Annotated in this window: 99 protein-coding genes and 1 pseudogene (1 of these 100 running past the window's edge); 45 read left to right on the top strand and 55 right to left on the bottom strand. The window is 67.1% G+C overall.

The annotated features are described in order from the left end of the window. Positions 1-1037, top strand: a 1037-nt coding sequence (locus C8K36_RS18845) for an ABC transporter ATP-binding protein (protein WP_146176507.1), incomplete at its 5' end; no start/stop codon positions are given. Beyond that, on the top strand, positions 1037-1756 hold the full coding sequence (locus C8K36_RS18850; protein WP_107986069.1) for an ABC transporter ATP-binding protein: 720 nt from the start codon (positions 1037-1039) through the stop codon (positions 1754-1756). The genes C8K36_RS18845 and C8K36_RS18850, both read left to right, overlap by 1 nt. Before the next feature lie 473 nt (positions 1757-2229). Here C8K36_RS18850 and C8K36_RS18855 read toward each other — a convergent pair whose 3' ends face one another. Beyond that, the gene (locus tag C8K36_RS18855; RefSeq protein ID WP_107986070.1) at positions 2230-3012 is read right to left on the bottom strand and encodes an alpha/beta fold hydrolase; all 783 of its coding nucleotides are present in this window, start codon (positions 3010-3012) and stop codon (positions 2230-2232) included. Between the two features lie 115 nt (positions 3013-3127). On the opposite strand from C8K36_RS18855, the gene C8K36_RS18860 reads away from it, so the two are divergent. After that, entirely contained in the window at positions 3128-3601 is a 474-nt protein-coding gene (locus C8K36_RS18860; protein WP_258195493.1) for a CGNR zinc finger domain-containing protein, read from the top strand. Positions 3602-3804: 203 nt separating this feature from the next. Here C8K36_RS18860 and C8K36_RS18865 read toward each other — a convergent pair whose 3' ends face one another. After that, positions 3805-4254 (bottom strand): winged helix-turn-helix transcriptional regulator, encoded by a 450-nt coding sequence (locus C8K36_RS18865; RefSeq protein ID WP_219910027.1) that lies wholly within the window; start codon positions 4252-4254, stop codon positions 3805-3807. Between the two features lie 122 nt (positions 4255-4376). Between C8K36_RS18865 and C8K36_RS18870 the strand changes: the two genes are divergently transcribed. The 3 genes from C8K36_RS18870 to C8K36_RS18880 all read left to right on the top strand — a co-directional run bounded on the left by C8K36_RS18870 (position 4377) and on the right by C8K36_RS18880 (position 7272). Continuing rightward, positions 4377-5249 (top strand): aldo/keto reductase family oxidoreductase, encoded by an 873-nt coding sequence (locus tag C8K36_RS18870; protein WP_107986072.1) that lies wholly within the window; start codon positions 4377-4379, stop codon positions 5247-5249. A gap of 170 nt (positions 5250-5419) precedes the next feature. Further along, on the top strand, positions 5420-5995 hold the full coding sequence (locus tag C8K36_RS18875) for a TetR/AcrR family transcriptional regulator (protein WP_258195494.1): 576 nt from the start codon (positions 5420-5422) through the stop codon (positions 5993-5995). 83 nt (positions 5996-6078) lie between these two features. Continuing rightward, on the top strand, positions 6079-7272 hold the full coding sequence (locus C8K36_RS18880) for an MFS transporter (protein ID WP_107986074.1): 1194 nt from the start codon (positions 6079-6081) through the stop codon (positions 7270-7272). Positions 7273-7317: 45 nt separating this feature from the next. On the opposite strand, the gene C8K36_RS18885 is transcribed toward C8K36_RS18880, so the two are convergent. From C8K36_RS18885 to C8K36_RS18910, 6 genes and pseudogenes are all read right to left on the bottom strand, one after another. Then, positions 7318-7941 (bottom strand): class I SAM-dependent methyltransferase, encoded by a 624-nt coding sequence (locus C8K36_RS18885; RefSeq protein WP_107986075.1) that lies wholly within the window; start codon positions 7939-7941, stop codon positions 7318-7320. Positions 7942-7963: 22 nt separating this feature from the next. Then, a complete protein-coding gene (locus C8K36_RS18890; protein ID WP_107986076.1) occupies positions 7964-9118 on the bottom strand; it encodes an amidohydrolase in 1155 nt (384 codons plus the stop codon). A 16-nt stretch (positions 9119-9134) separates the two neighbouring features. Next, positions 9135-11018, bottom strand: coding sequence for an alpha/beta hydrolase family protein (locus C8K36_RS18895; RefSeq protein WP_420910908.1), 1884 nt, complete (start codon positions 11016-11018; stop codon positions 9135-9137). Further along, positions 11015-12799 carry an N-acetylglutaminylglutamine amidotransferase gene (locus tag C8K36_RS18900; protein ID WP_107986078.1) on the bottom strand — a complete coding sequence of 595 codons (1785 nt, stop codon included), beginning with the start codon at positions 12797-12799 and terminating at the stop codon, positions 11015-11017. Before C8K36_RS18900 ends, C8K36_RS18895 begins: the two co-directional genes overlap by 4 nt. Before the next feature lie 49 nt (positions 12800-12848). After that, a pseudogene (locus tag C8K36_RS18905) lies at positions 12849-13943 on the bottom strand (carboxylate-amine ligase); the annotation flags it as partial. Between the two features lie 259 nt (positions 13944-14202). Then, the gene (locus tag C8K36_RS18910) at positions 14203-14571 is read right to left on the bottom strand and encodes an Rv2640c family ArsR-like transcriptional regulator (RefSeq protein WP_107986080.1); all 369 of its coding nucleotides are present in this window, start codon (positions 14569-14571) and stop codon (positions 14203-14205) included. A 94-nt stretch (positions 14572-14665) separates the two neighbouring features. Here C8K36_RS18910 and C8K36_RS18915 point away from each other — a divergent pair, with 94 nt between their 5' ends. Continuing rightward, positions 14666-15142: an ArsI/CadI family heavy metal resistance metalloenzyme gene (locus C8K36_RS18915; RefSeq protein ID WP_107986081.1), complete on the top strand. Its 477-nt coding sequence runs from the start codon at positions 14666-14668 to the stop codon at positions 15140-15142. A 135-nt stretch (positions 15143-15277) separates the two neighbouring features. Here C8K36_RS18915 and arsB read toward each other — a convergent pair whose 3' ends face one another. From arsB to C8K36_RS18930, 3 genes are read right to left on the bottom strand one after another with little or no spacing between them, the layout of a single operon-like run. Next, positions 15278-16372 carry an ACR3 family arsenite efflux transporter gene (arsB, locus tag C8K36_RS18920; RefSeq protein ID WP_107986082.1) on the bottom strand — a complete coding sequence of 365 codons (1095 nt, stop codon included), beginning with the start codon at positions 16370-16372 and terminating at the stop codon, positions 15278-15280. Continuing rightward, positions 16369-16749: an ArsR/SmtB family transcription factor gene (locus C8K36_RS18925; protein WP_107986083.1), complete on the bottom strand. Its 381-nt coding sequence runs from the start codon at positions 16747-16749 to the stop codon at positions 16369-16371. The genes arsB and C8K36_RS18925 overlap by 4 nt, the downstream gene beginning before the upstream one ends. 51 nt (positions 16750-16800) lie before the next feature. Then, positions 16801-18651, bottom strand: coding sequence for a multicopper oxidase family protein (locus C8K36_RS18930; protein ID WP_107986084.1), 1851 nt, complete (start codon positions 18649-18651; stop codon positions 16801-16803). Between the two features lie 238 nt (positions 18652-18889). Here C8K36_RS18930 and C8K36_RS18935 point away from each other — a divergent pair, with 238 nt between their 5' ends. Then, a complete protein-coding gene (locus C8K36_RS18935) occupies positions 18890-19756 on the top strand; it encodes an alpha/beta fold hydrolase (RefSeq protein ID WP_107986085.1) in 867 nt (288 codons plus the stop codon). 21 nt (positions 19757-19777) lie between these two features. On the opposite strand, the gene C8K36_RS18940 is transcribed toward C8K36_RS18935, so the two are convergent. Further along, on the bottom strand, positions 19778-21040 hold the full coding sequence (locus C8K36_RS18940; RefSeq protein WP_258195495.1) for an ion channel protein: 1263 nt from the start codon (positions 21038-21040) through the stop codon (positions 19778-19780). 181 nt (positions 21041-21221) lie between these two features. Here C8K36_RS18940 and C8K36_RS18945 point away from each other — a divergent pair, with 181 nt between their 5' ends. The 4 genes from C8K36_RS18945 to C8K36_RS18960 all read left to right on the top strand — a co-directional run bounded on the left by C8K36_RS18945 (position 21222) and on the right by C8K36_RS18960 (position 24412). Further along, complete coding sequence (locus tag C8K36_RS18945; RefSeq protein ID WP_107986086.1) at positions 21222-22118, top strand: hypothetical protein; 897 nt, start codon at positions 21222-21224, stop codon at positions 22116-22118. 369 nt (positions 22119-22487) lie between these two features. Beyond that, a complete protein-coding gene (locus C8K36_RS18950) occupies positions 22488-23066 on the top strand; it encodes a hypothetical protein (protein ID WP_258195496.1) in 579 nt (192 codons plus the stop codon). Positions 23067-23522: 456 nt separating this feature from the next. Then, a complete protein-coding gene (locus tag C8K36_RS18955) occupies positions 23523-24008 on the top strand; it encodes a DUF6069 family protein (RefSeq protein WP_107986088.1) in 486 nt (161 codons plus the stop codon). 41 nt (positions 24009-24049) lie between these two features. Next, complete coding sequence (locus tag C8K36_RS18960) at positions 24050-24412, top strand: hypothetical protein (RefSeq protein ID WP_107986089.1); 363 nt, start codon at positions 24050-24052, stop codon at positions 24410-24412. A 14-nt stretch (positions 24413-24426) separates the two neighbouring features. Here C8K36_RS18960 and C8K36_RS18965 read toward each other — a convergent pair whose 3' ends face one another. The 4 genes from C8K36_RS18965 to C8K36_RS18980 form a co-directional block, all read right to left on the bottom strand. Beyond that, the gene (locus C8K36_RS18965) at positions 24427-24795 is read right to left on the bottom strand and encodes a RidA family protein (protein ID WP_107986090.1); all 369 of its coding nucleotides are present in this window, start codon (positions 24793-24795) and stop codon (positions 24427-24429) included. 24 nt (positions 24796-24819) lie between these two features. Beyond that, positions 24820-26340: an acyl-CoA carboxylase subunit beta gene (locus tag C8K36_RS18970; protein WP_107986091.1), complete on the bottom strand. Its 1521-nt coding sequence runs from the start codon at positions 26338-26340 to the stop codon at positions 24820-24822. A gap of 175 nt (positions 26341-26515) precedes the next feature. Next, the gene (locus tag C8K36_RS18975) at positions 26516-27577 is read right to left on the bottom strand and encodes an aspartate-semialdehyde dehydrogenase (RefSeq protein WP_107986092.1); all 1062 of its coding nucleotides are present in this window, start codon (positions 27575-27577) and stop codon (positions 26516-26518) included. Positions 27578-27584: 7 nt separating this feature from the next. Next, entirely contained in the window at positions 27585-28850 is a 1266-nt protein-coding gene (locus C8K36_RS18980; protein ID WP_107986093.1) for an aspartate kinase, read from the bottom strand. Positions 28851-28985: 135 nt separating this feature from the next. On the opposite strand from C8K36_RS18980, the gene C8K36_RS18985 reads away from it, so the two are divergent. Then, positions 28986-30182: a low temperature requirement protein A gene (locus tag C8K36_RS18985; protein WP_107986288.1), complete on the top strand. Its 1197-nt coding sequence runs from the start codon at positions 28986-28988 to the stop codon at positions 30180-30182. Positions 30183-30357: 175 nt separating this feature from the next. Here the strand turns inward: C8K36_RS18985 and C8K36_RS18990 are convergent, their stop codons facing one another. Together C8K36_RS18990 and C8K36_RS18995 are read right to left on the bottom strand one after the other, a co-directional pair. Next, a complete protein-coding gene (locus tag C8K36_RS18990) occupies positions 30358-32019 on the bottom strand; it encodes a SulP family inorganic anion transporter (protein ID WP_107986094.1) in 1662 nt (553 codons plus the stop codon). Next, positions 32016-33704: a SulP family inorganic anion transporter gene (locus C8K36_RS18995; protein WP_181319635.1), complete on the bottom strand. Its 1689-nt coding sequence runs from the start codon at positions 33702-33704 to the stop codon at positions 32016-32018. Before C8K36_RS18995 ends, C8K36_RS18990 begins: the two co-directional genes overlap by 4 nt. A 117-nt stretch (positions 33705-33821) precedes the next feature. Here C8K36_RS18995 and C8K36_RS19000 point away from each other — a divergent pair, with 117 nt between their 5' ends. From C8K36_RS19000 to C8K36_RS19010, 3 genes are all read left to right on the top strand, one after another. After that, a complete protein-coding gene (locus C8K36_RS19000) occupies positions 33822-36167 on the top strand; it encodes an arylsulfatase (protein ID WP_107986095.1) in 2346 nt (781 codons plus the stop codon). 106 nt (positions 36168-36273) lie between these two features. Continuing rightward, positions 36274-38889, top strand: coding sequence for a LuxR C-terminal-related transcriptional regulator (locus tag C8K36_RS19005; RefSeq protein WP_258195497.1), 2616 nt, complete (start codon positions 36274-36276; stop codon positions 38887-38889). Between the two features lie 127 nt (positions 38890-39016). Then, complete coding sequence (locus C8K36_RS19010) at positions 39017-39244, top strand: hypothetical protein (RefSeq protein WP_107986097.1); 228 nt, start codon at positions 39017-39019, stop codon at positions 39242-39244. 7 nt (positions 39245-39251) lie between these two features. Here the strand turns inward: C8K36_RS19010 and C8K36_RS19015 are convergent, their stop codons facing one another. Further along, positions 39252-39617, bottom strand: coding sequence for a hypothetical protein (locus C8K36_RS19015; protein WP_107986098.1), 366 nt, complete (start codon positions 39615-39617; stop codon positions 39252-39254). A gap of 230 nt (positions 39618-39847) precedes the next feature. On the opposite strand from C8K36_RS19015, the gene leuA reads away from it, so the two are divergent. Continuing rightward, the gene (gene leuA, locus C8K36_RS19020; protein ID WP_107986099.1) at positions 39848-41656 is read left to right on the top strand and encodes a 2-isopropylmalate synthase; all 1809 of its coding nucleotides are present in this window, start codon (positions 39848-39850) and stop codon (positions 41654-41656) included. Positions 41657-41851: 195 nt separating this feature from the next. Continuing rightward, positions 41852-43981 (top strand): FAD-dependent oxidoreductase, encoded by a 2130-nt coding sequence (locus tag C8K36_RS19025; RefSeq protein WP_107986100.1) that lies wholly within the window; start codon positions 41852-41854, stop codon positions 43979-43981. 68 nt (positions 43982-44049) lie between these two features. Here C8K36_RS19025 and C8K36_RS19030 read toward each other — a convergent pair whose 3' ends face one another. Then, positions 44050-44301, bottom strand: a complete 252-nt coding sequence (locus tag C8K36_RS19030; RefSeq protein WP_258195498.1) for an SDR family oxidoreductase — start codon at positions 44299-44301, stop codon at positions 44050-44052. 24 nt (positions 44302-44325) lie between these two features. Between C8K36_RS19030 and C8K36_RS25255 the strand changes: the two genes are divergently transcribed. Beyond that, entirely contained in the window at positions 44326-44640 is a 315-nt protein-coding gene (locus C8K36_RS25255) for a hypothetical protein (protein WP_258195499.1), read from the top strand. A gap of 59 nt (positions 44641-44699) precedes the next feature. On the opposite strand, the gene C8K36_RS19040 is transcribed toward C8K36_RS25255, so the two are convergent. Next, positions 44700-45668, bottom strand: a complete 969-nt coding sequence (locus C8K36_RS19040; protein WP_107986102.1) for a tellurite resistance/C4-dicarboxylate transporter family protein — start codon at positions 45666-45668, stop codon at positions 44700-44702. Between the two features lie 112 nt (positions 45669-45780). Between C8K36_RS19040 and C8K36_RS19045 the strand changes: the two genes are divergently transcribed. Genes C8K36_RS19045 through narI form a run of 4 tightly spaced genes read left to right on the top strand, consistent with a single transcriptional unit; the run spans position 45781 to position 52533 of the window. After that, positions 45781-49500: a nitrate reductase subunit alpha gene (locus C8K36_RS19045; protein WP_107986103.1), complete on the top strand. Its 3720-nt coding sequence runs from the start codon at positions 45781-45783 to the stop codon at positions 49498-49500. Further along, positions 49500-51167, top strand: coding sequence for a nitrate reductase subunit beta (narH, locus tag C8K36_RS19050; protein ID WP_107986104.1), 1668 nt, complete (start codon positions 49500-49502; stop codon positions 51165-51167). Before C8K36_RS19045 ends, narH begins: the two co-directional genes overlap by 1 nt. Further along, positions 51164-51769 (top strand): nitrate reductase molybdenum cofactor assembly chaperone, encoded by a 606-nt coding sequence (narJ, locus tag C8K36_RS19055; protein WP_107986105.1) that lies wholly within the window; start codon positions 51164-51166, stop codon positions 51767-51769. The genes narH and narJ overlap by 4 nt, the downstream gene beginning before the upstream one ends. Beyond that, positions 51766-52533, top strand: a complete 768-nt coding sequence (narI, locus tag C8K36_RS19060; protein WP_107986106.1) for a respiratory nitrate reductase subunit gamma — start codon at positions 51766-51768, stop codon at positions 52531-52533. The genes narJ and narI overlap by 4 nt, the downstream gene beginning before the upstream one ends. Positions 52534-52599: 66 nt before the next feature. On the opposite strand, the gene C8K36_RS19065 is transcribed toward narI, so the two are convergent. Then, a complete protein-coding gene (locus tag C8K36_RS19065) occupies positions 52600-54492 on the bottom strand; it encodes an alkyl/aryl-sulfatase (protein ID WP_107986107.1) in 1893 nt (630 codons plus the stop codon). A gap of 173 nt (positions 54493-54665) precedes the next feature. Between C8K36_RS19065 and C8K36_RS19070 the strand changes: the two genes are divergently transcribed. The 3 genes from C8K36_RS19070 (at position 54666) to C8K36_RS19080 (ending at position 57135) form a co-directional block, all read left to right on the top strand. Then, positions 54666-55046: an SHOCT domain-containing protein gene (locus tag C8K36_RS19070; protein ID WP_107986108.1), complete on the top strand. Its 381-nt coding sequence runs from the start codon at positions 54666-54668 to the stop codon at positions 55044-55046. A 126-nt stretch (positions 55047-55172) separates the two neighbouring features. Continuing rightward, positions 55173-56429 (top strand): Mur ligase family protein, encoded by a 1257-nt coding sequence (locus C8K36_RS19075; RefSeq protein WP_107986109.1) that lies wholly within the window; start codon positions 55173-55175, stop codon positions 56427-56429. Beyond that, a complete protein-coding gene (locus tag C8K36_RS19080) occupies positions 56422-57135 on the top strand; it encodes a type 1 glutamine amidotransferase (RefSeq protein WP_107986110.1) in 714 nt (237 codons plus the stop codon). The genes C8K36_RS19075 and C8K36_RS19080 overlap by 8 nt, the downstream gene beginning before the upstream one ends. 194 nt (positions 57136-57329) lie before the next feature. Here C8K36_RS19080 and C8K36_RS19085 read toward each other — a convergent pair whose 3' ends face one another. The 13 genes from C8K36_RS19085 to C8K36_RS19145 all read right to left on the bottom strand — a co-directional run bounded on the left by C8K36_RS19085 (position 57330) and on the right by C8K36_RS19145 (position 70879). Continuing rightward, positions 57330-58232 carry an oxygenase MpaB family protein gene (locus C8K36_RS19085; protein WP_107986111.1) on the bottom strand — a complete coding sequence of 301 codons (903 nt, stop codon included), beginning with the start codon at positions 58230-58232 and terminating at the stop codon, positions 57330-57332. A 50-nt stretch (positions 58233-58282) separates the two neighbouring features. Continuing rightward, entirely contained in the window at positions 58283-58882 is a 600-nt protein-coding gene (locus C8K36_RS19090) for a mce associated protein mas1a (RefSeq protein WP_107986112.1), read from the bottom strand. Continuing rightward, the gene (locus C8K36_RS19095; protein ID WP_107986113.1) at positions 58869-60089 is read right to left on the bottom strand and encodes an MlaD family protein; all 1221 of its coding nucleotides are present in this window, start codon (positions 60087-60089) and stop codon (positions 58869-58871) included. Before C8K36_RS19095 ends, C8K36_RS19090 begins: the two co-directional genes overlap by 14 nt. After that, positions 60086-61123 (bottom strand): MCE family protein, encoded by a 1038-nt coding sequence (locus C8K36_RS19100; RefSeq protein ID WP_107986114.1) that lies wholly within the window; start codon positions 61121-61123, stop codon positions 60086-60088. Before C8K36_RS19100 ends, C8K36_RS19095 begins: the two co-directional genes overlap by 4 nt. After that, a complete protein-coding gene (locus C8K36_RS19105; protein WP_107986115.1) occupies positions 61123-62238 on the bottom strand; it encodes an MCE family protein in 1116 nt (371 codons plus the stop codon). Before C8K36_RS19105 ends, C8K36_RS19100 begins: the two co-directional genes overlap by 1 nt. Continuing rightward, on the bottom strand, positions 62235-63290 hold the full coding sequence (locus C8K36_RS19110; RefSeq protein WP_107986290.1) for an MCE family protein: 1056 nt from the start codon (positions 63288-63290) through the stop codon (positions 62235-62237). The genes C8K36_RS19105 and C8K36_RS19110 overlap by 4 nt, the downstream gene beginning before the upstream one ends. After that, positions 63290-64336, bottom strand: coding sequence for an MCE family protein (locus tag C8K36_RS19115; RefSeq protein ID WP_107986116.1), 1047 nt, complete (start codon positions 64334-64336; stop codon positions 63290-63292). Before C8K36_RS19115 ends, C8K36_RS19110 begins: the two co-directional genes overlap by 1 nt. Continuing rightward, complete coding sequence (locus C8K36_RS19120; RefSeq protein ID WP_107986117.1) at positions 64333-65514, bottom strand: MCE family protein; 1182 nt, start codon at positions 65512-65514, stop codon at positions 64333-64335. The genes C8K36_RS19115 and C8K36_RS19120 overlap by 4 nt, the downstream gene beginning before the upstream one ends. 1 nt (position 65515) lies before the next feature. Then, positions 65516-66373 carry an MlaE family ABC transporter permease gene (locus C8K36_RS19125; RefSeq protein ID WP_107986118.1) on the bottom strand — a complete coding sequence of 286 codons (858 nt, stop codon included), beginning with the start codon at positions 66371-66373 and terminating at the stop codon, positions 65516-65518. Continuing rightward, a complete protein-coding gene (locus C8K36_RS19130; protein ID WP_107986119.1) occupies positions 66373-67182 on the bottom strand; it encodes an MlaE family ABC transporter permease in 810 nt (269 codons plus the stop codon). The genes C8K36_RS19125 and C8K36_RS19130 overlap by 1 nt, the downstream gene beginning before the upstream one ends. A gap of 73 nt (positions 67183-67255) precedes the next feature. Then, positions 67256-68854 (bottom strand): fatty-acid--CoA ligase FadD5, encoded by a 1599-nt coding sequence (gene fadD5, locus C8K36_RS19135; RefSeq protein ID WP_107986120.1) that lies wholly within the window; start codon positions 68852-68854, stop codon positions 67256-67258. Positions 68855-69119: 265 nt separating this feature from the next. Beyond that, entirely contained in the window at positions 69120-69899 is a 780-nt protein-coding gene (locus tag C8K36_RS19140; protein WP_107986121.1) for an enoyl-CoA hydratase, read from the bottom strand. After that, positions 69896-70879 carry an NAD(P)H-dependent flavin oxidoreductase gene (locus C8K36_RS19145; protein ID WP_107986122.1) on the bottom strand — a complete coding sequence of 328 codons (984 nt, stop codon included), beginning with the start codon at positions 70877-70879 and terminating at the stop codon, positions 69896-69898. Before C8K36_RS19145 ends, C8K36_RS19140 begins: the two co-directional genes overlap by 4 nt. A gap of 324 nt (positions 70880-71203) precedes the next feature. Here C8K36_RS19145 and C8K36_RS19150 point away from each other — a divergent pair, with 324 nt between their 5' ends. From C8K36_RS19150 to C8K36_RS19160, 3 genes are read left to right on the top strand one after another with little or no spacing between them, the layout of a single operon-like run. Beyond that, complete coding sequence (locus C8K36_RS19150) at positions 71204-72526, top strand: TetR/AcrR family transcriptional regulator (RefSeq protein ID WP_420910909.1); 1323 nt, start codon at positions 71204-71206, stop codon at positions 72524-72526. Further along, positions 72523-73647 (top strand): NAD(P)-dependent alcohol dehydrogenase, encoded by a 1125-nt coding sequence (locus C8K36_RS19155; RefSeq protein WP_107986123.1) that lies wholly within the window; start codon positions 72523-72525, stop codon positions 73645-73647. Before C8K36_RS19150 ends, C8K36_RS19155 begins: the two co-directional genes overlap by 4 nt. A 2-nt stretch (positions 73648-73649) precedes the next feature. Beyond that, positions 73650-74126: a DUF4334 domain-containing protein gene (locus tag C8K36_RS19160; RefSeq protein ID WP_107986124.1), complete on the top strand. Its 477-nt coding sequence runs from the start codon at positions 73650-73652 to the stop codon at positions 74124-74126. A gap of 31 nt (positions 74127-74157) precedes the next feature. Here C8K36_RS19160 and C8K36_RS19165 read toward each other — a convergent pair whose 3' ends face one another. Genes C8K36_RS19165 through C8K36_RS19175 form a run of 3 tightly spaced genes read right to left on the bottom strand, consistent with a single transcriptional unit; the run spans position 74158 to position 76872 of the window. After that, positions 74158-75000: an oxygenase MpaB family protein gene (locus C8K36_RS19165; RefSeq protein WP_107986125.1), complete on the bottom strand. Its 843-nt coding sequence runs from the start codon at positions 74998-75000 to the stop codon at positions 74158-74160. Positions 75001-75037: 37 nt separating this feature from the next. After that, a complete protein-coding gene (locus tag C8K36_RS19170) occupies positions 75038-75718 on the bottom strand; it encodes a GntR family transcriptional regulator (RefSeq protein ID WP_107986126.1) in 681 nt (226 codons plus the stop codon). Positions 75719-75729: 11 nt separating this feature from the next. Beyond that, positions 75730-76872 (bottom strand): acyl-CoA dehydrogenase family protein, encoded by a 1143-nt coding sequence (locus tag C8K36_RS19175; RefSeq protein ID WP_107986127.1) that lies wholly within the window; start codon positions 76870-76872, stop codon positions 75730-75732. A gap of 211 nt (positions 76873-77083) precedes the next feature. Between C8K36_RS19175 and C8K36_RS19180 the strand changes: the two genes are divergently transcribed. Together C8K36_RS19180 and C8K36_RS19185 are read left to right on the top strand one after the other, a co-directional pair. Then, positions 77084-78619: an aldehyde dehydrogenase family protein gene (locus C8K36_RS19180; protein WP_107986128.1), complete on the top strand. Its 1536-nt coding sequence runs from the start codon at positions 77084-77086 to the stop codon at positions 78617-78619. 5 nt (positions 78620-78624) lie between these two features. Then, complete coding sequence (locus C8K36_RS19185; protein ID WP_107986292.1) at positions 78625-79560, top strand: oxygenase MpaB family protein; 936 nt, start codon at positions 78625-78627, stop codon at positions 79558-79560. Here C8K36_RS19185 and C8K36_RS19190 read toward each other — a convergent pair. Beyond that, complete coding sequence (locus C8K36_RS19190) at positions 79539-80456, bottom strand: LysR family transcriptional regulator (protein ID WP_107986129.1); 918 nt, start codon at positions 80454-80456, stop codon at positions 79539-79541. The two genes, C8K36_RS19185 and C8K36_RS19190, sit on opposite strands and share 22 nt — an antisense overlap. Before the next feature lie 73 nt (positions 80457-80529). Here C8K36_RS19190 and C8K36_RS19195 point away from each other — a divergent pair, with 73 nt between their 5' ends. Both C8K36_RS19195 and C8K36_RS19200 read left to right on the top strand, forming a co-directional pair. Then, complete coding sequence (locus C8K36_RS19195; protein ID WP_107986130.1) at positions 80530-81501, top strand: DMT family transporter; 972 nt, start codon at positions 80530-80532, stop codon at positions 81499-81501. Between the two features lie 51 nt (positions 81502-81552). After that, a complete protein-coding gene (locus C8K36_RS19200; protein WP_107986131.1) occupies positions 81553-83097 on the top strand; it encodes an acyl-CoA synthetase in 1545 nt (514 codons plus the stop codon). Between the two features lie 67 nt (positions 83098-83164). On the opposite strand, the gene C8K36_RS19205 is transcribed toward C8K36_RS19200, so the two are convergent. Next, the gene (locus tag C8K36_RS19205; protein ID WP_107986293.1) at positions 83165-84487 is read right to left on the bottom strand and encodes an NAD(P)/FAD-dependent oxidoreductase; all 1323 of its coding nucleotides are present in this window, start codon (positions 84485-84487) and stop codon (positions 83165-83167) included. 155 nt (positions 84488-84642) lie between these two features. On the opposite strand from C8K36_RS19205, the gene C8K36_RS19210 reads away from it, so the two are divergent. Continuing rightward, entirely contained in the window at positions 84643-85575 is a 933-nt protein-coding gene (locus tag C8K36_RS19210; protein ID WP_107986132.1) for a LysR family transcriptional regulator, read from the top strand. On the opposite strand, the gene recR is transcribed toward C8K36_RS19210, so the two are convergent. The 3 genes from recR to C8K36_RS19225 all read right to left on the bottom strand — a co-directional run bounded on the left by recR (position 85576) and on the right by C8K36_RS19225 (position 87002). Then, a complete protein-coding gene (recR, locus tag C8K36_RS19215; RefSeq protein WP_107986133.1) occupies positions 85576-86184 on the bottom strand; it encodes a recombination mediator RecR in 609 nt (202 codons plus the stop codon). 9 nt (positions 86185-86193) lie between these two features. Continuing rightward, positions 86194-86493 (bottom strand): YbaB/EbfC family nucleoid-associated protein, encoded by a 300-nt coding sequence (locus C8K36_RS19220; RefSeq protein WP_219910028.1) that lies wholly within the window; start codon positions 86491-86493, stop codon positions 86194-86196. A 74-nt stretch (positions 86494-86567) separates the two neighbouring features. After that, a complete protein-coding gene (locus tag C8K36_RS19225) occupies positions 86568-87002 on the bottom strand; it encodes an SRPBCC family protein (protein ID WP_107986135.1) in 435 nt (144 codons plus the stop codon). Positions 87003-87167: 165 nt separating this feature from the next. On the opposite strand from C8K36_RS19225, the gene C8K36_RS19230 reads away from it, so the two are divergent. The 3 genes from C8K36_RS19230 to C8K36_RS19240 all read left to right on the top strand — a co-directional run bounded on the left by C8K36_RS19230 (position 87168) and on the right by C8K36_RS19240 (position 91724). Beyond that, the gene (locus tag C8K36_RS19230) at positions 87168-88772 is read left to right on the top strand and encodes an ABC transporter substrate-binding protein (RefSeq protein WP_107986136.1); all 1605 of its coding nucleotides are present in this window, start codon (positions 87168-87170) and stop codon (positions 88770-88772) included. Positions 88773-88926: 154 nt separating this feature from the next. Next, the gene (locus tag C8K36_RS19235; protein WP_107986137.1) at positions 88927-90429 is read left to right on the top strand and encodes an FAD-binding oxidoreductase; all 1503 of its coding nucleotides are present in this window, start codon (positions 88927-88929) and stop codon (positions 90427-90429) included. Beyond that, positions 90426-91724 (top strand): class I SAM-dependent methyltransferase, encoded by a 1299-nt coding sequence (locus C8K36_RS19240; protein ID WP_107986138.1) that lies wholly within the window; start codon positions 90426-90428, stop codon positions 91722-91724. The genes C8K36_RS19235 and C8K36_RS19240 overlap by 4 nt, the downstream gene beginning before the upstream one ends. 60 nt (positions 91725-91784) lie before the next feature. On the opposite strand, the gene C8K36_RS19245 is transcribed toward C8K36_RS19240, so the two are convergent. From C8K36_RS19245 to C8K36_RS19265, 5 genes are all read right to left on the bottom strand, one after another. Continuing rightward, on the bottom strand, positions 91785-92552 hold the full coding sequence (locus C8K36_RS19245; RefSeq protein ID WP_107986139.1) for an IclR family transcriptional regulator: 768 nt from the start codon (positions 92550-92552) through the stop codon (positions 91785-91787). 26 nt (positions 92553-92578) lie between these two features. Further along, complete coding sequence (locus tag C8K36_RS19250; RefSeq protein ID WP_107986140.1) at positions 92579-93352, bottom strand: SDR family NAD(P)-dependent oxidoreductase; 774 nt, start codon at positions 93350-93352, stop codon at positions 92579-92581. Positions 93353-93509: 157 nt separating this feature from the next. Continuing rightward, on the bottom strand, positions 93510-94292 hold the full coding sequence (locus C8K36_RS19255; protein WP_107986141.1) for an SDR family NAD(P)-dependent oxidoreductase: 783 nt from the start codon (positions 94290-94292) through the stop codon (positions 93510-93512). Positions 94293-94371: 79 nt separating this feature from the next. Continuing rightward, positions 94372-95535: a serine hydrolase domain-containing protein gene (locus tag C8K36_RS19260; RefSeq protein ID WP_107986142.1), complete on the bottom strand. Its 1164-nt coding sequence runs from the start codon at positions 95533-95535 to the stop codon at positions 94372-94374. A gap of 11 nt (positions 95536-95546) precedes the next feature. After that, positions 95547-96914 carry a flavin-containing monooxygenase gene (locus C8K36_RS19265; RefSeq protein WP_107986143.1) on the bottom strand — a complete coding sequence of 456 codons (1368 nt, stop codon included), beginning with the start codon at positions 96912-96914 and terminating at the stop codon, positions 95547-95549. A gap of 211 nt (positions 96915-97125) precedes the next feature. On the opposite strand from C8K36_RS19265, the gene C8K36_RS19270 reads away from it, so the two are divergent. Continuing rightward, positions 97126-97761: a TetR/AcrR family transcriptional regulator gene (locus C8K36_RS19270; RefSeq protein ID WP_107986144.1), complete on the top strand. Its 636-nt coding sequence runs from the start codon at positions 97126-97128 to the stop codon at positions 97759-97761. 37 nt (positions 97762-97798) lie between these two features. Here C8K36_RS19270 and C8K36_RS19275 read toward each other — a convergent pair whose 3' ends face one another. After that, the gene (locus C8K36_RS19275) at positions 97799-98380 is read right to left on the bottom strand and encodes a TetR/AcrR family transcriptional regulator (protein WP_258195500.1); all 582 of its coding nucleotides are present in this window, start codon (positions 98378-98380) and stop codon (positions 97799-97801) included. A gap of 187 nt (positions 98381-98567) precedes the next feature. On the opposite strand from C8K36_RS19275, the gene C8K36_RS19280 reads away from it, so the two are divergent. Both C8K36_RS19280 and C8K36_RS19285 read left to right on the top strand, forming a co-directional pair. Next, complete coding sequence (locus tag C8K36_RS19280) at positions 98568-99731, top strand: Rieske 2Fe-2S domain-containing protein (RefSeq protein WP_107986145.1); 1164 nt, start codon at positions 98568-98570, stop codon at positions 99729-99731. 67 nt (positions 99732-99798) lie between these two features. Further along, positions 99799-101232, top strand: coding sequence for a DUF1214 domain-containing protein (locus C8K36_RS19285; RefSeq protein ID WP_107986146.1), 1434 nt, complete (start codon positions 99799-99801; stop codon positions 101230-101232). A 68-nt stretch (positions 101233-101300) separates the two neighbouring features. On the opposite strand, the gene C8K36_RS19290 is transcribed toward C8K36_RS19285, so the two are convergent. From C8K36_RS19290 to C8K36_RS19300, 3 genes are all read right to left on the bottom strand, one after another. Continuing rightward, positions 101301-102287, bottom strand: coding sequence for an alpha/beta fold hydrolase (locus tag C8K36_RS19290; protein WP_107986147.1), 987 nt, complete (start codon positions 102285-102287; stop codon positions 101301-101303). A gap of 188 nt (positions 102288-102475) precedes the next feature. Beyond that, a complete protein-coding gene (locus tag C8K36_RS19295; RefSeq protein WP_107986148.1) occupies positions 102476-104617 on the bottom strand; it encodes a 3-hydroxyacyl-CoA dehydrogenase NAD-binding domain-containing protein in 2142 nt (713 codons plus the stop codon). Positions 104618-104646: 29 nt separating this feature from the next. After that, positions 104647-105861, bottom strand: coding sequence for an acetyl-CoA C-acetyltransferase (locus tag C8K36_RS19300; RefSeq protein ID WP_107986295.1), 1215 nt, complete (start codon positions 105859-105861; stop codon positions 104647-104649). A 240-nt stretch (positions 105862-106101) separates the two neighbouring features. On the opposite strand from C8K36_RS19300, the gene C8K36_RS19305 reads away from it, so the two are divergent. Then, complete coding sequence (locus C8K36_RS19305) at positions 106102-107814, top strand: amidase (protein ID WP_107986149.1); 1713 nt, start codon at positions 106102-106104, stop codon at positions 107812-107814. Between the two features lie 21 nt (positions 107815-107835). Here the strand turns inward: C8K36_RS19305 and C8K36_RS19310 are convergent, their stop codons facing one another. Beyond that, positions 107836-108204, bottom strand: a complete 369-nt coding sequence (locus tag C8K36_RS19310) for a YbjQ family protein (protein ID WP_107986150.1) — start codon at positions 108202-108204, stop codon at positions 107836-107838. 172 nt (positions 108205-108376) lie between these two features. Between C8K36_RS19310 and C8K36_RS19315 the strand changes: the two genes are divergently transcribed. After that, positions 108377-109318, top strand: a complete 942-nt coding sequence (locus C8K36_RS19315) for an AraC family transcriptional regulator (RefSeq protein ID WP_107986151.1) — start codon at positions 108377-108379, stop codon at positions 109316-109318. Positions 109319-109344: 26 nt separating this feature from the next. Then, positions 109345-109920: a carboxypeptidase regulatory-like domain-containing protein gene (locus C8K36_RS19320; protein ID WP_107986152.1), complete on the top strand. Its 576-nt coding sequence runs from the start codon at positions 109345-109347 to the stop codon at positions 109918-109920. On the opposite strand, the gene C8K36_RS19325 is transcribed toward C8K36_RS19320, so the two are convergent. After that, positions 109839-111983, bottom strand: coding sequence for a DNA polymerase III subunits gamma/tau (locus tag C8K36_RS19325; protein ID WP_107986153.1), 2145 nt, complete (start codon positions 111981-111983; stop codon positions 109839-109841). The two genes, C8K36_RS19320 and C8K36_RS19325, sit on opposite strands and share 82 nt — an antisense overlap. Before the next feature lie 185 nt (positions 111984-112168). Here C8K36_RS19325 and C8K36_RS19330 point away from each other — a divergent pair, with 185 nt between their 5' ends. Further along, complete coding sequence (locus C8K36_RS19330; RefSeq protein WP_107986154.1) at positions 112169-113485, top strand: ammonium transporter; 1317 nt, start codon at positions 112169-112171, stop codon at positions 113483-113485. Between the two features lie 264 nt (positions 113486-113749). Here C8K36_RS19330 and C8K36_RS19335 read toward each other — a convergent pair whose 3' ends face one another. Then, positions 113750-114322, bottom strand: a complete 573-nt coding sequence (locus tag C8K36_RS19335) for a TetR/AcrR family transcriptional regulator (protein ID WP_420910911.1) — start codon at positions 114320-114322, stop codon at positions 113750-113752. A 214-nt stretch (positions 114323-114536) separates the two neighbouring features. Between C8K36_RS19335 and C8K36_RS19340 the strand changes: the two genes are divergently transcribed. Beyond that, positions 114537-115343, top strand: partial view of a hypothetical protein gene (locus tag C8K36_RS19340; RefSeq protein ID WP_258195501.1) — the 5' portion only. The gene runs 264 nt beyond the window's last position; 807 of the gene's 1071 nt are visible here — the first part of the coding sequence; its start codon is at positions 114537-114539; the stop codon falls past the right edge of the window.

Genomic DNA, 115343 nt, shown 5'->3' on the forward strand with positions numbered 1-115343 from the left:
GCGCGGTCATCGGTGCGGCCATCATGCAGTTCGGCCCCAACCAGTCGACCGCGTTCCAGGAGTACTCGCTGCTGTTCTACGGCGGCTTCCTGATCCTCGGCGGCGTGCTGCTCTCGGGCGGTCTGACCAAGGTGTTCCGCTCGCTGGCGACCAGGATCGACCGCAAGGCGGGCATCGGGGCGATGGAGCGGCCGGCGCCGCGGGATCCGAACGAGGTGCCCGTCGTGGCGCCGATCGCCGGATCAACACTCGAGGTCGACGGGATCTCGAAGGCGTTCGGTGGCAACCAGGCCCTGAGGTCGGCGACGCTGCGCGCCGAGCCGGGACAGGTGACCGCGCTGATCGGCCCCAACGGTTCGGGCAAGACGACGATGCTGAACATGATCTGCGGCTTCTACACCGCGGACGCGGGACGGATCGTCATCGGCAGCACCGAGGTTCAGACGTTCTCGTCGCACCGCGTTGCACGTGAGGGCGTGGCCCGCACGTTCCAGACGCCGAACATCCCCGAGAACGTCACCGTGCTCGAGGCTGTCGCGTCGGGCCGGTACATGACCAACCGTGCCTCGATGATCTCCGCGATCCTCCGGCTGCCGAACTTCCGCAAGGTCGCCAAGGCGGACATCGCCGAGGCCCAGCGGGTTCTCGAACTCGTCGGAATGTCGCACCTGCAGGGCGAGGTCGCCACCTCGCTGCCGCTGGGTATGCGGCGCATGCTCGAGGTCGCGCGTGCCGTGATCGCCGAGCCGCGTGTGCTGCTGCTCGACGAGATCGCGTCCGGCATGGACGAGGACGAACTGGTGCGGCTGTCGGTGCTCATCCGGGCACTGCGCGACGCCGGGGCCACGGTCCTGCTGGTGGAGCACAACTTCCGACTGGTCCTCTCGCTCGCCGACACCATCGTCGTGCTGGCGCAGGGGCAGGTCATCGCGTCCGGGCCGCCCGAGGAGATCGAGCATCACCCGCGGGTGCTCAGCGAGTACCTCGGTGTCGATCCCGACAGCGGAACGGGCGTCGAGCTGGAGAAGGTGGAGTGATGGAACCGGTTCTGAGCGTTCGGAATCTGCAGTCCGGTTACGGTGACCTGCGCGTGGTCTGGGACGTCTCGTTCGACGTGTACCCGGGCCAGGTGACGGCGCTGCTCGGGCGCAACGGTGCCGGTAAGACCAGCACCCTGCGTGCCATCTCGGGCCTGAACAAGGTGCACGGCGGCAGCATCGAGATGGACGGCCAGGACATCTCCGGTGTCGCCGCGCACCAGCGGGTGCGTCGCGGTATGGCGTATGTGCAGGAGGGCAAGCGGGTCTTCCACAAGCAGACCATCGAGCAGAACCTGCTGCTCGGCGGCTACACCCGGAAGATGCGGCGCGGTGCTCTGGGCCCCGACGTCGAGCGCATCTACGAGATGTTCCCGATCCTCGGTGAGAAGCGGAACCTGTTGGCGGGCTCGATGTCCGGTGGCCAGCAGCAGATGCTGGCGATCGGCGCGGCACTGATGTCGAACCCGCGGCTGCTGCTGCTCGACGAGCCGTCGGGCGGTCTGGCCCCGGTCATCGTCAACGAGGTGATGGAACGCGTGCAGCTTCTCAAGGAGACCGGCCTGGCCGTGCTCCTCGTCGAGCAGGCCGTCGAGGCGGCCATGAGCGTCGCCGACCACGTCACCGTCCTCGACATCGGCAAGGTCGTCATGGATTCGCCGGCGTCGGAGATCGACGACATCGCGGTCCTCAAGGACGCGTACTTCGGGCGCGTCTGACACACACCGTCGAACGGGAGTTCACGGCACGCTTCGCTCGCGAAACCGTGCCGCGGGCTCCCGTTCGGTGTTTCACGGTCAGGAACAAGAGAGGGAACACATCAGCGATGGGGGAGCAACGCTGGACTCGGGTTATGAAAGGCGTCGGCAGCATCTACATCTCTTTCCCTGCTTGCCAGCTGACGCCAGAGGCGGCGAAGGCCCCGCACCAAGGGGTAGCGCGGGGTCCTCGCCGCCTCTGCGGCACAGCGCGTTCAACGTATCCCACCGGAGGGATGCGCTCGAATCCGCGCTGACAAAACGCATCATGGTGAGCATCGACTCATCGTCGCGTCCCTCCGGTTCTGCCCCGCCACCGCGATCCGCCCAAATCACTCCGCGACCGTCATCAGCCCGGACCGTATCCCCCGTGATAGCACCGTCTTATCCGGTAGTCATTCGGTTTTGGGTAGCAGGCTACCTGGAGGAGCCGACTAGGCTCCTAATGATCGCCACAATCGCAGATCGTCGCCGTTCAGCGGCGGATCGTGCTCCCGCCATCCACGGGTAGGGCGACACCAGTGACGTAGGGGGATCTGGGTGGTGCGCAGCCAAGCGTGGACCGCGGGGTACAGCTGTCGATTGGTTGCATAGTCGGCGAACAGATCGAGCTGAGCGCGATCGACTCCCGGGCGACTCAGTAGTGCGAGGTCGTGCTCCCAGGCATCGGGGTCAATGGTGGTCTCGTCGACGACCCCGTGCTTGTACTGCCATTCGACCGCCTCTCGGGCGAGGGCCGGACGTAGTGCCCTTTCGTTCTCGTCGGACCGGTCGGCGCCGTACGTCCAGATCGGTTCCCAGAATGCCGGTACGAAGCCTTCCTCGTACGCGTTGCCGTTCTGCGAGATCACGGCCTCGACGGACAACGGGGCGGCCAGCGCCAAGCGCCATGCGATCGGTGCGCCGTAATCCTGCACGTACACCGTGTACTTCGCGATGCCGAGTTCCGCGAGGAAGCGCCGCGTCACGTCCGCAAGAGACTCGAAGGTGTACTCGAAGTCATCGGCGGAGGGGGCGGACGAGCGACCGAAACCGATGTGGTCGGGAGCAATGACCCGGTACCTGTCCGCCAGGGCCGGAATGAGATGCCGAAACATGTGCGAGCTGGTCGGATAGCCGTGCAACAGGAGGAGAACGGGCGCGTCTTCGGGTCCGGACTCGCGGTAGAAGACCTCGTAGCCCTCGACAGAGACGGTGTGGTGGCGCACAACAGGCATGACTAACCCCTTAACTGAATTTAACTGGTTAAGGCGACGGTAGCATGGGGAGTGCCCGGTGGCGGCCGGGCGGCGAGACGAAAGGGTGCAGGTGATTCGGGACGAGGATCTGTTGTTGGCGCTCCTGAACAGTGCGCCGATCATCGACGGCAAGCAGACCGACAGCCTGGAGGGTGCGGCCGGCGCAGAATTCGCCCACCGATTCGGCGGAACCGGCTCGAAGGCCGAGATCGCGCACCTTCAGCGAGTGCGCGACGCCTTGCATGAGGTTGTTCGCGAGCAGGCCGACCCTGGTACCGACCTCGGGCCACTGATCGGCGGAGCGATCCTCACACCCGAGGTCACACCCGGTGGAATCCGATGGGAGCTACAAGCCCCCGCAACCGAGAGGCTCGCGGTCCGTGCAGCAATGGCCTGGTCCGACGTCACGAGGGAGATGCCCGGACGACTCCGCCCCTGCGCCAATACCGAATGCAATCTCTTCCTCATCGACCACAGTCGCCCCGGCAGCGCCAAGTGGTGCTCCATGGCAGCCTGCGGAAATCGAATGAAGGTGCGCACGCACGCACACCGCAGACGAGATCGGTAGCACCCCTCCGAGTCGTGGGAGCAATCAGTCTCGGCGAACAGTCACGCGAATCACGGTGGTCAGTAACTGTTTCGACATCCGGAACCCAAGCCGGGGGGTCGCCCACGGAGGGCCTGGGCCGCGCCACGAAACGTCAAGTCTCACTACGCACTTCGGATGGTCAACTCGCTACTCAGCACTCACGGCAACAATGCCGCCGCTGCTCAGACACTGGGCTCGTCGTATGCGGATCGGTGCGCGAGGACCTGCTGCATATGGTCTTGTGCCCAACTTCTGAGGCCACGTGTCATTTCGTGCAGCGAGAGTCCGAGGTCGGTCAGTTCGTAGGAAACGCTGACCGGGACAGTTGGCGTCACGGTGCGGGTGATCATGCCGTCACGCTCGAGTGCCCGCAAGGTCTGCGTCAGCATCTTCTGACTGACCCCTGCCAGCAAGCGCGCAATCTCGGAGTAGCGCATTGCCTTTGCCGTTCCCGCCGCACCGTCCGTTGCGGCACCAGGATCGGACGTCTCGCCGCCGAGCGCACACAGGACGAGGACCACCCACTTGTCGGAGATTCGTTCGAGCAGTTGGCGACTCGGGCACTGTGCCAGGAAGGCGTTGTACTCCATCTTGTCCAGAACTCGCTTCTGAGCCGCACTCGTCGTCGCCACTTCTGCCACACCTTCCCTCGAGTAAGTTACGCACTTTCAGGTGCCTATTTCCCTACGGGAAGCGGCTCCCCAATGATGGTCTCAGGTAGCGACAAGCGCTACCCCTGAGCAAGGGGACCACGATGGAAACACCCACCGCTTCACTTCCGGGCGGCACTTGGACGCTCGGCGACTCTCCCGTCACCAGGTTCGGCTACGGGGCGATGCAGCTGACCGGCCCTTGGGCGATGGGGCCCCCGGCCGACCGGGACGGCGCTCTGACCGTGCTCCGCGAGGCCGTCGAAGCCGGGATCACTCACATCGACACCAGCAACGCCTACGGCCCCGGAGTGACCAACGAGCTGATCGCCGAAGCGCTGCGCCCCTACCCCGAATCACTGCTCGTCGCCACCAAGGTCGGAGCCAACCGTGACGCGCAGGGCGGGTGGCCCACTGCCCGTCGACCCGAAGACCTCCGCACGCAGGTCCGAGAAAACCTCCGGTCCCTCGGGGTCGAGACGCTCGACCTCGTCAACATGCGCATGGGAGACGCAACCGGAACTCAATCCGGTTCCCTCGCCGAAGCATTCGGAACACTCGCCGAACTCCAGACAGAAGGCCTGATCCGACACCTCGGGGTCAGCAACGTCACCCCCGAGCAGGTGGACGAAGCCCGGGCCATCGCCCCGATCGTGTGCGTGCAGAACATGTACAACCTCGCGCACCGCCACGACGACGCCCTCATCGACCAGCTCGCCGCGCAAGGCATCGCTTACGTCCCGTTCTTTCCACTGGGCGGCTTCACACCACTGCAGTCCGAAACGCTCTCCGCGGTAGCCGAACAGCTCGAGGCAGCACCGATGTCGGTGGCACTCGCATGGCTTCTGCAGCGCTCCCCGAACATCCTGCTCATCCCCGGCACCTCGTCGACCGCACACCTACGCCAGAACATCGCCGGCGCCGCACTGACTCTCCCCGAAGCGTCCGTAGCCGAACTCGACAGGATCGGCGGCTGACACCCGCCGCGAGGATCCAGAGGGGACGGAGCGCCTCGAAGCCGAGGCCCGCATCGAATGCGGTACCTGACACGGTCGAGAGTCCTGCGCAAGCCGAGCCGACTTTTGGACACGTAAGTACATAATTGTGTAGTGTTGCGGGCGTGGGTAGACCGAGAGAGTTCGACGAGGTGGCGGTCCTGGATGCCTCCGTCGAACAGTTCCGCGTACACGGGTTCGCAGACACCTCCACGGAGCAACTGTGCGCCGCCGCCGGCGTGCGCCGGAGCAGCCTCTACAACACCTTCACCTCGAAGGACGAGCTGTTCATCCGCTCCCTGGAACGAAGCGTCTCGGTTGCCAGGGAGCAGCAGGAAGCGATCCTGACAGACGCCGAACTGTCAGGAGCCGAACGCCTCTCGGCTCTATTTGCTCTCGTCTTGGACGAGGAGACTGACGCCAGGAACAATGGGCACGCTGCGGGTTGCATGATTGTGAGTTCGCGCATGGCACCGGACCTCGGGGCCCGCGAGCCCCGAGTGAAGCACATCCTCGACCGCTTCCTCGATGACCAGCTCTCCCTCGTAACGGACGCAGTGAGGGCGGGGCGGCTCGATGGCACCCTGCGGGCGGAGGTGGCGCCGAATGAGGCTGCTCTCATGGTGGTGTCGGCGATCTCCGGGATACGCGTTCTCGCGCAGTCCGGCACCCTGCCCGCCGCACTGCGCAAGGTTGCGAATCTGAACCTCGACTCCTTGAGGGCATAAGCGTTGGCGGACAACGCACTCGACTTTCGCCGAGTTTTGTACTTTGAAATACACAAGCGGCTTTCGACCACCGAAGGAATCCGATGAAGAAACACCTGTACCTACTGATGTTGACCATGATCATCGTGGTCTCGAGTGAGCTGCAAGTGCCCGCGATGATGTCAGAAATGGCCCACGACCTCGGGGTGGACACAGGAAAGATCGGCCTGCTTGTCTCGATCTTCGCCCTAGGCATGGCACTCGGCGGGCCGGTGATCGCCTATGCTCTGCGGCACCGCCCGCCCAAGCAAGCACTGCTCACCGTGGTCGCCGCCTACGCGGTCCCCGAGATGCTCGTCCCCGCCGTGCACGAGTACTGGTGGGTGGTACTGATGCGCATCGTGACCGGTTGCCTCGCGGGGGCGGCGGTGGGACTGTCGATCGTCTACGCCACCAGGCTTGCACCGAGTGCGGACAAAATCGGCGAGTCCGTCTCAATTGTGCTGAGCGGCATCATGGTCGGCACGGTGGTAGGGCTTCCTGTCTCCCACTTCATCGCCGGCCGCTGGAACTGGCAGGCCACTTTCTACATTCTCGGCGCCGCAGCTCTTGCCGTGTTCGTCGTGAGCCTCCTCGCGCTCGCCCCGAGAAGCGCCGCCACCGCGGACGACAGCGCACAGGACGTGCGCAACCTTCGTCTCCCCCAGCTGTGGTCGCGCTACCTCGTGAGCTTCCTGACCATCGGTGCCGCATACGCGGCGTTCTCCTACTTCACGCCGCTCCTGGAAGAAGGCGCCGGGTTCGGCGCAGACACGACGACGCTGATACTTCTCGCGTACGGACTCTGCTCACTCGTCGGCAATCTGATCGTCGGGAAGCTGGCAGACAAGCACGCCGTCGGCGTTCTGCGATTCGGCCACGCCCTGCTCTTCGTCTCGCTGGGCGTACTCGCACTCGCAGGACAGATTCAGCCCCTGGTCCTCATCATGGTGCTTGTCGTCGGGCTCGCCGGGGTCACGATGAACCCGCCGCTGGTAACCCGCGTCGTGGAGATCGGGGGCACGGGAAACCTGGTGAGCACCTTCCACACGTCGGTCATCACCCTGGGCATCACGGTCGGGACCGCGGTGAGCGCGTTCGCGATCAGCATCTTCGGAAACGACCCCGCGGTCGCCATGTGGACCGGCAGCACGTTCGCGCTCCTGGCTGCAGTCACACTCGCCCTACAGAAGGACCGCAAGCGGACCGGGAACACCGAACTTGGTCAGCCGCCCGCGGCGAAGGTCCGTGTCAGCTGAATCGGCAGAGCCGGAGTAGCAATCCGGAGGGTTTCAGTCGCCGGATCAGCCTTCGACCGGCGCTGCGACACCGAGGCTGAGGGCGCCCATGATCCTCGGCGCACCCTTCTCGTAGAAGCTGTCGAGATCCCTGATCTCGAAGCCCGCGACACGTACGAGTGCGGGGATGTCGCGAGTGAGGTGGCAGCCGCCGGCGACGGCCTTCTGAATCGGCTCGAACCGGCGCTGCCAGCGCTGAACCTTGGTGTGCGGCGCGAGTCCGTGTTCGACGAAGTGCAGAGTCCCGCCGGGCTTCAGGACTCGCCGCACTTCGTTCAGCGCGGCGCCGACGTCGGGGATGGTGCACATCGTCCAGGTGGACAGGGCGGTATCGAAGGTGTTGTCGGGAAACGGAAGTGACTGCCCGTCGAGCCCGGATCGCTCGACGGAGACACCGGAGCGCGACAGCCGCTTGCCGGCCAGCTTCCATGCCTCGTCGGCCGGTTCGACGGCGCTGACCGAGTCGACAGCGGCGGGGTAGAAGGGAATATTGAGACCCGACCCGAAGCCGATCTCGACCACACGGCCGTTCAGTCCCGCGCACACGCGCTTCCGCGACCCTTCGGTCAACGACATCCCGCACGAGACGTCCACCAGGTGCGGGACGATCCGATCCGTGTAGAACCCCATCTGCAGCCTCCCGATCCGTTCCTCACTCCCCCGACTCCACCTCGAAGTCTCCACCGTAGGCGAGGGCGAGGAAGGTGCGCACCCCGTACACGAGGGCACGCTCGTCCAGGTCGAAGTTCGGCGTGTGCAGATCATGTCGCGCACTGGTGCCGTCCCAGACACCCAGCCGTGCCATGGCACCGGGAACGTGCTCGAGGTACCACGCGAAATCCTCGCCCCCGCTCGATTGTCCGGCCTCGGCCAGATTCTCGACACCCACGACGGACTGGATCGCTGCGATCATTTCGGCGGTGGCCTCGGGGTCGTTGACGACCGGCGGCACGCCCTGCACGTAGTCCAGTTCGTGCTCGACGCCGTACGGCGCGAGCAGGTCTGCGACGGCGCGCCGCACCAGCGGTTCCACCGTGGACCACGTCCGGTGCGACGCGCTGCGCAGAGTGCCCACCAGTTCCCCCGACTCCGGAATGGCGTTGCCGACCCTGCCCGCCCGGATCCGGCCCCAGGTCAGCACGGTGGCGGTGCGGGCGTCGAGTCGGCGATCGAGCACCGACGCCAGCCCGGTCACCAGCACGGACGCGGCGAAGATCAGGTCCCCCGTCAGGTGCGGACGCGCCGAATGGCCACCCGGAGAGGACAGTCGCACCGTGAGCATGGCGCCCGACGAGGTGATCGGGCCCGCCCGCGTGGCGATCTTGCCGATCTCGAGTTGCGGCGCGCAGTGCAGGGCGAAGATTCGCGAAACACCCTCGAGCGCACCGGCTGCGACGACCCTGAGGGAACCTCCCGGGGTCGTCTCCTCACCGGGTTGGAAGATCAACCTCACCCGTCGCGATGGAGGCTCGGCCGCCAGCACTGTCGCGGCCTCGAGGAGCATCGCGGTGTGCGCGTCGTGCCCGCACGCGTGGCACACCCCCTCGACCGTGGACGCATAGGGCGCACCGGTTGTCTCCGTCAACGGGAGCGCGTCGAGGTCGGCCCGCAACGCGACGCACGTCGCGGTGTCGGGCCCGACGTCGCACCACAGGCCGGTACCGCTCGGCAGGTCCACCGGAGCGAGTCCCAGCGAACGCAGGTGGTCACGCACCAGCGCGGTGGTCCGGAACTCCTCGAAGGACAGTTCGGGGTGGGCGTGCAGATCCCGTCGCCAGGCGACGATCCGGTCGTGATCGATGTGCATCGTCCAGGCACCCCCGTCAGATCGCCGAGACCGGGGCGTCGGACCGGGCCAGTCGGCTCGTCAGCCAGTTCACCATCGTCTTGGCGAGTGTGTCCCGATTCTCGCGCTTGACGATGTCGTGGCCCTCGTCGCGGAACAACAACAGTTCGGCGACACCACCGTGGGCTCGCACCGACGCCACGACCTGTTCGGATTCACTGACCGGCACGTTGGTGTCGTTGGCGCCGTGCACCACGAGGACGGGCGCCCTCAGGGAGGCGACGCGGTGGATCGGCGAGAGCTCCGCCAGTAGCTCCCGGTCGTGCTCCGGGTGCCCGTACTTGGGATAGGCGGCGGCCGCGATCCACGGTTCCGTATTGGCATAGAAGGTTTCGAGGTTGCTCATGCCGCAGACGGCGATGCCCGTGGCGAACAGGTCGGGGTGGAACGTGAGCGCCGTCAACGTCAGGTACCCGCCGTACGAGTGCCCGGCGCACGCGATCCGCGCGGGGTCGGCCAGTCCGTTCTCCACGACGTAGCGCACGCAGTCCGCGACGTCGTCGATGCCGGCGAATCGGCCGTACCGCTCGTCGGCGTGCATGAAGGTGCGGCCGAATCCGCCCGAGCCGCGCACGTTCGGCGCAAAGACGGTGATGCCGGCTTCGACGAGGGCCGGGAAGTAGTCGCTGTATCCCGGACGTTCCTGAAGCTCCGGTCCGCCGTGGAACCACAGCATCACCGGTCCGGGCTCGTCCCCGGCCGCACGGTACAGCCATCCGGTGAGGGGCAGCCCGTCCCGCGCCGTGAGTTCGGCGAGCATCGGGGCGTCGGCCCGGGCGATCCGGGTCCGGGCCGGTTCCACGGGACCCCACTCCCCCGTTCGCGTGTCGACGATCTCCACCGACGGCGGCATCCCGGGGCCCTCCACCGTGACCGCCAGCAACGAGCCGTCGGCACTGATACTGAGCTCGGACGCCACCAGCCCCGGCAGGCTGATCGGGGAATCGAGCGTGCCGTCCGCGAGATGCAAGATCTGCAACTCGCTCAGGCCCTTGTAGTTCCACAGCAGGGCCACCGTGGCATGGTCGTCGCTGACGACGAACTCGTCGAGGTCGAAGTTGTCCCGCTCGGCCAGCACGCGATAGGAGACACCCCGATCGGAGGCGGCCACACCGAGCAAACGCGCGAACTCCGCGCCGTTGTCACTGCGCACGAGCGCGCGGATGTACCGGTCCGGTTCACCCTCGCTCGACGCCCACGGGGATCGGTGCTGGCCGAGCACACCGAGCAGTCGGTGGTCGTCGAGGAGAACGCCCGCGTCGGTGGTCGATCCGAAGTCCGTCGGCAGCAACGGGGCCCGGCTTCCGTCGTCGCGGTGCAACAACAGTTCACGGTGCCCGCGCGGCCCCACCCGGAGCAGCGCGGATCCGTCCCACGCGTCCACGAGGAAACTGCCGACACGACGGTCGAGCACAGTGGTGTCCTGGGTGTGCGGATCGACCAACCGCGCCTCCGCCACTCCATCCTCGTCGGTCGCGGTGAGCGCCACCCGGTTCCCGTCCCATCCGATCAGCTCGGCCGAGACTGCGTGCTGCGACCCGACGAGGCGGGCCGACCGATCCAGCGGATCGGTTTGCACGACCCACACCTGAGTGCGGTTACCGCCGTGCGGGGCGACCTGGCACGCGAGCCACCCGCTGTCCGCCGAATGCACGATCCTCGTGACGGGACCGGGCACCGGCAGTTCCACGCGTCGGTCCGTGCTGCCGTGCCGGCCCGACAGGAATCGCTGCACGGCCCAGGGGTAGCCCCCGTCGTCGACGATGTGCGCGAATCCGGTCGCGTCCGGCGACACCGATGCGCCCGAAGTGAAGCGGATGTGCCGTCCGCCTGAAGGTTCCGTCGACTCCCGAGCGGTCACAGCCGCTCCATGGCCTGCAGCCACATCTCCAGCAGTCCCACCTGCCACAGGGTGTTCACGCCGCGGGCGGTACGAATATCGTTGGGAGTGGCGAACATCGCATCGAGCGCTTCCGGCCGGAACAGGCCTCGCTCGCGAGCGCTGCGGCTGCGCAGTGCGTCCTGCACGAGGTCGAGGACCCCGCCCTCGAGATGCCGGATTCCGGGGACCGGGAAGTACCCCTTGGTCCGATCGATCACTTCGCTCGGCAGTAGGCCGCGGCTGGCATCCTTGAGCACGCCCTTGCCGTCGCCCGCCAGTTTGAGGTCCGGCGGGCAGGTGGCCGCCAGCTCCACGAATTCGTGATCGAGGAACGGCACCCGAGCCTCGAGCCCCCACGCCATCGTCATCGTGTCGACCCGCTTGACCGGGTCCTCGACGAGCATCACCGTCGTGTCGAGTCGCAACGCCGCATCGACGGAGGTGTCGGCCCCCGGCGCGCTGTGATGCCGGACGACGAATTCCGAACTGACGTCACGATCGAGACAGTAGGCGGGGTCGAGCAGGGCCGCGATGTCGTCGTGGGTGCGGTCGAAGTACACCTTGGCGTACGCCTCGGCCGACTGTTCCCGCGCGACCCCGACCAGCGGCGGATACCAGTGGTAGCCGCCGAGGATCTCATCGGCGCCCTGGCCGGACTGCACCACCTTGACGGACTTGGAGACCTCCTCCGACAGGAGGTAGAACGCCACGCAGTCGTGGCTGAGCATCGGCTCGCTCATCGCTTCGACTGTCTTCGGGAGCGCCGCGGGCAACCGCGACGGATCGATGTGAATCTGCTGATGATCGGTACCGAACGTCCGTGCCACCAGATCGGAGTAGAAGTACTCGTTTCCGGATTCGCCTCCGGCCGAGTCGAATCCGATGCTGAATGTCGCGAGACCCCGCTGCCCCTGTTCGGCCAGTAGGGCCACGAGCAGACTGGAATCGATGCCGCCCGACAGCAGCACCCCGACGGGAACGTCGGCGACCATCCGGCGCGACACCGCGGTGCGCAGTGAGTCCATCAGCGCCTGCTGCCACTGCTCCGGCGTCCACGACGTCCGCTCGGGAGCGGGCTCGAATCGGGGCTCCCAGTACTGCCTTTCGGTGGCGGCTCCGTCGGGCTGCACCACCCGGATCGTCGCCGGTGGCAGCTTACGGACGCCCTCGAACACGGTGTGCGGCGCCGGCACGGCCGCGGCGAAGCTCAGATAGTGATGCAGAGCGACCCGGTCGATCGTGGTGTCGACGTCACCGCCACGCAGCAGCGCCTGCAACGTCGAGGCGAATCGCAACCGTCCCGGCCGCTCGGTGAAGTACAGGGGCTTGATGCCCAGACGATCCCGCGCGAAAGTCACCACACCCGAGTCGATTTCGTGCACCGCGAAGGCGAACATTCCTTTGAAGCGGTGGACGCAGTCCGCGCCCCAGCGGTGGAAGCTCTTGAGCACCACCTCACTGTCCGCCGTCGAGAAGAACCGGTATCCCGCTTGGTGCAGTTCCGCGCGCAACTCCTTGTAGTTGTAGATGCAGCCGTTGAAGACCAGCGACAACCGGAGTTCGCTGTCGACCATCGGCTGACCGCCCCGCGCGGACAGGTCGATGATGCACAACCGGCGATGACCGAAGGCCACCGATTGCTGGGCATAGGCGCCGGCCGAATCCGGCCCGCGGGTCACCATCGCGTCGGTCATCCGGGCCACCGCTGCCACGTCGGGCGGCGTCCCGTCGAAGCGAATCTCACCGCATATGCCACACATGTTCGGCAACTCCTCCCGGGCCGTCGGCCCCGGTCCAGGTGTCCCCACCGCCGGCAGTCTCGGCCGCCAGCAGGTCCACGACGTCGGTCAGCCGGCCCCGCCGACGCAAGATCCGGCGCTGCCGCGCCGACGAGCTGCCCTCCTTCAGAGTGACGGCCGCCAACTCGGAGATCACGTCCCAATCACCCGCGGATTCGAGGTGGGGCCGCAGTGACCGGATCAGATCCTCGACGACCTCCGAAGCGGGACGCGGCGCGGCAGCCTCCACGTCGACCAGATCGCCCTCGAGACCCGAACGCGCCGCCCGCCACATGGCCGCGCGCACGAGCGTGGGCGAGACCTGTAGCGGTGGCCTCCCCTCACGGAGGGCGGCGGCCTCGCGTTCGACGAGCGCACGGAAGAGCCCCGCCACGAGCGCAATCGTGTCCACCGACGGGCAGCTGTCACACACCCGCAGCTCGAGCGTCGAATACCGATCGGACGGTCGCAGGTCGAAGTAGACCATTCCGGGGCCGCTGATCACCCCACTCGCGACGAGGTCCGCGATGAGCCGGTCGTATTCCGCGGCCGATTGCACCGGCGCCGCGGGGCCGGTGGTGGGCCAGCGGCTCCACACCAGGCATCGCATGCTGGCGTATCCGGTGTCGGTGCCGTCGGCCCAGAACGGTGAACTCGCACTCAGAGCGAGGAAGACCGGTAGGTACGGGGCGGCACGATTGGCGATTCGCACCGCCTCGTCGCGATCCGCCACGTCCACATGCACCTGTGTGCCGCAGATCAGCTGCTCGCGGGCGAGGAGCTGATAGTCGGCGAGCATGCGCCGATACCGTGGGGTCTCGGTGACCGCCATCTCGGCGGGCACCGACAGGGGCACCGCCCCCGCGGCCACCACTCCGATGCCGAGGGCGGCCGCGGTGTCGACGAGGACCCTCCGCAGGTGGGTCAGATCGTCCCGGAGATCGGCCAGGTCCGGGAACACCCCGCTGTTGACCTCGACGACGCAGCGCTGCAGTTCCTCGACATAGACGTCCCCGGGGAGTCGCTCGAGCAGTTCCGGTGCGCGCGTGACCAGCCGCCGGGTCGTAGCGTCGATGAGATGGAACTCCTCCTCGACGCCCAGCTTGCGTCCTCCATCGGTCGCCACAGCGGCTTACCTCGCGCGCCGGGAAGATGTGGCGGGCATCGGGCTCATCCAGGGTCCTCTCTGTCCCGTCGACGAGCTGACCGAGCCGTGCACTGTCTTCCGTACGCGACCCGCGTCGTCGACCGGTTACCCAGGCTGTCGGTGTTCCAACCGCACTGCCCGACCAGTCTTCGCACCCTCATGGCCGATTCACACACATATCGATATTCGTTAGCGTCTTGATACCCGGACTGCGGGGCGAACATCGCGTCGAACGGCGCTACCGCGACTCGCCGCAGCAGTTCGGGTCGAGCACCAGACGGAGTGCGTCGAGCGATTCGCCGCGGGCCCGGTAGTAGACGTTCATGCCGCGCCGCTCCGATTCGACCATGCCGGCCTTCTTGAGTCGCCCCAGGTGGTGGCTGACGGTCGACTCCCCCAGGCCGACCCCGGCGGCGAGGTCGCACGTGCAGACCGCTCCACCGTCGGTCGTGAGCAGGATCGACACGAGCTTGATCCGGACCGGGTCGGCGAGCGCCTTCAACCGGAGCGCGATCTGCAGCGCCGCGTCGTCACTCAACGGCGCTGCGGAGACCGGCGCGCAGCAGATCGGTGCGCTGACATCCACGATCGGCAGGGCTTTCGGCATGCCGCGATCGTAACCGGCTTCTTGACTTATGTCGAAAAGGTGGGAGTCTGTAGTTGCAAAGAATTCGACATATATCGCATAGGTGGAGGCTCTCATGTCACGCGCCCAACTCGCTCTCAACGTCGACGACCTCGAGCAGGCGGTCACGTTCTACTCGAAGCTCTTCGGCACGCAGCCGACCAAGCTGAAGCCCGGTTACGCGAACTTCGCGATCACCGAGCCGCCGCTCAAGCTGGTACTGCTCGAGAATCCCGGCAAGGGCGGCACGATCAACCACCTCGGAGTCGAGGTCGAATCGTCGGAGAAGGTGCACGCGGAGATTGCGCGCCTCACCGACGAGGGCCTATTTACGGACGAGGAGATCGGCACCACCTGCTGCTTCGCCACCCAGGACAAGGTGTGGGTCACCGGCCCGGCCGGCGAGAAGTGGGAGGTCTACACGGTGCTCGCCGACTCGGAGTCTTTCGGCTCGAGTCCGCAGCACGTCGAGGACAGCAATCCCGTCGGCGGCGTCTGCTGCCGCACCGCAGCGAAGGACGACTCCGCACCAAACGAATCAACTTGCTGCTGAACGGAATACTCCCACCATCCGGCTACGGCAGGAGCTCGGCGATCAAGACTTCCACCCGGTTGCGAATCTCGTCGCGGTTGGGCCGGACGGCGTTGTGGATACAGATGAAGAGCGCGCTGGGAACTACCACGGGGTTCAGGACTCCTTCGACGCCAACGCATTTTCCGGCCCGGTTCGGGCGAAGCGCTTGCGTAGCGTGAGGGAGACGTAGACGAGGCCGACGAGTACGGGGACCTCGATCAGCGGCCCCACGACACCGGCGAGCGCCTGGCCGGAGGTGACGCCGTAGGTGGCGATCGCGACCGCGATGGCGAGCTCGAAGTTGTTGCCCGCCGCGGTGAATGCGAGGGCGGTGGTGCGCTCGTAGCCCAGGCCCATCGCCGCGCCGAGTGCGTAGCCGCCGCCCCACATGATCGCGAAGTAGGCGAGCAGCGGGATCGCGATCCGCACGACATCCAGCGGCTGGGAGGTGATCTGCTCGCCCTGCAGGGCGAAGAGGATCACGATCGTGAACAGCAACCCGTACAGCGCCCCCGGGCCGATCCGCGGCAGGAACCTCGACTCGTACCAGGCTCGGCCTCTCGCCTTCTCCCCGAAGTGCCGGGTGAGAAAGCCTGCCAGGAGCGGGATTCCGAGGAAGATCAGCACCGACTTCGCGATCTGCCACGGCGACGTGTCGATCGCGGTCTGCTCCAGCCCGAGCCAACCCGGCAGGACCGACAGGTAGAACCAGCCGAGCACGGCGAACATGACCACTTGGAACACCGAGTTGATCGCCACGAGCACGGCTGCGGCCTCCCGGTCACCGCACGCGAGGTCGTTCCAGATGATGACCATCGCGATGCACCGGGCCAGGCCGACGATGATCAGGCCGGTCCGGTACTCGGGCAGGTCGGGTAGGAGGATCCAGGCGAGCGCGAACATCAGTGCCGGTCCGAGCACCCAGTTCAGCAGCAGCGAACCGAGCAGCAGTCTGCGATCGCCTGTGACGGTGTCGAGGCGGTCGTAGCGAACCTTCGCCAGCACCGGATACATCATGATCAGCAGGCCGAGGGCGATCGGCAGTGAAATGCCGTCGAGTTCCACCGACGACAGCGCGTCGCCCAGCCCGGGGATCATCCGTCCCAGCAGCAGGCCCGCCAGCATCGCGACACCGATCCACACCGGCAGGAAACGGTCCAGGGTCGAGAGTTTGCCGACGACGGCGGGGTGCGCGGTCGCGTCGGTCACCGGACGATCCCCACGACCGGTGCGCAGGCCGAGCCCAGGACGCCGTCCACTTCCGGGGACAGCACCGCCGCGAGCTGCGCCAGCGCCGACGGGATCACCCGGTAGTACACCCACGTTCCTCGCCGCTCGCTGTCGAGCAGACCGGCCTCTCGTAGCACCTTCAGGTGGTGCGAGATTGTCGGCTGCGACAGGGCGAATGCGGGCGAGATGTCACAGACGCAGCTCTCCCCGCCCTCGTGCGCGGCGATGAGGCTCAGCATGCGCAACCGCGCCGGATCGCCGAGCGCCTTGAACATCCGGGCCAGATCGCTCGCCCGGTCCTCGGGGATCGGCTCTGTCCCGAGCGGTGTGCAGCACCCCGCACCTTGATTCGACATTCTTCGATATTGACAGACTTCGAATCATCCGGTGCGGCGGGTCCGCCGACCTCACTCCGCGACGGTGCGGAAACCCAGCATCATGTCGTGGTCCTCGTGGTCGAGCATGTGACAGTGCCACACGTACCCCTGCAACTGCCCGGACATGGCCGGCGCGGTGTCGTGCCCCGCGTGGGCGGGCGTGCCGTGCCCTGCGTGTTGGGGCGAGGCCGGCACTGGCGCCGCGACCTCGCCGACACCGAACGTCGCGTCGGGGTCGAAACCCAACCGGGCGGCCGTCGGGAATACCGCCACGATGCGGGTGACTTCCCCGGGATTCGCGACGACGGTGTCCTTGCGCCCGGCCTCCCACGCTGCTGGCGGGATCAGCGGCCCGGTGACGAAGGCATCGACGGGCGGCGCCCACTTGGTCCCCACCGGTGGCGCCGGGTTCTCCCGCGTATAGCGCGACAGGTCGAAGGCCTGTCGGCCGAGAACCCGAAAGTTGACCAGGTGCAGGTGGATCGGATGCGGCTCGGGGGTGACGTTGACGATGTTCCACTGCTCGACGGTGCCCTGCCGCGGCATCTCGATATCGGTATCCCCGAACCGAAGGTTGTTGAGCGACATCAGCACACTGCCGGACGACGGATCGGGCAACTGCATGACGGTGACGGTTCGCTGCACCTGCGGCGCCGGCACCGGTTCGAGATCCGCGGGCTGCCCGGCCCCGCCTCGCAGCGTCTCCGGCACCGCGCCGGTGAAGCCGCGCCCGCCCGCCACCTTGAACCGGCAGAACAGTGGCATCGGTCGTGCACCGCGCTGCGAGGCCGCCAACGGTGGCGGCTCGTCGTTGCACAGTTCCACCGTCGCTCCCGGCTCGAGCGCACCGAAATCGACCAGCAGATCGACGCGTTCGCCGGGCGCGAGTCGCACATTCGTCGTCGGCACCGGTGCCGCGAGCATCCCACTCTCCATGCCGAGGACCCAGAATCGCATTCTGTTGCCGAAGAACAGATTCCACACGCTGAACGACGCGGCGTTGACGATCCGGAGCCGGTACGTTCCGCGGGCGACCTCGAGTTCCGGCCAGATCTTTCCGTTCACCACACCGACGTCACCGGGGGTGCCACCGTCCCAGCGGCCCTGCGGCACGACGGGGGTCGCGCGGATACTCTGACGCCCGTCGGCGGTGAAGATCTTCTCCTGCAGGATCAGCGGTAGCTCGAACTCGCCGGACGGCAGGCCCCACGCGTTTCCTGCTGCACCCGTGTCGAATTCGTCGCGCAGCAGGAACATTCCTGCCAGACCCGCATACACGTTGAGGCGGGTGATGCCCATCGCGTGGTCGTGGTACCAGAACTGGGTGGCCTCGTGCACGTTCGGATAGTGGTGCACGTGCCCCTGTCCGGGCCGCTGCAGGAAGGCGGGGTGGCCGTCGTGTTCGGGTGGTGTCACCGCACCGTGCAGGTGCATCGACGTCGGCACCGCCGTCCGGTCCTGCTCGGTGACGCCGTGCAGCGTGGTGTCGAAGTCGGCTGCGAGCGGGTGGACGCCGATCTCGTTGCGGTAGGCGACGGTCAGGGGATCGCCGTCGTGCGCCTCGACCGTCGGCCCCAGGTAGTCCATGCCGCCGTAGGCGAGGGCCGGCGACGGCTGCAGGTCGCGATGGAACCGGTGGGTGGTGCTCGCGGCCCGCAGTTCGAGCTGCGATCCGGTCAGCACCGGCAGCATGGGCAGCGGATCGACGAACGGCTCGAGCTTCGGCGACGAGAACAGCAGCGGCCGAGACGGGTCGATGTTCCCGAGGTCGCCGAGATCCTGCGCGCGCACCGCGGCCATTCCCGCCGCGCCGACGCCGACTGCGCCCGCGGTCCACGCGAGCCCGCGATTGAACGCGCGTCTCGACATCCGTCCACCCATGTCACGTCACACTCCCCCCGTGGTCGCCCTGCCGGAGCACGCTCGCCCGATGGTACGCCGGAACCGACTGCCGCCCTGACACTTTGCGTGGAACCAGTCGAATTCTCCGTCGGATTTGCGGCGAGCCGGACGAATCGCCGGGTGGAACCTTTTCACTGCGCGGGAAGCCGTATGGCGGTTGATGGCAATTCGGGACACGCTGGGCCCTGACGACATCCGCGACAGACAGAGGCTGACGATGACTACTGAGATCAGTTACGAGGACACCCTGCGGGAACTGCACACCGATCAGGGCGTGCTCCGCTACCACCAGGCCGGCGACGGTCCCCCGCTGCTGCTGCTGCACGGCTCCGGCCCCGGTGTCACGGGCTGGCGCAACTACCGCGGCGTCCTCGCGGACTTCGCGAAGCACTTCACCTGCTACGTCCTCGAGTTCCCCGGCTTCGGCGTCTCCGATCCGTGTGACGGCCACCCGATGGTCGAGGCCGTCAATGCGGTCCCCGTCTTCCTCGACGGACTGGGCCTCGGTGCGGTCGACATCATCGGCAACTCGATGGGCGGCGGCGTCGGCGCCAACATCGCAATCGCACACCCCGAGCGGGTGAACAAGCTCGTCTCGATCGGCGGCATCGGCAAGAATGTCCTCTCCCCGTTCCCGGGCGAGGGCATCAAGCTGCTCACGGAATTCACCGACAACCCGACCCGCGAGAGCCTGGTCCGCTGGCTGCAGTCGATGGTCTACAACCCCGCGATGGTGACCGAGCAGCTCATCGAGGAGCGCTGGGCGCTCGCGACCGAGCCCAAGACGCTCGAGATCGCCCGCCGGATGTACAGCAGCAAGGCGATGGCCGCGATGGCGGCCGCCAACGCGCAGGCCGACATCACGCCGTACTGGGCCCGACTCGGGAAGATCAAGGCCCCCACCCTCATCACGTGGGGCCGTGACGACCGCGTCAGCCCCGTCGACATGGGCCTGCTGCCGATGCGCGACATCCCCAACGCCGAGTTCCACGTGTTCCCGAACTGCGGTCACTGGACGATGATCGAGGCCCGCGACGCCTGGCTGGCGTCCGTGCTCTCCTTCCTCCTGCGCGACCGCAAGTGAACTGAACGCTCCTTCCGCGGATCACCGACCACCCGGTGATCCGCGGAAGACGCGAATCGTCATGGTCGGCCGGTGCACCACCAACAGCCACACCGGCAACACCGCGAGGCACAAGGCCGGCAGCACCGACACCGAACCGGCCATCGCCACCGGGATGAAGATTCCGAGCCAGCAACTGCGCACCGCCACCACCACCGCGCCGAGCACGCCGCACGCGATCGCGAGCGTCACCGGCACCGCCGGCATCAGCGCGTGCCCGAGCAGCCCGGCGGTCACCCCGATGGCCGCCGATGCGATCACACGCCCTCCCCGGAACCCGCCCGCGGCCGCCACCGAGAAGGCAACGAGGCTGCACAGGCCCAGCACCGTGAGTCGCAGGATCGACAGGTTCGGCGCCTCGTCGACCAGGGACCGCATCGTCGAGACGTCCTTGAACATCGACTCGCGGCCGCCGAGCGCGCCCACCAGGCCCAGCACGACGCCGGCCGCCCCCGTCATCAGCACGGGATTGTGCACGCGGTGGAACAGAGTGTGCAGGCCGCGGTACGCGTACACCGCGGCCAGCATCGCAACCGCGGTCACCGTCGCGATCGCCATGCCCCCGATCAGGTCGCGCAGCGTCGTCGTCCCATAGTCCGGCATGTCCAGCGCCAGCACGGGTCGATCGAGGATCGCCATCGTCATGGTCCCCGCGCCGGCCGCGACCAGCGGCGCCGACACGGCGTCCCACAGGTTGCCCCGGACCCGGCGCCCGGTGAGTTCGAGGTACGCGAGCGGCGCAGCGATAGGAGTTCCGAACTGGACACCGATCGTCGCGGCCGTCGCGAGCACCACGACCCGGTCGGACGCGACCGTCGGCGCCATGCGCGCGAGCACCCACACAGCGAGTGCCGCGTTGACTGCGACGAGGACATTCTCCGGGCTCAGGCTGACGCCCGCGCCCAGCGCGATCACCAGCGCAAGCAGCAGGCTCGGCAGTACGCGCAGCGGCATCAGTGGTCCGATCAGACCCGCCGTCGCCGAGTCGCGGCCACCGTGCCCGGGGACCAGCCAGACGATCAGTCCGACGACGACGCCCGCAGAGGTCAGCACCGCCACCGGCCACCACCGGGCGTCGCCCGAGAAGCCCAGCGCGTCCGGCACCCGCTCGTACAGGAACACGGCGAGGACCCGGGCAGCGGCGAGCACCGCAATGGGAACGGCCGTCGCGGCGACACCCACGAGGACCGCGAGGACCGCCTCGCACGCGATCACACGGGCGGCCGGGTGCTCCTCGTCCGTCAACGGTGCCTCCCGCGGACTCGGCGGCTCATCTCGGCGCCCCGTCACCGTACTTGCCGCGACCGGATCCGGGGCGTGACTTCCGATTCGCCTGCCCGACAGGTACCTCCGGTTCGCCTACGCTGTCGTTAGTCTGTCGGCACGGCACCCGCCACCCCGACGCCGGTTGTCTCGGAGGGGTGTCGTGCGGTCCTCGAGGTTCTCTGTCGCCCTGGCCAAGGAGGCGCTCGCCGCCCGGTCGGAATCCGCACAGGGCTGGCTACGCGGCACCCCTCCGGGTCGGACCGTGCAACGCATTCTGTCCGGCGTGGTCGACATCGAGTGGGCGGACCGATCCATGACCCTCGCGGCCCAGTCGTTCACCTCAGTGCTGCCGGTCGTGATCATGGCATCGACGATCGGCAGCCACGACACGTTCACCAAGGGATTCTTCGACCAGTTCGGCATCGACATGGACAGCGTCGAGGTGGGCCCGGACAGCTTCGGCGTCGACGAACCGTCGTTCGCCGCCTTCGGAATCGTCGGGTTGCTGATGGTCCTGCTGGGTGGCACCTCCTTCGCCCGAGCCCTCGGCCGGATGTACGGACGGGTGTGGCACGTCCCGACCCTGAGATTCGCGAGTTGGTGGCGGTGGCTGGCGGTACTGCTGTCGGTGGCGTCCTCCGCAGCGCTGATCGGCGCCACCCGGGTACTGCGCGGCGTCCCCTATCTGGGCGGCCCGCTCTCCCTGGCCGCACAGTTCGTGGTGTGGACCGGGTTGTGGACCCTGGTGCCCTACCTGCTCACCGAACGGCGGCTGTCCGCCCGAGTGCTGTGGACGACCGGCGCGATCACCGCGGCGGGTCTGACGATCCTGCGGATCGGGGGCAACGTCGTCCTCCCCCGGACGCTGGCCACAGCCGAATCCAAGTTCGGCGAACTGGGCCTGGTGTTCACGGCCATCGGCTGGATGTTCGTCGCGTGCGGCATCGTGGTCGGCGCCTCGGTCGTGACGAAGGCGCTCGCGCTCGATGAGGGCCCGATCGGGCGGTACCTGCGCGGACCGGTGGAGCCACTCACGGAAACCTCCATGATTCGCTGAAGGAACACCTCAGGAACGTCGCCGCGCCGCACCGAGTCGCTTCTCGGTGTCCTCTCCCCGCGGGAGCGCGCGGAGCTCGCGCAATCCGCGAAAACTCAAGCGACGCAATCATTGATCGAGCCTCCAGGTTAGACCGTTACGACATCGTTACCTTCAGTGGAGACCTTTCGGTTTGCGCAGTTCATGGCGCCGCCCGGGAGGGTCGAGCTCCTCGCTCACGCCGATTTTGACGTTCCCTTTGCCCCGTTTGCCCGGGTCATCTGTTGCGGGTCGGGCAAACGGCGTCGATGGTGGAGAGGTGATCTTGGTCTCGGAGAATGCGTGAGCTTGGATCACGTTCCGATGGTTCACATTTGAAAGGGGATGAACATGCAGTTGCGTAATCGGAAGAGTCTCGGTCACGCGGTCGGTGGGGCTGCGATCATCGCCGCGGCAGCGCTCGCGGCACCCGCTCTGGCCTCGGCCGAGCCGATCGAACTCACGAACCCGACGATCACCACCGCAGTGGAGGAGAACACCCTCTCGGTGACCGTCGCCAACCCCAACGTCGATCCCACGAGCAGTTGCGGCGCGTTTGCACTCGAGGTCGCAAAGCTGCCCGCACTCAGGGACGATCCGAGCAAGATCACCGAGCCCGGCTTCCTGTCGTGGCAGACGGATGTTGCCGATCGCGTCGGTCCCGAGTCTCAGGACACGTTCAGCACCGATCTTGCAGACGGCGCGTATGCCGTTGTCGGAGAGTGTGTTTCGGAGACCGTCCCGACTCCAGCGGTCGGAGAACCTCAGCTGGTGACGGTCGGCGGCGTGCTCGGTAGCGTCGATCTCGGTAGCCTGCAGGCCCTGCTGCCCGCAGACCTGGATCTCGGTAGCCTGCTCGAGGCGCTCCCGGGTGGCATCGGTGACCTCATCGCCGGCCTGCCCCTCGGCTCCACCGCTCCGGCAGCCTGATTCCGCACCCCCGCTTCCCCGGGGCGGCGCCGGCACCCATTGGGTGCCGGCGCCTTTTCCCTCCCCAGGGAGTCTGGCAGTCAGCTGCCGAATGCAAATCCGGTGAAGGCTCTCTGCAGCGAGCCCGCATGATTCGAGACGAACTGGAAGAGTGTTCCCACTCCTGTTGTCAGATGTGCCACCTGCGGCAGGCGCGGCCCCGTCGTTCGCACCCTATGCGGAATTTTGCACGGGTAACGATCTCTGCGTCAACGTGGATTCGTCCTGCGAGGCAATGATTTTCGATTCGGTCCAACCGGCGGAAGGGGACGAATTTCACCCTCCGATTTCACCCTTTCGCGACGTTCGGTTCTTCCGCACCACGATTCCTACTCCGAGGCCGCCCGCGGACCACACCTCCCGGCCTAGCCTGAACAGCAGGGCACATCCGGTTCGAGGTCCCGGGAGGAGCACTCGATGAGCGCGGAACCGACAACCCGAATAACCCGCACCACGGTCAACTGGAGACGTCTCTGGGCGGGCGGTGTCGCCACCGCGATCGTCGCCGCCCTGGCCGCCATGGTGGGGGTCCTGGCCGTGCGGGGCCCGATCGACACCCCCGTCATCTCGCCACCACACACGCCGTGGGACTCGGAGGTCGCCACCGTGGCCGTCTACTCCGCGATCGCGGCGCTGATCGCGACCGGACTGCTGCATCTCCTGCTGATCTCGACGCCTCGCGCGACGACATTCTTCAGCTGGATCGGAGTGCTCGCCACCGCCGCGACGGCGCTCTGGCCGTTCAGCGTCGATGCCACCACCAAGTCGCAGGTCGCCAGCGGGGCCATCTACCTCGTGGTCGGCATCGCGATCGTGTCACTGCTCTCAGGCGTCGCCGCGTCCTCGCAGAGCACGCTGACCGCGAGCGCGAGGAGAACTCACGGGCCGTCGGATCCGACGTAGATCGGACGAGGTGCATCCACGACCGGCAGGCGCTGATACTCGTGCGGCTTGGTGAATCGACCGGCGAGTTCGATCCGGCACGCGCGCTGCTCGACGAACTTGCTGCCGAGTTCCTTCGTGAGCCTCTCGTCGAGTTCGGGACGATGTTTCGCAGCCCGGGCCTGCGCGTGGCCGGCAAGATCTTCGTGTTTCTCGGCCACGACCACCGGCTGATCGTCAAGCTACCGCGCCACCGCGCCCAGGAGGTCGTCGCCGCCGGCACCGCCCGGGAAGTCACGATGGGCAGCCGAACGATGAAGGAGTGGGTCTCCTTCGATCTCGACGACGACGACCTGGACGGCACGCTGTCCATGTGGCGCGACGCGGCCCGCGAAGCACACGAATTCGTTTCCGGCGCTGTGTAACAGAGCTATGCCGGTCAGACGCCGCGAATCCTGGCCGTCGCCTTGACCTCCACGAGAATGCCTGGCATCCCGAGGGCCGCGACTCCGACCGCTGTCCACGCCGGCCGCGCGCCGTTCTGGAAACGCGCCTTCGCCGCCATGAACTCGGTCATGTGTTCGGGAAAGCCGACGTGGAAGCTGGTCAGCTCCACTAGATCCTGTGGAGCCGCACCGTGCTCGGCGAGCAGCGCGCCGAGCGTCGCGAACGCGAGGTCGTACTGCCGTTCCGGATCCGCCGGAGCGCTTCCGTCCGCCTCGAGGCCGACCTGGCCCGAGCAGAACAGCAGATCGCCACTGAGCACGGCATTCGAGTAGCCGTACTCTTCTTCCCAATTCTTCGACACGTCGTGTCCCTTTCGATTTCCAGGTCAGCGCAGGTAGCCGTGGTGTGCAACGGGGTCGACGGCGTCGTCCCGTCTACTCGCGGCGAGTCCACGGAGGAGGATGTTCCGCAGCTCTCGCGGATCGATCACGTCGTCGTAGAACAGGGTCTGTGCCAGCGCCCACGGCCCCGACGACTCGTTCTCGACGAGCGCGCGGCGGGTATGGTCGTCTTCCTTCGCGGTACGCCCGCCGACGTCGGCGGGGATGCCACCGAGCGTGACGGCCGGGAATGCGAGTGTCATCGTCTGGTTGTCGTACGGATTGGCGCCCATCACGGAACTGCCGAATCCGAACGCCTTGCGCACCGTCACATGGAACTTCGGCGTTCGCAGCCGATGCTGTGCGGCGAACATGCGCGCACTGGCCTTGAGGATGCCGGCCTTCTCGGATCCACTGCCCGCCATCACGCCCGGGTTGTCCGCGAGGAACAGTACCGGGAGATGGAAGGCGCCGGCGAGCTGGAGGAATGCCGCTGCCTTGTCGGCAGCGGCCACGGTGACGGCCCCCGCCATCACCGTCGGCTGGTTCGCGACGACGGCGACGGAGTGTCCGCCGATCCGGACCAGTGCGGTGATGATCGATGTCCCGTAGGTGGGCTGGATCTCGGTGACGGTGCCGGTATCGGCCAGCGCGCCGAGCATTGCCCGCATGTCGTAGGGCCGCTTCTGGTTCACCGGGATCAGATCGAGCAACTCCGGCAGGGACCGCTCGCCGACATCGTGGTTGCCACCGTGCGGGCCCACCCACGGCGGGCGCTGCCACGCACTGCTCGGGAAGTACGACAGGTACCGGCGGGCGAGGGCCAGCGCGGCCTCGTCGGACTCGGCGAGATTATGGGCGACGCCGGACGTCTCGATCGCGACCTGCGGTCCGCCGAGCGTTTGTTTGTCGATCTGTTCGCCGGTGGACGCCGCCACGAGCGGCGGCCCGGCAGTGAACAGCGCGCCGTGGCCGTCGACCATGATCACGAAGTCCGACAAGGGCGCGGCCAGCGCCCCGTGCCCGGCGGACGGCCCGGTCACGATCGCCACGGTGGGGACCAGCCCCGACAGATCGGCCATCGCCTGAAGGTCGTTGGGCGCCGGACGATTTCGTTCCAGCGCATTCGTGGCGCGGTGGCCGGCACCCTCGAGCATCATCACCAGCGGCGTCCGGTTGCGCAGCGCGAGCTGCGCGGCGCGGGCGCGCTTGGACGCGGCCGCAGTGCCGATCGAGCCACCGGCGACGGTGAAGTCCTCCGCCCCGATCGTCACGGGCCGGCCGTCGATGGTCCCCGTTCCGGCGACGAACGCGTCCGACGGCACCGCAGGATCACCTGTGAGCGGCCCCAATTCGACGAAGGTTCCCGGGTCCACCAGCGTGCAGACCCGCTCCCGGGCGTCCAGCCGTCCGGACGAGCGGTAGCGCGCGACCTTCTCCGGACCTCCCATCGCGCGGGCAGACGCCTTCCGCTCGGTCAGTCGTTCGAGGAGCGGGCCCCAGTCGGCACTGTTTCCGGTAGACACCCTCGACACCCTCCTCGATTCCGCGCGTGAGCCGGGTCACATCGGCCACCGTCGGGGTGAATGTACGAAGGAATGTACCCGGGTGCAACGGGCGTCCCCACTGAGCGGAAATGACGCGTGCGCGGCCACCCCGACCTGAAGGCCGGCGTGACCGCGCACGCGGGACGAGCAGGAGCTAGACGAGCAGCTCAGCGATCTGGATGGTGTTGAGCGCCGCACCCTTACGCAGGTTGTCGCCCGAGACGAACAACGCCAGACCGCGCCCGTCGGGGGCACCCGGGTCCTGACGGATCCGGCCGACCAGGGACACGTCGCCACCGGCGGCGGCGAGCGGGTTCGGCACGTCCACCAGCTCGACGCCGGGGGCGTCGGCGAGCAGTTCCTTGGCGCGCTCGACCGACAGCGGGCGCTCGAACTCGGCGTTGATCGCCAGCGAGTGGCCGGTGACGACCGGGACGCGCACACACGTGCCCGACACCAGCAGACCCGGAAGGCCCAGGATCTTGCGGCTCTCGTTGCGGAGCTTCTGGTCCTCGTCGGTCTCGCCGCTGCCGTCGTCGACGAGCGCACCGGCGAGCGGCACGACGTTGAACGCGATGGGCGCGACGTACTTGTCCGGGGCCGGGAAGTCCACGGCCGCACCGGAGTGCACCAGCTTCTCGGCGTCGCCGACGACGGCGCGCACCTGGCCGACGAGCTCCTCGACACCGGCGATGCCGCTGCCCGAGACCGCCTGGTAGCTGCTGACGATCAGGCGCTGCAGGCCCGCCTCGTCGTGGAGCACCTTGAGGACCGGCATCGCGGCCATCGTGGTGCAGTTCGGATTGGCGATGATGCCCTTCGGCGGGTTCTTCGTCTCCTCCGGGTTCACCTCGCTGACGACGAGGGGGACCTCGGGATCCTTACGCCACGCCGACGAGTTGTCGACGACGATCGCGCCGGCCGCGGCGAAGCGCGGGGCCTGCGCGCGCGAGAGCGTCGCGCCGGCCGAGAACAGCGCGATGTCGATACCCTTCAGGTCCTCGTCGGAGGTCGCGGATGCGTCCTCGACGACGATGTCCTCACCACGGAAGGGCAGCGTCTTACCGGCCGAACGCGCGGATGCGAAGAACCGCACCTTGTCGGCGGGGAAGTTGCGCTCCTCGAGCAGGGTGCGCATGACGATGCCGACCTGGCCGGTGGCACCGACGACAGCGACCGTCACATTCTTCGTCGCTTCGCTCGTCTCACTGGTCATAGCTCTACTACCGTCCCGTTCCTGCGTGCACGACGGCCGCTTCCTCGCCGCCGAGTTCGAATGCTGCGTGGATCGCCCGCACGGCGTCGTCCAGATCGGTGTCCTTGACGAGCACCGAGATGCGGATTTCCGACGTCGAGATCAGGTCGATGTTGACGCCGGCGTCCGCGAGGGCCTCGCAGAACTTGGCGGTGACGCCCGGGTGGCTCTTCATGCCGGCGCCGACGAGCGACACCTTGCCGATGAGGTCGTCGAACAGGATCTGCGTGAAGCCGATCTCCGACTGCAGGGCCGTCAGCTTCTCCACCGCGCGCGGGCCGTCAGACTTGGGCAGCGTGAAGGTGATGTCGGTCTTGCCGGTCTCCACCTTCGAGATGTTCTGGAGCACCATGTCGATGTTGATCTCGGCGTCGGCGACCGCACGGAAGAGCTTGGCGGCATGGCCCGGGGTGTCGGGCATGCCGACGACGGTGACCTTGGCCTCGCCGCGGTCGTGGGCAACACCGGTGATCAGGGCTTCTTCCACGGGAATGTCCTCCATCGATCCGGACACGATCGTTCCGGGCTTGGTCGTGTATGACGAGCGAACGTGCACGGGCACGTTGTAGCGGCGGGCGTACTCGACGCAGCGCAGCATCAGAACCTTCGCGCCGCAGGCGGCCATCTCGAGCATCTCCTCGAAGGAGACGGTGTCGAGGCGCTGGGCGTCGGGCACGATGCGCGGGTCGGCGGTGAAGACGCCGTCGACGTCGGTGTAGATCTCGCACACGTCCGCCTTCAGCGCCGCGGCGAGCGCGACGGCGGTGGTGTCGGAGCCGCCGCGGCCGAGGGTGGTGACGTCCTTGCTGTCCTGGCTCACTCCCTGGAAGCCGGCCACCAGCACGATCGAACCCTCGTCGAGCGCGGTGCGGACCCGGCCCGGAGTGACGTCGATGATCTTGGCATTTCCGTGGCTGCTGGTCGTGATGACGCCGGCCTGTGAGCCGGTGAACGACCGCGCCTTCGCGCCGAGGGAGTGAATCGCCATCGCGACGAGCGCGTTCGAGATGCGCTCACCCGAGGTGAGCAGCATGTCCATCTCGCGTGCCGGCGGCACGGGGCACACCTGCTGCGCGAGGTCGAGCAGCTCGTCAGTGGTGTCGCCCATCGCCGAGACGACCACGACAACGTCGTTGCCCGCCTTCTTGGTCTCGACGATCCGTTCAGCGACGCGTCGGATGCGCTCGGCGCTCGAGACCGAGGATCCCCCGTACTTCTGGACGACGAGAGCCACGCGTGTGTACCTCCGGATAGATGGGTTGATGCAGTCCAGTGGTCGAGCTTACCGAGGGGTGTCCGCGTCAGTGCAGGGCGTCCTCACCGACTGTGCGTGCGACCTGTCGGGCGCGCGGGTGGCAGCATCGTCGCCGTGGACATCACCCGCAGGCTGACCACGCGTCCCACGGAGGAACGCGCTTCGGTCTCCCCACTCGAGCTCTTCTTCGACCTGGTGTTCGTCTTCGCGCTCACCAGAGTCACCGACCTCATGGCCGACGATCCCACAGGGATCAATCTCCTGCACGGCATCCTCGTGATGGCCGTGCTCTGGTGGAGCTGGGTCGGCTACTCGTGGCTCGCGAACCTCGTGCGCGCCGACGAGGGTGTCGTGCGGGTGGCGATGCTTGCCGCGATGTCGGCGGTGTTCATAGTCGCGCTCACCATCCCCGAGGCGTTCGACGACCTGCCGGGCGGACTCGACGGCCCGATGGTGTTCGCCATCGGATACTTCGCCGTCCGACTGCTGCACATCCTGATGTTCCTGGTGATCAGCAAGGACGATCCGCAGCTACGAGGTCAGGTCAAGCGGTTCGTGCCGTCGATGCTCACCGGCACGGCTTGTCTGTTGATCGCGTCCCAGCTGACCGGCCCGTGGCAGACAGTGATGTGGTTCCTCGCGCTGGCCGGGGACTATCTGGGCACCCTGGTCGGCGGCACGAACTGGCGGCTGCGCTCGGTGAGCCACTTCGCCGAACGGCACGGGCTGTTCGTGATCATCGCGCTGGGTGAGTCCATCGTCTCGATCGGCATCGGGGTGGCAAGCCTGCCGATCACGTGGGCCATCGTGGTGGCGTCGCTGCTCGGGCTGACGGTGTCGTCGCTGCTGTGGTGGGCGTACTTCGACGTCACCTCACTGATGGTCGAGCACGCCTTCGAGGAGGCCGAGGGCCGGCGCCGCATCCAGATCGCGCAGCGCTGCTACAGCTACGCGCACCTGCCGATGGTGATCGGCATCGTGATGCTCTCGCTGGGTCTGAAGAAGATCCTCTTCTACGTCGGCGACGGCAATCACCACCGCCTCACCGACCCCCTGCAGGGCTGGCCGTTGGCGGCCATGTTCGGTGGCGCGGCGCTGTACCTGGCAGGACTGATCGTCTTCAAGCTGTACGGCGTGGGCGCGTTCAGCGTGCCGCGCACCGTCACTGTCGTGGTGCTGGTGGCGTTGATCCCGGTGGCATGGCACCTGCCCGCGCTCGTCACGCTCGGCATTCTCACGGCGGTACTGCTGGCACTCGTCTCCTACGAGATGCGTGTGTTCGCGGAGGGCCGGCGCACCATCCGGGCCTGACTCTCGAGCCGGCGCGACCAGGTTCCGGATGACGAACGCACCACCGCGATCCCGGCAGGCGTGACGGCCATGCCCGCCAGTTCCGGAAGCAGTTGCAGCATGAGCTCGCCCATGAAGGAAGCCAACGCCTTTCACGCGTGCTATTCCTCACCCGCGGGGCATGAAGAACCCCCGGTCAGTCGGACAGCGCGCGGGCCGCCGACTCGACACTGTCGAACACCCGCCCGCGCGACTCGTAGTCCCGGCCGAGTGCGGTACGGCGGACGGTGTCGAGGTTTCGGCGAGGCAACGCGGCGAAGTAGACCTCCACTCCCGTATCCGACAGTTCCTTGACGAGGTCGAGGAAACTCCGCATCACCGTCGTCGTCACCTGCGCCAGACGCGAGCAGTCGATGATGAGCGTGGACGGCTGCGCCTGGGCGACTCGACGCGCGATCTCACGGGTGTTGGCCCGGACGTTCGCGGTGTAGAGGCCCGAATCGACCCGCAGCACCAGCGGATCCGAATGCACGGGGTCCTCGTCCGGTTCCACTACCCGCCAGCCGCCCCTGACCTCGCGGACGAGCTGCGCGATGTGCGGCCGATCAAGCTCGCGCAGAACCAGATACAGGGTGAGTAGGACACCTGCGAGCACCGCCGGCAGCAGTCCGGCCGTCAGCCCGATCGCGGCGGTCGCGGCCGCGATCCAGAATTCGATCCGGTTCACCCGCCAGTACCGCGCGAAGGACCCGAGATCGACGAGGCCCAGCGTCGCGACCACCACCATCGCGCCGAGCGTCGCCTGCGGCAGATCGCTGAGCACCGGCGCGAGGAACAGCGCCACGAGCACGGCCAGCGCCGCGGTCACGATGCCGCTCAGCTGCGTACGCGCGCCGGCACGCACCGCCACCGCGGTCTGCGAGAACCCGCCCGCCGGGGGCAGCGTATGGAAGAACGAACCGGCCACTGCCGCAACCCCACCCGCGAGCAGCTCCCGGTCACTGTCGATCGGCGGTTCCGTGGACCGTCGCACCCCTCGTGCCACCGCGACGGTCTCCAGGAACGCCATCACCGAGATCGCCAGCGCTCCGGGAAGGAGGTCGGCAACGTCGTGCAACGACGGTACCCCGGGAAGTGGGATTCCCTGCGGTACTTCGGCAATGACCGCGACACCCCGATCCCGGAGGCCGGTGAACGCGATCAGGGCGACACCGGCCGCCACCACGACGAGCGGTCCGGGAACACGCGGCACCAACCGCCCGATTGCGAGCAGCGCGCCGATGGATGCGACCGACAGGACCACTGTCGCACCGTTGGCGTCGCCCAGCTGTCGCAGCACACCGTTCAGCACGTGGAAGAACCCGGTGGCGTCCGGATCGCCGGGGACACCGAGCAGTTTCGGTAGCTGGCTCGCCGCTACCGTCAGTCCGACGCCGGCCTTGATCCCGGACAGTGTTGCCTCGCTGATGTTCTCGATGATCGCGCCCAACCGCAGGACGCGAGCGGCAAGGAGTATGAGCCCGACCATCAGTGTCAATGTCATGAGCGCGGTCTGCGCGTCCTCCGACCCGGCGGCGATACCGGCACCGATGAGCGTCGATGCGGTCAACGTCGCGATCGTGGAGGTCGTGCTGACACTCGCGGTGCGCGATCCACCCAGCAGTGCGTACACCACCATCGGCACCATGCACGTGTACAGGCCGATCTGCACCGGCATGTCGGCGATGGTCGCGTACGCCATAGCCTGCGGGATCACGACCGCACCGGCACTCAGCCCGGCCACGAGATCGGCTCGGAGCCAGGACCTCCGGTAGCCGACGAGTGTCGGCGCGAACACCGCTTCCCCGGTCGTCGTCATGTGCTCTCGTCCACCGAGCTGTCCGCCAGCGCATCGGCGATCGTCGCATAGACCCCGACCGAGTCCGTCCGCCGGAGCGTGTCGCGGAACTGGCCGATATCCCGCGCGACGCGGAGTTCGATACCGCTCTGCGACAGGGTGTTACGCAACTGCACCAGCATCTCCGCGGCCGTCACGTCCACGTAGGGCGACGTCTCGGCGTCCAGCACCACCAGGCGGGTTCGCTCGGTGCACAGGTCCTCGATCCGGGTCTTGACGTGATCGCAGTTCGCGAAGAACAGTCCCGACTCGACTCGAACGACGAGCACGTCCGGGCGGGTCGGCAACTCCGGATGCCGTTCGGCGTCGATCCACAGGTTGCCCTGTTTGGCGAGCTGCGCGACGTGCGGGCGTGACGCGCGGTACAGCAGGAGCAGCATCGAGACCCCGATTCCGATCACCAGTCCGGGCAGCGTGTCGAAGAACAGGACGCCGGCCATCGCCGCGATCGCCGCCGCGAAGTCCGCTCGGGCCGCATGGCCGTAGATGCGGCCCAGGCGCGCGGTCCACACCCCGTACAACCGGCGCAGCGCGGCGATGTCGACGAGTTCGATCACGGCCGCGATCACCACGGCCGCGAGCGTCGCCTCCGGCAACTTCTCGAACAGTCCGGTCAGAAACAAGAGCGTTGTGATCGTCAGCACCGCCACCACGAGCCCACTCACCTGGGATTTCGCACCGGCACCACCGTTGACAGCCGTTTTGGAGAGGCTGCCGTTGACCACCATCCCGGACGCCAGGCCGGCTCCCAGGTTGGATGCACCCAGGCCCAGCAGTTCCCGGTTCGCGTCCACCTCGTAGCCGGCCTTCGCCGCGTACGTCTTGGCCGCACCGAGACCTTCCGCGAACCCGATCAGCAGCACTCCGACCGCCGGACCGAGCAGGTCGACGTAGTCGTCGAACCCGACGCCGTCGGGCAGGCCCACCGCCGGCAGACCAGCCTCGATGTGCCCGACGATGGCGACACCCTGGTCGGCGAGATCGAAAACCGCGACCGCGGCGATACCGAGCAGCACTGCGAGCAGAGATCCGGGAATCAGCGGCAGCCAGCGCTTGAAGCCGAGGACCACCGCCAGGGTCAGCGCACCGATCAGGAGCGTCCGCCACTGGGTGTCCCCGAGACGGGTGATCACACCCCACGCCTGTTCGAAGAAGTTGCCGCTCGACTTCTCGACCCCGAACAGCTTCGGCACCTGTCCGATCACGATCGTGAGGGCGAGGCCGACGATGAATCCCTCGAGCACCGGTTCGGAGATGAAGGACGCAATGAACCCGAGCCGGATCAACCCGGCGAGCAGGCCCACCAATCCCGTCGCAATCGCCAGGACCGCCGACAACGCGACGTACTTGCCTCCGTCCGCGCCGGCCATTGGGGCGACGATCGCGGCCGACAACGCCGCCGTCGCCGACATCGGGCCCACCACGAGATGGCGTGAACTGCCGACCGCCGCATAGAGAATCAGCGATGGAACGGCGGCGTAGAGCCCCACCACCGGCGGCACGCCGGCGATCGTTGCGTATGCGAGGGCCTCGGGGACGAGCACTGCCCAGACGGTCAGTCCCGCGACCACGTCCGGCCTGATCCAGCCTCGCCGATAGTCCTGCAGCGAGGCGAACACGGGCCAGTTCCGGGTCGGGGACGTCACGTCGCCATCGTGTCCGATTCCGACGCCCCGTTCTTCACACGCGATGGGTGAAGCGCTGCCGTCCGCGAAATCCGACGATGGGGGCATCGCGCTTCGCGCCGGAACGGAGGATCGGGAATGGCCAAGGAATTCGAGGGCACCATCAACATGGACGTACGGGACTCGGTCTCGGACTGGGACGCCTTCCTGCCCGACAAGGCGCCGCAGGGCGCCCCCAACGTCCTCGTCGTGCTGTACGACGACACCGGCATGGCGGCCTGGTCCCCCTACGGCGGTCGGATCAACATGCCGACGATGGACCGCCTGGCCGAGAACGGGCTGACCTACACGCAGTGGCACACGACTGCGCTGTGTTCACCGACGCGGTCCACATTCCTGACGGGCCGCAACCACCACCTCAACGGCTTCGCATCGATCTCCGAGTCGTCCACCGGCTTCCCCGGATACAACTCCCACATCCCGCCGTCGAACGTCACGATGGCAAACCTGTTGCGCGATGCCGGGTGGGCGACGTTCTGGGTCGGCAAGAATCACAACGTCCCGATCGACGAGTGGACGGCGGGAGCGTCGAAGAAGAACTGGCCGCTCGCGCAGGGCTACGACCGCTTCTACGGTTTCGTCGGCGGTGAGACGAACAACTGGTATCCGTCACTCGCCGAGGACAACCGCTACATCGAGCAGTCGTACTCACCCGAGGAGGGCTACCACCTCTCGAAGGACCTCGCGGACCAGGCGCTCAAGATGATCCGCGACGTCAAGCAGACCGAACCGGAGAAGCCGTGGTACCTGTGGTTCTGCCCGGGGGCGAACCACGCCCCGCACCACGCGCCGCAGGAGTACATCGACAAGTACGAGGGCATGTTCGACGACGGTTACGAGGCTTACCGCGAATGGGTGCTCGGCCGCATGATCGAGCGCGGCATCCTGCCCGAGGACACCGACCTGACCCCGCTGAACCCGATGCCCGACGGCACGTTCTCCCCCACGGACGAGGTGCGGCCGTGGGACGAGCTGAACGACGACGAAAAGCACATGTTCAGCCGCATGGCGGAGGTGTTCGCCGGGTTCTCCGAATACACCGACTCCCAGGTCGGCCGCATCGTCGACTACCTCGAGGAGTCCGGTCAGCTCGACAACACGATGATCGTCTACTGCGCCGACAACGGGGCGTCCGGCGAGGGCAGCCCCAACGGTTCGGTCAACGAGGGCAAGATCTTCGGCGGCTACCCGGACGACGAGGCGCAGAACCTCACGATGGTGGACAAGCTCGGCAGCCCCGAAACCTACAACCACTACCCGACCGGCTGGGCGGCGGCGTTCTCGACGCCGTACAAGATGTTCAAGCGGTACACCTACCAGGGCGGCGTCTGCGACCCACTGGTCATCCACTGGCCGGCCGGGATGAAGTCCCGCGGGGAGGTGCGGCACCAGTACCACCATGCGACGGACATCGTGCCGACGATCCTCGAGGCCTGCGGCGTCGCGATGCCGCAGACGTACAACGGTGTCGAACAGACACCGCTGTCGGGGGTGTCGATGACGTACTCGTTCGACGCACCCACAGATGGCCCGACGGCTAAGCAGACGCAGTACTACGAGATGTTCGGCCAGCGCGGCCTGTGGCACCAGGGATGGAAGGCAGTGTCGGTGCACGGTCCGGTCTCGGGGATGGGCAACTTCGACGACGACGTGTGGGAGCTGTATCAGACGGACGTCGACCGCTCCGAGGCGCACGACCTGGCCGCCGAGCACCCGGACAAGCTCGAGGAACTGAAGGCACTGTGGATGGACGAGGCGAAGGCCAACAAGGTGCTGCCGCTCAACGACCTGCAGATCATCGGTAATCCCGAGGACTTCGAGACGTTCATCGGAATGGAGTTCCACCAGCCCGTGCCGCCGAGCGGGCAGTACGTCTACTACCCCGGCACCAGCGAGGTGCCGGAACGATCTGCGGCCAACGTGCACGGAGTGTCGTACAAGATCCTCGCCGAGGTCGACCTCACCCCCGGCACGCAAGGGGTGATCTTCGCGCAGGGTTCACGATTCGGCGGGCACTGCCTGTTCATCAAGGACGGGACCGTCACCTACGCATACAACTTCCTCGGTATCCCGCCGGAAGACCGCATCTCCGCGCCCGTCCCGACGTCCGGCAAACACATCATCGGGGTGGATTTCACGAAGGAGGGCATGGGCCCCAACCGCGAAGGCATCGGCCCGCTGCGGCTGTACATCGACGACAAGCAGGTCGGTGAGCAGAAGATCCGCACGGTACTCGGGCATTTCTCGCTTTGTGGCGAGGGCCTGTGCATCGGGTACGACAGTGCGGACCCGGTGTCGAGCGCCTATCCGGAGCCACGTTTCGAGTTCCGCGGCGGCGAGATAGCCAAGGTGGTCTTCGACATCGCCGACGACGCGTACGTCGATGTCGAGAAGCACATGCAGGCAGCGATGGCCCGCGACTGACGCGATACTGCCCACACGAACCGCCTGCGCGGGTTAGACTTTCCCCGCTACAGGCGGTTCGTCCATTTGTCCCGGATGATGACTCGTTGTGTGGGAGGCATGTCGGGTGTCTATCGTGCAGGGCGGGAGTTTCGCTGCGAGCACCGAGATTCCGGTGTTGCGCAGCGATCGCGTCGTGTCCCGCACTCGTCTCTTCGAGGTACTCGACTGCGCGTTCGCCGACCACGATTCCGCTGGTACCGTCGTACTCGTCTGTGCGCCAGCAGGTTCGGGAAAGACGACGTTTCTCGCGGACTGGGCGCACCGGGTAGGCAGCGGACCAGGGGAACCGATCATCGCGTGGGCGTCGGTCGACGACGGGCACAACGCCCCGCACGCTCTCCGCACCGAACTCGCTCGCGCACTTGCCGACGCGGGCCATTCCCGCCTTCGCGACAACTGCACGCCCGCTCTGGATCCCGTTCGCGGACAGGACTTCACCTTCGAATCGGCACTGAACGGTATCGACGAGTCCGTCTGGCTGGTCGTCGACGACGCGCACCTGATCCACGAACCGAACGCACTGTCGCAACTGGAGATGCTGCTGCGTGCACCGCCGGATCGGCTGCAGGTAGTGGTGTGCTGCCGGTTCGAGCCCCCGCTCGCATTCCAGAAGCTGCGACTCGACGGCCGCGTTCTCGACGTGACGTTCAACGACCTCGCCTTCACTTCGGAAGAAGCGACGGCCATGCTCGCCGAACACGACGTCGAACTCGACGACCACGACCTCACAGCACTGATGGGGCGCACCGAGGGCTGGGCGGCAGGACTCCGCCTCGCCGGCATGTCGCTGGCGGGGCACCCGGATCCGAGCACCCTCATCGAGAACTTCAGCGGATGCCGTCGCGCCGTCGCCGACTACCTGATCGAGCAGGTTCTCTCGGGTCAGAGCGAAGAGATCCGGCAGTTCCTCGTGAAAACCTCGGTTCCCGAGACATTTTCCGCCGCACTTGCCGAGGAACTCACCGGATGCAGCGATGCTCACGCGATCATCGACCTCCTCGAACACCGGAACTTTCTGATCACCCGGATCGAGACCACGCCCACCCAGTTCCGCTACCACCCACTGCTACGCAGCTATCTACGCGCCGAGATCAGCCTGCTCGGCCGCCGGGCGGTAGCAGAACTCGAACACGTGACGGCCCGCTGGTATGCCCGGTTCGGTGATGCGCTGCTCGCCCTCGAGCATGGCGTGACGGCAGGCGAGGCATCCGACGTCGAGAGCGTGCTGTCCAAATCCGGTCTGGCGCTGGTCCTGGACGGTCACGGAGAAGCGATCGAACGCCTGCTAGCCCGAGCGCCGCAGTGCGCGGATCAAACGATTACCCGCCTCGTGCGCGCAGCTGCGCATCTGCACGCCGACAACCCCACGGTCGCCGCGGGAATGCTCGGGACTGCCGACATCCCGGCTCCGGACGGCGGGACCGATTTCCGCACATCCCTTCTCGAAGAGTCACTACGGATGCAGATCGCGGTGAGCACCGGTGACTTCACCACGCTGACAGCGCTCGCCGGCCCGCCCGCCAACCTGTCGGGGGACGTCCTGTTGGACGCCTTTGCCGCACTCCAGCGCGGACGGGTTCACCTTCGTCTCGGCCGCCTCGACTCCGCAGCGGACAACCTGAGCCGTGCCCGGGCCCACGCGCGCGAGAGCGACGCCCCACGCCTGGTGACACAGACGTCGATCGCACTCGGCATCGTCGCGCTCTCCCGTGGGCAACTCGGTGACGCACATGCCCTCGCGGTCGAGAGCCGTTCGACTGCAACGGATACCGGTTCGTCCGCCTCGTCGGACGGGCGCGCCGCCACCCTGCTCGAGGCGCTCTGCCACTACCTACGCAACGACACGCGTCGGGCAGTGGAGCTCGTGGGTTTCCCACCGGAGAGCGACCCACCCTCATACCCGGACAACGCGGTGGCCGCAGCACTGTTCGGCATCGACACCGCCCCCGACCGCCGGATCGCGGTGGCCGCACTGCACTCCGCCGGCTCGTCGGGCCGGCCCGCATCACATCCGCCGGGGTTGATCGCCGCGTGTCTGCCGTCGATCCAGTTCGCCTACCTGCACATCGGCGAGACGATCTGGGCGCGTGAACTGGTCACCAACGCGTCGACGGCTCTGGGGCAAGTCGGTGACGTACAACTTCTCGAGGCAGTCCTGCACCTGTGTACCAACCAGCTGGAGCGGGCACGGGCCGTCCTGCTTCCGATACTCGAGGGCGAACTGCCTTGTGCCGCAGCGACCAACACCGTCACGGCCTGGCTCGTCGAGGCCGAACTCGCCCGGCGTCGATCGCACGACTCTCGCGCCCACGATGCGCTCGGCGAGGCCCTGCGCCTCGCCGAGCCCGAAGGCGTACTGCGACCCTTCCACGACATGGCGTCCGCGACCGTGGAACTGTTGTCCACCAGCCGCGGACGATTCGGATCCCGCGACCGATTCGCGGATACCGTGTGGGCGTCGCTACCGCGCACGCCCGCCACCACCGCCGAGAAGCTCACCCGACGTGAGCTGCAACTGCTCGCGGAATTGCCCACCTGGCGTACCGCCGAGGAGATCGCGGCCGACCTGTGCGTATCGGTGAACACCGTCAAGACGCATCTGCGCGGCATCTACCGCAAACTCGGCGTCACCACCCGACGCGACGCCGTCAATGCGGCACACACGCACGGGCTGCTGTGATTCTCGGATTCACCATCGACGGGTGAGGCACCCGTCTCTCACGCGCGGCATCCTCGACGGATCGGGTGTGGGGACCCGACGGGCAGGTTCCGACCACATGCGCCACGATCGGTAGACGGGAGATGTCATGGCCACTTCCGATTCGGGCTGGCCGGCCACCGTGCGTTACGCCTTCCTCGTCGGAGGCGAACTGTCCGAGCGGGTTCTCGCGGCGTTTCCCGAGCTGCAGGTCTCGGAGACCGCCCACACGACCCTGTACGGACCGGTCCGTAGCCCCACCGAGTTGCGCGGCATGCTCGCCCGCTTCGACGCGCTCGGCCTCACGCTCGTCGAGATGCGACGACTCCCGGACTGAGAAGCACTCAATCGTCTTTCCTGCCGACGAGTCGGATCCTGGCCTCGATGCGGTGGATGCGTGGATCGCCGGCCGGGATGACGAACGCCTCGTGCACTCGGGCGGTGACCAGCGTGCGACCGAACAACCCGGCGTCGATCAGGTAGTCGGCCACCACCTCGTCGCCGTCCGCCCGATACTGCTCGTCCCGGATGGCGCGGATCAACCGGAACTGCGGGCCGCGCGAAAGGCTGCGCCGCAGGTGGTTTCCCGAGAATCCCGTCTTCAGGCCCACTTCGTAGCGCACCGCGTTCGGCGCGTAGGGCACAGAATCACCGTCGTGGCTGAGCAGCGCGGCGACGTAGGTCCGGGCCGCGTCGAGCTGTTGTGTCATGCGCACAGTCGACCACGCCGGAACCACCCTGAGTGTGAATTTGCTCCCCACTTCTCACCTGCTATCGGGGGTCGGGGGTACAGTGCTTCTATGCAGCGCGCGCTCCTTCTTGGTTGCCGCGGCGGGGTCTGATCCAGACTGGCCACCCGTCGCGGGCCCTCTCCGTGCGCCGGTCGCCTCAGCTGTCGGGCTCTCTACAGTCCACACACAAAACCTGGAGATCGATTCCCATGTCCCCCGCTGACGCCTTCACTTCCGGTTCGCGCACGATCACGCCACCGTCCAAGCCGGCGCCTGCCGATCAGCCGATCTGGAACACGCAGAAGAACTCCTCCATGCCGACCTTCCGGTACCGCCCGTTCGGCGAAGAGGTCGAGACGGTATCGCTGCCCGACCGCACCTGGCCCGACAAGGTCATCGACCGCGCGCCGCAGTGGTGTGCCGTGGACCTGCGCGACGGCAACCAGGCCCTGATCGACCCCATGAGCCCCGCCCGCAAGCGCCGCATGTTCGAGCTGCTGGTGCGGATGGGTTACAAGGAGATCGAGGTCGGCTTCCCGTCCGCGAGCCAGACGGACTTCGACTTCGTCCGCGAGATCATCGAGGACAACGCGATCCCGGACGACGTCACCATCCAGGTGCTGACGCAGTCGCGGCCCGAGCTGATCAAGCGCACGTTCGAGGCTTGCGCCGGCGCCAAGAACGTCATCGTGCACTTCTACAACTCGACGTCCATCCTGCAGCGCCGGGTCGTCTTCCGCGCCGACAAGGAGGCGATCAAGAAGATCGCCACCGACGCCGCCGCCCTGGTGCTGGAGGAGGCGAAGAGCCACCCCGACACCAACTGGCGCTGGGAGTACTCGCCCGAGTCCTACACCGGCACCGAGCTGTCGTACGCCAAGGAGGTGTGCGACGCCGTGGTCGAGACTCTGGGCGCCACCCCCGACAACCGGGTGATCATCAACCTGCCCGCGACCGTCGAGATGGCCACGCCCAACGTGTACGCCGACTCGATCGAGTGGATGCACCGCAACCTGGCGCAGCGCGAGAGCATCATCCTGTCGCTGCACCCGCACAACGACCGCGGCACGGGCGTCGCGGCCGCCGAGCTGGGCTACCAGGCGGGCGCCGACCGCATCGAGGGCTGCCTGTTCGGCAACGGCGAGCGCACCGGCAACGTATGCCTGGTGACGCTGGGTCTGAACATGTTCACCCGCGGCGTCGATCCGCAGATCGACTTCTCGAACATCGACGAGATCCGTCGCACCGTCGAGTACTGCAACCAGCTGCCCGTCGCCGAGCGCCATCCGTACGGTGGCGACCTGGTCTACACCGCCTTCTCGGGCAGCCACCAGGACGCGATCAACAAGGGTCTGGACGCGATGAAGGTCGCGGCCGACGAGCAGAACGCCGACGTCGACGACATCGTGTGGGAGGTCCCCTACCTGCCGATCGATCCCAAGGACGTGGGCCGCACGTACGAGGCCGTGATCCGCGTGAACTCGCAGTCCGGCAAGGGTGGCGTCGCGTACATCATGAAGGCCGACCACGGGCTGGTGCTGCCGCGCCGCCTGCAGATCGAGTTCTCGCAGGCCGTCCAGAAGATCACCGACGGCGAGGGCGGCGAGGTCTCGCCCAAGGAGATCTGGGACGTCTTCGCGGACGAGTACCTGGCCCCGGTCAACCCGCTCGAGCGCATGCGCCAGAAGGTGACGGCGGCCGAGGAGGACGGCGGCACCGACGCAATCACCGCGGTCGTCAAGATCAACGGAGCCGAGCAGGAGATCTCCGGCGCCGGCAACGGCCCGCTGGCCGCGTTCGTCGACGCGCTGGGCACCACCGGCTTCGACGTCCGCGTCCTGGACTACTCCGAGCACGCGATGTCCGCCGGTGACGATGCCCAGGCTGCCGCGTACGTCGAGTGCGCGGTGACCATGCCCGACGGCACCAGCAAGGTCGTGTGGGGCGTCGGCATCGCCACCTCCATCACCACCGCGTCGCTGCGCGCCGTCGTCTCGGCGGTCAACCGGGCGCACTGAGTTCAGCTCTGTCGGAGGGGTCGCATCCATCGGGAGCGGCCCCTCCGGCGTTTCCCGGTCCGGCCAGTCGTGGCGGCCGAGGCGTAGCTACGCGATACATCATCTCGTCGCGACACGCCCGACCGTCGTCGGCGTGGAGTCCCGCTGAGCGGGAAGCAGCCACTAGCGAAAGGCGTCGCGAAATAGCTTCCTGACGTGACGATCCGACAGCAGACGACGTTCCCCCGGCTCCTCTCGCCCGGAAAGATCGGGCCCATCACGCTGGACAACCGGGTTGTCCTCCCCGCGATGGACATGAACCTCTGCGAGGACGGCGAGATCCACCAGGGCGACATCGACCACTTCGCGACCCGCGCCGAAGGCGGGACCGGGATGATCATCACCGGCTGCTGCGCCGTCGCGTACCCCGCGGGCTGCACCAGCCGCAAGGAGCCGGGCCTGTCCGAGGATCGGTTCATCCCCGGTCTCAAGGCGCTCGCCGACGCGGTCCACGCGGCCGGCAGCAAGCTGTGTGTGCAGATGACGCACCACGGCAAGGTCGCCCGGATCGACACGCTCGACGGCCGCCCGCAGATGGTGCCGTCCATCCCGAAGCCGCCCGGCGACATGAGCGCGATGATCGACTGCACCCCCGAGGAACTCGGGAAGATGGCGGCGATCCAGGAGGGCAAGAAGGCCACCTATCGCGAGGCCACCCACGAGGACCTCGAGTGGCTGGTCCGCATGTTCGCCGAGGCAGCGGGCCGGGTGCTGACCGCCGGCGGCGACGCCGTCGAGATCCACGCCGCCCACAACTACGTGCTCGGCGGCTTCCTGAGCCGTTACTCGAATCAGCGCACCGACGAATACGGCGGATCGCTCGAGAACCGGGCACGGCTGTCGTGCGAGGTGATCCGCGCGGTCAAGGCCGAGGTCGGCGACGGCCTCGCCATCATCGTGCGTCTGGCCGGTCAGGAGTACGGCGAAACCGACGGCCTGACCCCCGACGAGTCCGCCCGCGCCGCCGCGATGTTCGAGGAGGCCGGCGCCGACGCCATCCACGTGACCGGCACCGCGCTGAACGCGTTCGCGAACTTCACCGACGGCCCGCTGCCCAACACGGTCGGCTTCTACACCGCCAACGCCGCGGTCGTGAAGCGCGCAGTGTCGATTCCGGTCATCACCGTCGGCCGCATGCTGCCCGAGGTCGGCGAGCAGATGATCACCGAGGGCCACACCGATTTCGTCGCGATGGGCCGCCAGCTCCTGGCCGATCCCGCACTGGTCAACAAGCTCAAGGCCGGCCGCAGCGAGCAGGTCCGTCCCTGCATCAACTGCTACGTGTGCGTGCAGGAGAACTTCTGGGACGACACACCGCTGTGCGCGGTCAACCCAGCGCTGGGCAACGAGACGCTGCTGCCGTTCCCGAGCGCGACGAAGCGCAAGCACGTCGTCGTCGTCGGCGCCGGCCCGGGCGGCATGGAGACCGCCCGCGTCGCCACCGAGCGCGGCCACCGCGTCACTCTGCTGGACAAGGCCGATCGTCTCGGCGGCACCCTGTGGTTCTCGACTCTGACCACGCCGGACAACGAGCGCCTGCTGAACTGGCTCACCCAGGAGGTGCAGCGCGCAGGTGTCGACGTCCGACTGAAGACCGAAGCCACCGCGGCGGCGATCAAGGCCCTTGCGCCGGACGTCGTCGTGGTCGCCACGGGTGCAGTGCGGGCACGGCCGAGCGTGCCGGGCGGCAACCTGCCCCACGTCCATACCGGTGACAGCCTGCGCGGCCTGATGACCGGCTCCGGCGATGTCTCGGACCAGGCACTGCTGCTGCGGGTCGCCGGCAAGCTCGGCGGTCTGGTCGGCATCACCAAGAGCCCCGAGAAGATCCGCACGCTGAGCCGCAAGTTCCTCAAGTTCCTGCCGATGAGCAAGAACGTCGTCGTCATCGGCGGCTCGCTCGTCGGTCTGGAACTGGCGGAGTTCCTCGCCGAGCGCGGCAGCCGGGTCACCCTGATCGAGGAGGGTCAGCAGCTCGGTGTGCCGATGGCGATGCCGCGCCGCTGGACCGCCGTCAAGCACGCCAAGGAACTGGGCGTCGACATCCAGCGCAACGCCACCGTCCAGCGCATCACCAAGAAGACCGTCGAGTTCACCGTCGGAGACAAGACGATGTCCGTGCCGGCGAGCATGGTCGTCGTCGCGTCCGGCGTCTCCGCGGCGGCACCGCTCGCCGACGAACTGGCCCGCGACGGTGTCGAGGTCCGCGTCGTCGGCGACGCCACCGAGGTCGACTACATCGAGGGCGCAATGCACTCGGCGTGGAAGGTTGCCACCGAGATCTGACTCTCGACCGACGGCCGATCCCGAAGCTCACCTCGGGGTCGGCCGTCGGCGCGTTCAGCGAAACCTGCTCAGCGCGTTGTGAATCCGCCGTCGATCGCGAGCGCTGCGCCGGTGATGAACGAGGCCTCGTCGCTCAGCAAAAAGGCCACGAACGGAGCGATCTCCTCGGGCTGCGCGATCCGGTTCACCGGATGCAGCGACTCGATGTAGGCCAGTGCCTCGGCGGTGGTCGCCATCGACCCGCGCGCCAGGGGCGTATCGACGCCACCAGTGGTGATGGCGTTGACGCGCACGCCACGCGCGGCGATCTCGAGTGCCACCGACCGTGTCAGGCCCACGACCGCATGCTTGGCGGCGACATACGGGGCCGCCCGGCGATCGAGAAATTCCTGCAGTCCTTCGTCGACGCCGGGCTCCACGGCGAGATCACCGAGGTCTACTTCGGCGGTGCACCCTGGCGGATGACGCTTCTTGCGCGCTTCGACGACCGCGCGAACGCCTCCGACGGGTCACCGCTCTACCGCAACCGCACGGTGCTCCTCGTCCGCACCCGGTGGGGGAAGATCGTCGAGCAGGAGGACTTCTACGAAGACACGTCGCGGATCGATGCGTTCGACGCGCGCCTGCGTGAACGCGAGAAGCATTCCACCCCGCGATAAGTGCGCGAATCGCGGATTTTCGGCCCCGAACTTCGCGACAAGTGCGCAGATCGCGGGGGTTAGGCCTCCGATGCGGCCCGCAGGTGCCGCCCCGACGCGACCAGCAGGATCAGGCACACCACGACGGCCGGCCACACCAGGACGTGACCGATCGGGCGCAGCCAGTCGGCGTCGGATGCCGTCGCCACCGTGAGCGACGCCGCCGCCGTCATGCCCATCGGGAAGGCGGTGGACCAGCGGCGCACGTCGTACTGCAGACGGGGCCAACGTATCTCGGAGATCACCAAGACCACGTAGTCCACCAGCACGATGCATACGATCACCACGCCGGCCACCCGGATCGCCTCGTGAACGCCCTCGGGCCATCCGGCAGCAACGGCGGCGGGCGCCAACTTTCCCGCAGCGAGGGCACTGATCGCGAGACCACCCGCGAACACCCACTGGTCGCCGGCACCGACGCGGAACTGGTTGTACGAGAACCGGATCATCACCATCAGGTAGAAGAACAGTCCCAGCAGGAAGGCCACGAAGGCGGGCCCGGCGAGCCAGTGCGCCGACGCCGAGACTGCCAGCGAGGCGCCCAGCACCGCGAGACCCTGCGTGGAGACGCAGAGCAGGAAGTGCACGCCCACGGTGGGTGAGGCCCAGTGCCGCACGACGGCGGGGATCAGCACCACCCACGCGACGAGCGCGATACTCAGCGCCACCCAGCCCACGTGATTCCAGTCGAGCAGCACGCACCGCGCGCCCAGCACACACGTCGCGGCGACGCCGGTGAGCGCGGGAGGGGTGTCGGCTTCGTTCGCCCAGCGCGCACGGTCGTCGAACAGACGGCCGACGAAGACCACCATGAGTAGCAACCAGATCAGCACACCCACGACGAGCCAGAAACGGGAGAACCACTCGAACCCGACCAGATGCAGGCCCACCGACACGATGCCCGTCGACATCGCCGCGGCGCCTGCCCCAGCCGGGATGGCGGTCAGCGCGCGGCCGGCGTCTGCCTTCACACCCGGTCCGTCGGACACCTCCCCATGATGCGCGCGTCGTGACGGGGCCGGTCCCGATTCGGCGGTTCCTGGCCTGGTTTCGCTGCGGGTCTCGACGGTTTGCGCCATCCTCGACACAGGGAGGCAGCCCATGTCGCGTGCAACCGAGGAACCCGATCGCTCCGTCCCGGCCCCGCCTGCGCCGATCGAGAGTCCGCTCGGCGCCGCCCTGCTCGAGACGGGACGTTTCTTCACTCGCTCCACCGTGTCCGCGGACCTGCGGGCCGTGTACCGGACGGGTGGACGCGAGGGCGACGTGTTCTACCGCGACCGCTGGAGCCACGACAAGGTGGTCCGATCGACGCACGGCGTGAACTGCACGGGTTCGTGCTCGTGGAAGGTGTACGTCAAGGACGGCGTCATCACGTGGGAGACGCAGGCGACGGACTACCCGTCGGTGGGTCCGGATCGTCCGGAGTACGAACCCCGCGGGTGTCCCCGCGGCGCCGCGTTCTCCTGGTACACGTACTCCCCCACCCGGGTTCGCTACCCCTACGTGCGTGGTCTGCTGCTCGAGATGTTCCAGGAGGCCCGCGAGAGGCTGGGCGACCCGGTGCTGGCGTGGGCCGACGTCGTCGGCGATCCCGACCGGCGTGCGCGGTATCAACGGGCCCGCGGCAAAGGTGGCCTGGTGCGGGCGTCGTGGGAGGACGCGGTGGAGATGATCGCCGCCGCGCACGTGCACACCATTGCGAAGTACGGCCCCGACCGAGTGGCGGGCTTCTCGCCAATCCCAGCGTTCTCGATGGTCTCGTTCTCGGCGGGATCCCGCTTCATCGAACTGCTCGGCGGCGTGATGGCGTCGTTCTACGACTGGTACGCCGACCTGCCGGTCGCGTCCCCGCAGGTGTTCGGCGACCAGACCGACGTGCCCGAGTCCGGCGACTGGTGGGACGCCGCCTACCTGATCATGTGGGGCTCCAACGTCCCGGTCACGCGTACCCCCGACGCGCACTGGATGGCCGAGGCGCGCTATCGCGGGCAGAAGGTGGTGGTGGTCTCCCCCGACTACGCCGACGCCACCAAGTTCGCGGACGCGTGGCTACCTGCACAACCCGGCACCGACGGCGCACTCGCGATGGCGATGGGGCACGTCATCCTCCGGGAGAACTACGTCGACCGACGCGTTGCCATGTTCGCCGACTTCGCTTCGCGCTACACGGATCTGCCGTTCCTCGTCACGCTCTCCGAGCGCGACGGCGCTTACGTCCCGGGGCGATTCCTGAGGGCATCCGATCTCGGTGACGACGGGGAGGGCGCCGAGTGGAAGACCGTGCTGCTGAACTCGGCCGACGGGTCACCGGTGGTCCCGCGGGGCAGCATGGGCTTCCGGCACACCGATTCCGGTGTCGGACAGTGGAATCTCGACCTGGGCGACACCGTACCGGCGCTGAGCGTGCGCGACGCACCCGGCGCCAGTCGCGATGTCGAGATCCTTCTGCCCCGTTTCGATGTCGGCGAGCAGGGCGTCGTGATGCATCGGGGCGTCCCGGTCCGCGAAGTCGGCGGACAACTGGTGACGACCGCGCTGGATCTGATGCTCGCGCAGTACGGCGTGCGACGCGACGGCCTGCCCGGCACGTGGCCGAGCGGCTTCGACGACCCCGACGAGCCGTACACCCCGGCGTGGCAGGAGTCGCTGACGTCGGTCCCCGCGGGCGCGGTGATCCGCATCGCCCGCGAATTCGCCCGCTCGGCAGAGAAATCCGGCGGGCGTTCGATGATCATCCTGGGTGCCGGCATCTGCCAGTGGTTCCACGGCGACGCCACCTACCGTGCGGTGCTGGCCCTGCTGATGCTCACCGGCAGCATGGGCAAGAACGGCGGCGGCTGGGCGCACTATGTGGGCCAGGAGAAGGTGCGGCCGTTCACGGGGTGGGCGACGATGGCGATGGCCACCGACTGGTCCCGCCCGCCGCGGCAGGCCGTCGGCACCGCCTTCTGGTACATGCACGCCGACCAGTGGCGCTACGACGGGTACCGCGCCGACGCCCTCACCTCACCACTCGCGGAGGGACACCTCGCGGGGCAGCACACCGCCGACACCATCGCGCAGTCGGCACGGATGGGGTGGATGCCGTCGTATCCGCAGTTCGATCGCAATCCCCTCGATCTCGCCGACGAGGCGGCGGCGTCAGGCACCGATGTGGGCGACTACGTCGTCGATCAACTGCGCAGCGGCAAATTGCATTTCGCTGTCGAGGATGTCGATGCGGAGGAGAACTGGCCTCGGGTCCTCACGCTGTGGCGGGCAAATCTGCTGGGCGCGTCGGCAAAAGGCAACGAGTACTTTCTCGAGCATCTGCTCGGGGCCGGCTCGAGCCTGCGTGCCACCGAGACGGCGCGCGAGTCCCGTCCGACGTCGGTGCGCTGGCGGGACGAGGCGCCCCGAGGCAAGCTGGATCTGATGGTGTCCCTGGACTTCCGGATGACCAGTTCGACGCTGCTGTCGGATGTCGTGCTGCCCGCCGCGACGTGGTACGAGAAGTACGACCTGTCCAGCACGGACATGCACCCGTTCGTGCACGCGTTCACCCCGGCCGTCGACCCGCCGTGGGAGGCCCGCAGCGACTTCGACGCGTTCGCCGAGATCGCACGCCGCTTCAGTGAACTCGCGAAGACGCACCTCGGTACCCGACGCGACCTCGTCGCGACCGCGCTCGGCCACGACACTCCCGGCGAGACCGCGCAGCCGTTCGGCGAGGTGCGCGACTGGCGCGCCGGAGAGACGGAACCGGTGCCGGGGAAGACGATGCCGGGCCTGAAGATCGTCGAGCGCGACTACACCGCGATCGCCGAGAAGATGGCCACCCTCGGGCCGCTCGTGGAGAAGCTGGGCCTGAACACCAAGGGCGTCACGTTCCACCCCGACGCGGAGGTGGCCGAACTGGCGCAGCGGTGCGGGGTGATGTCGTCCGGGGCGGGCGCCGGGCGGCCGGCACTCGACACCGACGCGAAGATGGCCGAGGCGATTCTCGCACTGTCCGGGACGACCAACGGGCGCCTGGCCGTCGCCGGCTTCGAGGAACTGTCCCGACGCGTCGGCCGGTCCCTCACCCACCTGGCGTCCGGCAACGAGGAACGCCGGATCCGGTTCGCCGACACACAGGCACAGCCGGTCGCGACCCTGGCCAGTCCCGAGTGGTCGGGCAGCGAGACCGAGGGCCGGCGGTACGCACCGTTCAGCATCAACGTCGAGGAACTCAAGCCGTGGCACACCCTCACGGGGCGAATGCACTTCCTACTCGACCACGAATGGATGCGCGAGTTCGGCGAAGCGCTCCCGATCTATCGGCCCCCGCTCGACATCACACGTCTGTTCGGTGAGACCCGGCTCGGGGACCGCGACGGCAAGGCGCTGTCGGTGCGATACCTGACGCCGCACTCCAAATGGTCGATCCATTCCGAGTACCAGGACAACCTGCTGATGCTCTCGCTCTCCCGCGGCGGACCGAATGTCTGGATGAACGTCGACGACGCCGCGGCGGTCGGCGTGGCCGACAACGACTGGGTGGAGGCCGTCAACCGCAACGGGGTCCTCGTCGCCCGCGCGGTCGTCACGCACCGCATGCCGCCGGGCACGGTGTTCGTGCATCACGCGCAGGAACGACTGATCAACGTCCCGAAGTCGGAGACCGACGGCCGTCGCGGCGGTATCCACAACTCGCTCACCCGGGTGCTCGTCAAGCCCACACATCTCATCGGCGGGTATGCGCAGCTGTCGTTCGGCTGGAACTATCTCGGCCCCACCGGAAACCAACGCGACGAGGTCACGGTGATTCGCCGCCGCAGCCAGGAGGTGCAGTACTGATGCAGGTGGCCGCGCAGATGGCGATGGTGATGAACCTCGACAAGTGCATCGGGTGTCACACGTGTTCGGTGACGTGCAAGCAGACGTGGACCAACCGCGGTGGCACCGAGTACGTGTGGTTCAACAACGTGGAAACCCGTCCGGGTCAGGGTTATCCGCGCAAGTACGAGGATCAGGACCTGTGGAAGGGCGGGTGGACGCTCAACCGTCGTGGACGGTTGACGCTCCGCGCCGGCGGCCGGGTCAAGAAGCTGCTGTCGATCTTCGCGAATCCGTTGCTGCCTAACATCCGCGACTACTACGAGCCGTGGACCTACGACTACGACACCCTCACCAAAGCACCGTTGGGCGAGGACTTCCCGGTGGCACAGCCCATCTCGCTGCTGTCGGGCAAGCCGATGCCGATCGAGTGGAGCGCCAACTGGGACGACGACCTCGGCGGCACGGCGGCCACCGAGGCACACGACCCGATCCTCGCGCAGATGCGCGACAACGCCACCGAGAAGGTCCGACTCGAGTACGAGAAGACGTTCATGTTCTTCCTGCCGCGGATCTGCGAGCACTGTCTCAACCCGTCGTGCGTGGCGTCGTGCCCGTCGGGCGCGATGTACAAACGCGCCGAGGACGGCATCGTCCTGGTGGACCAGGACCAGTGCCGGGGCTGGCGGATGTGCGTCACCGGATGCCCGTACAAGAAGGTGTATTTCAACCACCGCACTGGCAAGGCCGAGAAGTGCACGTTCTGCTATCCGCGGGTCGAGGTGGGCCTGCCGACGGTGTGCTCGGAGACATGCGTCGGCCGCCTGCGCTATCTGGGAATCGTGTTGTACGACCTCGACCGGGTGGGCGAGGTCGCCTCGACCCCCGACGAGAAGGACCTCTACGACGCGCAGCGGCGCCTGCTGCTGGACCCCGAGGATCCGGCGGTGATCGAGGCGGCCCACGCGGCCGGCATTCCCGAGGACTGGATGGATGCGGCCCGCCGGTCCCCCGTCTACGCGTTGATCGAGAAGTACCGGGTAGCGCTGCCGCTGCATCCGGAATTCCGCACGCTGCCGATGGTCTGGTATGTCCCCCCACTCTCCCCGGTGGTGGACGTGCTCACCGAAACCGGCCACGACGGTGAGGATCTCGACAACCTATTCGGCGCGATCGATACTCTACGGATCCCGATCGAGTACCTGGCGGGCCTGTTCACCGCGGGTGACCCGGAGCCCGTCACCGCCGTCCTGCACCGTCTGGCCGCGATGCGCTCGTACATGCGTGACCTCAACCTCGCAGACGAGCCGGACGAGTCCATCGCGACGGCGGTCGGGATGACCGGCGAACAGATCTACGAGATGTACCGACTACTCGCGATCGCGAAGTACGAAGAGCGATACGTGATTCCCACCGCGCACGCCGAGCAGGCGCACCAACTCGAAGAACTGGGCTGCAGCCTCGACTTCGAGGGCGGCCCGGGCATGCTGGACAGCGGGCCGTTCGGGGAGGCGTCCGGCCGCCCTGTCCCGGTCGCGGTCGAAACTTTCCACGCGCTCAAACACCGGCAGACGGCCGAGGATGTCGCCGACCCGCAGGACCGATCGGCTCGGATCAATCTGCTGAACTGGGACGGTAAGGGCGTTGTGGACGGCATGTTCCCGAAGCGGAACGGGGACAAGCGATGAAGACGACAGATCTGCGCGTCGTCGACCAGGCGACGTCACTGCTGCTGGACTATCCCACTCCGGCGTTGGTGGACCGGCTACCGGTTGTCCGGGACGCGTTGGCGGAACTTCCCCGCGACGCAGCCGTCGAATCTCTCACCACGTTCGTCGAATATCTACGCACCCAGCCGCTTCCGGACCTCACCCGGCACTACGTCGAAACGTTCGATCTGCGGCGCAAGAGCTGCCTGTACCTGACGTACTACGCCGACGGCGACACCCGCCGACGCGGCGTGACGCTGGTGCGCCTCAAGCAGTACTACCGGCGCGCCGGTGTCGAGTTCGATGCCGCCGACCTGCCGGACTTCCTGCCCGTGGTGCTCGAATTCTCCGCTGCGACCGGCGACCGCTCGTTGCTCGTCAAGCACGTGCTGGGTCTGCACCTGATCCGTCTCGGTCTCGCCGAGACGGACAGCCCGTACGCGGCAGTGCTCGACGCTCTGCTGTCCACGCTGCCCGGCCCGACCGTGAAGGATCGGGACGCAGTCCTGGCGTTGGCACGCAGCGGTCCACCGCAGGAGGACGTGGGACTGGAACCGTTCCCGACCGGAGGTACGCGATGACCGACAGCAGCCTCACCGACATTCTGCTGTGGGCGGTGTTGCCCTACGTGATGGTGGCGATCTTCGTGACCGGGGTGGCCTGGCGGTATCGGTACGACCAATTCGGTTGGACCACACGCTCGTCGGAACTGTACGAGTCACGACTGCTGCGCATCGGGAGCCCGCTGTTCCACTTCGGTCTGGTGTTCGTCGTCGCCGGCCACGTCCTCGGGCTGATCATCCCTGACGAGTGGACCGCCGCACTCGGGGTGACGGAGACGGGGTACCACTACGTCGCGTACGTGCTCGGCGGCATCGCCGGGTTCTGCACCCTCGTCGGTATTGCAATCCTGTTGTACCGCAGACGCACCAAGGGTCCGGTCTTCATGGCGACCACCCGCAACGACAAGATGATGTACATCGTGCTGGTCGCCACCATCTGCGCCGGGCTGTGGACCACCGTCGCCGCCAACTCCCTGCACCAGGGCTACAACTACCGCGAGACCATCGGCCCGTGGTTCCGCAGCCTGTTCATCCTCCAGCCCGAGATCCACCTGATCGCGACCGCACCGCTGACCTACCAGGTGCACGCGCTCATCGGCATCGTGCTGTTCATCCTGTGGCCGTTCACCCGTCTGGTCCACGCCTTCAGCGCGCCGGTCAAGTACCTGTTCCGGCCATACATCGTCTATCGCAGCCGCGACGTGGGCGGCCAGCCGCGCACCGAGGTGCCCGGACGCGGTTGGGATGCCGGCGCGACGCGACCGCCCCGCACCCCGCGATAAGTGCGCGAATCGCGGATACCGCCTCTCAGAATTCGCGATAAGTGCGCAGGACGCGGGGCGGGCCGCCTACGGCGTGACGATCGCGAAGTCGGGGTCGGGACGGTCGATGTAGCCGGCGAACTCGGCGAGCCTCCGGACGTCCCCCGCGGCCTTGACGCGGCCGTCCGCGATCGCCTCGGGCAGATCGAGGCCGCCGGTGAGGACGCCGAGCAGTAGAGGACGGGTGAGGGTGAACTTCGCGTCGGGTTCGGCGACGGGGCGGGTGCCGTCGAGATCCCAGTGCAGCAACACGCCGTTGCGCAGTTCCATCCGATGCACCAGAGAGTCGTCGGTGACGTGCCAGTCGACGACCATGCGTGCATTCCAGGCCTTGGGCCCGTCCACGTTCAGCGAGACCGCGTCGAACAGTTGCTCGACGGACAGGGTGGCCGCGAGGTCGGGCGCGTTGGTCTGGGTGGGGGTGCCGACCGACTTCCCCCGCAGTTCCATTGCGCCGGTGAGGAAGAAATTGCGCCATGTGCCGTTCTCGGAGCCGTATCCCATCTGCTCGAGCGTCGCGGCCTGCAACTCCTTGGCCTCGGTGTTGTCGGGCTCGGCGAAGACCACGTAGTTCACCACTTGTGCGACCCATCGGAAGTCCCCGGCCGCAAACGATTCCCGCGCCTTGCGCAGCACCTCGTCGGCACCACCCATGAACTCGACGTGCCGCTTCGCCGCTTCCACCGGCGGGTGCTCCCACAGGTGTGCCGGGTTGCCGTCGAACCATCCCATGTAGCGCTGGTAGATGGCCTTGACGTTGTGGCTCACCGATCCGTAGTAGCCGTGGGTGTGCCACACGTCCTCGAGTGCCGGCGGCAGTTTCAGGTCCTCGGCGATCTCGGCGCCGGTGAGCCCCTGGTTGAGCCGGCGCAGCGTCTGATCGTGCAGGTATGCGTAGAGGTCCCGCTGTTGCGAGAGGAACTCGGTGAGCGCTTCGGTGCCCCAGGTGGGCCAGTGGTGCGACGCGAACAAGACGTCGGAGTCCGCGGCGAACCGGTTGATCGCCTCGGTGAGGTACTTGGCCCACACATGCGGATCCCGCACCAGCGCACCGCGCAGGGTGAGGAGATTGTGCAGTGTGTGAGTGGCGTTCTCCGCCATGCACAGCGCGCGCCGCTGCGGGAAGTAGAAGTTCATCTCGGCGGGAGCCTCGGTGCCCGGCGTCAACTGGAACTCGATCAACACACCGTCGAGGGTCTCGGTCTGCCCCGACTCGGCGATCAGCAGGGTCGGGTTGATGAGCGTGGTCGTACCCACCGAGGTCGTCTGCCCCAGCCCGGCACCGACCGAGCCGCGAGGACCGCGCGGGAGCGCCGCGCCGTACATGTAGGCAGCACGGCGGGCCATTGCCGTACCGGCATAGACGTTCTCGGCAACCGCGTGCTCGACCATCCCTTCGGGCGCCAACACCTGGCACCGTCCGGCCTCGACGTCGTCGAGCGTGGTGACACCCTTGACGCCGCCGAAGTGATCGACGTGCGAGTGGGTGTAGATGACGGCAACGACGCGCCGGTCGCCACGATGCGCCCGATAGAGGGCCAGCGCGGCAGCCGCCGTCTCCACCGAAATGAGGGGGTCGATGACGATCACACCGGAATCACTCTCGACCACCGTCATGTTCGACAGGTCGAGACCGCGCACCTGGTAGATGCCCTCACACACCTCGAACAGGCCCTGCCGCGCAGCAAGTCGGCTCTGCCGCCACAGGCTCGGGTTGACCGTGGGCGGGCAGTCGTCGTCGAGGAACGAGTAGGAGTCGTTGTCCCAGACGACGGTTCCGTCGTCAGCCCGCACGATTCCGGGTTGGAGGGCTGCGATGAATCCGCGGTCCACCTCGTCGGTGTCGGTGCCGGGCATCGTGGCTGCGAATCGTGCGTTGGCCGCTGCAATCTCGTGCGTCGAATCTGCCGGAACGGTCATGTCGGAAGCCCCCAAGTCGGATGTTCGCCTGCCGGGATTTCCGAACAATCATCGCCCTTTTGTCGCATGTTCGTAGTGACTTGCGTTTCACCCGTGGCGAATGACCCAATTGTGGCGGCCGATGTGTCACAGTCAGGAGCACTTTCGACAGACACGTGAATGGAGCTCTACAGATGGACTCTTTCTGGGATTTTCTCTGGGTGATTCTCGTCAGCTTCGCGTTCGTCGCGTACCTGATGCTGTTGTTCTCGATCATCACGGACCTGTTCCGGGACCACAAGAGCTCCGGCTGGGTCAAGGCGATCTGGGTGGTCTTCCTGATCATCTTCCCGTTCATCACGGCGCTGATCTACCTCATCGTCAAGGGTGACGACATGACGAAGCGCTCGGTGCGCGCTGCTCACCAGATGCAGAGCGCACAGGACGCCTACATCCGTCAGGTCGCCGGCAAGTCCGGCCCCGAGCAGATCGCGGATGCGAAGGCACTCCTCGATTCGGGCACGATCACGCAGGATGAGTTCGACTCCCTCAAGGCAAAGGCCCTGGCTCACTGACCCAGGCACTCGCCGCTCAGCTTTTCGCGATGCCGCGCTCCCGATCGGGGGCGCGGCATCGCCGTTTCCGAAGCGGCAACGCAGCGCCGGACGACGGCCTCCACGGACCTGTGGAAAACTCGTCACGTGGGAACCAGCACTCAGATCAGCCTGCGTGGACGCCTCGCGATGCGCGCCGCCGCCACCGCGGCTTGGGCTTCGCAGAAGGCCGGACGCGGCAAGGGATCGATGATCGGTGGCCTCATCGCGCTGAAGATCGATCCGACGCTCATGCAGCAGTTGGGGCGGGGACGGCGCAGCGTCGTCATCACCGGCACCAACGGCAAGTCCACCACCACCCGGATGACCGCCGCGGCCCTCGCGACGCTCGACGAGGTCGCGACGCAGGCCGACGGCGCCAACATGGACGCCGGCATCGTCGCCGCCCTCACGGCCCGCGTGAACGCCCCGCTGGCCGCGCTCGAAGTGGACGAACTGCACGTCCCGCACGTGTGCGATGCCGTGAACCCCGAGGTCGTCGTCCTGCTCAACCTCAGCCGGGACCAGCTGGACCGGGTCGGCGAGATCAACATGATCGAGCGCGCGCTGCGCGCCGGTCTCGAGCGGCATCCCGACGCACTCGTGGTCGCGAACTGCGACGACGTGCTCGTCACGTCCGTCGCCTACGACTGCAAGAACGTGGTGTGGGTCGCCGCTGGCGGCGGCTGGGCCAACGACTCGGTCAGCTGCCCGCGCACGGGCGAGCCGATCGTGTGGGACGGGCCGAACTGGCGCAGCACCGGATCCGACTTCGCTCGTCCCACGCCCGACTGGTGGCTGGACGACGACAATCTGTACGGCCCGAACGGGCTCGTGCTCCCGATGAAGCTGACGCTGCCCGGCAAGGCGAATCGCGGTAATGCGGCGCAGGCGGTGGCGGCGGCCGTCGCGATGGGCGCGAAGGCGGAGGACGCGGTCGCGGCCTCGTCGATCGTCGAGGAGGTCGCGGGCCGGTACAGCACGGTCCAGGTGGGTGCGCACTCCGTGCACATGCTGCTGGCGAAGAATCCGGCCGGCTGGCAGGAGGCGCTGTCGATGATCGATCACAGCGTCGACGGACTCGTCATCGCCGTCAACGGCCAGGTGCCGGACGGCGAAGACCTGTCGTGGCTGTGGGACGTGCGCTTCGAGCACTTCGAGGGCGTCAAGGTCGTGGCCGCCGGTGAGCGCGGCACCGACCTCGCGGTTCGACTGACCTACGCCGGCGTCGAGCACACCCTCGAGAAGGATCCACTGAAGGCCATCGCGTCGTGCCCGCCCGGACGGGTCGAGGTGCTGGCCAACTACACGGCGTTCCGTGACCTCAACACCGCGATCGCGAAGGAGAACAGCCGCGATGTCTGAGTCCACGATCCGCATCGGCCTGGTCCTGCCCGACGTCATGGGCACCTACGGTGACGGCGGCAACGCGCTGATCCTGCGGCAACGCCTGCGTATGCGCGGGTACGACGCCGAGATCGTCGACATCACGCTCAGCGACCCGGTCCCCGAGTCGTTGGACCTGTACACGCTCGGCGGCGCGGAGGACTCCGCGCAACGCCTCGCCACCCGGCATCTCCAGAAGTACCCGGGTCTGCAGAAGGCCGCCGAGCGGGGCACGCCCGTCCTCGCGATCTGCGCGGCCATCCAGGTGCTCGGCCACTGGTACGAGACATCGTCCGGTGAGCGGGTCGACGGCGTGTCGATGCTCGACGCCACCACGTCCCCGCAGGCGACGCGCTCGATCGGCGAGGTCGTCACCGCCCCCCTGATCGGCGGCCTGACCACCCCACTGTCGGGCTTCGAGAATCACCGCGGCGGAACGACTATCGGACCCGACGCCGAACCGGTCGGCCGCGTCACCCACGGTGTCGGCAACGGGGTGGGCGACGGCTTCGAGGGCGTCACACAGGGCTCGGTCATCGGCACCTACATGCACGGACCCGTGCTCGCGCGGAACCCGGATCTGGCCGACCTGCTGCTGAAGCGAGCCCTCGGTGTGGACGAACTTGCACCGCTGGATCTGCCCGAGGTGGAGCAGTTGCGTCGGGAGCGGCTCCGGGTGCGCTGAAACGACCCCGAACAGGGGTGTGGCCGGGAATGCATTCACATCCTCGGCCGCATCTCTGTTTCACGAAACTTTCACCGTTGCCGATTACTCACTCGATCCGCACTACTGACAGTACACCCGTGAGCGGGTCGCGCAACGACTCGAACTGGGGTTTTCCGACTTGTGACCCCAATCCGAAAAACGCGCCCGAAGCGTTACACGAGGCGCTTGCCGGACCGGATCCGGCGCTGCAGGTCCCCCATCAACACCCGACTCGGAAGATGCCGTAGGAATCGCGGAACGAAGCGGTTGACGAATGCGACGAAAATGAACAGGTGCTCGAATCGGCGGCGGTCATCCTCGTCCCATTCCATGCCGAGTTGCTCACGGAACAGCGGCGACAGGAAGCCGGCGGTGAGGAACTTCAATAGATTCCCGAAGACCAGTCGCATCGGCCACGACAGCATCCGCAATTCGATCAGATCGGTGAGATAGTCCCGAACAGTGTCGTCTACGGCGACCCGCTCGCAGGCGATGTTCCAGTACCGGTCGAAATCCGCCCGCGTGGCCGGCCACATGTCCTCGGTGACCTGAAGCGTGGTGCCGAGCGTCGACGACGATCGAAAGAACTCCTCAGCCTGCGCAGGAGTCATCTTCCCGTGTAGCAGTTGGTGGGTGTCCTCGAAACCGATGAACAGGCACGCTGCCACCCACAACTGGAGCTCGCGGTCGAAGGCGTTGTAGGACACCGGACTGTTCTCGTCGGACCGCACGTACCGGTGCGCGCCGTTGACGGCCTCCCGGTAGGCACGGCGCTCGTCGTCGGTGCCGAGGATCGCCACGCTGAGGTACGTGAAGGTGGTCCGGGCGCGCTTCCACGGATGCTTGGCGAGACTGCCGGACTCGACCTTGCTCTCCGCCACCCCATGCCCCACCTCGGGCCACGACAGCTGCATCACCACATTCGCCGCTCCACCGGCGAACGACCAGAAGTCGAGCGCGTCGGAGATCCGGGCAGTGCGTCCGCGCCGGCGCGCCGGTGTCGCGATGCGGATCCGTGTGCGATCGTTGGTCAATCGCGGCTCGGCTCCCGCGAGATCGAGGTAGTGGGTCGGCATGGATCCCCTCCGTTGTCCGCGGCTGCGACGTTTCGGGCAACCTCGCCCAGCTACTTGGTCTCGACGTTGCCGACGATCCAGCGGTCGCCGTCGCGATCGAGCGTCACGACCATCCGGTACTTCTGTGACTTGCCCTCGGGCGCAATCACATTCTTCGCCTCCTGATCGACGAAGGCCAGCACGACGGCGCTGGAGTCGTCGACGCTCTGGACACCGATGTTCGCGACTGTGGCTGTCGCCTGCCCCTGCCCGTCCGTGACGAGGCTCCGCAGCGCGTCGACCATCTTGTTGTACTGTCCGGCGAACTCCGGCGTGGACATCCCAGCGATCTTGTCGCGGTTGGCGTCCAGGTTCTGGTAGTCGAACGACGCCACCGTCTGCGCGTAGTCCCGGGTGGTCTCGACGGCGTCGGCGCGCAACGAGTCGAGCTGCCGCTGTTCCCACCACTGCCAGCCCGCGAGCGCCCCGAGGACGAGGGCGAGCACCGCGAGGATTACGACGGGAACGACGCCGAAGCTGCGTGCCCCCTGCGAGGTCGGTCGGTCCACAGGTAGCGCAGGCACGGACGCTTCGGCGACGGGATCCGACAGCGTGGCCACCGGTGCGGCGGCAGTGGTGGTGTCGACGTTGTCCGGCTTATCGTTCGCCATTTCCGAGCTCCTCCAGCAGTTGGTTCCATTGGTCGAGCGCCTCGGCCCCGGTGGGGACGAGGATCGGGTCCTGCACCATCGGCGGACCGATTGCCGTCCCCGGTGTGGTCGCGTTCTGCAGCCCGAGATCGTCTGGGCGCGGCGCCGTTCTCGATCCGCGCTGCGCTAGGTTCTCTCCGGGCGGGCAGTACAGCGTGAGGTTCGGCTCGGCGGGAGTGAGGTCACCTACTGCACGTCTGGTCGTGTCGTAATTGCACACGGGCCCCTGTGTCCCCACGAGCGCGAATTCCGCCCGATCCCCCTCGACGATCGACTCGAGTTTGCCGAGCCCCTCGGGGATCTCGTCGAGTCCGGCGGCCAGAGCGTTACGTCGGTCCGAAATGACCGGTGTGACTGCGGCGAGGTTGGCGAGCAGCGCACCGAAGGTGTCGTGGTACCGGTCGAACAGGTCCCGAGTCCGGGTCAGTGCCTCGGGCGACTGGTTCACGAGGTACACCAGGACGGGACGATTGGCGTCCAACTGCTCGGTGAACGTGCGGGCGGCGCTCATCCCGCCGACGAACGCGTCCGAAGTGCCGGACATCGTGCCCAGCAGGCTCGCGCTGCGCACGAGCAGCGACTGCAACTGCGGCGCCTGCCCGTCGAGCATTGCGGCGATTCGGTCGCCGTCCTCGATCATGCCCGACAGTGTGGGGCCCAGACCCTCGAGGGACGCGCCCAGTTCGGTGCCGAGCGTGCCGACATCCTCGGGGTCGATGCCGTCGAGGAGTTTCGCGGCGTCCCCCATCAACCGGTCCATCTGAACCGGCTGCAGGTCCTGCGGGGCGGCGAGGGTGTCGCCGTCCTCGAGGTAGGGCCCGGAGTCTGTGTTCGGGAAGATGTCCACGTTCTGGATGCCGGCGACGGTGCCCATGCCGACCTTGGCGACGCTGTCCTGCGGGATCCGGATGCCGGGATCGAGGTCGAATTCGATTCGGGCACCGCCCCGCTCGGGGGCGAGAGCGACCGACGCCACCTTGCCGACCTGCACCCCGCGGTACGTGACGCTGGTGCCCGCCGTGAGTCCGAGCGCGTCGGACATGTTCGCGTGCACCCGGGTCGGATCACCGAACGCCCGCGAACCCCCCACGTACGCGATGCCGAACGGCACGACCACGGCCGCAGTGATCGCGAAGAGGATCAGTTGGACCAGGACGACGCGCCTCATCGGATACCTCCCGACAGCAGGGACTGCAGCGAGCCCGTCCCGGCCGGCAACGGCTCCGTCCCACCGGTCAACAGGGTCTCGATGCTCCCCGGAATGTCGAGAGTGCCGTCGAACACGAGGTAGCCGCCCTTGGCGGCGCGATCGAAGTTGTCGAGGAAACCGTTCATGCTGGTGAGGGTCTCGCCCATGTTCGAGTTGACCGAGCGCAGCGCCGACAAGACCGTCGCCGCGTCGCCGAGCACCGAGTCGAGACCCGTCGGCGACTGCGCCAGCACGAAGTCGACGTGCCCGGCGAGCTGCGCACTCGAATCCAGCAGCGTCACAATCCGTTCACGCTGTCCGGCCAGCACCTTCGTCACCTCTGGCGCGACGTCGAGGAACTCGTCGATCGTCTCCTGCTGCGATGCGAACCGGCTCGAGATGTCGGCCGCGAGCTGCATCGCGGCATCGAAATCCTGCTGATGCCGCATCGCCGTCCCGGTGAGAGTGGTGACGGTGTCGAGCAGGCCGCGCACCTGCTGGGGACGGCCGCCGAACGCGACGTTCAGTTCGTCGAGCACAGTCTGCAACTGGTCGAAACCGCTTCCGGTGAGGATCGTGCCCAGCACCGCCAGCACACTTTCTATCTGCGGCCCGATCTCGGTGCGCGACTCTACGATCACGTCGCCGGCGGCGAGCGCCCCGGACGAGGGTTGTGCCGGCGAGCGCAGGCGGATGAACGGGCTGCCCAGGGCGGACGGCAGCTCCACGGCCACCTCCACGTTTCCCGGCAACGCAACCGACGACGACAGGCTCAGGTCGACGACGGCCCCGACCGTATCGGTCGACAAGCCGGACACCCGCCCGATCACGCGCTGACCGTTGCGGACGTCCGCACCCATCAGCAGCCCGTCCGCGTGGGCGAGTTGGACATGCACCGTGTAGTTCTGCCCCGGCACCGATCGGCCCAACGGCAGATCCTGGATACCCGCGCCGCACCCCGTCATCAGCATCATCCCGGCCAGCGTCCCTGCAAACGTTGTCGTGCGGCGCATCAGTTCGCCCCCGCCGGTGCCATCCCGCCCGACAGCAGCGTCCCCAGACCGAGCGGGTCGGACGCACTGATCGGGAAGGAGATCGGGTTGGTGAATCCGGCGCCGGTGCACAGCGGCATCGGGTACCGAGCACACAGCGGCTGCGCAACGGTGAACTGCGTCAGTGCGGTCGAGATGTTGAGCCGGATCCGGCCGCGGTCATCTGGTCCGACGGTCTTCGACAGGTTCTGCATCAGCAGCGGCACGAGGTCCATGAACTCGGCCAGACCCACGCGGTTCGCGGTGAGAGTGTCCCCGAGCACGGTCACGTTCTGCGCAATTGCTCCGACGTCGTCACCGTGTTCGGCGGTGAAGCGGTCGATCTGGTCGAACACTGTCGCCAGATCCTGCAGAGGCTCGGACAAGTCGAGATCCTGTGCAGCCCATTCGTCGCCGAGAGCCGCGAGGTCGGATACCAGCCCGTCGAGGCTCACCTGACGCTCGTCGAGTTGCGCCATGAGGGTGTCGAGGTTCCCGACTACCGCACCGATGTCGTCGGTCCGGGCACCGACCACTCCCGTGGCCGCACCGAGATCCCGAACCGCGCGGTTGAACTCGTCTCCTCGTCCCTCCATGCCCGCTGCAGCCTGCGACAACAGCTCGCCGGCATTGCCGCCCTCGGGCCCCAGGGCCTGGGTGAGCGTGCTCAGGCTTCCCATCAGCCCGTCGAAGTCGATGGGCGCGTGACTGCGCTCGAGTGGAATCTCGGCACCGTCCTCGAGCTTCGGCCCGCCCTGGTAGGCCGGCCCGAACTCGAGATGGCGATCGCTGATCACCGACGGATTGAGCACGTACGCATGCACATCCGCCGGAAGATCGACCGTTGCGGGCACCGACGCGGTCACTCGCACATAAGTGCCCATCGGCTCCACGCCCTCGACGGTGCCGACCGGAACGCCGAGCACCGTCACCTTGCTCCCCGGGTACAGGCCGTTGACGTAGGCGAAGTCGACGTGGACGGTCGTCGTGCGGTCGGTTCGCGCGAAGACGTACCAGGATCCCGCCGCGACGGCCGCCACCAGAATCAGCACCATGGCGATCCGGCTGCGTCGGCGGGACGGTGCCGGGGCGGTCATCGGCAGTCCTGCATCACACCGAGCGCGCACAGCAGATTGTCGGGGACGACAGCGGCCGGCGCGGTCACATCGGTCCACGACCCATTGCCCGTCGCGTCGGTGGCAGCCCGGAGGGCTCGCGGCAGTCGCTCGAGCATCTGTCCGACGTGGTCGGCGTTGCGCTGCAGGGTATCGGTGACCTGAACCAAGTTCGTCGTCATCTGCCCGAACTCCTCCTCGTGTTCGGTGTAGGTCGTCGCGAGTGTCGACAGCACCGAGCGCAGGTTCTCGACGAGCTTGGTGAGAACCTCTCTGCGCACCGCCAGGGTCCGGACGATCGTCTGCGCATTCGCGACCGTCAGTGTCAGCGAATCACTCTGCCGGGCAGCGAGGTCCGACAGAGAACGTGACATCGCCAGAAGCTGGTCGATCTGCTCGGCGTTCTGGGAGACGACGGCCGAGGCACCGCTGACGCCCGCGAGGGCCCGGCTGACCTGTTCGGGATCGTCCGGCATCACCTCCGACATCGTCGTCATCATGGCTTCCAACGACTCCGCATCGATCTGTGTGGCCGCATCGGTCGCGTCCCGGCTGACGTCGTCGAGGCTGTAGGGGACCGTGGTCCGGGCGAGCGGAATGACGTTCGCGGCAGGCTCGTCGACCGTCACGCCGGCGGGTACCACTTCGAGGTAGCGCTTGCCGAGCACCGTCTCGAGTCGGACGGTGGCGGTTGTCCGGTCGCCGAGCGGCTGACCGTTGTCCAGCCGGAAATCGACGCGCACACGATCGCCCGCGAGATCGACCCCCTCGACGCGTCCGGCCGGGACACCCGCGACGTAGACGGGGTCGCCGTCCGACAGGCCACTCGCATTCGCGAGTTCCGCGGAGTACGGACTGGTCCGCGACAGGTACCACAGCTTCGGGACGCCGATGGCCGCCGCGAGGCCCGCGACCAACAGCACGATGCCGATCGTTCCGAGTGCGAGTGGAGTGCCGGATCCGGGGCGCCGCTCACCACGGAACACGAAGAGCCAAGATCCGACAAGAACGTCGATCACTTTGACCAGAAACATCATCGGCACACCTCCGAGTGTGAGTTGCCGAAGATGTTCGCCTCGAGGTCGCCGGCCTTCAGAACGAGATTGCACAGGTAGAGGCTCACGAATCCGCCGTAGTCGCTGATGCGGTTGACGCCGTCCGCGAACTGGGGCATCTTCGCGACGAACTGCTCGAAGGCTGTGGTGTCGGCGATCCACGCATCGGTCACCGACTTCAGATTCGTGATCGATGTACCGAACGCGCCGTCCGACCGGGACAACGCTTCGGCGAGCGATGCGACGGCGCTGTTGCCGTCGTCGAGCAGTGTGGCCAGACTGTCGTTGCTCCCGACCACCGACGTGCTCAGGTCGCGCAATCCGGTGACGAGTTGCTCGAGTTGCGGTTGCCGCTGGTCTACCGATCTCATCAGCGTGTTCATATTGGTGACCAGCTGTTCGAACACTCCGCGCCGATCAGCGAGATCGGTCGTGAGAGTTGCGATCCTGTCGAGCAACGCCGACATGGCCGCACCCTGACCGTCGAACGTCTCGACGAACCCGCGCATCAGCGTGTTGACCGCGGCCGGGTCCAGTGCGTCGAACAGCGGCGCGAACCCGTTCATCAAGGCGGTGAGGTCGACGGGCGGGGTGGTGCGTTCGATCGGGATCACACCGCCGGGCTCGAGAGCCTCGGAGGAGGAATGCAGCACCGGTTCCACCGCGGTGCCGTCCGGCGGACTCAGGGCCACGTACCGGGCGCCGAGCATGTCGCCGTAGCGGACAGCCGCAGTGGTGTTGCGATCGAGGGTGTGGTCCGCCGACACCTCGATCCCCACGACGGCCTTACTGGTTCCTCCGCCGGCGGCCGCGAAGCCGATGGAGTCGACGCGCCCCACACGGACCCCCGACATCGTCACCGGATTTCCCTCGTGAAGTCCTTCTACGTCGGTGAATTCGACTGTGTATCTTTCGGTGTCGCCACGGACGGGAACCGACAGCGTGTTCGCGACCAGGGATCCACACACCAACCCCACCGCACAGAATCCGATCACCTTCACGATCGGGACCCATCCCACCTTCATCGGATTCGCACCTCCGTTCCCCGAACGAGGGGCCCCAGCATGAAAGTGGACGCTGGATTCTGCGAGGCTGCCGTCGTGTCACCCAGGAGACGGTCCCCGAGAACCTGCAGTGCTTGCTGTTCGTCAGCGCCGCCGTCGACGGTGACCGGTCCGCAATTGCCCACCTGCGTTCCATAGCTGGGACAATCCGCTGCCGAGTAGGGCAGAGGGTCCGCAAACGTGGGAACCGCGGTGATGTCGAAGTGTCCGGTGGCAAACACCCGCCCGCCCGCGGCGCCGAAGGTACGTGCACGGTCGAGGGTGCCGACGAGTCCTGCGGGATTCGCCGCGGTGGTCGCCAGGATCGTGCCGGTGGCATCGAACACGGTCACCACCCGTTGACGCTGCTCGCCGATGAACCCCGTGGCGACGGGCGCTAAACCCGCAGCGGCCGCGAAGGTCTCGTTCAGGGCATCGGTGTTGTCCACCATGCTCTGCGACACGCTCGCGGCGGAGGAGAGAGTGGCGAGCACGTCCGGTGCGGCGGTGTCCAACGCCTGCAACACAGTCAGGAACGCCGGAGTCGATTCGAGAAATGTCTCCACTGCCGGCGCCAGTATCCGTGATGCGCTGTCGAGTCGGTCGACGACTCGGCCCACCGTCGCGCCCCTGCCGTCGAGCGCCTGAGACAGCGCGGACAGGGCCACCTGCATCTTCTGTGGTTGCATCCGATCCAACACGTCGACGAGACGGGTGTACACCCCGTACAGGGCCACCGCGTCCGGCCCGGTATCCGCGTGCAGTTCGTCGCCGTCGGCCAGGCTTTGATCCGACCGCCGCGTCGGATCATCCACGAGCTGGATGTAGATGTCCCCGAAAAAGGTTCGCGGCACCACGCGCGCTGCGACGGCCGCGGGAATCAGATCGATCGAGTCGGCCTCGATCTGCAGCCGAACGATCGACGACTCGGTCCCCGACTCGATCCCGGAGATGCGCCCCACGTTCACCCCGCTGTACCGGACCGGCGCCTCACCGCTGATGAGCCCCGCCGAAGCCGGAATCGCGACCACCACCTCCGGATCACGCTGCAGCTGACCGGTACCCCGCAGCACCATGGCCGTCCCGGCGACCACCGCGACCAGGACAGCGGCCGCCCCGCGTAGCGCGAATGTGCCACGTCGCCGGGCGTACACGTCCACGTCAGACCCCCATGCCGGGGATCGTCGGTACCAGGCCCCACAGGGCGAACGTCATGAGCACGTCGAGTACACCGATCGCGAGAATCGCCGTGCGCAGGGCCCGCCCTGCCGCCTGACCGACGCCCGCCGGGCCGCCTGACGCGAAGTAGCCGTACGAACAGTGCACCAGCGCCACGACGCCCGCGAACACGATCGCCTTGATCGCCGCGTAGACAAGGTCCACCGGTGACAGCGCAAGATGGAAGAAGTAGTCGTACGTCCCGGCCGATGCGCCGCCCCAGACGACGATCACCAACCGGGTCGACAGGTAACTGGCGAGCAACCCGATCATGAAGATCGGCAGCACACACACCATCGCTGCCAGAACCCTGGTCCCGGCGAGGAACGGTATCGACCGCACGGCCATCGAATCGAGCGCATCGATCTCGTCGGAAATTCGCATGGCGCCGAGTTGCGCAGTGAATCCCGTACCCACCTTCGCTGCAAGGGCGATTGCCACCACCACGGGCGCCAGCTCGCGGGTGTTCGCGATCGCAGACAGCATTCCGGAAAGAGTTGTCATTCCGACCAGTTCGAGACCACGATGAGTCTCCACGCCGAGCATCATCGCAGCGGCGAGCGACATCGCGAACACGATCCCGATAGTGCCGCCACCCGCGAGCACCGAGTTGGTGCCGAAGCTGACCTCGCTGATCTGCGCCAGGACGTGTTTGCGGTACCGCGTCGCGGCGTACGGGAGCGAAGCAACCGTCCGGCAGAAGAACGTGACATGACGACCGACGTCGGCGAGACCACCGAACACGGCGGACGCCGGTCGCACCGCGCGGCGCAACCGCACCCTGGTGTCGAATCCGACCATCAGTAGGCCCCCACTGCCGGAACGATCACTGTGTACAGCGCCGACAGTGCGGTGTTCACGATGAACACGAGCGCGAAGGCCATCACGACAGCCTCGTTGACGGCATCGGCGACACCCCGGGGACCGCCCTTTGCATGCAGCCCTTTGAACGTCGCGACGAGCGTCGAGGTGAGCGCGAAGATCGCGGCCTTGACGAGTGCCATCACGAAATCCGACATCCGTCCGTACTGACTGAACGTCGCCATGAACGTTCCGGCGGGCAAGTGCTGCACGAAGATGTGGTACAGGTAGCAGGCCATCACACCACCGAAAGTGACCATTGCACACAGCGCGACGGATACCACCACCGCAGCCACCAGGCGAGGTGCGACGAGACGCTCGAGGACGTCGATGCCCATGACTTCCATCGCATCGATCTCTTCGCGGATCTTCCTCGAGCCCAGATCGGTACAGATCGCCGAACCCGCGACGCCGGCCATCATCAGCGCGCAGACCAGGGCCGACGCCTGGCCCACGATGATGAACGCCACCACCGCACCCGAGTAGCCACCCGCACCGATTCGACCGGCCAGTTCACCAACCGATACCGCGACGAACACCCCGATCGGAATCATGAGCAGCAGAGAGGGTCCGGTGCTGACCCTGCCGATGAACAACGTCTGGTTCACCGTCTCGGCGAGGGACAGACGACCGCGCAGCACCGCACGCACCAGCGACACCAGCGCCTGCACGGAGAAGCCGATGAGGTACCCGCCCTGGAGCGCGACATCCTGCACCGGCCCCTTGGCGGTGGGTAACTCATAGGTCATGCGCCGGCCCTCCCCAGTTCCGTCTCACTCACCCGCCCGACGACGCGCCGCGTCCGCCGTCAGGCCCGCACGCTCACCCCTGCGCTACGGACGACTCTCCGCCCCGTAGTTCGCCCTTGACGACCTTTCCACTTGCATTGCGCGGCAGCGCTTCCACGCACACGACGACCTTCGGGTGCTTGTAGCGGGCGAGTTGCTCGTCGAGGAACGGCTGCAACTCCTCGAGGGTCAGATCCTCGCCGACGTCGGGTCGCAACGCGATCACGGCCACCGGGATCTCGCCCCACTTGGAATCGGGGCGCCCGACCACGGCAGCCTCCAGGATCTTCGGATGGGCGAACAGGGCGTTCTCCACCTCGGCGCAGTAGATGTTCTCGCCGCCGGAGATGATCATGTCCTTCTTGCGATCGACCACGTAGACGAAGCCCTCGTCGTCCACCCGAACCAGGTCTCCCGAGTGGAACCACCCACCGTGGAAGGCGTCGGCGGTGGCAGCGGGGTTCTGCCAGTACTCGAGCATCATCGTCGGCCCCCGGTAGACGATCTCTCCGACCTCACCGGGTGCGACATCGTTCATCTCGTCGTCCACGACCCGCGCCTGCACCGTCGGGATCACGCGACCGACCGATCCCAGTTTGCGGAGTGCATCCTCGCCGTCGAGCACACAGGTGATCGGTGACATCTCGGTCTGCCCGAACACCGCGACGTTGGACGCCTCGGGGAAGGTCTCCGCCATGGCGCGCAGAACCGTGTCCGACGCGGGCGCTGCACCCCAGGATATGCCGCGCAGCTTCAGCTTTCGTGGCTGCGCCTGCTGCACCGCGCACACGGCCTGCCACTGCACGGGTACCAGGAACAGCGTGGTGACCTGCTCGTCCTCGAGCACGTCGAGGAGTGTGTTCGGATCGAACGCCCCGACCGGGTAGATCACGGTGGTGAGCCCGAGCATCAAGGAGGGCGCCATGGAACCCAACGCTGCGATGTGGAACATCGGCGAGGCACAGAACCCGATGTCGTCGGACCGGTTCAGCTGGAAGGCACGAATGCACGTGAGCGCCTGCGCCTCCATGTTGCTGCGCGTGAGCACGGCACCCTTCGGACGTCCCGTGGTGCCCGAGGTGTACATGATGAGCGCGGGCGTGTCGTCCGGAATATCCAACGCCTCACGGGCGGTGCCGGCCTCGGCGATCAGGTTCTCGTACCCGAGCACGTCGCCCGCGGTCTCGGCGCCCACCGTGACGGACGTTTCCAGCGCCCCCGTCTCCGCGCGGACCGCGGCGGCGAGCGGGGCCAGCGTCGTGTCTGCGATGACAACCGTTGCGCCACTGTCGCGCACCAGGAATGCCACCTCGGGCACGGTCATTCGGAAGTTCACGGGCACCGCGATCGCACCGACCGCGTTACTCGCGAGGACGGCCTCGAGGTATTCGGGCCGGTTCAGCATGAGGATCAGCACCCGATCGCCGAACCCGATGCCGCGGCGCGACAATGCATCCGCGAGCCGCTCGACCCGGCCGTGGAGGGTCGACCAGGAAATCGACGCGCCCTGGAATCTCAACGCGGCGCGATCCGGAATCATCCGGGCATGCCGAGCGACCTGGTTGTTCCAATTGGTTCGGCGGGATCGCTGCGCCTCGATCGAGGCAGCGAGCACAGCAGCGGAAGTGACCATCGAGGGTTCCTCTCGTGCGTGGCGGGTCCTCGCAACCTGAGCGGACCCGTGGTTCGATGTGAGGCAGATTACATGTTATGAGCGGTTTTCATCGGAGATTTGTTAATCCGAATTCTCGAGCGAACAGCACCTGTGGCACCGAACGCACTCAGAACGTCGACGTCGCCCACAGCGCCGATTTCCTGTGCTTTTCGGAGCTTGATCCGTACCCGCTGCCCGTTCGACGGAGAACTGAAACCATCGGAAGTAGATGCAGATTCCACTTTCAACGATATCGGGGCGGTCGCTTCTGCAGCATCGCCATGGCGCCCTCGGCGAAGTCTGCGGACGCGAGCAATTCCGCCTGCCCCACCCTTTCCCGTTCGAGCGCGTCGTCGAGGGCCGCCAGTGTGCCGGCCGCGAGAGCGCGCTTGGTCAGTTCGAGTGCGCGGCGGGGACCCGCCGCGAGCCTCGACGCCACCGACCTGCTGTGGTCGAGGAGATCGCCATCGGGCAGGGTCCGCGACACCAGCCCCAACCGGTCCGCTTCGGCTGCAGGCAACCGCTCGCCGAGCAGCGCCAACTCTGCGGCCTTCGCCCGCCCGATCGACGACGAGACCAGGACGCTGGAACCACCGTCGGGCATGAGTCCGATACTGACGAAGGCGAGCAGAAAGTACGCACTTTCCGCCGCGTACGTCAGATCCGCGGCCAGCGCGATCGACACCCCCACGCCGGCAGCCGGTCCGTTCACCGCGGCCACGACCGGGAGTGGAACCTCGACGATCGCACGGATCACCTCGTTCGCAACGTCCATGACCACCGAGGGATCGGCCGGATTCACCGCCGCAGCAGCCAAATCCGCACCCGTGCAGAACGAGGTGCCAATGCCGGTGATCAGGATCGACCGCACACTGGCGTCGCTGCCCGCGGCACGGATCGCCGCCCCGAGATCGCGCATCGTCGACATGTCGACGGCGTTCATGCGTTCGGGCCTCGAGATCGTCAGCTCCAGAACCGAATCCCGCAGTTCCCGGCTCAAGCCGTCGCCCGTCGTCGCGGTCATACCCGAACCCCCTCCTCGATCGAGTCTGTGAGTCGGCCCCGGATGATCGTCTCGGCCTCCCCGATCATCCGCTGGACAAGCTCGTCGCAGGTGGGAATGTCGTCGATCAGCCCCTGGCTCTGTCCCGCCGTCCAGATGCCGGCGTCCAGGTCGCCTTCCTCGAACACCCGACGCCCCCGAGCGCCGGCCACCAGGTGTGCGATGTCGTCGAACTCGCACCCATGCGCCTCGATTCCGACCACCTCGTCGCTCACCGCATTCGCGGCGACCCGGACCGTGTTCCGCAACGTTCGGAAGATCAGGCGGGTATCGAGCTCACTGCTGGCGACGATCCGTTCTTTGACCCGCTGCGCCACAGGAGATTCCACCGTGCACATGAAGCGGGTGCCCATGTTCACTCCGTCTGCGCCGAGCGCGAGTGCCGCGACGAGACCCCGGGCGTCTGCGATGCCGCCCGACGCGATGACGGGTATCCGGATCCGGCGGGCGGCAGCCGGGATGAGTACCAATCCGGGGACGTCATCCTCACCGGGATGCCCGGCGCATTCGAATCCGTCGATGCTCACGGCGTCCACTCCCACCTGCTCGGCCTTGACTGCGTGCCGAACACTGGTGCACTTGTGGATGACCTTGATTCCGGCATCCTTCAGGTGCGGCAAATGATCGACGGGGTTGGCGCCTGCCGTCTCGACGATGCCGATCCCGGCATCGATGATCACCTTGCGGTACTCCTCGTACGGCGGGGGCGAGATCGACGGCAGAATCGTGAGATTGACACCGAACGGCTTGTCGGTGAGACGGCGCGTGCGCTCGATCTCCTTCGCCAGGTCGCCCGGTGTCGGCTGAGTGAGCGCCGTCAAGAATCCGAGCGCACCGGCCTCTGCGACGGCCGCCACGAGCTCGGCGCGACCGACCCACATCATTCCCCCCTGGACGATGGGGTGGCGAACTCCGAACATCTCCGTGAAGCGGGTTCTCACTCGGACCTCCTCGGACCAGTGGATCGGACCAGCGGATCGGACACAGGCACAGGCACAGGCACACGCACAGGCGCAGGCACAGAAATCGGAAACGAAACGCAGCGGTGACCGACACGAGCGGTGAAGCATCCGGTCGCCGTCGCCGGGCCGGAGCGGTGCAAGAATCGACGTTAACTTTCATGTCGATCGTGCGGTTTGTCAACCCCTCCCGCACAGGCGAATTGGTCCGGTCGAACGAACGAGAACGGGCGTGAAATCGGGGCCACCGCGACTTACCTGTCGGTTATGCTTCGGGCACCAGTCCCCTATGCGTCAGGAGGTTCGGTGGCGGAACGGACCAAGACCGGCACCCGCACCGGGCATGTTCGCAAAGACGTGCAGGGCGTGTCGAATGGCGTGTCGAATGGTGTGTCCAATGGTATCTCCAAGGGTGTGTCCAAGGGCATGTCCGAGTCCGAGCCTCGGCGCAGACCCAAGAACCGGAAGGCTCAGATCGCAGCAGTGGCCGCGGAGGCGTTCAGCGAACGCGGCTACCACGGCGTAAGCATCGACGAGATCGCCTCGGCGGTCGGCATTTCCGGTCCCGCCCTGTACCGCCATTTCCCCAACAAGTACGCGCTCTTCGCTCAGGCGGCGTCGGATCTGGCCGCTGCACTCGACAGCGCCGTCGCGACAGACGATGCCGCGCTCGTCACGGACCCGGCGGAGCGCCTCGACCGCCAGATCCTCGCAGCGATCCGGACCACGGTCGCCAATCGGAGAACCGCCGGACTCTATCGGTGGGAGAGCCGCTATCTCGAACCCCGCGACCGTGCGGCCGTCCTGGGCGCGATCGACACTGTCAACCGCCATTTCGGCGCAACGCTCGAAGAGATCCGACCCGACATCTCCCATCGCGACTCGACGCAGATATGCGTTGCGATCCTCGGCGCCGTCGGAAGCATCACGATCCATCGTGCAGCGTTGCCCGTTCGACGACTCGAGCGCCTCCTGCTCGACGTCGGTCGATCGGTAGCTCACATCGAACTTCCCGCCGACATCGAACTCGGCGACGGACCCTCCCGAAACTCCGGAATCCCGTTGTCCAACAAGAGGGAGGTCGTTCTCCACGAGGCGATCCTGCTCTTCCATGCCCGCGGGTATCACGAGGTCAGCATCGAGGAGATCGGCCAGCGCGCCGGCATCAACGCCTCCGGCGTCTACCGCCACTTCACGAGCAAGTCGGATCTGCTGGCCGCCGCGTTCCATCGTGCAGCCGACCGACTGGCCGTCGCCGTCAGCACAGCCCTGGGCGATTCCTCCACGCCTCGGCAGGCCCTCGAGTCGCTCGTCGAGGTGTACGTGCGACTGTCGTTCGCACAGTCGGAACTCATGAGCGTGTACTTCGCCGAGATCGGCAGCCTTCCGGCGGAGCAACGCACGAAGCTACGAAACACCCAGCGCCTCAACGTCGAGGAGTGGGCGCGACTGCTCGGCGAGATCCGCACAGAACTGTCCGTGGCCGAATGCCGGTTCCTGGTCCATGCCGCACTGAGCCTGGTGCTCGACGTCGGCCGGGTGATGCACTTCGAACCGACCACCGCCAACGAAGCGCGGGTCCAGGCCCTCATGCTCGCCACCCTCTTCGGCCGATCGAGCGCCACGTGAAGACCGCCACCGCGGCCGTGCTGCGCGCGTACGACGAGCCGCTGCGGCTGGAATCCGTTCGCATTCCCGAGGTGCGCGCCGACGAGGTTCTCGTACGTATCCACGGAGTGGGTATCTGCCACACCGACCTCACCGCTGCGGCCGGCGGCGTTCCGTTCCCCCTGCCCGGAGTGCTGGGGCACGAGGGATCCGGGGTGATCGCGGCCGTCGGAGAAGGGGTGACCGGACTTGCGCCGGGCGATCCCGTCGTCCTCGGGTTCGATTCGTGCCGGCACTGCCGCAACTGTTCGCGCGGACGGCCTGCCTACTGTGAGCATTCCGCGGCCTTCAACTACGGGGGCACGCGAGCCGACGGCAGCACCACATTGACCGATGCGGACGGGGCTGCATTGCACGGTAATTGGTTCGGTCAGTCGTCGATGTGCTCGTACGCGATAGCCTCGGCACGCAACACCATTCGACTTCCCAGTGATGTCCCCGTCGCACTCGCCGGGCCCCTGGGCTGCGGGCTGCAAACCGGCGCCGGAACGGTGTTCAACGTTCTTCGCCCGGAACCGGGCTCCACGATCGCGGTGTTCGGCCTCGGCGCGGTGGGCATGGCCGCAATCATGGCTGCACGGATCGCCGGATGCGAGACCGTCGTCGCCGTCGATCCTCTCCAGTCGCGTCGGGCACTCGCCCTCGAACTCGGCGCGACAACCGCCCTCTCGCCCGCCGACGTCGACGACGTGGGACGGGCCGTGCGTCGCGAGTCCAGCGGCGGAGTCGACTTCGCGGTGGAGTCGGTGGGCACAGAAGCGGTGGTGCGCCAAGCGCTGTCGTCACTCCGGACACCCGGGAACTGCGCAACGCTCGGCCTGCGACCCGGACGCAACCCGGTCACCGTCGACCAGGGGCACCTGTTGCACGGGCGCACCCTCACCGGCGTCATCGAGGGCGATGCGGACCCGCTGAAGTTCCTGCCGACGCTGGTCGATCTCTGGCGCCAGGGTCGGTTCCCCCTCGAGAGACTCGTGCAGACGTTCCCGATCGCCCGGATCGACGACGCCGTCGCCGCGGCCCGGTCCGGCGAGGTGGTCAAGGCGGTACTCACATTCCCGACCGACGACACAGGAGGATGAGCATGGACATACGGGACGAAGTCGCCGCCCTGCGGGCGAGTGCCGATCGGATCGATCCGCGCACGATGGATCAACTCTGGGCTCGACTGGAACCCTGTCGTCCAGTCGATCTGATCGGATATCGCTGGCGTGGATTCGCTTTCGATACCGGTCACCGCACCGGATCGCTTCTCGAGCGCGCCCGCTGGTACGGCAAGGCGTTCGCGAGCGAGTCCGACGTCCAGCCGCTGCTGTGCCGCGGCGACGACGGACAGTTGTTCTCCGATGTCGGCACGGGTCACGGCGAGGCCAGCCTGTGGGAGGTGCTGTTCCGAGGGGAGGTCACGACGACGATGGTGTACGACGGCATGCCCGTCTTCGATCACTTCAAGAAGGTGGACGACGACACCGTCATCGGCGTCATGAACGGCAAGGGCAAGCTCGTCTTCGACGGCGGCGAACACTTCTGGTTCGGCCTGGAACGGGACGTCGCGCTCTGACCGCCCGGCGAGAGAGCGCGACGTCCGTGGCTCAGATCAGGTGGCGGTGCGCCGCGAGACGACGGCGCATGTCCCGCAGGTAGAAGGTGGCCGTCACCTGACGCACGGGCCGCGGCACTCGACGGTAGACGACCGGCAGCACCGTCATGAGCCGGTCGAAGCGGCGCTGATCACGAGGGCTCCACGGCAGGGCGAACTCGTCACGGATCCGCGGAGGCAGCAGTCCGATCGTGAAGAACCGCTGCAACGGCATCGTCAGGCGCACAGGGATCGGGGCCTTCCCGCCCGACAGCAGTCCTCGCACGTAGGCGCGCACCCGGTCGTCCACCGTCGCGCTCGCGATCATCCGGTCCCAGTATGCGTCGAACTCGACTCGGGTGGCCGGCCACATGTCGTCCTTGACCTGCAACGCCGTCCCGTAGACGGCGGACTGCCGGTACAGGCGCTCCGCGTCGGCGTCCGAGACGGAACCGAAGAACCGCCGATACATGTCGAAGCCGTTGCGGTACAACGTCGCCGCCACCCATAGCTGCAGCTCCGGATCAAAGGCGTTGTAGCGCTCCGACCGCACGGGGACGTGCGCCCGATTGACCAGGCGCACCACCGTCTGACGTTCCTCGTCGGTACCGAGCGTGACCGCGTACACGTAGGTCATCGTGGTGCGCAGTCGGTCGAGCGGGCGTTCGAGTGTGGTGCTGTGTTCGGCAACACCGCGGCCGACCCCCGGTAGCGCCAACTGCAGCAGCACCGTGGCGCCCGCGCCGATCAACAACATGGATTCCCCCACGAAGTCGGCGAGGTCGAGGCTTCCGGGTGCCGAGTTCCCGGAATCCGGGAGCGCCCGATCCGGTCGTGTGGTGGCATCGATCGTCATCGTTCATCGCTTTCGTCGAGTGAGATGCGTTCGTCGGTCATTCCCAGATCCCGATCCGCTCCAGGTGAGTGACGAGCCGGTCCGCCGCGTCGTCGAACTGGATTCGAGTGTGCCGCACGACCGAGGCGCGATCACGGGCCCGGATAGCCGAAATCAGGGCTCCGTGGGCGCGCACGGCCAGCGAGCCCCACTCCGGATCCGCCGCATACAGCTGGTACGGCGTGTAGCGGGCTGCGCTGAGGAGGAACCACGCAAGCTTGGGGCCACCGGCAATTCGGCACAGTTCCCGATGGAACTCGTACTCGGCTTCGGCGATACGCTCCGCGTCGGACGCACCCACCGCATCGCGGAGGACTGCGTTGAGATCCGAGAGCCGTGCCAGATCGTCGTCGTCCGCCGACCGGGAGGCGCGGACGGCGAGTTCCACCGTGATTCGGCCCTGCAGCCAGAATATGTCGTATACGTCGTCCCGCCCCAACGGGGACACGACGTATCCGCGGTTGGGCACGGATTCGACCATCCCCTCCCCGCGCAACGTCAGCAGCGCCTCCCGCACCGGAGTGACACTGACGCCGAGCTGGGCCGCGGTCTCGTCGAGTCGCACGAACGTGCCCGGTCGCAGGTGCCCGGACATGACGGCACCACGCAAGTGCGCCGCCACGTCGTCGGACAGTTGGGTCCTGCGCAGCGGACGTGAGTTCCGGGTCGGCGCCACCACGGTATTGCTCCCTACAGTCCGTATGTCTTGCCGATGATGTCACGCTGAATCTCGTTGGTGCCGCCGTAGATCGATGCGACCAACGTCCTGCGGACGTGCCCCTCCATGTCGAACTCGGTGGCGTATCCGTATCCGCCCATCATCTGCATGCCCTCGAGCGCGACCTTCTTCGCGGTCTCGGTGGCCTTGAGCTTCACCATCGACGCCTCCCGCGGGAACATCTTCGCAGGATTCTCGTCGATCAGTCGCGCCGTGCTGTACACCAGCAGACGGGTGCACTCGATCTCGGTGGCGAGATCGGCGATACGATGCCGCAGCGCCTGGAAGGTTCCGACCGGGCGACCGAACTGCTTTCGCTGCGTGATGAATTGGAGTGTGTCGTCGAATGCTCGCTGAGCTGTGCCCAGCATCATGGCGCCGAGGATCAGCCGTTCGATGTTGAGGCCCGTCATCAGCTGAGTCCAGCCCTGGCCCACCTCGCCGACCACCGCGTCCTCGGGGAGCAGCACGTCGGTGAGGTAGAGGTCGTTGACCTCCTTGCCACCCATCGTGTCGATGCCGCTGATCTTCAGTCCTGTTGTGTCCGTCGGCAGGTGGAACATCGTCAGGCCCTCGTGCTTGGAGCCGCTGCGATCGGTGCGGGCCACCAGCAGGATGTTCTCGGCGAAGTGCGCACTGGAACACCACGTCTTCTGACCGTTGATCAGCCAACCGCCGGAGACCCTCTCGGCCTTACAGCTGAGGTTGCCCACGTCGGAGCCCGCCTCGGGCTCGGACATCGAGATCGATTCGGACGCACCGCGGACGATCCCGCCGAGCACGATCTCCTTCTGGGCGGCGGTGCCGAACTTCGCGTAGGCGGCACCGGTGATGAGAGTGGGGCCGATCCCTCCGATCGGCGCCATGCCGCGGGCAGCCTGCTCGAGCAGGATGCACATGTCGACGGAGGTGCCATCCGAGCCGCCGTACTCCTCGGGCACCGTGATGCCCAGCCAGCCCAGGGCCGCCATCTTGCGGTACAGATCCGCGTTGTGGTGGTGCTCGCCGCGGCCGGTGAGGGCGTCGCGCTGCTCCCGGGTACCGCACTCTTTCCGACAGAACGCTGCCACCGCCTGCGCGAAGTCCTGCTGCTCCGAGGTGAAATCGATCTTCATCTGGTGTGCTCCTGCCTGCGAAGAGTCGAGTGACGCGGGTGCCCCGACATCCCGATCGGACGTGGATGCCGCGCGCGGGGTTGTCCACATCTGCCAGGACTAATAGTGTGAGCGTCAACACAGTAAATCACATCACATATATGTGATGCGATCCCACGTAGTTCCATCCCACGTAGTTCCATCCCACGGAGTTCCACGGAGGAAGCCCGACATGACCCGAGAACTGTCTTCGAGCGACGCGGCACCCGGATCAACTTCTTCACCCACCCCCGAGGACGGGCCCACGACGTTCGCGAGCCTCGACCCCCGAACCGGTGAGGCCCTGGCCCACTACCCTGTCGCGACCGCGACCGACGTGCGCGCCGCCGTCGATCGGGCGCGCGGCGCCGCCCGCTGGTGGGACGCCCAGGGCTTTCGTGGTCGCCGCGACTGGCTCCTCGAGTTCAAGAAGGCAATCGCCTCCGACGCCGACGGCCTGGCCCGCGTCATCTCCGCCGAGACCGGGAAGCCGCACGACGACGCACTGCTCGAGGTGATGCTCGCCGTCGAGCACCTCGACTGGGCGGCCCGCAACGCCAAGAAGGTCCTCAAGCCCCGACGCGTGCCCGCCGGACTGGTCAGCGCCAACCAATCGGCGACCCTCGGCTACAAACCGATGGGCGTCGTGGGCTCGATCGGCCCGTGGAACTACCCGGTCTACACCCCGATGGGCTCCATCTCCTACGCCCTCGCCGCGGGCAACGCGGTCGTCTTCAAGCCCAGTGAACTCACCCCGGGCGTGGGCAAGTGGCTCGAGACCAAGTGGAACTCGCTCGCACCGACGCAACCGGTGCTGCAGGTGATCACCGGACTCGGTGCGACGGGCGCGGAACTGTGTCGCGCAGGCGTCGACAAGATCGCGTTCACCGGATCCGGGCCCACGGCCCGCAAGGTCATGGCGGTGTGCGCCGAGACGTTGACGCCCCTGGTCGCCGAGTGTGGCGGCAAGGACGCGATGCTCGTCGCCGAGGATGCCGACCTCGACAAGGCCGTGGAGTTCGCCGCGTTCGGCGCGTTCGGCAATGCGGGCCAGACGTGCGCCGGCGTCGAACGCATCTACGTCGCCGAACCGGTGTACCGCCAGTTCCTCGACAAGTTCACGGCCGTCGTCGAGCGGGTCCGCCCGGGAGGCGCGGACACCGACACCTACGGCCCGATGACACTGCCGCGCCAGGTCGACGTCATCCGGAGTCACATCGCCGACGCACTGGACAAGGGCGCCCGGGCGGTGACCGGCGGAATCGACTCGGTCCACGAGCGTTTCGTCGAGCCGGTGATCCTCACCGACGTCCCGGAGTCGTCCTCGGCGATCTGTGAGGAGACGTTCGGCCCGACCGTCGTGGTCAACAAGGTGCGCGATCTCGAGGAAGGCATCGAGCGGGCGAACGCCACATCCTACGGTCTCGGCGCATCGGTGTTCACACGAAACCGGGACCGCGGCAAGGACATCGCGGATCGTCTACGAACCGGCATGGTGTCGGTGAACTCGGTTCTCGGGTTCGCCGGCATCCCGTCACTGCCGTTCGGCGGCGTCGGCGAGTCCGGCTTCGGACGCATCCACGGCGCCGACGGACTCCGCGAGTTCAGCCGGCCCAAGGCGGTGACCGTCCAGAAGTTCTCGGCCCCACTGAATCTGATGACGCTCGAGCGGTCCGCGCGGGACATGAAGATCTCCACGTGGATGCTCAAGGCCCGGCACGGGCGGTGACGGCGATGACACTCACCAACGGACGCCGCGCAGGCACGTTTGCCGCCCCCGATCGCGACCCCCGCCCCCGGTCGGGGCGCCTGGGATGGGTGAAGGTGATCGAGGACCTCGACCCGGTCACACAGCATCAGGACATCCTCAGGATCACCGCGGGCTACGAATTCCCGTGGGACTACCAGCGGGCCCTCGAGTTCGCACTCTTCCGGACCTACTGTGTGCCGACAATCTCCGAACTCCTCGCCCGCACGGGAGAGTTCGAGAAACGACCACAGAAGCGCTACGACGACACCGCACTCCTCATGGGCGAAATGGTGGAGCACGGGTACGACTCGCCGCGCGGGCGCGAGTCCCTACGCAACGTCAACCGGATGCACGGCCGGTACACGATCTCCAACGACGACATGCTCTACGTGCTGTCGACGTTCGTGTACGACCCCATCGACTGGATCGACCGCTACGGCTGGCGACGTCTGCACCCACACGAGCGGTTGGCGTCGTTCCACTTCTATCGCCAGGTGGGAATTCGCATGGGGATCAAGGATGTCCCCGAGTCGTTTCAGGAATTCCAGCGCTTCAAGATGGACTACGAACAGGAGCACTTCGTCTTCAGCGAGGACAACCACCGCATCGGCACGTACACGCTCGGCCTCTTCCAGTCGTGGTATCCGGAGGTCCTGGCACGGCCTGTCGCGTCTGCCGTGTACGCGCTGATCGATGACCGCATGGCCGTCGCGTTCGGCTTCCCGAAGGGGTCGCCGCGCGTGCGCGCCGCGGCAGAAGCAGGTCTCCGGGCACGATCATCGGTGGTGCGTCTGCTGCCCAAACGTCGGGTGTCGGCGGGCGCCGGTGACCCGAACAATCGCACCTACCCCGGCTACCCGGCGGGCTACTGCCCCCGAGATCTCGGAGTGGAACCCGATCAGTCACCGCGGGTGAACTGAGTCCCCCTGCGGCCGAACGCGTCCTGCACCGCGTCGATACCCGCGCGCACGGCCGGACCGGCATTGTCGGCCCGCCACACCGCGTAGATGTCACGGTGCAGGCGCGGCTCGGTCGCCACCAGCACCGCCCCGGCCGGCGTCATGTCCATGGCCAGTCGTGGCACGAGCGCCGCCGCGAGTCCTGCGGCAACGAACGCGAGATGTGTCGAGATGTCGGACGCCTCGAAGTCGATCCGCGGTTCGAATCCCTGCCGGCGCAGCGACCGGACGAGCCAATCGTGGAACGTTGTTCCGGATCCCCACGCCACCCACGGCATCTCCGCGAGATTCGACAGTTCGACCACCGCGTCCCGTGCCAGTGGATGATCGACGGACAGCGCGACGTCGGCCGCATCGCGATGGATCAATCGCGCCTCCAAGCCCGACGGGATGTCGACGGGCGCCGATTCCCAACTGTCGACGATGCCGACGTCGATGCGGCCGCGGGCGACGGACTCGAGCGTGACCTCGGTTTCGGCCTCGGTCACCGTCACGTGCAGCGGATAGCGGGACAGCAAAGCCGAGACCGCCGACGGCAGCACGACGCGTGATGCCGTCACGAACGCCCCGAAGCGGAGGGGGCCGACGACCTCGCTACGCATCGCTGCAATCTCGGCCTCGATCCCGGATGTGCGCGCCAGCAGTTCGCCACCACGCCTGGCCAGCAGTTCACCCGCCGGCGTCAGACGCACTCCGCGGCCCGCCGGTTCGAGCAGTGCGACACCGACCTCACGTTCGAGTTTTGCCAATTGTTGCGAGACCCCCGACGGCGTGACGTGCAGAACACGCGCGGCCGCCGCGACGGATCCGGACTGCGCCACCGCGCACAGCGCGCGCACTCGGTCGAGGTTCAACACGGAAGGAACACTACCGAATCTTGAGAAATACTTCTTAGTTGTTGTTTCCGCAGGTAAACGCCAGAATTTCGGAGTGCATACCGTTCCACTCTCCCCTGTCGTACAGCCCTCCGGCGGTGCGCTCACGGCGCTCCGTGACCCGCGCGCGATTGCCGTGGGCGGGGCCCTGTTCATCTCGCTGACGGCGGTGTTCATCCGGCTGGCGGACGTGTCCCCCTCCTCCGCAGTGTTCTATCGGTGCCTGCTCGCGCTGCCGCCGCTCGCATTCCTTGCATTCCGCGAACGTCGGGCAGGAAACACCGTCTCCCGGCGCGCAGTCGCCCGCTACGCCGTGGCCGGCGCACTGCTCGGCGTCGACTTCGCGCTGTGGTCGCAGTCGATTCTGCTCATCGGGGCCGGGATCTCCACGGTGTTGGTGAACGTGCAGGTGGTCGTCGTCCCGCTGCTGGCGTACCTGGTCCTGGGCACCCGCATCCCGATGCGGTTCGTCGCGACCGTGCCGATCCTGTTCGCCGGAATCGCACTCGCCGCCGGAGTGAGCGGTGCGGCGCCGGGCCCCGATCTGTTGCAGGGGTCGATCTTGGCGCTCCTGTCCGGAATCGCCTACGCCGGCTACATCTTCATCGTCGGCAGAACCGGTACCGCCGAGACCGCCGCCACGCAGGTACTCGTCTCGACCGCATCGGCCGGAGTCGTCGGATCGGCAGCCGGATCGCTGTGGGGCCCGATCGATCTCGCGCCGGGCTGGGCGTCGTTCGGCTGGCTACTCGCGCTGGCGATGTCGGCGCAGTTCCTGGGCTGGGTGATGCTCGGCAGGTCGCTTCCGCGGCTGGCGCCGGAGATCGGCGCGACCCTGCTGCTGCTCCAACCGGTGCTCGCGGTCGGAGCGGGAATGCTGCTGCTCGACGAGCGGCCCACGGCACTGCAACTCGTCGGCTGCGCGCTGGTACTCGGCGCCGCCTGGTTCGTCGCGTCACGACCGGCGCGCGTTCTCACTGAGCGGGACGGCGACCCCGACGATGCATCGACACCGGCAAGTTCGTGACGGCGAGCACATCGACGTTTCCCTGATCGACAACCAGGAGGCAGCCCCCTGATGTACCCCGGAATCCATGCTGTGACAGCCCCCGATCGACCCGCGGTCGTCTTCGCTCCCACCGGCGAGGTGGTGACCTACCGTGATCTCGACGACCGTTCGAATCAGTTGGCCCAGCAGTGGTTTGCGCTCGGACTTCGTAAGGGCGACCATGTCGCGATCCTCGCCGAGAACCACCCCCGATACCTCGAGGTGTACTGGGCCGCGGTGCGCTCCGGCCTGTACATCACGGCAGTGAACTGGCACCTCACCGCGGACGAAGCCGCCTACATCGTCACCGATTGTCAGGCAAAGCTTCTCGTCACGACGAACCGATTGGCCGATCTCGCCACCGCGATCGTGGACGAGCTCGCCGAGCGGCCCCACCTGTTCATGATGGACGGCGTCGTCGACGGCTTCGAGTCGTACGAGGAGTCGATGGCGAAGTTCGATCCTGTGCCGCTCGCCGAGCAGCCCCGCGGCGACATGATGCTGTACTCGTCGGGAACCACCGGGCGCCCCAAGGGCATTCGGCGCCCGCTGACCGGCATCACGATCGACGACCCGCGCGGCATGAACGTAGGGCACTTCGCGAAGACGCTGCTGGGCATGACGGAGGAGTCGACGTACCTCGTTCCAGCGCCGATGTACCACTCCGCGGCACTGCAGTGGTCCGCCGGTGCGCAGTGCCTGGGCGCCACCGTCGTGCTGATGGAACGCTTCGATGCCCGCGAGTTCCTCGCCACGATCGAGAAGTACTCCGTCACGCACACCCAGGTCGTCCCGACCATGATGGTGCGACTGCTCAAACTGTCCGACGCCGAACGCGCGTCGTTCGACGTCTCGTCGCTGCAGGACTTCCTGCACTCGGCGGCGCCGTGCCCGCCCGCCGTCAAGCGCGCGACGATCGACTGGCTGGGTCCCATTGTCAGCGAGTTGTACTCGGGCACCGAGGGAATGGGCATGACGTTCTTGACGGCCGAGGAGTGGCTCGAACGGCCCGGGTCGGTGGGCCGCCCGGTTCTCGGCACCCCGGTGGTCTGCGACGAGGAGGGGCAACCGCTGCGCGCCGGCGAGATCGGTGCCGTCTACTTCGAGCGCGATGTCGTGCCCTTCGAGTACCACAACGACGCGGACAAGACCGCGGACTCCCGGCACCCCAGCAACCCGCGCCTGTCCACGGTGGGCGACGTCGGATATATCGACGCGGACGGCTACCTGTTCCTCACCGACCGCAAGTCGTTCATGATCATCTCGGGCGGCGTCAACATCTATCCCGCCGAGATCGAGTCGTGCCTCGCAGCGCATCCCGACGTGTCCGACGTCGCGGTCTTCGGCCTGCCGGACCCCGAGATGGGTGAATACGTCCACGCCGTCGTCGAGCTCGATCCCGGTGTGCCGGCCGACGACTCGACCGCCGAGGCCCTGCGCGCGCACGTCCGTGAGCACCTCGCGAAGTACAAGGTGCCCAAGACGATCGAGTTCTGCGACAAACTGCCGCGCCTGGCCACCGGCAAGGTCAAGAAGCACGACCTGCGCGACGCGGCCTTGGCTGCCCGCGCCTAGCCGAAACGGGCGGTTACTGCACTCGGCACTCGGCCGATGGCGCAGTAACCGCCCGTCGTTCGGAAAGCTAGGCGGCGACCTTCGCGGGTTCGGCGTCGACGACTCGGGCGTCGGGCGCTTCGACCGGCGCGATCTCCTGCGCGTAGTGGAAGTGCGGGCGACGGTGGCCGAGGAACGAACCGAACCAGGACATCACGGCGACGTAGCGGTTACGGAAGCCCACCAGGTACACCATGTGGACCGCGAGCCACAGCACCCACGCGATGAAGCCGGTGAGTTCGATGCTCTTGACCTTGGTGACGGCACGGAAGCGGTTGATGATCGCCATCGAACCCTTGTCGCGGAACTGGAAGGGCGTGCCCCGCTTGGTCTTTCCGAGGATGGTCGCCGCGACGTGGCGTCCGCCCTGCATCGCGACCGGCGACTGGCCGGGCAGGTTGTTCAGCGAGGTCATGTCGCCGACCGCGAAGATGTCGGCGCGGCCGCCGACGGTGAGGTCGGGGTTGACGAGCAGGCGCCCGGCACGGTCGGTGTCGCAGCCGGTGCGCTCGGCGAGGACACCCGCGAAGTCGTTGGCCTGCACGCCTGCCGACCAGATGACGGTCTCGGCGGTGCGACGCTCGCCGGTCTCGCTGCCGTGTGCCTTGAAGGTGGCACCGTGCTCGTCGATGTCGGTGACCAGAGTGTTGAGCACCACCTCGACGCCCGACTTCTCGAGCGACTCCTTGGTGTACTCGCTGAGCTTGCCGCCGTACGCGGGCATCGCGACGCCCGCGCCCTCGACGAGGGTGACGGTGACGTCGTCGGCAGTGACACCACGGATCGACTGCTCGAAGTAGCGGACCGCGAGCTCCTTGATCTGACCGGCCAGCTCGACGCCCGTGGCACCGGCACCGATCACGATGAAGCTGAGCAGGTTCTTGCGACGCTCGAGATCGGTGGTGGTGTGGGCTTCCTCGAAGCAACGCACGATCTGAGCCCGCAGGCGCTCGGCGTCGTCGACGGTCTTGAGCGCGTAGGTGACCTTGGCGAACTCGTTGCGGCCGAAGTAGCTCTGCCGCGCGCCGGTGGCGGCGACCAGCGAGTCGTAGCCGAGCGTGTGACGCTCGCCGGCGGCCTCGTAGACGAGTTCCTTCTCGTCGGCGTGCACGTCGACGACGCGGCCGAGGCGGACGTCGGCGTTGGGGTACTTCGCGAGGATCGCGCGCACCGACGGGGCGATCTCACCGGCTGCGAGGACACCCGTCGCCACCTGGTACAGCAGCGGCTGGAAGAGGTGCTCGGTGGTCTCCGAGATGAGGACGAACGGCTTGCCGGCCTTGGCCAGCTTCTTCGCCGTGGCGAGGGCACCGAATCCGGACCCGACGATCACAACTTCGGTCCGATCGATAACTGCTTCGCTCACGGTTGCCTCCTTCTCGAAATATTCGAGAGACCAGTTCGAGATGTATGAGAGACACCGTAGGAGCGCTAAGGACCTTCACGCCAGTAATCAGGGATATTCGGAAAACAGTTATCTCGATCGCTCATAAGTAGTATGGCGTCATGGACTTCCGTCAGCTGCGCTATTTCCTCGCGGTGAGCGAGGAACTGAGCTTCAGTCGCGCCGCGGAACGCTGCTTCATTTCGCAGTCTGCCATCAGCCACCAGATCACCAAGCTCGAGCACGAACTCGGCGCGCCGCTGTTCGAGCGGTCCACCCGGGTGGTGCGGCTGAGCCCCGCCGGATCCCGGCTCGTGCCCATCGCGCAGGAGGTCCTGAGCCTCGAGACGAGGGCGTTCGCGGTCGCGAAGGAACCGCGCAACCGCATCCGGATCACCGCCAGCATGAGCTTTGCGCCGCAGAGCCTCGCCGCGATCGCCCACGTCCGCGAGAAGCACCCCGACCTCGACATCGAGTTCGTGATCAAAAGCTTCACCGACCGGATCGAGGCCGTCGCGGCGGGCGACGCCGACATCGCGCTGATTCGCGGCGAGGTGGACCGGCCCGGACTCGAGACCGTCGAACTGGGCATCGAGGACCTGCTGATCGCGACGTCGAACCATCACCCGGTGTCGGCGTTCTCCACCGTCGAACTCAGTGAACTCGCGCCCTATCCCCTGCTGCTGCCGCCGCGGCACAGCCAGGTCCTGATCCACACGGTGGTGGAGAACGCGTTCGTCGATGTCGGACGCCGCGTCCAGTTGGGCCCGCCGATCGCTCGCGATCACACCGCGATCCTCGACGTCATCACCAACCCACGCGCATGGACGGTGCTGTATGCGAGCACGGTCTCCGAGGCGCCGCGAATGGGGCTGGCACTCATGCGCGAACGGAACAGCCGGTTGCGGGTGCCGGTCAGCGGCATCGTCCGCAGCGGCGCCGCCTCGCCCGCGCTCACCAGTCTCGTGCAGTCGCTGCGCCAGACGATGAACGGGGAAAGCAGTGTGCCCCCGACCCCGCCGCAGCAGGTCGGGGGCACACCGGAAGAGCGGTAGCTACAGCGTCCGCCGTCCCGACAGTGCTCGGCCGAGGGTGAGTTCGTCGGCGAACTCGAGGTCGCCACCCATCGGTAGTCCCGACGCCAGTCGCGACACCGTCAGGCCCGGGAAGTCGCGGAGCATCCGCACCAGATAGGTCGCGGTCGCCTCGCCCTCCGTATTGGGATCGGTCGCGATGATCACCTCGGAGACGTCGACGCCGTCCTCCTGATTTCCGATGCGCGTCAACAGCTCCCGGATCCGCAGTTGGTCCGGACCGATGCCACTGAGCGGATCGAGTGCGCCACCGAGCACGTGGTAACGCCCCTTGAACTCACGCGTGCGCTCGATCGCCTGGACGTCCTTGGGCTCCTCGACGACACAGATCATCGTCCGATCCCGACGCGGGTCGCCACAGATACGGCACTTCTCCTCCTCGGAGACCGTGCCGCACACGATGCAGAACTGGACGCCGTCACGCACCTTCTGCAGCACCGCCTGGAGCCGGTCGATCTCCGGGGGCTCGACGGACAGCAGATGGAACGCGATGCGCTGGGCGCTCTTGGGACCGATACCGGGCAGCTTGCCCAGCTCGTCGATCAAGTCCTGGACGGGACCTTCGTACAAGGCGCGCCTCTAGAAGGGGAGTCCGGGCAGGCCGCCGGCAAGCGGACCGAGCTTGCTCGCCGCAATGTCCTGGGCCTTGTTCGACGCGTCGGCGATCGCACCGATCACGAGATCCTGCAGCGTCTCGATGTCCTCGGGGTCGACGACCTTGGGATCGATCGTGAGGCCGACGACCTCACCGGTGCCCTTGACCGTCGCGGTCACCAGACCGCCACCCGCCTGGCCAGTCACCTCGGCCTGCGCCATCTCGGCCTGGGCCGCCATCAACTGCTGCTGCATCTGCTGCGCCTGCGCGAGGAGCTGCTGCATGTCGGGCTGTCCACCTGGTTGCACTGGACTGGTCCTTTCTTCGGGTCGGTTCGCCAGCGTAGTCCGTCGAGGCCTTATCCCAGCTCGCGCTGCAGATTCGCGAGCGTGGCCTCCTGGATCCTGCGCAGGCCCAGCGGCGCGAAGGTGCGCTCGAAGAAGCCGCCGATGCCGGTGGCACCCTTCCACTCGGTGGTCGTGGTGACCGTGGAACCCGTACCCGACGGGGCGACCGTCCACGTCGTGACGAGCGAGGAATTGGCGTCACGCTCGGTGATCGTGTTCTCGGCGACCGTCACCGACGCCTTCACGTTGCGCGACCGCTTCTCTGTGGCCTGCAGCGTCCACTGCGCGACGGTCCCGTCTCCCTGGCCACCTTCCAGAACCTGGTAGTCGCGGTACTGCTGCGGCAGAATCCGCGGACGCATGGTCTCGTAGTCCGTGAGCGCGCCGAGGGTCTGCTCGGGCGCCGCGGTGAGGGTGATCGAACTGCTGGCGCTGACCTGTGCCACTGGATGCTCCTTGCCTCGGGTTTCCTCCATCCTGCCTGCTCACCGGCGCACCAGCCAGATCAGCCCACGTGACTCAGCGCACCACATTCACTGACTGAGACCCGTGCCACAGCAATTAAGCGCTTGTCTTATTCTGGTTCGACACGACAACCAGCGAGGTGAGCTTTGAAGAACTTGTGGCACCGGTCGGGCATACGACTAGCGGCACTCGGCGCGGCCGCAGCCATGGCCATCACCGGGTGCGCATCCGCCGACGGCCAGACCGACGACGGCGGCGCGTCCGTCACCACCGGCCTGGTCAACATCGCCGGAGAGGCCGGGGATCCCGTACGCGGCGGCACCGTGACGTTCGGTTCGTATTCGTTCCCGAACGTGCTCGACCCGACCAAGACCCAGGCGGCCGGGTCCACCGGCGGCACCGAGATGGCCGCGATCTACGACACCCTGCTCCGCACCGATCCCGAATCGGGCGAGTTCGAGCCGCAGCTCGCGCAGTCACTCGCACACAACGCGGACTACACCGAGTTCACCCTGACACTGCGCGACGGCGCCACCTTCAGCGACGGATCGCCGGTCGACGCCGAAGCAGTCAAGTGGAGCATCGACCGCTTCGTCGCCGCACGCGCCGACGTGTCGCAGGTGTGGTCGAACTCGGTGACCACGATCGGCACCCCGGACGCGAAGACCGTGACATTCACGCTGAACACGCCGTGGGACCGGTTCCCGGTACTGCTGGCGATGGGGCCGGGCATGGTCGTCTCGAAGAACTCCGACGCCGACGGACGGTTCACCCCGATCGGGGCCGGGCCGTTCACCGTGACACGGTTCGCGCCGAACGAGGAGATCGTCCTCAGCGCCCGCGAGGACTACTGGAACGGACGTCCCAACCTCGACAAGGTTCGCTTCGTACCGACGAACGGCGCTCGGGGACAGTTCGAATCACTGCAGAGCGGTCAGCTCGACATGGCCTACATCCTCCGCGACGAGGCCGCGATCCGCGACACCCTGAACGCGGGATACAGCGGCTACCTCGACGTCCAGGGACTCGGCGCCCTCGGCATGATGAACACTCGCGAGGGCCGACCGGGCGCGGATCTGCGCGTACGCCAGGCGATCGCCTACGGCGTCGATCCCCAGGCGATCAACCAGCGCGCCAACGAGGGTCTCGGCATCGCCAGCTCGACCATCCTGCCGGACAGCTCTCGCTGGACGTCGGGCGCCGAGGGTATCGAGTTCGATCCCGACCGGGCGCGGAAGTTCCTGGACGAGGCCAAGGCCGACGGTTACGACGGCAAGCTGACATACCTGGCCACGACCGAGAAGAGCGCCGAGGCGGCCGCGCTGGCCACACAGGCGTCGCTGAATTCCATCGGATTCGACGTCCGGGTCGAATACGTCAACAGCGTGACCGATCTCGTGCGGAAGCTGTACGTCGAGCACGACTTCGACATGACGCGTGCGGCCTTCGCCTTCATGGACGAATCCCCGTACCTGCGCCTGCACGGCGGCCTGGGCAGCGACTCGCGCAACAACGCGGCCGGCTACTCCGATCCGCAGATGGATGCGCTTCTGGTCGAGGTGAAGACCGCGACCAGTGACGACGCCAAGAAGGAGACGATCGCCAAGGTGCAGGCGCGCGCCAACGAGACGATCCCGTACGCCGTATGGGGTCCGAGCAAGGTGTTCGCTGCATGGGACGGCGAGATCCACGGCATGAAACGGACCGCGGACAACATCCTCCTGCTCGATCAGGCGTGGATCGGCAAGTGATTTCCCGCCGGGCGTGACGACACCCGGCAAGTGATCCTGCAGGGCGCCCCGGGACCCATCTCGGGGCCCCTGCGGGACCGTTAGCATAGCTACAGATCTCCGACTCACCGGGATATCGATAGCCGACCGATCGGACTAGCGATAGCGTCAGAGGGTGGTCGACTCCAAGAGTGGTATCCGCGAAATCGGACTCGCTGCGCACAGCGCAGGAGTCCAGCGCCTGCTGTCCAGCTACCGGGCGATCCCGCCGGACGCCAACGTGCGCCTGGCGAAGAAGACCTCCAATCTGTTTCGCGCGCGGGCGAAGAGCAACGCCCCGGGGCTGGACGTGTCCGGGCTCGGCGCCGTCATCTCAGTGGACCCCGACGCCCGCACCGCCGACGTCCAGGGCATGTGCACGTACGAGAACCTGGTGGCGGCAACCCTGCCCTACGGGCTGGCCCCGCTCGTGGTCCCCCAGCTCAAGACCATCACCCTCGGCGGCGCGGTCACCGGCCTCGGCATCGAGTCCACATCGTTCCGCAACGGACTGCCGCACGAATCGGTTCTCGAGATCGACGTCCTCACCGGCGGCGGCGAGATCGTCACCGCCACCCCCGACAACGAGCACGCGGACCTCTTTCGTTCCTTCCCGAACTCCTATGGAACCCTGGGATATTCGACGCGAATCCGCATCGAACTCGAACCCGTGAAAAGGTATGTCGCGCTCCGCCACCTGCGCTTCACCGACCTCGGGCAACTGCAGCGGACGATGGACCGGATCGTCCTCGAACGGGTGTGGGACGGCATCGCGGTCGACTACCTCGACGGCACGGTCTTCACCGCCACCGAGGCGTATCTGACCCTGGGCGTGCAGACCGACGAGCCCGGCCCGGTGAGCGACTACACCGACATGGACATCTACTACCGGTCCATCCAGCACGAGTCGGTCAACCATCCCAAGAGCGACCGTCTCACCATCCATGACTATCTGTGGCGCTGGGATACCGACTGGTTCTGGTGCTCTCGCGCCTTCGGTACCCAGAATCCGAAGATCCGCCGGTTCTGGCCGAAGCGCTACCTCCGCAGCAGTTTCTATTGGAAGCTCATCGGTCTCGACCAGAAGTACGACATCGGGGACCGCCTCGAGGCCAGGAAGGGACTGCCGCCGCGCGAGCGCGTCGTGCAGGACGTCGAGGTTCCCCTGGACAACTGTGAACACTTCCTCGACTGGTTCCTCGACGAGATCCCGATCGAACCGCTGTGGTTGTGCCCGTTGCGCCTTCGCGAGCCCGCCCATCCGGCCGCCGACCCCGATCGGCCCGGTCACGAGGCCGCACCGCGGCCCGGTCACGAGGCCGCACCGCGGCCCGGTCACGAGGCCGCACCGCGGCCGTGGCCCATGTATCCCCTCGAGCCCAGCCGCACCTACGTCAACATCGGATTCTGGTCCTCGGTGCCGATCGTGCCCGGCCAACCCGTCGGCGCGGCCAACCGTCTGATCGAGAAGAAGGTCAGCGAACTCGACGGCCACAAGTCGCTCTACTCCGAGTCGTTCTACGACGAGGACGAATTCACGCTGCTCTACGGCGGCGACCACTATCCACAGATCAAGAAGCGATACGACCCCGATTCACGTCTCCTGGACCTCTATTCGAAGGCGGTGCAACGAAAGTGACGACTCTCAAAGCGAAATCCGACCCGCAGAAACTCACCATTGCGGAAATCGTGGACACCGTCTCCGACGGCCGGATTCCGCTGCGCTTCACCGCCTACGACGGGAGCGCCACCGGCCCGGAGGACGCGTCGCTCGGCCTGCATCTCGCCTCGATCCGCGGCACCACCTACCTGGCCACCGCGCCGGGCGACCTCGGCATGGCCCGCGCCTACGTCTCCGGCGACCTCGAGGCGGTCGGGGTACACCCGGGTGATCCGTACGAGATACTCCGGGCGATGACCGACCTGCATTTCCACCGCCCGTCGGCGAAGGAACTGGCAGCCATCACCCGATCCATCGGCTGGGACAATCTACGTCCGATCGCGCCGCCGCCGCAGGAGCATCTGCCGCGGTGGCGTCGATTCGCGGAAGGCCTGCGGCACTCCAAGACTCGCGATGCCGAGGTGATCCACCACCACTACGACGTCTCCAATACCTTCTACGAGTACGTACTCGGCCCATCCATGACGTACACGTGCGCCGCGTACGAGTCCGAGGACCAGAGCCTCGAGGATGCCCAGGAGAACAAGTATCGCCTGGTGTTCGAGAAGCTGGGGCTGAAGGAAGGCGACCGACTCCTCGACATCGGCTGCGGCTGGGGCGGAATGGTCCGGTACGCCGCGCGGCGGGGCGTCAAGGTGATCGGTGCGACGCTGTCTCGCGAGCAGGCCGAGTGGGCGCAGGCAGCAATCCGCGAGGAGGGTCTCGCGGACCTCGCCGAGGTCCGCTTCTCCGACTATCGCGACGTACCCGAGACCGGGTTCGACGCCGTGTCGTCGATCGGCCTCACCGAGCACATCGGCGTGCACAACTACCCGTCGTACTTCGGCTTCATGAAGGACAAGCTGCGGGTCGGCGGCAGGATGCTCAACCACTGCATCACCCGCCCGGGCAACCGGGGCGGCGCAAAGGCCGGCCACTTCATCGACCGGTACATCTTCCCGGACGGCGAGCTCACGGGATCGGGCCGGATCATCAGCGAGATCCAGAACGTGGGCCTCGAGGTGCGGCACGAGGAGAACCTGCGCGAGCACTACGCGCTCACCCTGGCCGGGTGGTGCCAGAACCTGGTCGACAACTGGGACAAGTGCGTCGCCGAGGTCGGCGAGGGCACAGCAAAGGTGTGGGGCCTGTACATGGCCGGCTCGCGTCTCGGCTTCGAGCGCAACGTCGTGCAGCTCCATCAGGTGCTCGCCGTCAAGCTCGGACCGAACGGAGAGGCGGACGTGCCGCTGCGTCCGTGGTGGAAGGGCTGATCCCGGCACCCCCACCCCTGGCATCCCGGTGCCCGTCGTCCTCCCGGACGGCGGGCACCGTCACGTGGTGCGCGCCTCCGCATCCACCTGACGCGCCGCGCGCTCGATCGCCGCGGCCGCTCGTTGCACTGCCTCGGCCATCCGCCGGTCGTTGACGATGCGGTCGAGCGGACCACAGATCGAGATAGCGGCGGGCTTGGGGATGCCCCGTGATATCGATGCACCGATACAACCGAGATCCGGAACTGACATGCCCCGGTCGTACGTGATGCCCTCGGCCAGGGCACGATCCAGTTCGGCCTCGAGAGCCTTCCGCCCACCCACGACGCCGGCCTCGAGGTGCGCGAAGACCGGCTGGTCGAACAGCTCACGCGGCAATCTCATGAGCAGCGCCTTCCCGACCGCCGAGCGATGCGCCGGATACCGGCCGCCGAGGCGCGACGGCACATTCGCGCCGAAGGTACCCGAGAGCTTCTCCCAGTAGATGGTGTCGGCGCCGTCGAGAATCGCGAGATGGACGACGGCGCCGGTGGACCGGTGCAGATCCTGAAGGATCGGCAGCGATGCCCGGTGGAACCAGTGGTTGCGGACCGCTCGCGAACCCAGCTCGAACAGGCGCACCCCCAGCTCGTACCGCGACCCGACCCGGTTGAGCCAGCGCATCGCCACCATCTTCTCGAGCAGTCGGTGCGCCGAAGAGCTGGGGATTCCGGTGAGACGGGTCGTTTCGCTCAGCGTCAGATAGCCGTTGTCGTCGAGCGCCTCGAGCACCAGCTCGATTCTGTCGAGCATCGACGTGGCCGGAGCCTGTTCACGGTCATCTGGCACGGCCGCGTCCTCTCTGCTAGGGCAGGTCAGACACCGAATCCACCTGACACCGAGATCTGCTGCCCCGAAATATAGTTGGCCTGCTCCGACGCGAGGAAGACGGCTGCCGAACCGATGTCGGCAGGCTTGCCCCAGCGCTTCAACGGAACGAGCTTCTGCACCTCCCGGGTCCACTCCTCGTCGAACACGCCCTGGGCCTGAAGTTCGAGGAACATTCCGGCCTCGATCACGCCGACCAGCACCGAGTTGGCGCGGACGCCGTGGACGCCCTCCTCCTTCGCGATGCCGCGGACCAGCGCCTCGTTGGCCGCCTTCGGAATCACCGACAACCCGTCCAGCTCGGGGAACCAGTGGTCACCGGCCGAACCGAGGTGGACGATCGAGCCCCCACCGTGCTCCTTGAAGTGCGGCAGCACGGCGTGAACGGCCGTGTACATGCCCAGGGTCTCGATCTCGACGGACCGGCGGTACTGGGCCGGCGTGGTCTCGGCGACCGTGATCTGCTCGACCACCGGGCCTGCGCCCCACACGAGTGTGTGCACCCGGCCGTGCTCGGCGACGACGTCGTCGAGCAGGCTTGCGACAGCCGCCTCGTCGCGGACGTCGATCTGATGCGCGCTCGCCTTCACACCGAGCGCACGCAGTTCGGTGACGGTTTCCTCGGCCACGTCGCGCTTGGAGTTGTAGCAGACCGCGACCGCCGTTCCGGCGCGGGCGAACTCGTACGCGACGCCCCGCCCGATTCCACCGCTGCCGCCGAAGATCAGGGCCGCCCCATCGGGAAAAGTCAACGCCAGCATGGTGATTCTCCGTTCTCGTGGAACCGCGCCCGCCGAACGTCGGGCGCGGCGCAGCCCGGAACACTGTGTCCCGGGCCACACCGGGAGAACCTAGTGGCGGATCGGAAACCCGCCCAGGGTTCGTCCCGCCTCACGAGAAACCGCAGATCACGACGGGTCAGCCCGCGAGCCTGCCGACGTTCGGGAAGTTCGACACCTCCCACCCACCGTCGACGACCAGGCTGGTACCGGTGACGTAGTTGGCGTCCTCACTCGCCAGGTAGAGGCACGGGCCTGCTACCTGATCGGGAACAGCCGCCACCCCGAGCGGGATCCGCGCGAGGAACATCTCCCGGGCCGGCACGTATCCCATCACGGGGGCCACCAGCGGGGTGTCGACCAGACCGGGCAACACCGCGTTGACCCGGATCCCGTCGGGCGCCAGTTCGAGTGCGGCGTTCTTGCTGAACATTTCCACCCCGGCCTTGCCGGTGGAGTACGGGCTTCCACCCACCATCGGCATCCGCGCGTTGATCGAGGCGACGTTCACGATGGCGCCGCCCCTGCCACCCGCACGCATGTGCCTGGCCTCGTGCTTGGTGCACAGGAACACGCCCTTCTGCACCAGGTCGACTGTGAAGTCCCAGTCCCGCTCGTCGAGGTCGACGATCGGGCCCACCCGTGACGCTCCCGCCACATTGAAGGCCAGGTCGAGCGAGCCGAATCGCTCTACCCCGGCACCGAGGGCTGCTTCGATCTCGGGTTCTCTCGTGACGTCCGCGCGGTGGGCGGCAAAGGCCGTACCGAGTTCGTCCGCCATCGCCGCGAGCGACTGTTCGGCCACGTCGATGCCCACCACGTTCGCGCCCTCGGCCACGAGACGGCGGGTGATTGCCGCGCCGATGCCGGACGCTGCGCCGGTGACGACCGCAGTCTTGCCGGAAAATCTGGATTCGATCATGCTTCCGTACCCTTTCCTGGATTCGTCGAGCCGGGAGATGTCCGGCGAGGCAATCGGATCCGAGTGCGCGCCACCCAAGTCACGCAATCACCCCGAATGTGGCGCGCAGGTAGGCATCTGCCCGTTCCGACCCGATGATTCCCGGCGCCATCTTGTTCATCGCATAGGCGAAGGTCACCCGCCGGTCGAGGTCGTTGACGACGAACGACCCGCCGACACCGGTCCACCAGCAGACCCGCCCTCCGGGAACCGCGGGGGCGCTCTGCGGGTGCGGCAGTCCGTAGCCGATCCCGAATCGCAACGGAGCCATGAGGGCCAGGTCCAGTCCGTCCGCCTGCTGTCGGAAAATCGCATCGATCGTCTTGCTCGACAGCCAGTTCCGACCGTCGAGCACGCCCGAGTTCGACACGATCGATTGCAGCCGGGCAATCGATCGCGCGTTGCCGTGACCGTTGACAGCGCCGATCTCGGCCTGCCGCCACCCCGCCTCCGACGTGCGCGTGTAATCGAGCAGCGGCGAGGTCAACGTCTTGATCATGACGCTGTCCGGGTCGAGAGCAGACATGTCGAACTCGGCCGGCGGCGGCGGCACGATCGGAGCGATCCGATCGAAGTGCTCCGGGTCGGTCCCGATGTGGAAGTCCGCACCGAGCGGTCCGGCGAGTTCCTCGGCGAAGAAGCGGCCCAGCGTGCGCCCGTCGACGCGGCGGATCACCTCGCCGATCAAATGGCCGTAGTTGATCGCGTGGTAGCCGGACGCGGTGCCCGGCTCCCACCACGGCGCCTGCCCGGCCAACCGGGCGGCTGCGGACTCATGGTCGTAGATGTCCGCAAGTTCGATCGGCCGCTCCCACCCCGAAACTCCCGAGGTGTGGGCGAGCAGGTGCCGAACCTCGATGCCCGCCTTGCCGTTCGCGGCGAACTCCGGCCAGTAGTGCGCCACCTTCTGATCGAGATCCAAGAGTCCGCGGTCGACCAGGAGAAGTGCACTGACCGCCGTCATCGTCTTGGTGATGGAGAAGACATTGACGAGGGTGTCGCGTTCCCAGGCGCTCGTGCGTCCGGCGTCGGTGTACCCACCCCAGATGTCGACGACCGGCTCACCTTCGACGGTCACACAGATCGAAGCGCCCAGTTCCTCCCCGGCGGCGAGCATGCGTTCGAGCTCGTGACGGACCGGCTCGAAGTCTGCCCTGCACAGTCCCTGCGTGCCGGACGTCGACGCCGTGGTCGTGGTCGTCATCGTTCGAGCCTTCATGCGTCCAGCAACGCGCGCGCCGGCACCGGAAGTTGGTTGCCTGCAGCATCGGCACGCTTGCGACCCGCCTCGATCTCCTTCGTGATCTCACGCACGTAGCGGTCGAAGTCGAGCTGGATGGTGTGGCGCGGGGAGTTGTAGAACGGGCCGAGGTTGTAGGCCTCGTCGGCGGCGATGGTGCCGTGCATCTCGGCGTGAGTCGGCAACCGGTAGGCGCCGGTGAGATACGCCGCAAGCAGCTTGCTCTGCTGTTCGGCGAAGTTGACGAGCGTCGGCATCGTCTGCGCCAGGCCCATGAAGAAGAGGTTGTCGATGCCCGGCTTGATCATTCGCTTGAACAGGGGGAGGCGATGCTCGCGGTCCGGCAACAGGTTCGAATCGGTGAAGAAGGGGAAGCTGATGTTGTATCCGGTGGCGCAGACGATCACGTCCACGTCCTCGACGCTGCCGTCGGCGAAGCGAACCTGCTTACCCTCCAGTGCCGCGATGGCGGGCTTGAAGGCGATGTCACCCGAACCGGCGCGGCCCAGGAATTCGCCACTGCAACTCGGGTGCGCCTCGAACGGACGGTGGTCCGGACGCGGCAGCCCGTAGCCCTCCATCGGGCCGAGCGTCTTGTTCAGGAAGCGCCGGCTGAGGGCCATCCGCAGCTTGCGCGGCATCCACGCGGGGGCGATCTCCTTGTCCCCGGCCTTGCCGTTGACGTACTTGGGCATGACCCAGACGCCACGACGGGCCGAGACGGTGAGCTTGTTCGTCAGATAACGCTGGGACAGTTCGGAAGCGATGTCGAGGCCGGAGTTGCCCATGCCGACGACGACGACGTTCTTGCCCCGCATGTCGATCGGATCGAAGGGGTCGTTGTAGGCGTGGCTGTGCATGAGCACCCCGTCGAACTCACCGGGATACTCGGGAAGACGGGGGTCCCAGTGATGCCCGTTCGCGACCACCAGCGCGTCGTAGGTGCGCCGTTCACCCGTGCTCAACGTGACATCCCACAGCCCCTCCGCAGTGCGCTCGGCCGCGACGACCTTGGTGTTGAAGGTGATCTTCTCGCGCAGACCGAAGTGGTCCACGTAGTCCCTGAAGTACTGGAACAGCAGCGAATGATGCGGAAAGTCGGGCCACTCCGCGGGGACGGGAAAATCCTCGTACGCCAGGCGCCACTTCGACGTGTCGATATGCAGGCTCTGGTAGCACGCGGACATCCCGTTCGGGTTCTTGTAGTACCAGTTGCCGCCGACCTCGTCCGATGCCTCGAAGCAATCGAACGGGATGCGGTGGTCCTGTAGTCGTTTCGCAACGGTGATACCGGAGGGGCCGGCACCGATGATGCAGGTCACGGGCAGCTTGGACGAGCTCATGTCGCTCTCTTTCTGTGTACTGGGTCGGCCACGAGGTCTGTCTTCGCGACAGCCCGAAGGCCCGATCGGCCGTGGTCGTACTGCGGACACCCGGAAACCGATCTGTGATTCGCGGCACAGAGTATTCATTCACTGACACTGTGTCAATCAACTGACATGGCGACAGTGAATGTCGATTTTCTGCACGTAGAATGCGGTTGGTGAGGAGATCATGAGCGCGACATCAAGCCGGCCGGTCCGACGCGGAACGCTGCGGGAGGAGCAGAAGCGGGCCACGCGCGCCAAGCTCGTGGCCGCCGCCCGCAACCAGTTCGAGTCCCGCGGCTACGCGGCAGTGACCGTCGACGAGATCGCGAGCGAAGTCGGCTGCAGCCGGGCGACCTTCTACGTCCACTTCCCCGGCAAACTGGAAGTTCTGCAGGCGATCAGCGCCGAAGCAACCAGCGTCATGTCGTACTACGAGGATCTCGACCGAGTCCTCGAGACGCGTTCGCGCGTCCAGTTCACGCAGTGGCTGGCACGGGTCTTCCAATGGTTCCAGGAGAACCGCCGCATGCTGCCGGCATACGACGAGGCCGTCGCACTCGAGCCCGAGTTGCGCACCGTCGCCCGCAGAGAACTCACAGCTCTTCCCAATGCCATGACGCAGTACCTCGAGCAGTGGCCGGAGGAGGATCAGGACGAGGCTCGCCTGCGCATCGAACTACTGCTGGCGCAGTTGGAGCGCTTCTTCACTCGCTGGGCGATGCAGGGCACCATCGACGTGTCCGCGGAGCGTGCCACCGCCGTCCTCACCGACATCTGGTTCCCGGCGCTGACCGAGCCGGGCCGAAACAGCGAAGGGTGAGCGCCTCGGACGAACCCGGGGACGGACTACCGGCGCCTCACTGATCGCCGTGGTCGTTCTCCCCCTTGATGATTGCTGCTAGCAGGTCCGCGATCCGCGCCTCGTAGAACTCCCGATCGCCGTCCGGAATCTCCGACGACTGCAGAATCCCGCTCCCGAACAACGACCAGCCGGAGATCGCGGCGAGCACCGCCATCTGCCGGACTCGATCGTCGACGGAGACGTGCGCCGTCCGCGTGATCGCCTCGAAGGCATCCATGTCCTCGTTCGGGATGAGATCCGAACGGCCGTGCAGATTCAGCCACGCGACGATCCGCACGTACTCGGGGTCGGCGACCCCCACCATGAACAACGCGCGTACGGCCTCCGGGAGCGAGTCGACGCCCTCGACGATCGCTGCCGACTTCTCGTGACTCCGCGCGAGCACCGCTCGAACGACGTCGTCCTTGTTGCCGACATGCTTGTGGATCAGCCCGAGATTCACACCGGCGTCGGCCGCGAGTTCGCGCATGCTGAAGGACAACCCCTTCTCGGCGATCCGCTTGCGCGCCGCCAGCCGCACGGCTCTACGGACTTCGTCTCTGCCCCAGACCTTGCCGACCGCCTCGACTTCACTCACCCCTTGACAGTAGACGGTCGTCTACTGTGAAATCAACCACAACGAGGCCGATCCTGTGCCCGGACCGCCACTGGTCGCCGATCGGCCCGGATGGCCCGAACCTGTTCGCACACAGCCTGCTCCCCCAATTCCCGGGTGTCCGAGACCCGGATACGCCGAGTACGCGACCCGCAGCACGGAGGAAACGATGAACGATCACGACGCGCCGATCCGCGAGATCACGGCTCAGGCGCCACCGACACGATTCGCGCGCGGATGGCACTGCCTCGGCCTCGAAGCCCCATTCCGTGACGGAAAGCCGCACCAGATCAACGCATTCGGCAGGAAGCTCGTCGTCTTCGCCGGACAGGACGAGCGCATCAACGTGCTCGACGCATACTGCCGGCACATGGGTGGCGACCTCTCGCAGGGCGCCGTGAAAGGAAACGAGATCGCCTGTCCGTTCCACGATTGGCGGTGGGGCGGCGACGGTCGCTGCAAGAGCATCCCGTACGCCCGCCGCGTCCCACCGATCGCTCGCACCGCCACGTGGCCGACGATGGTGCAGGACGGACTGCTGTTCGTGTGGAACGACCCCGAGGGCAACCCGCCGCCCTCCGACGTGACGATTCCGCGCATTGCCGGCTACGGCGACCCCGAATACACCGACTGGATCTGGTACTCGACGACCATCGAGGGCGTCAACTGTCGTGAGGTCATCGACAACGTCGTCGACATGGCCCACTTCTTCTACATTCATCTCGCGTTCCCGACCTACTTCAAGACGATCTTCGAGGGCCACACCGCTACCCAGTTCATGACCGGTGTCGGACGCGAGGACGTCGCTCCCCGTAAACCTGTTCCGGGAGTTCCGGTCTCCCGCGGAAACACCTCCGCCGCGGCATATCACGGGCCGTCCTTCATGATCGACGACCTCGTGTACCACTACGACGAGGCAGACCTGCCGATCGTTCTGGTCAACTGCCACTACCCGATCGACGCCAACTCGTTCGAGCTGCAGTACGGGGTCATCGTCAAGAAGTTTCCCGGCCGAGCGGACTCCGAGTCCACGGCCCTGGCCCGGAAAATCGGGGACTTCGTCCGCCTCGGGTTCGAGCAGGACGTGGTGATCTGGAAGAACAAGACCCGAATCGACAATCCGCTCCTGTGCGAGGAGGACGGCCCGGTCTACCAGCTGCGACGCTGGTACGAACAGTTCTACGTCGACGCAGCGGACGTACGCCCCGAGATGACGAACCGATTCGAGTTCGAGATCGACACCACGGCCCCGAACGTCAAGTGGCAGGCGCAAGTGCAGGACAACATCGCGAAGCGCGACTCACTCGTCGACCAACGTGCCCCGCAGCGCTGATCGGACGACAAGTTCGACACCACCGAATTCTTCTCACCCGCAAGTTGATCGACTCCAAGGAGTGCCCATGCCCGTACGTAGACGAATCCTGACCGCCGGACTGATGGCCACTGCCGTCACCGTCCTCCTTCCCACGATGTCGGGGGCAGGCCCACTGAATTCCTCGCCGATGGGGAGCCTTTCGACGGGAAGCCTCTCCGGGGGAAGTTCAAACGGCGGGTGTGATCGCAGCTTCGCCCCCGGCGGGGCACTCGATTCCCGGGCCCAGTTGGACTTCGAGAAAACGGTTGCGGCGGTGGCCGCGCATCCTCTGGTGCGCGCGGCGAAGAACGATGTCGCGGCGATGTACCGGGCAGATCCGCAAGGCGCCACCCGTGCCGGGCAAAGCACTGTTGACTCCGCGGTCGATTCGATCGCGAATGCCGCGACGCAGACCGTCGTCACCGACGACCCCGCCAATCCACACTTCAACTGGGTCGTCACGGCGCCGCACTGCTGGCACGGAGTCGAGGTGGCCCGCTCGGGCTACGGAATCGACAACCCCGACAACGTACATCGACATGCCGCCGTCGACGGGCAGTCGTCCTTCGTGATTCGGGGACGAATGCCGCAACAGCGCCCCGCCCAACTGTCCTTCGTTCTCTACGGTGAACTTCCCGGCACCGGGGCGGTAACGAAAGAAGGCGCCCCGGTGCTGGCTTCTCTCACCTCGGATCGTATGCAGATCGATCCCGACGGATCGTTCACGATCACCGTCGACCCGGAGCCCGCCGACGGCCGCCCGAACCACATTCGCACCACGGCTACCGCCCGACTCCTCATCTCCCGCGACTCGCTGAACAACTGGGCGGGAGAACGACCGTCGTATCTGGAGATCGAGCGCACGAGCGGACCCGAGGCGCCGGCGCCCCGCAGTCGCGAGCAACTGGCGACGCAGACCGCCGACCTCCTCCGCACGATCGGTCGGTACTGGCTCGACTGGGACAACACCTTCATCTACACGAAGGCGCCCAACGACATCCAGGCTCCCACGGCGCCGCGCGGCTCCGGCTTCGGGTTAGCGACGAGCGGGCATTTCGCAGTCGGCCCCGGCCAGGCCCTGGTCGTCACCCTGGATCCGGTCGGAGCCCGGTACCTCGGGTTCGAGTTGACCGATCCGTGGGGCGTGGCACGGGAGTACGTCGATCGTCCGGGCAGCCTCAACCAGGCGCAGACTCGGCCCAACGCGGACGGCACGATCACCTACGTCATCTCCGCCGAGGATCCAGGAACGTGGAACTGGTTGGACACGAACGGCATCGACAGTGGCATGTATGCGATCCGCTGGCAGTCTGCACCCGCGGACCTCGACCTGACCCGGACGGTCCGTTCGGCGCAGTTGGCCGACGTCGCCGATCTCGATTCGGTGCTGCCGGAGGGAACCACGCGGGTGACACCGACCCAGAGGGTGACGCAACTCGAGGAACGAGCCTCGGACTACACCGAACGCCTCCGCGGCTAGCCGGGAACTACGACACGGGCCCCGCACGGAATTGCTCCGTTCGGGGCCCGCGTGTCCGGCGATCGCCGTCAGTTCGTGGACGACGACCCGTCCAGATCGGCCAGGAACTCGAGTAGGACCTTGTTGACCTCGGCGGGGTTCTCCATCGCGAGCAGATGCCCGCCGCCCGGCACCGTGCGCACGGCACGGACGTCGGCGTGGTGCTCCTTCAGCTTGTCGATCGGATCGTCACCGTGCCAGTTCAGGAGATCGACGTCCGACGCGCTGCACAGGAAGTAGAACGGCGTGCGGGTCACGTTGTCGGCGCGAGACTTCCGGTACGTCCAGTTCATGTCCGCGGCGAGGTACCAGTTGATCCCGCCGCCGAAGCCGCTGCGCGAGTATTCCGAGACGTACGTCTCCAACTCCCATTCCGACAGCCACGACCACGGCAGGGCCGGCGGCTGCGGCAACGCCTGTCGGTACGTGGCGCCCGGCGGATGCTCCCAGACCTGCATGAAATCGCCCTCGCCGGAGAGGATGTGGAAGATCTTCGTCAGAATCTCGCGGGGGTGCCCCTCGAGATCGGCGCGGGCCCCGTCCGGATCGTCGAGGTAGTACGACATGTGATTGAAGTGCTCACGCCCACGCTCGCGCTCGATCTCACTGGGCAGTCGATCGTAGGACGCGTAGAACGGATTCTGCAGACCGATCACGCCCCGCACGCGCTCCGGACGCTCCACCGCGATGTCGTACGCGACGAACTGACCGTAATCGAGCCCGGAGAACACGGCGCTGTCGTGACCGAGATGGTCGAGCAAGCCGCAGATGTCGGCGACGACGTTGTCGACCCGGTAGTCCTCGAGCCGGTCGGGAACATCGGTCTGCCCCATGCCCCGCAGGTCCGGCGCCACGACCTGGTAGCCCGCGTCGGCCAGCGCACCGATCTGGTGACGCCAACTGAACCACGTGTGCGGGAAGCCGTGGAGGAGCACGACGAGCGGCCCCTCCCCCTCCGTCACATAGTGCATGTCGAGCCCGTTGATCCGTGCGCGGTGGTGCGTCCAGTTCGCCAAGATGTCCTCGCTCCCTTGTGGCCTACGTCACTGAACAATCTAGGCGTCCGCCACGGGCTGCGTCCGCGTTCTTCCCGCTGTGCGGGCGCGAATCCTCGTGCGCGGAGCGAAATTCGGTGCTCGGCGAATGCACGGCACCCCCGCCCGAAAGCTCGGACGGGGGTGCCGCGGGGAGTGGATCGGACTGACTAGCCCTTCAGTGATGCCGGCGGGGTGAACCGCTCGCCATACTGTGCGGCCAGTTCCTCGGCGCGTGCGACGAATCCGGCCTTGCCACCCGGGTATCCGGCGACGAACTGGCTGACGCCACCCGTCCACGCCGGGTAGCCGATGCCCATGATCGAGCCGATGTTGGCGTCGGCGGTGGACGTGATGACGCCCTCGTCGAAGCACTTCTGCGTCTCGATGGCCTCGATGAACAGCATCCGGTCGATCAGGTCCTGGATCGGCGGGGTGGCCGAACCGGACCCGAAGTGCTCCCGCAGCCCCTGCCACAGTCCGGAACGCTTGCCGTCCTGGTAGTCGTAGAAGCCCGCACCGCCGAGGCGGCCCTTGCGGTCGTTGCCCTCGACGAGGTAGTTGATGACATCGCCGGCCGGGTCGGCCGGGAGCTCCTTGCCCTCGGCCACTGCCGCAGCCTTGGACTCGGCGCGGATCTTCTGCATGAGCGTCAGGTTCAGCTCGTCCGACAGCTGCAGAGGCGCAGCCGGGTAACCGGCCTGCATCCCCGCCTGCTCGATCGTGGCGGGCTCGATTCCCTCCGCGACCATGCCGATGGCCTCGTTGACGAACGTGCCGATGACACGCGAGGTGAAGAAGCCGCGCGAGTCGTTGACGACGATCGGGGTCTTGCGGATCGCCTGCACGAAATCGAAGACGCGCGCGAGGGTCTCGTCGGACGTCTTCGCGCCGCGGATGATCTCGACGAGCGGCATCTTGTCGACGGGCGAGAAGAAGTGGATGCCGACGAAGTCCTCGGCCCGCTTCACGCCGGTCGCCAGGTCGGTGATCGGCAGCGTCGAGGTGTTCGAGCCGAGCAGTGCGTCCGGTTCGACGATGTCCTCGATCTCCTGGAACACCTTCTTCTTCAGGTCGGGCGACTCGAACACGGCCTCGACGACGAAGTCGACACCGGCGAAGTCGGCGGGATCAGCGCTGGGCGTGATCAGCGAGAGGAGAGCCTTGCTCTTCTCCTCAGTGGTCTTGCCGCGCGAGAGCGCCTTGGCCTCGATCTTCTCCGAGTACGCCTTACCCTTCTCGGCCGCCTCGATCGTCACGTCCTTGAGCACCACCGGGATCCCGGCCTTGGCGCACACGTATGCGATGCCGGCGCCCATCATGCCGGCGCCGAGGACGCCCACCTTCTTGATCTCACGCTTGGGGATGTCCTTGGGACGCGAGGCGCCCGAGCCGATGGCCTGCATGTCGAAGAAGAACGCCTGGATCATGTTCTTCGCGATGCGGCCGGTGACCAGCGAGGTGAAATAGCGGGACTCGATGAGCAGAGCGTTGTCGACGTCGACCTGGCTGCCCTCGACGGCGGCGGCAAGGATCGCGCGCGGCGCCGGCATCGGCGCCCCCTTGAGCTGCTTGCGCAGGTTCGCCGGAATCGCCGGCAGGTTCGCGGCGAAAGCCGGGGTGGCGGGGGTGCCGCCGGGGATCTTGTAGCCCTTGACATCCCACGGCTGGACGCCGCCCTCGGGGTTGGCCTTGATCCATGCCTTCGCGGCGGGGACCAACTCGTCGACAGAGGAGACCACCTCGTCGACCAGGCCGACCTCCTTGGCCTGCTGCGGGCCGCGCTGCTGGCCCTGCAGCAGCATCTGGGTCAGCGCGGTCATCAGGCCGAACATCCGGACGGTGCGCACGATGCCACCGCCGCCGGGCAGCAGGCCGAGGGTGACCTCGGGCAGGCCGATCTTGACGCCCTTGACGTCCGCCGCGATGCGGTGGTGCGTCGCGAGCGCGATCTCCAGGCCGCCACCGAGCGCCGCACCGTTGATGCAGGTGACGACAGGCTTACCGAGCGTCTCGAGGCGACGCAGGTCGGCCTTGAGAGTGAGGCTGTGGTTGAAGATCTGCTCGGCGTCCTCGGGGCCGACCTTCATCATGTTCTTCAGATCGCCGCCGGCGAAGAAGGTCTTCTTGCCCGACGTCAGCACGACACCGGCGATCGAGTCCTTCTCCGCGTACAACCGGTCGACCGTCTCCTGCATCGACGAGATGTAGCGGTCGTTCATGGTGTTCGCGCCCTGGTTGGGGTCGTCGATGGTGAGCACGACGATGCCGTCGGCGTCCTGCTCCCAGTTGATGATGTTCTGATCGCTCACTGTTTCGTATCTCCTGTGGTCCGTGAGCGTCAGACGCGCTCGATGATGGTGGCCACGCCCATGCCGCCGCCGATGCACAGCGTGACCAGGGCGCGCTTCGCGCCGCGGCGCTCGAGCTCGTCGATCATGGTTCCGGTGATCATGGCGCCGGTCGCACCGAGCGGGTGACCCATCGCGATGGCGCCGCCGTTGACGTTGAGCTTCTCGTCCGGGATGTTCAGGTCCTTCTGGAATTTCAGGACGACGGACGCGAACGCCTCGTTGATCTCGAACAGATCGATGTCGTCGACCGTCAGACCGGCCTGCGCGAGCACCTTTTTCGTCGCCGGCGTGGGGCCGGTGAGCATGATCGTCGAGTCGGCACCCGAGGTGGCCGTCGCGACGATGCGGGCGCGCGGGGTCATCCCCATCGCCTTGCCGGCGTCCTCGCTGCCGACGATCAGCAGTGCGGCGCCGTCGACGATGCCGGAGCTGTTGCCGCCGTGGTGGACGTGGGTGATCTTCTCGACCCAGTGGTACTTCTGCAGGGCAACGGCGTCGAAGCCGCCCATCTCGCCGACAGCGGCGAAGGCAGGCGCGAGGCTCGCCAGGTTATCCGTGGTGGTGCCGGGACGCATGTGCTCGTCGTTGTCGAGGATGGTGATGCCGTTGATGTCCTTGACCGGGACGACGGACTTGGCGAAGTAGCCGCCCGCCCACGCCTTCGCGGCGAGGTCCTGCGAGCGGACCGCGTACCCGTCGACGTCGTCGCGGGTGAAGCCCTCCATGGACGCGATCAGGTCGGCGCCGATGCCCTGCGGGACCACGTAGTTGTCGTAGTTGGTGGCGGGGTCGTTGACCCACGGGCCGCCGTCGCTGCCCATCTTGACGCGCGACATCGACTCGACGCCGCCGGCGATGACCATCTCGTCCCAGCCCGAGCGCACCTTCTGCGCGGCCATGTTCACGGCCTCGAGGCCCGACGCGCAGAAACGGTTGATCTGCACACCGCCGACGGTGTCGGGCAGGCCCGCGTCGGTGGCGGCGATGCGCGCGATGTCCATGCCCTGGTCACCGAGCGGACTCACGACGCCGAGGATCAGGTCGGAGATGCGATCCTCGTCGAGATCGGGAAAGCGGGCACGAAGTTCCTGGATCAGGCCGGTGACCAGCGAGATCGGCTTGACCGAGTGCAGCGAGCCGGTGCTCTTGCCCCGGCCGCGCGGGGTTCGGATGGCTTCATAGATGAATGCCTCTGTGGTCACTGTGAGGTGTTCCTTCCTGTTCACGTCTGCGTGCCGCCGCAGCGACCTGCCCATACGAGGCACAGACCTCGGCTGACCTCACCTTAGAACGTGTTCCAGTTTGCGGAAAGGACCGAAGCGATCCCGGAATGTGACCGAGGCGATCACCCGATACCGGAAAACATCGCCCTGCCAGCGCCGCTCCCACATGACGACCGCTAACCTCTCCAACGGGAGAATCATGCGAGAGGGGGCGTTTCAATGGGTGAACCCGCGACCGAGCGGCGAACCGGATTGTCACGAAGGGGGTTCTTGGGTGCGGCCGCACTCGGTGCCGCCGGAGCCGCGACGCTGGGAGCCGGTGGCACCGCGACGGCCCGGCCCGCAGTCCGCCACACCGCCACGACACGGGGTCTGCCCTCGCCCGACTCGATCACGGTCACCGATCCCGCACTGCTCGGCGCGGTCGAGGCCGCGAGCCTGCTCCAGACCGGACGCCTGCACCCCCGGGAGCTGCTCGACGCCTGCATCTCCCGAAGTTCCGCTCTCGACGGGGAGATCGGCGGCTGGATCCGGATCTACCCCGAGATGGCCTACGAGGCCGCGGACGCCGCGGCGCAACGCCTCTCCACGAAGGGCCGCAGCACCGGCGGGGACGCGCCTCTGGTGTGCGGAATCCCGTTGGCACTCAAGGATCTCTTTGCCGTCGCCGGCCTGCCGCTGACCGCGTCGAGCCGAGTACTCGAGGGCAACATCGCGGCCGGCGACTCGACGGTATGGCGCCAGTTGCGCGATTCCGGCATGGTGCTACTGGGCCACGCCCACACCGACGAGTTCGCGATCGGCGTCGCGACCGAACAGGTGGGCAATCCGTGGAACACCGAGTTCTCACCGGGCGGCTCCTCCGGTGGCAGCGCCGCATTGCTGGCGGCACGGTTCGTCCCGCTCGCGACCGGCACCGACACCGGTGGCTCGCTGCGACTGCCCGCGAGTGCCTGCGGCATCACCGCGATCAAGCCGACGTTCGGCCTCTGCAGCGCCTACGGTGTGATCCCGCTGACCTGGACTCGCGATCACGTGGGTCCGATGGGCCGCAGCGTCGCCGACGCGTCGCTCATGCTCGGTCACATGACGGGCACCGACCCGAACTTCCCCGCCACCTACGCCGCCCCGGCCGCTCCCGCCGAGGGCTATCCACTCGTCGCCAAGGGTGGCGGAACGCCGTTGGCGGGCAAGCGTTTCGGTGTGGCCCGCCGCAGTGCCGACGCACTGCCGTCGACGCTCGGCACACTCTTCCAGCAGTACCTCGATCTGATCCGGCGTCTCGGTGGCAGCGTCGTCGACATCTCGCTGCCGATTGCCGCCCCCGAACTGCTGACCGGCGACTCCGCCGAGATGGGCAGCTATCACCGACAGTTCTCGGACCGGCTGGGCAACTACCGTCTCGACAACGGCGCCACCGTCGCCGGCGCGCTCGCCGCGCTGGCCGTCCCGGCGATCGACTACATGACCTCCGCCCGGAACCGCATGGTGTACCAGCACGAGTACAACCGCATGTTCGCCGACAATGATCTCGATGCCGTCCTGGTGCCGGGATCCAAGCTGGATGGGGCCAAGCGACTCGAGATCGCCGGCATCTCGGTATTCGGCGGCACCACCGGCGACGTGCGGTGGGCCAACCTCACCGGCACCCCGGTGGTGTGCACACCCGCCGGACGTTCCGCGGCCACCGGCATGCCGTTCGGAGTCCAGATCGGCGGACGCCCCTGGGACGAGCAGACTCTCATCGAGATCGCCCTCGAACTGCAGGCGGCCCGCCCCGACTGGCAGGCGGCCCCGACGATCGCGCCCGCCCCGCGTGACCTCCCACGGGTGCGGGCAACCACTCCGGGTGCAGGGCCCGATCCCACGAACACCGACAGCATCGGCTTCGGCTTCCACTTCCTGCCGACGACAGCCACCGCCCAGGTGTGAGTGGGGGTCCGAGATTGCGGGTCAGTGCCCGCCGTATCCCAGTTCGGCCGCGGTCTGCTTGGCGGCATCGGTGACCGGCACCGCGAACGCGGCCGTTCCGTACGCGCAGATCTCGGACCAGTTGCCGCCTAGATCCGACGTCTCGAATCTCATCGCGATGATGACGTTTCCACCGCGCTGGGCCGCTTCGGTGACCAGTCGGTTCATCGCCTCGTTGCGGCTCTCGGTGAGGTTCTTCGTCATGCCCTGCAGTTCACCGCCCACGAGGGACTTGAGCCCGGCACCGATCTGAGCGCCGATGTTGCGGGACCGGACGGTCAGTCCGAACACCTCGCCGATCACGCGCTGAATCTCCCACCCGGGAATGTCATTAGTCGTCACAACAAGCATGACGACGAGGCTAGGGCACTGACAGCATCCGGAGAACGCGGACACGATCCGGATCACGCGGGAACCTCCGGGCGAACGGCAGGCACCCCTGGCGACGCGGCCACCGTCGGCGTTCAATTGGCAGATACGCCCGTGACGCGCACATCCGATCGCGGGTGGGGAGGTAGAAGCCATGTCGACATCAGATGCCAGAATCCGGTCGCAGGATTGGGACGAGGTCTCGCATGTGGTCGCGGACGCCTACTTCCCCCACACACTCACACCCCGCACGCGGTTCCCGGCGGGCGACGTCTTCCTACGGAACACGGGTACGGGTCCGGTCCGCATCGCCCACCTCGGCTGGGGCGCCGACGTGGCGGTTCAATCCGATCATCCCGGCGCCTACGGCGTGAACATTCCGATGACGGGGCGCCTGGACTCCGTGGTCGGCGGGACGGAGGTGTCGTCGGCACCCGGCACCGCGACGGTGTGTCCACCCGATGTCACGACCCGGATCCCGCACTGGACATCGTCGTGCGAAATCATCGGAGTCCGTTTCGATCACGAGTATCTCGAACGCGAGATGCACCGCATCCTGGGGCGTCCGGGCCGGCCGCTGCCCCACCAGGTCGACCTCGCCACATCCGCCGGGGCGACGTGGCTCCGGTTCGTCGAATCGCTCGCGGATCAGATGGACGGGCCGCGCTGCCTGCTGCACAACGATCTCGTCGCGAGCCAGTTGCTCAGCGCCGTCACCACCGCGTTCGTGCTTGCAGCCGTTCCCGACGACGCTGAGGGCGCCGCCGCCACGCGGCCTCGAATCGTCAAGCGGGTCATCGACGCGCTCCACGAGAATCCGGCCCGTGCATGGACGGCCGGGGAAATGGCCGAGAAGGCGGGGGTCAGCGTTCGTCGACTACAGGAAGGGTTCCGCCAGTACGTGGGACGCAGCCCCACCGAGTACCTCACCGACATCCGCATGGTCCGCGCCCGCGACGAGCTGCTCGACGCACCACCGGGCGACACGGTCGCCGCCGTCGCGCTCCGCTGGGGGTTTGCGCACTCCGGCCGCTTCGCCGCCGCCTATCGCACCCGGTTCGGCACGTCGCCCTCCGCGGCGCTCCGGAGTTCCTGAACACCCGTCCCGCAGAAGGATTCACTGTGCTCTTCTCGTTCCGCTTCCCCACCCGCGTATCCACCGGTCCGCGCGCCTCCTCGCCCGACACCCTCGGTAGTCCGCTCCTGTTGACGGGACGTGTCCACGACAGCGCCGGCCGAGCTGTACGCGGCGCCACGGTGGGGATCCGTCGCAGCGACAGCTCGGGCACCGCCCATGCCGGCGCGGAGACGACGTGGACGACGACCGACGGCGACGGCCACTACTCGATTCGGACGACCACTCCTGTGCCGTACCAGATTTCAACGCACGGGGCGATCGGATGGTTCATGGCGAACGAGGGTTGGAGCCCGTGGCGCCCCGGCCATCTGCACGTGACCGTCAAGGGGCCGCGGATGCACACCACGACCACGCGCCCCTACTTCCGGCGCGACGCGTGGACGCGGCACGACGCCCCCGAATCCGCCCTCCTCGACCTACACCCGGGAGCTGCCGGAATGGACCGGACCGCTCACGATTTCGTCATGGAACGCCGCGCTCAGCCGTCGACCTTGCGGGCCCCGAGCACATCGGCGAGCAGTTCGTGCGCGATCTCCTCCGGGTCGCGACGACTGCTCTGATCGACCGGCACGGCAGCCTCGGCCATCATCTCTTCCTCGTCCTCCGGCGTGCTGGGCGGAGGCGGGGCGTCGTAGTCGTAGTCGCCGGGCGGCGGACCGGGATCGTCGGGGTAGTCCGGCGCCTCGGGCGGCGGAATGTCGTCGTCCCGCGGAGTCGCCGGCCGCTGCGGGCCTGCCGCCACGGCGCGCTCCTGACTGGGCCGTGAGAACTTAGGTGCTGCAGCGGCTTTCGCCTGCGGAGCGGACGTCGCCGCCGCCTGCTGCACCGGCGCGGAACCATGCTCGCAGGTGACGTCCCAGTCGCCACCGAACACGTCCTGCATCGCCGCACGGATCACGTCGGTGTTGCGCGCCTCGACGAGCCGCTGCACCAGCGGAGCCGAGTCGTGAGCGAGGACCAGGCGGCTGCCGTCGACCGCACGGACCGCGGCACCGGACAACATGACCTCGACGGTGCGGCTCCGCTCCCGCACCTTCGCGCGCACCTCGGACCACACCGCGCGCACCCCGGCAGTGTCCGGGCGTCCGGCCGACACCGGTTCCGCCGGAACGGGTTCCGGCTCGGGCACGAACTCGGGCTCCGGTGCAGACGCCGGGGCCTGTGAGACAGGCTCGGACGCCGCTGGTTGCGGGGCCGGTGCGGGCGCCGGCGACGGAACCTCCACCACGGGACGCTCGGCCACCGGCTGAGGTTCCGGCTGACGCTGGGGCTGGGGTTCCGACGGCGGCTGCGGGGCAGCGAGAACCGCCTCGACCTCGCGCCGCTGCGACGGACGCTGGTACTGAGGACCGGACGCGGGGGGCTCTGCAGCGGCCGGGCGCAGCGGGGCGACGGGCGCGGCAGCGGGTGCCGGTGCTGATGCGGCAGCGGGTGCTGATGCGGGTGCCGGTACGGAAGAAGCAGTCGGGATGACGACGCCCCGCTCGATCCGCTCGAGCCGTTGCAGCACAGCAGATTCCGCGTCGGTCGCGGATGGCAGCAGCATCCGTGCGCACATCACCTCGAGCAGCAGGCGCGGCGCCGTCGCACCGCGCATATCGCCGAGTCCGTCGTGCACCAATTCGGCGTAGCGGGCCAGCGTGGCGGGGCCGATGCGTTCGGCCTCCTCACGCATCCGCTCGAGGACGTCGCCAGGGGCGTCGACCAGGCCTCGCTCTCCTGCGTCGGGCACGGCCCGCATGAGGATGAGGTCACGCAACCGCTCGAGCAGGTCGACGGCGAAGCGGCGCGGATCGTGCCCGGCGTCCATCACCTTGTCGACGGTGCCGAACAGGCCGGCGCCGTCGTTGGCGGCAAGCGCGTCGACGGCCTCGTCGATCAGCGCGACATCGGTGACGCCGAGCAGCGCGAGCGCCCGCGCATACCTCACGCCCTCGTCACCGGCGCCGGCGAGGAGTTGGTCGAGCACGCTCAGCGAGTCACGCGGTGAGCCGCCACCGGCGCGGATGACGAGCGGGAACACGGCGTCCTCGACCGCGACGTGCTCCTGCGCGCAGATCTTCTCGAGCAGCCCACGCATGGTCGACGGCGCCAACAGCCGGAACGGGTAGTGGTGTGTACGCGACCGAATGGTCGGCAGCACCTTCTCGGGCTCGGTGGTCGCGAAGATGAAGATGAGGTGCTCCGGCGGCTCCTCGACGATCTTGAGGAGCGCGTTGAAGCCCGCGGTGGTGACCATGTGCGCCTCGTCGACGATGAACACCCGGTACCGCGACTCGGCAGGCGCGTAGAACGCGCGGTCACGCAGCTCGCGGGTGTCCTCCACACCGCCGTGGCTGGCGGCGTCGAGTTCGATGACGTCGAGGTTGCCGGTACCACCGGGACCGAGCGCGATGCACGACGAGCATTCGCCGCACGGCCGGGACGTGGGCCCCTGCACGCAGTTGAGCGACCGCGCCAGGATGCGGGCCGACGACGTCTTGCCACAGCCGCGCGGACCCGAGAACAGGTAGGCGTGGTTGATGCGTCCGGCGTCGAGTGCGGTGCTCAGGGGCTCGGTGACGTGCTCCTGACCCACCACCTCCGCGAACGAAGCTGGTCGATACTTCCGGTACAGGGCCACGGCGAAAGACTACCGGCGACCCGCGACAGTCCGGCGCAGGACCGGGCCACAGTGGCACGGCGCGACGCGAGTGGCGAGAGGATTCCGAAACACAGAAGCAACATGCTCGCCCCGCCACCGAAACTGCGACCGGCGATCGTCGATTCTCGCGTGCGGTGACACCCCGCCGGTGAGGAGAAGTTCACATGCTCGAGACGATCGATCCCGCGACCACCGCGTGGCTGCTGGTCAGCACCGCACTGGTCCTGCTGATGACGCCCGGCCTCGCCCTGTTCTACGGCGGCATGGTCCGCTCCAAGGGCGTCCTCAACATGATCATGATGAGCTTCATCTCGATTGCTCTGGTCACGGTGGTGTGGTTGTTCGTCGGCTACAGCCTCGCGTTCGGCGACGACGTCGGCGGCGGACTGATCGGAGGCCTCGAGCACTTCGGCATGGCCGGGATCACGCCCGACACCGCCCGGTCGGGCGTGCCCGAGTTCCTGTTCGCGACGTTCCAGTTGACGTTCGCGATCCTCACCGCCGCCCTCATCAGCGGGGCGATCGCCGACCGCGCCAAGTTCTCGTCGTGGATGGTCTTCGTTCCGGTGTGGGCACTGCTGGTCTACGTGCCCGTCGCGCACTGGGTATGGGGTCCGGACGGCTGGATCGCCAAGCTCGGCGCGCTCGACTTCGCGGGCGGCCTGGTGGTCGAGATCGTCTCCGGCGCGTCCGCCCTGGCCCTCGCCGTCGTGCTCGGGCCGCGCATCGGGTTCCGCAGCGAGCCGATGCGTCCGCACAACCTGCCGATGGTGCTGCTCGGCGTCGGGCTGCTGTGGTTCGGCTGGTTCGGCTTCAACGCCGGATCCGCGATGGCCGCCGACGGCACCGCCGCCGCGGTCTTCCTCAACACCCTCGTCGCCGGCTGCACCGGCCTGCTCGGCTGGCTGTTCGTCGAACAGAAGCGGGACGGCCACCCCACCACGTTCGGTGCCGCGTCGGGTGTCGTCGCCGGCCTCGTCGCGATCACCCCGTCGTGCGGCTGGGTCGGCATGGTCGGCGCCGCGGTCATCGGCATCGTCGCGGGAGCCGTCTGCTCGTTCGCAGTCGGCTGGAAGTTCCGTTTCGGCTACGACGACTCCCTCGACGTCGTCGGCGTACACCTCGTCGGCGGCGTCGTCGGCACCGTACTCATCGGCCTGCTCGCCTCGGAGGTCATGACCGGCGGCGTCGAGGGCCTCTTCTACGGTGGCGGGTTCGCCCAGCTCGGCAAGCAGATCCTGGCGGTCGCCGTCGTCGGCCTCTACGCCTTCGGTGTCACCTACGGCCTCGGCAAGCTCATCGACCGGCTCATCGGTTTCCGCGTCACCGCCGAACAGGAGACGTCCGGCATCGACCTCGCGCTGCACGCCGAGTCCGCCTACGAGCACGCCGTCCTCGCGCACGGCGCGCCGGCCGGGCCGTTCTCCCGGGAGCACGAGCGTCCGCGGCCGCGTCCGGAGCCGGAGCCCGACGCGGTCTGACCGGCCGCCTCTCCAAGAGCTGGGCTCGTCGGTCGCGAGCCACATTCCGTCGGTCATCCCTCGCCACCCTCAGCAGGCCTACGACCGCGGTGGTGCAGGCCACGATGCTTTCGGGGATAAACGTGGCTGGTCAGGTCGCGGCCCACTCACCGTGTCCGCGGCTCGCGACCAGCGCACGCGCGCGGGACGTCGAGACAACTCAGCAGCCGGCGACCTTGCCGATCGGCCGACACATGAACGTCCAGCCGCACTGTTGGATCGGCTTCACGCCTGGGTGTGTTGCTCAGCGGCGTCGAACGCGGGCGCCAGCGGCGCAAGCGCTGCACGGAGCTGGTCGGGCAGCGAGCCGGAGGGCACAACCAGTCCTCCGGCAGTGAAGGTCTCGGCGACCTCCGTCTTTCTGGTCGGCTGAAGCCAGCCCTCCAGCGCGATGCGAACTGCCGCGGCCACGCTTGCTGCGAGGACGCGGGCCGTGTGCGCTCCGGGATCGTCCAGGCGTTCGGCAATCACCACCGTGAGCGGGGGCTCGATGCCGGCGGTGGCATCGAGAAAGGCGTCGCGCAGGGCGGTTTGGGTGATGATCAGCAGCAGCGCCTCGTGATCGCGCTCGCCGGTGCCCGTGTATTGCTCGATCACTGCATCGGTGACGGCGTCAGCCAGGCGTACTCCCGCGGGGTGGGCCGCGACCGCCGCTGCGATGCGCGCCTCCCGGTCTTCGGTGACCGCGGAGACGATCGCCTGCTCGCGGCTGGCGAAGTAGTTGTTGTAGGTGCGGGGCGAAACCCCGGCCGCTTCGGCGATGTCCTCGACCCGAACCTGGCCCGGTCCGCGCTCCACGGCCAATCGCAGGGCGGCCTCTCGTAGTGCCTCGCGCGTGGCCTGTTTCTTCCGCTCCCGCAGCCCTGGTCGTTGGGTTGTCACGGTGACAGCGTTCCACACAGGACTGCGTGCGCGCAAAGTTGCATAGACGCAAACTTGCGCGCACGCATGTTTAATGTCAGTCTCGACGCCACCAAGACCGAGAGGGGACGCCACCATGCGAGCAAGAGGAATGACCTACGACACCGGATTCGTCGTGCACGGCCAGTCATCCCGCGAGCACTTCGACCTCGAGGTCGTCCGGCGCGAGCTGGCCATCATCCGCGACGACCTGCACTGCAACGCGATCCAGATCATCGGCGGCGACCCGGAACGACTGGAGCTGGCCGGCCGTGCCGCCGCTGAACTCGACCTGGAGGTCTGGCTCTCGCCCTATCCGCTGGAACTGCATCCTGAGCAGATCCTCAGCCTCTTCCGCGACTGCGCCGAGCGGGCGGAACAGCTCCGGCAGCAGGGGGCCACAGTCGTGTTCGTCGCAGGGGTCGAGCTGAGCGTGATGAACCACGGATTCCTGCCCGGAGCGAGCCCTGAGGAACGGGTCGAGCAACTGATTGCCCCACCCGAGCGGCGGGCCGAAGCGATGCGTGAACTCGGCGTGCGTATCAACGCGTTCCTCCGCGACGCCGCGGCCACGGTCCGCGAGCGCTTCCACGGCACACTCACCTACGCAGCAATCCAATTCGAGCAGGTCGACTGGACTCCCTTCGACATGGTGACGTTCGAGCTGATCCGCTCTGCCGAGGTCGCCGACCAGTTCCGGGACGCCGTGCGCACCCTGGCTCGAGGCCCGAAGCCGCTCGCCGTCACCGGGTTCGGCACCGCGGCATATCACGGCGCGGGCGACCGCGGTGGACGGGTGCTGGAAGTGGTCGAGCACGACCCGGAAACCAAGGCGCCCGTGCGGCTGAACGGCGTGTACGAGCGTGACGAGGCCGGCCAGGCCACATATCTGAGCGAGTTGCTGGAGATCTTCGAGGCC

The sequence above is a fragment of the Rhodococcus sp. OK519 genome, from assembly GCF_003051005.1.
Classification (GTDB): domain Bacteria; phylum Actinomycetota; class Actinomycetes; order Mycobacteriales; family Mycobacteriaceae; genus Prescottella.

Excerpts from the sequence above, each read along its gene's own strand:
- C8K36_RS19115 (WP_107986116.1), bottom strand. The coding sequence starts at position 64,336 with ATGAAGGTGGGATGGGTCCCGATCGTGAAGGTGATCGGATTCTGTGCG.
- C8K36_RS19200 (WP_107986131.1), top strand. The coding sequence starts at position 81,553 with ATGTACCCCGGAATCCATGCTGTGACAGCCCCCGATCGACCCGCGGTC.
- C8K36_RS19085 (WP_107986111.1), bottom strand. The coding sequence starts at position 58,232 with ATGCCGACCCACTACCTCGATCTCGCGGGAGCCGAGCCGCGATTGACC.
- C8K36_RS19110 (WP_107986290.1), bottom strand. The coding sequence starts at position 63,290 with ATGTTTCTGGTCAAAGTGATCGACGTTCTTGTCGGATCTTGGCTCTTC.
- C8K36_RS18990 (WP_107986094.1), bottom strand. The coding sequence starts at position 32,019 with ATGACGACGACCGGGGAAGCGGTGTTCGCGCCGACACTCGTCGGCTAC.
- C8K36_RS18850 (WP_107986069.1), top strand. The coding sequence starts at position 1,037 with ATGGAACCGGTTCTGAGCGTTCGGAATCTGCAGTCCGGTTACGGTGAC.
- C8K36_RS19105 (WP_107986115.1), bottom strand. The coding sequence starts at position 62,238 with ATGACCGCCCCGGCACCGTCCCGCCGACGCAGCCGGATCGCCATGGTG.
- C8K36_RS19265 (WP_107986143.1), bottom strand. The coding sequence starts at position 96,914 with ATGAGCTCGTCCAAGCTGCCCGTGACCTGCATCATCGGTGCCGGCCCC.
- C8K36_RS18950 (WP_258195496.1), top strand. The coding sequence starts at position 22,488 with ATGCAGTTGCGTAATCGGAAGAGTCTCGGTCACGCGGTCGGTGGGGCT.
- C8K36_RS19315 (WP_107986151.1), top strand. The coding sequence starts at position 108,377 with ATGTCGACATCAGATGCCAGAATCCGGTCGCAGGATTGGGACGAGGTC.
- C8K36_RS19130 (WP_107986119.1), bottom strand. The coding sequence starts at position 67,182 with ATGACCTATGAGTTACCCACCGCCAAGGGGCCGGTGCAGGATGTCGCG.
- C8K36_RS19180 (WP_107986128.1), top strand. The coding sequence starts at position 77,084 with ATGACCCGAGAACTGTCTTCGAGCGACGCGGCACCCGGATCAACTTCT.
- C8K36_RS19100 (WP_107986114.1), bottom strand. The coding sequence starts at position 61,123 with ATGCGCCGCACGACAACGTTTGCAGGGACGCTGGCCGGGATGATGCTG.
- C8K36_RS18870 (WP_107986072.1), top strand. The coding sequence starts at position 4,377 with ATGGAAACACCCACCGCTTCACTTCCGGGCGGCACTTGGACGCTCGGC.
- C8K36_RS19250 (WP_107986140.1), bottom strand. The coding sequence starts at position 93,352 with ATGCTGGCGTTGACTTTTCCCGATGGGGCGGCCCTGATCTTCGGCGGC.
- narJ (WP_107986105.1), top strand. The coding sequence starts at position 51,164 with ATGAAGACGACAGATCTGCGCGTCGTCGACCAGGCGACGTCACTGCTG.
- C8K36_RS19210 (WP_107986132.1), top strand. The coding sequence starts at position 84,643 with ATGGACTTCCGTCAGCTGCGCTATTTCCTCGCGGTGAGCGAGGAACTG.
- C8K36_RS18925 (WP_107986083.1), bottom strand. The coding sequence starts at position 16,749 with ATGTCGAATCAAGGTGCGGGGTGCTGCACACCGCTCGGGACAGAGCCG.
- C8K36_RS18955 (WP_107986088.1), top strand. The coding sequence starts at position 23,523 with ATGAGCGCGGAACCGACAACCCGAATAACCCGCACCACGGTCAACTGG.
- C8K36_RS19045 (WP_107986103.1), top strand. The coding sequence starts at position 45,781 with ATGTCGCGTGCAACCGAGGAACCCGATCGCTCCGTCCCGGCCCCGCCT.
- C8K36_RS19330 (WP_107986154.1), top strand. The coding sequence starts at position 112,169 with ATGCTCGAGACGATCGATCCCGCGACCACCGCGTGGCTGCTGGTCAGC.
- leuA (WP_107986099.1), top strand. The coding sequence starts at position 39,848 with ATGTCCCCCGCTGACGCCTTCACTTCCGGTTCGCGCACGATCACGCCA.
- C8K36_RS19270 (WP_107986144.1), top strand. The coding sequence starts at position 97,126 with ATGAGCGCGACATCAAGCCGGCCGGTCCGACGCGGAACGCTGCGGGAG.
- C8K36_RS18855 (WP_107986070.1), bottom strand. The coding sequence starts at position 3,012 with ATGCCTGTTGTGCGCCACCACACCGTCTCTGTCGAGGGCTACGAGGTC.
- C8K36_RS19080 (WP_107986110.1), top strand. The coding sequence starts at position 56,422 with ATGTCTGAGTCCACGATCCGCATCGGCCTGGTCCTGCCCGACGTCATG.
- C8K36_RS19220 (WP_219910028.1), bottom strand. The coding sequence starts at position 86,493 with ATGCAGCAGCTCCTCGCGCAGGCGCAGCAGATGCAGCAGCAGTTGATG.
- C8K36_RS18885 (WP_107986075.1), bottom strand. The coding sequence starts at position 7,941 with ATGGGGTTCTACACGGATCGGATCGTCCCGCACCTGGTGGACGTCTCG.
- C8K36_RS19000 (WP_107986095.1), top strand. The coding sequence starts at position 33,822 with ATGGCCAAGGAATTCGAGGGCACCATCAACATGGACGTACGGGACTCG.
- C8K36_RS18910 (WP_107986080.1), bottom strand. The coding sequence starts at position 14,571 with ATGCCGAAAGCCCTGCCGATCGTGGATGTCAGCGCACCGATCTGCTGC.
- narH (WP_107986104.1), top strand. The coding sequence starts at position 49,500 with ATGCAGGTGGCCGCGCAGATGGCGATGGTGATGAACCTCGACAAGTGC.
- C8K36_RS19140 (WP_107986121.1), bottom strand. The coding sequence starts at position 69,899 with ATGACCGCGACGACGGGCGACGGCTTGAGCCGGGAACTGCGGGATTCG.
- C8K36_RS19090 (WP_107986112.1), bottom strand. The coding sequence starts at position 58,882 with ATGGCGAACGATAAGCCGGACAACGTCGACACCACCACTGCCGCCGCA.
- C8K36_RS19125 (WP_107986118.1), bottom strand. The coding sequence starts at position 66,373 with ATGGTCGGATTCGACACCAGGGTGCGGTTGCGCCGCGCGGTGCGACCG.
- narI (WP_107986106.1), top strand. The coding sequence starts at position 51,766 with ATGACCGACAGCAGCCTCACCGACATTCTGCTGTGGGCGGTGTTGCCC.
- C8K36_RS18935 (WP_107986085.1), top strand. The coding sequence starts at position 18,890 with ATGACTACTGAGATCAGTTACGAGGACACCCTGCGGGAACTGCACACC.
- C8K36_RS18930 (WP_107986084.1), bottom strand. The coding sequence starts at position 18,651 with ATGGGTGGACGGATGTCGAGACGCGCGTTCAATCGCGGGCTCGCGTGG.
- C8K36_RS18915 (WP_107986081.1), top strand. The coding sequence starts at position 14,666 with ATGTCACGCGCCCAACTCGCTCTCAACGTCGACGACCTCGAGCAGGCG.
- C8K36_RS19280 (WP_107986145.1), top strand. The coding sequence starts at position 98,568 with ATGAACGATCACGACGCGCCGATCCGCGAGATCACGGCTCAGGCGCCA.
- C8K36_RS18900 (WP_107986078.1), bottom strand. The coding sequence starts at position 12,799 with ATGTGTGGCATATGCGGTGAGATTCGCTTCGACGGGACGCCGCCCGAC.
- C8K36_RS18890 (WP_107986076.1), bottom strand. The coding sequence starts at position 9,118 with ATGCACATCGATCACGACCGGATCGTCGCCTGGCGACGGGATCTGCAC.
- C8K36_RS19165 (WP_107986125.1), bottom strand. The coding sequence starts at position 75,000 with ATGACGATCGATGCCACCACACGACCGGATCGGGCGCTCCCGGATTCC.
- C8K36_RS19160 (WP_107986124.1), top strand. The coding sequence starts at position 73,650 with ATGGACATACGGGACGAAGTCGCCGCCCTGCGGGCGAGTGCCGATCGG.
- C8K36_RS19095 (WP_107986113.1), bottom strand. The coding sequence starts at position 60,089 with ATGAGGCGCGTCGTCCTGGTCCAACTGATCCTCTTCGCGATCACTGCG.
- C8K36_RS19260 (WP_107986142.1), bottom strand. The coding sequence starts at position 95,535 with ATGACGACCACGACCACGGCGTCGACGTCCGGCACGCAGGGACTGTGC.
- C8K36_RS19255 (WP_107986141.1), bottom strand. The coding sequence starts at position 94,292 with ATGATCGAATCCAGATTTTCCGGCAAGACTGCGGTCGTCACCGGCGCA.
- C8K36_RS19010 (WP_107986097.1), top strand. The coding sequence starts at position 39,017 with ATGGCCACTTCCGATTCGGGCTGGCCGGCCACCGTGCGTTACGCCTTC.
- C8K36_RS19185 (WP_107986292.1), top strand. The coding sequence starts at position 78,625 with ATGACACTCACCAACGGACGCCGCGCAGGCACGTTTGCCGCCCCCGAT.
- C8K36_RS19015 (WP_107986098.1), bottom strand. The coding sequence starts at position 39,617 with ATGACACAACAGCTCGACGCGGCCCGGACCTACGTCGCCGCGCTGCTC.
- C8K36_RS19310 (WP_107986150.1), bottom strand. The coding sequence starts at position 108,204 with ATGCTTGTTGTGACGACTAATGACATTCCCGGGTGGGAGATTCAGCGC.
- C8K36_RS25255 (WP_258195499.1), top strand. The coding sequence starts at position 44,326 with ATGCTTGGCGGCGACATACGGGGCCGCCCGGCGATCGAGAAATTCCTG.
- C8K36_RS18975 (WP_107986092.1), bottom strand. The coding sequence starts at position 27,577 with ATGACCAGTGAGACGAGCGAAGCGACGAAGAATGTGACGGTCGCTGTC.
- C8K36_RS19065 (WP_107986107.1), bottom strand. The coding sequence starts at position 54,492 with ATGACCGTTCCGGCAGATTCGACGCACGAGATTGCAGCGGCCAACGCA.
- C8K36_RS19070 (WP_107986108.1), top strand. The coding sequence starts at position 54,666 with ATGGACTCTTTCTGGGATTTTCTCTGGGTGATTCTCGTCAGCTTCGCG.
- C8K36_RS18880 (WP_107986074.1), top strand. The coding sequence starts at position 6,079 with ATGAAGAAACACCTGTACCTACTGATGTTGACCATGATCATCGTGGTC.
- C8K36_RS19285 (WP_107986146.1), top strand. The coding sequence starts at position 99,799 with ATGCCCGTACGTAGACGAATCCTGACCGCCGGACTGATGGCCACTGCC.
- C8K36_RS19175 (WP_107986127.1), bottom strand. The coding sequence starts at position 76,872 with ATGAAGATCGATTTCACCTCGGAGCAGCAGGACTTCGCGCAGGCGGTG.
- fadD5 (WP_107986120.1), bottom strand. The coding sequence starts at position 68,854 with ATGGTCACTTCCGCTGCTGTGCTCGCTGCCTCGATCGAGGCGCAGCGA.
- C8K36_RS19305 (WP_107986149.1), top strand. The coding sequence starts at position 106,102 with ATGGGTGAACCCGCGACCGAGCGGCGAACCGGATTGTCACGAAGGGGG.